Origin of the sequence: Mergibacter septicus (assembly GCF_003265225.1) — a bacterium.
Lineage (GTDB): Bacteria > Pseudomonadota > Gammaproteobacteria > Enterobacterales > Pasteurellaceae > Mergibacter > Mergibacter septicus.
The window spans coordinates 405,001-520,343 of the sequence record NZ_CP022013.1; the positions used below are offsets into that span (position 1 = coordinate 405,001).

A 115,343-nucleotide genomic window follows, 5' to 3' on the forward strand; every position below is an offset into this window, starting at 1 on the left:
TTGCAAGGTATAGACCCGAAACCCGGTGATCTAGCCATGGGCAGGTTGAAGGTTGGGTAACACTAACTGGAGGACCGAACCGACTACTGTTGAAAAAGTAGCGGATGACTTGTGGCTGGGGGTGAAAGGCCAATCAAACCGGGAGATAGCTGGTTCTCCCCGAAATCTATTTAGGTAGAGCCTTGAATGAATACCTTTGGGGGTAGAGCACTGTTTCGGCTAGGGGGCCATCCCGGCTTACCAACCCGATGCAAACTCCGAATACCAAAGAGTAATGTTCAGGAGACACACGGCGGGTGCTAACGTCCGTCGTGGAGAGGGAAACAACCCAGACCGCCAGCTAAGGTCCCCAAGTCTATATTAAGTGGGAAACGAAGTGGGAAGGCTTAGACAGCTAGGATGTTGGCTTAGAAGCAGCCACCATTTAAAGAAAGCGTAATAGCTCACTAGTCGAGTCGGCCTGCGCGGAAGATGTAACGGGGCTAAATATAGCACCGAAGCTGCGGCATCAGACGTCTGTCTGTTGGGTAGGGGAGCGTTGTGTAAGCCGTTGAAGGTGAATCGAGAGGTTTGCTGGAGGTATCACAAGTGCGAATGCTGACATAAGTAACGATAAAGGGGGTGAAAAACCCCCTCGCCGGAAGACCAAGGGTTCCTGTCCAACGTTAATCGGGGCAGGGTGAGTCGGCCCCTAAGGCGAGGCTGAAAAGCGTAGTCGATGGGAAACGGGTTAATATTCCCGTACTTGGATAAACTGCGATGTGGGGACGGAGTAGGTTAGGTTAGCGTACTGCTGGATATGTACGTTTAAGTTGGTAGGTGGGTGAACTAGGCAAATCCGGTTCACCGCTAACACTGAGAAATGATGACGAGACACTAAGGTGTTGAAGTAACTGATACCACACTTCCAGGAAAAGCCACTAAGCTTCAGGTTTATCTAAACCGTACTGAAAACCGACACAGGTGGTCAGGTAGAGAATACTCAGGCGCTTGAGAGAACTCGGGTGAAGGAACTAGGCAAAATAGCACCGTAACTTCGGGAGAAGGTGCGCTGGCGTAGTGTGAAGTTCTTCGCGAATGGAGCATGAACCAGTCGAAGTGACCAGCTGGCTGCAACTGTTTATTAAAAACACAGCACTCTGCAAACACGAAAGTGGACGTATAGGGTGTGACGCCTGCCCGGTGCTGGAAGGTTAATTGATGATGTTATCGCAAGAGACGCATCTGATCGAAGCCCCAGTAAACGGCGGCCGTAACTATAACGGTCCTAAGGTAGCGAAATTCCTTGTCGGGTAAGTTCCGACCTGCACGAATGGCGTAATGATGGCCAGGCTGTCTCCACCCGAGACTCAGTGAAATTGAAATCGCCGTGAAGATGCGGTGTACCCGCGGCTAGACGGAAAGACCCCGTGAACCTTTACTATAGCTTGACACTGAACATTGAATTTTAATGTGTAGGATAGGTGGGAGACAATGAAGATGAGACGCCAGTCTTGTTGGAGTCAACCTTGAAATACCACCCTTTAACGTTTGATGTTCTAACGAAGCACCCGCACAGGTGCTCGGACAGTGTCTGGTGGGTAGTTTGACTGGGGCGGTCTCCTCCCAAAGCGTAACGGAGGAGTACGAAGGTTTGCTAATCACGGTCGGACATCGTGAGGTTAGTACAATGGTATAAGCAAGCTTGACTGCGAGACAGACACGTCGAGCAGGTGCGAAAGCAGGTCATAGTGATCCGGTGGTTCTGTATGGAAGGGCCATCGCTCAACGGATAAAAGGTACTCCGGGGATAACAGGCTGATACCGCCCAAGAGTTCATATCGACGGCGGTGTTTGGCACCTCGATGTCGGCTCATCACATCCTGGGGCTGAAGTAGGTCCCAAGGGTATGGCTGTTCGCCATTTAAAGTGGTACGCGAGCTGGGTTTAGAACGTCGTGAGACAGTTCGGTCCCTATCTGCCGTGGGCGTTGGAGAATTGATTGGGGTTGCTCCTAGTACGAGAGGACCGGAGTGAACGCACCGCTGGTGTTCGGGTTGTGTCGCCAGACGCATTGCCCGGTAGCTAAGTGCGGAAGAGATAAGTGCTGAAAGCATCTAAGCACGAAACTTGCCAAGAGATGAGTTCTCCCAGTCTATAAGACTGTAAGGGTTGTTTAAGACTAAGACGTAGATAGGCGGGGTGTGTAAGTGTAGTGATACATTGAGCTAACCCGTACTAATTGCCCGAGAGGCTTAACCATACAACGCTCAAATGTTTTGGGGAGTGGGTACTCTTGAGTAGCTTGTGGCTAAATAACTTAACGAATGTTAAGCCATTAACTGGTGAGTTTAACGTTATCTTTATCAACAAATAAAGAAAATTAACAAACTCACGACAGAACGAAACAAACAAAGAACAACAAATAACAAACAACAAGATAAAAAGAATTTTCCCGGCGGTCATAATGCAGTGGTACCACCTGATACCTTGCCGAACTCAGAAGTGAAACGCTGTGATGCCGATGGTAGTGTAGGGTCTCCCTATGTGAGAGTAGGGTACCGCCGGGGGTAATCAAATTAGAGAGAAAAAGCACAAACATAGGTTTGTGCTTTTTTTATAGCTAGTGAATATAATAGAAAGTATTTAATCAGTGAGAAAATAGAATAAGTAATTAAAAAAATACTAAGTTAATGAACTTAGTATTTTTTATTGATCTTTAGTAAAGGTTGAAAACTTAACGGGTAGATAATTGAAATATCATACTTTCAGCTTGGCAGCAGAATAAAAAATGGGCGGTTAGTTGATACCCATTTTCTACGGGTTTTATATCTGAAGTAATTTGACAAGGTTCACTTTCTGTATTTCTTGCTTTTTCAGTTAGATAAGCTAAAGTTTGTTCAGCATCTGCTTGAGTTGAGTAAATTTGAGAAAAATCGACACCACAATCTTCATTATCAATTACTGTACCAACATCAACACAGCAACATACTTTTGCTTCTTCAGCTTTACATTTCATTTTGCTCATATTGTTTTCCTATATAAAGTTTAAGTAAATTATGGATGTTATTTTAGCATAGATAAAGCTGATGAGTATGATGAAATTCGGTTATAAATAGCAGAATAAAATATTTAACTGGTCGGAACAGTTTATTACTTTTAAATGAATAATTGCGAGTATATATACTATTATTTAGAATGTAAATTTTATTAAAGATTTTCTATTTCTATAAAAGAGGATTTTATATGCGAGTTTTGACTAAAACTCTATTAGCAACATTATTAGCAACAGGAACAAGTGGTGCATTTGCTGCAGCATTTCAATTAAACGAAGTATCAACCGTTGGGCTTGGGCAAGCATATGCAGGCGATGCAGCTTTAGCAGATAACGCTTCGGCAGTTACGACTAATCCAGCATTAATGTCGCTATTTCAACGTCCAGAAATTTCAGTAGGTGGTATTTATGTTAAACCTAAAATTGATATTGCAAAAGGTACTTTTTTAGGTCAACCTACTTCTGAACAAAAAAATATTGCACCGAGCGAATTTATTCCACATTTTTATGCTTTATATCCGATTAATTCTAAATTTGCTGTCGGTGGTGGTATTAATGCTAATTATGGTCTTTCGACTAAATATGACAAAACTTATGAAGCGGGTATCTTTGCGGGTTCAACTAAATTAACTGCGGTTAATTTTAATTTAAGTGGTTCATATCGCTTAACAAATAATTTAAGTGTTGGGGTTGGAATTAATGCAATTCATGCAAAAGCAAATATTGAACGTTATGTAGGAATACTTGGAGCTAACAAAATTCCAGCTGCAACAAAATTTAAATCTTTAGATGGTAAAGCTTGGGGATATGGCTGGAATGTTGGTGCGGTATATGAGTTTAATCAAGATAACCGTTTAGCTATTACTTATCGTTCCCATACAGATATTGATTTTAAAGGGAATTACTATGATGCTCAACCAGTATTAAAGCAAGCTTTACCTAAACAAGGTGATGGTTCTTTAACCTTAACTTTACCAGCATATTGGGAAGTTGCTGGGTATAATCGTGTATTACCTGACTTAGCAGTTACTTATAGTGTTAAACGGACACTCTGGCACCGTTTTAAAGAATTAAGAGCCGTTGCTGAGAATAATGGTGGTTATACGCCATTAGAAAAACCAGAACATTTCCACGATACCACCCGTATTGCATTAGGGCTTAATTATGATGTTAATGAAAAATTAACTCTACGTACTGGTATCGCTTATGATGAGGTAGCCGTAGATGCACCATATCAATCTTTATCAATTCCTGATACAGATCGTACTTGGTATAGTGTTGGCGCTACTTATCGTGTTACACCTAATCTTTCAGTTGATGCTGGGTATGCCTATATCAAAGGTAAAAAAGTTACTTTTACAGAGAGTCAAGGACAACTTAAAGGCACCTTTACTAGCACTTCAAGAGCGGATTTATTCGGTTTAAGTTTAAATTACCGTTTCTAATTATTTTATTTTCATTAAAAAACGTGCTTCGGCACGTTTTTTTATATTAAATTATTACTATTACATATAATTTAAAATTTAAACTGGAATTAAGAAGGAAGCGATGTCGCAAGCTATTTATTATCATTATTTTAATTCACCCGTAGGACGATTACGCCTCTTACTTGAAGGCGATCATAAGCTTGCTATTATTGGGTTAGATTTTGAAAGAGAACAAGAAGAAATATCACCAGATTGGTTATTTTTAGAAGAACACCATTTAATTCAAGAGACGAAACAGGCTTTAATGGCTTATTTTAAGGGTGGAAAAAATACATTTACTGCTTTACCATTAAAATTAATTGGCACTGAGTTTCAACAGCAAGTATGGCGAGCATTACAGCAGATCCCTTTTGGTCAAAGTACAACTTATGGCGAGATTGCACAGAGGATTGGACGAGTGAAAGCGGTGAGAGCAGTGGGTGGTGCTATTGGGCGGAATCCAATTAGTATTATTATTCCTTGCCATCGAGTTTTAGGAATAGGGCAGACTTTAACAGGATTTGGTGGTGGTTTACCGATTAAACGCCAGTTATTGCAACATGAACAGATCGAATATCTTGATCGAGGGATTGAATTTGTTAAGCCTAAGCGTTTACATCATTTAATTAGATAAGTTTTTTTGTTTAATTTATTTAATTAGAATTGGTGATATAAAATAATTTTCCTTTTCGTAATAAATCTGCTTTGACGCTCTGTTTTAGCGTTATTAAGGCATTTTTTTTATACTGTTTTTGTCGAATAAACGCTGAAAGTTGGGTTGCAAGTGTTGGATTTGGGTATTGTTTTAGATAGCGCTGCAATGCAGGATAACAGGCATTAAAAGTTCGGTGGTGTAGAGCAAAATCAGATAGGCTTTGCCAGTCATCGGTAGTCAGGTGCCATTCTAATGATCGAATTTGCCATTTTAATTGTTGGCAGATTTCAGTTATTAAGTGGTGATCACTTAGTAAAAAATTCCGTTTAAATTGTCTTGTTGCTTGTTGACAGAATCTTTTCCCCTGTTTTGACAGTGGGTAAATTGCCATTGTACTGTAATAACCGCTACTGGCTTCTTGACGATGAGTTAAATGCACCAGTTGAAAACCATTTTTAAACCAAAAATTAGCTAATCTAGGCTGATAACCAAAACTAACAGAAATAAAGTCAAAGTCTGTTTGTAGAGAAATATCTGTAAGAAAATGCTGTAATAAACGAGAACCACTACCACGTTGCTGCAAGTTGGGTGTAATCGCTATTCTTGAAATGCGTAATGATTTTAATTGACAAGCTAATGGTAGATTAGCTTGAAAACAAAGGGCTTGCACTAATAAATTTCCTGCAGGTTGTCGATAACCTGTGCGAATTTGTTCGATTAAAGTTAAGTCTAATTTTCCTTCTGTTACTCCCCAGATAATACCAGATAATTGTTGATTGCTTTGAAGTTGATAAAAATATTGATCTTTTGCATCTAATAAACGGCGTAAGTCTAGAGGTGTTGTACGATAATGGGCGATAGTTAAAAGAGAGTAAAGTTGTTGAAATACGGTTGAATTTTGAGAAAACTCGCCTTGAGTAAGAGGAAGAAAATATTCTTTATCTGTCGTGTTTGTGCTACTTTGTTGGGGAGTGTGGAGTAATAATAGTTGATTAATCCATTTTTCCAATGGGTCATGTTCTTGCCAACGTAAAGGGAAGTTAAGTTGTAATCTTTGAGATGGGCGTTGCAATTGTTGGGCTAATTTTAAACTAAAACCTTTTCCTGTTCCTTCATAACCATCAACCGTGGTGGTAAATAAAATATGTACAAAAGTTTGGCTAAATTCAAGTAATATCTCTAGTGGTAACATCGCCGCTTCATCAACAATTAACCATGCCTGAGTAAATTTTGCAGGTGTTTGATCGATCTCTGTTCGCAATTGATCGGGAGCTAAAAAGATTGGTGGTTGTTGAGGGCAATGTTTTAACAAAGTTTTTATAGCTTGACGATTAGGGGCGGTGAGATAAACCGTAATGTTTGCTTGGGCAAGTTGTTCTGCCAATAAGCCAGAAACTGCTGATTTTCCACGTCCTCTTGCTGCTGTTAGAAGATAAATATCTTGTTTAGCTTGAATTAATTGTTGCAAAATATGTTGCTGTTCTTTAAGAGCAAATTTTGGGATTTGCCATCGTGTTGAAGAAAAATCAAGTGAAATCTCATTTTTTGTATGTTGTTGATATAAGCGAATTGACGTTGAGGCTAGAAAGGGAGAAAGGCTTTTTTTGAACCATTGGTAAAATTGTAAGGGAACTAGAGGTTGAGTTGCATTATTCCAGCGTAAACTATCTTGATCAGAATAATTTTCAATTTTATCCCATTCAGGCAATAGTAGAATTAAATAGCCGTTAGCTTTGAGAGTCGCACCTAAGATCGCTAAGCTTTCAAGATGGAGGATCAGTTGCTGTTTAACTGGACTACGATAGTCTAAAATCGCTAATTCAAACTCTTGTCCTAATAAATTTTTACTTTGTTTAAAGTGATAGCTATGGATTAAGAGAGAAGGAAAGGCGTGTTTTAACCCTATTTCTCCACAATAAGCAATCTGGCAATCTATCAGATTGTTTTCTTTTTTCTCTGCAAATTGTGTGAGGATTTTGGTTAACTGTTGTGTTAACCAAAGATCATTACCCGCTAAGATAACGGCTTGTCGCCAACCTGAAAGGTGCATAGTGTGCTAAATTACTCTTTTTCACTTGCATAAGGATCAGCAAAGCCAAGTTGGTGCATAATATCTTGCTCGAGGCTTTCCATTTCTTCTGCTTCTGCATCATCAATATGATCATAGCCAAGCAGATGTAAGCTACCGTGTACTACCATATGTGCCCAGTGGGCTAAAATAGGTTTATTTTGTTCAAGTGCTTCTCTTTCAACCACTTGACGGCAAATCACCAAATCACCTAATAAAGGTAATGCTACTTCACTAGGCGACTCAAAAGGAAAAGAGAGGACATTAGTTGGATAATCTTTACCTCGATAAGTGTGATTCAACATTTGGCTTTCAGCTTCATCAACAATTCTAATCGTCATTTCAATATCTGTCTGTGTTGGTTTTACGGCTGTTGATGCCCAATGAGTGACTTGTTCTAATGTTGGGAGGTTTTCCTGATTTTGTGTTGCAAGTTGTAAATCAATTACAAGAGAATTCATTATGCTTTTCCTTTACATTTTCGTTGGTCATTAAAAGTGCTTGTAAACGTGTTTGATGACGTTGTTCCGATAATTGTTGTCGTCGCAGTTCATCTTCCGTCTCCCATTTTTCATAAGCTTGCACTACTTTAGCTACCACAGGGTGACGCACAATATCTTGACTTGTAAAATAGTTAAAACTCAGTTCTTCAACATTTCCTAAAACTTCAATAGCGTGTTTTAAACCTGATTTTTGTCCACGAGGCAGATCGACTTGAGTGATATCCCCTGTAATCACTGCTTTTGAATTAAAACCAATTCGAGTTAAAAACATTTTCATCTGTTCAATAGTGGTGTTTTGGCTTTCATCAAGAATAATAAAAGCATCATTTAATGTTCTTCCTCGCATATAAGCTAAAGGTGCAATTTCGATCACATTTCGTTCCATTAATTTTTGCACTTTTTCGAAACCTAACATTTCAAACAGTGCATCATAAAGAGGGCGTAAATACGGCTCAATTTTTTGTCCTAAATCGCCGGGTAAAAAACCAAGTTTTTCTCCGGCTTCAACCGCTGGTCGAGTAAGTAACAGGCGACGAACTTGATGCGTTTCAAGTGCTTCAACTGCTGCAGCAACAGCTAAAAAGGTTTTACCAGTGCCTGCAGGGCCAATTCCAAAACTAATATCATGACGTAAAATATTATGTAAGTATTGAATCTGGTTAGCACCACGAGGTTTAATCATTCCTCGTTTTGTCTTAATTGTTGTTGAATAGACTTGCGCTTCTTCTGATGAATTTGGGCCGGTATTACTTGCTTGTAATGACATACGCTTTTCTTGAATAGCAAGATGAACATCTTCTAAATCCAAAAGTTTGATTTTTCCTTTAATCGGAGCAGTAGCTTGGTAGAGCTTTTGGAGTAATTGTTGTATTTTTTGGAGTAGCATCAGTTGATCAGCTGACGACTCTTCATCAGTAGAACGTAAAGTGAAGACAAAATTACGGTGAGAAATAACGACATTAAACTGTTTTTCGATGGTTTCTAAGTGTAGGTTAAATGCTCCACATAGGGATTGCAAACGAGCATTATCTTGCGGTTCAAGCGTAAAACTAAGTTGTTGTGCAGACAAGTTAAAACCTCAAAAGTGAAAGTGAAGATATAGTTTAGTATACCTTGATTGGATAGGTAAAACCAAGCCGTGGGATTAAGATTATTTAAGTATAAAGCTAAGTAAATTGATTTTTAGTAAATTTGTTTTTATTTGTTGTAATTATGATTGTATTTTTCCGCTTAATTGAATATTTTACTCCATCAAAATTATGTTTTATTGAATATTATAGGAAGTAAAAATGTTTTTATGGTCTTTATTAGCCTTATCTTTAATTCTACTTTCAGTAAAAAGAGTAAGCCTTGGGATATTTATTCTTTATAGTGTAATTTTTGGTGCTATATATCAAGGGATATTAGAAATATCTACTTTATTTTTTATTCTTTTTATTTCTTGTCTCTTATATTTGTATAAAAATAAGCATTGGAAGTGGTTGGAGGGTATTTTAGTCATATTTTGTTTTCTACTCTATTTTCATCATATCGCAGGATTCAATAATCCTATGATATTATCACAAGTAAAAGTAAGCGAAAATAGTGCTAATTTTAATCTTTATTATAATTTAGATAAGGCTTTAATTCCTTTTATTTTATTTCCATTAATACCGAATTTGTTTTCGTGTGAACCTAAAATTACAGCAAGTAAAATAAAATGGGGAGTATTAATTTTATCGCCTTCTTTACTTTTAATGTTGGCTAGTTTAGCGGGGAGTTTAAAAGTAGAATTTCATATTCCAACTTGGTTACCTTATTTTATTTTATCTAATCTCTTTTTTGTTTCTTTGGTTGAAGAAAGTTTATTTAGAGGATATTTACAGCAACGCTTACAAGCTAAAATAGGTAGTTATCCTGCAGTATTTGTTTCAGCGATTATCTTTGCGTTATCTCATTATGGTTACACCAATGGCAATATCTTTTTTATGTTATTTATTGGTTTGGCTGGGATAATCTATTCCTTAGCTTGGCTTTGGAGTGGAAAAGTATGGGTTAGCACTTTTATCCATTTTGGTTTGAATTTAACCCATCTGCTCTTTTTTACTTATCCTTATTTAGTAAGGTAATAGATGTTGTTGTATAAGGGTTATTCATTAACCCTTATTGCCACGAAGTTACATCTAATTCTTTACCAAATTGACTGATTATTAGGCGTTTCGTTAAATCTGTTTGAGGATTAAGTAATATTTCTTTCGTTGCACCATACTCGATCATATTCCCTTGTTGTAATAATAAAATATCATCAGCAATATGTTTAATAATTCCCATATTCTGTCCGATATAAATATAAGCAAGCCCTAATTTGGCTTGTAGATCGAGTAATAAATTCATTAATGCTGCACGCATTGAAGCATCAAGAGTATCTAACATATCATCAATAATAATAATTTCAGGATCTAGAATAATAGCACGAGCTAAAGCTATACGTTGTTTCTGACTAATATTTAATTCATTAAGTTGAATATTAGCGTGTTCTGGGGTTAAACCAATTAAACGTAATACTTGGTCGATTTTTTGATCTCGTTCATATTCAACTAAATCGGTTGCTAACCGTAGAGGAAGATCTAAGGTTTGTCCAACGTTTAATTGCATATTAAAAGAGGCATTTGGATTTTGAAAAATCATACGAATATGTTTTGAGCGATAGTGGTAATCACCAAAATTAAGTGGTTTATTTTTAAATAAAATTTTTCCAGAGGAGGGTTGAGTAATCCCAACTAGCATTTTTGCTAAGGTTGATTTACCTGAACCATTTTCACCAACGATTGCCAGTGTTTTTTGACGTTCTAAATGAAAAGAAACATTTTTAACTGCGGTAAAAGTGCGTTTTAACCAGCCACTATTGCTAGGAAATTCTTTAGTTAAATTTTCTACTTCTAACAGAATATTATTCATTATTCATTTCCTTCATGACTGTTTTCAGTTTGGATTTTTATTGGTGTTACCTCTTGAGGTTGTACACGATGTTCACGTAAATTTAGTGGGTAATGGCAAGCAAATTCGTGTTGTTTTACTCGGCGTAATTGTGGCTTAATCACACACTTTTTTTGTGCAAAAGGACAACGAGGACCTAAGCGACATCCAATTGGCATATACCCGATTAAAGGAATAGAACCTCGTAAAGCACTAAGATGGCTTTTAAAGGGTAATGCTTGACTAAAATCAGGTGAAGCGTGGATTAAAGCGACGGTATAAGGGTGGTGTGGATTTTCTAAAACCGCTTCTTTGCTACCGTATTCAACACTTTGTCCACAATAGAGTACGCTAATGGTATGACACCATTCTCCGATAGAGACAATATCATTACCGAGTAATAATACTGATGTGCCATTATTTTGATTCATACTGGCGAGTAAACGAAAAATCTGTTTTTGGGTGGTTGCTTCAAGAGAATTTGTTGCTTCATCAGCAATTAATAGGCGAGGTTGGTTTGATACCGCCATTGCAATCATTACTTTTTGGGCTTCACCCGGTGAAATTTCGTTTGGATAGCTATTCATAATATCGTGGTGATCTTTAATCCCTACTTTATGCAGTAATTCAATGGCACGGCGTTTTTTCCAGCCGAACCACCGCCACCAACGTCCTTTAAATGTCCAGTTAGGAATAATCTGGATTAGTTGTTGCCCTATTTTTCGAGTAGGATCAAGACAGGCGATTGGGTCTTGAAAGATCATAGAAATTTCACGTCCGATGATTTGGCGGCGTTTTGCTGGAGAAATTTTAAGTAATTCAATGTTATTAAAGCGAAAACGATCGGCAGTAACCACCCAATCATCTTTATCCGCATTACAAATCACTTTTGCGATTAAACTTTTTCCCGATCCTGACTCTCCAATTAAACCACAAATGGTCGCTTCATTTAAGGTAAGATTAACATTATCTACTAAGCGTACTTTTCCGTTAGCTGTTTTGATATCAATGCAAAGATTACGAATATCTAATAGTGCCATAATTCTGTTTTCTCTTAGGCGTAAGCTTTTGTAATTGCACGTAATAAGCTATTGCCAAATAAGGTAATAATAATAATTGAAAGTATAATTGCTACACCCGGTAGAATAACTGCCCACGGAGCGATATAGAGTAGATCTAATGAATCGTGGATCATCATTCCCCATTCAGGCATTGTTTTGGAAGCGCCAAGGGAAATAAAACTTAAAGCACTAATATCCATTAAAGCTAAGGTAAAGGCGCGAGTTGTTTCTCGTATAATTGTTGGCATAATATTAGGTAGTATGGTTTCTTTTAGTAATGCCCATTTTGAAATGCCTTCCAGCTGCAATAAAACGACATAATCTTTCTGTAATTCTACTTTTACCGCACTATAAACTTGATGTACAAAGTGCGGTAGTAGTGCGAGTAATATAGCTAGCATAGCGCTTTGTAAGCTACTTTCCATTAAGGCTGCAATAATAATTGCAATTAATAAGATTGGAATAGATAAAAAGAGATCGAAGAAATTACCTAAAATTCTAGATTTTCTACCTTGATTAATTCCAATAATACAGCCTAAACTACAACCAATCAGTAGGGTTGGTACGACAATTGCCAAGGCTGAACCAAAGGTATAACGTGTACCCAGAATAATCCGACTAAATAGATCTCGCCCAATATCATCAGTACCAAGGAAAAAGGCAACTCGTCCTGTTTTTGTCCAAGCAGGAGGAATAAGTTCATTGCCAACAAATTGCATATTATTCCCATATGGAGATAAAAGTGGAGAAAAAAGTGCAATAAAACATAGGGCTAGAAAGAGAATAAGGCTAATTACAGCTAATTTATCTTGTCTAAAATGCTGCCAAATTTTTTGTTGAGGTGAAACTAAACGAAAATCCTCAATATCTTTATCAAGCATATCTATTTTTCCTATTAAATGGGTCTAACAGAAATGTTACAAAAGCGGCGATGAGATTAATTGTAATGACAACGATTCCAATGACTAATACTCCAATGGCAACAGAATTATAATCTTGTTCAGCAAGGGCTAGAATTAACCACTGGCCAATGCCAGACCAGTTAAAAATATTCTCAATTAACATACATAAAGCCAAAGTTAGGGTGAAAATACGGATAAATGATGGGATTAATGGCATTAGGGTATTATGTAACACATAGAAACGTAAGATTTTGCATTTTGACCAACCTCGGGTTGTTGCAACTTTAATATAGGATTGAGCAAAAATAATTTCTGCACGTTGTTGAGTTAGACGAGTAATCTCTAAGAATGGTGTAATCATTAATACTAATGTTGGTAATGCTAAGTGTAATAATACATTTTGAATGATTTTTATTCTATAAGGTTGATCAATCAGCCACATATCAATAATTGGAAAACCTGTAATTGGTTTAATTTCATATAATAAATTATATTGCCCAACAGAAGAAATTGCCCAATGATGAGTGGCGGCTAAATAGAGTAGAATAGGACTTACCCAGTAGATAGGAATAGCCAATGAGAGAGAAGAAATGATTCTAGTCGTTTTACCAAACCAATTATCCGCATAATATGCACCCAAAATGCCATAGCAAACACCGAAAAAAATAGCGAGCAATAAGGCTAGAATACATAGTTCTAGAGTAGCAGGGAGAACGGATAGAATTTGTAAGCGTAATGATTCACCACCATTGTAGCTAATTCCAAAATCTCCACTGCATAAATTATGTAAATAGAGTACTAAACCATTAAACCAACCACCACCTAAATTTTGGTTAAGAGGATCTTTCAGCATAATTTGGTAGCTGATTAAAACCAATACAAATAGAGAAAAACAGGTCAAAAAAGTACGGCGAAGTAAGGCGATAATCATAGGTTACCTCGGTCAAAATAAAGCATACTGAAATCAACATTGCCAAAAGGTGTTAAATTTAACCCTTTTATAGTTTGCCTTGCAATAATGACTTTTGATGCATTTGCAAGAGGAATAATAGGTACCTGTTGCATAGCTAACTGCTGGGCGAGGTCATAATTTAATGCTCTGGCTAGAGTGTCGTCTGTTTGTAATCCTTGCATAATGAAATTATCAAACTGAGGATCACACCAATTACTTAGATTCGCTAAACTATGGCGAGTTTGACAACTTAAAATTGGGCGTAAAAAACCATCGGGATCAAGACTATTTGCTTGCCAGCCTGTTAAGATCATATCGTAATCACTTTTTCCTGAACGGATTTGTTGATTAAGAAAATTGCGTGTAATTATTTTAATTTTAACTGGAACACCAACTTGACTTAGATCGAATTTGATCATTTCAGCCATTTTAACAGGGTTAGGGTTATATACTCGATCTTCATCGACTACCCACATTATCAATGGCTTAGTTAAAATAGAGCGGATTGATTTTAACATTTCTCCTGCTTTTTTAGGTTCATAATCAAAAGCAAAAGAAGTGGTTTGCATTTGAGAGGTTAATGAGATTTGTGGTATTAAACCATTTGCTACTTTTGCTGTATTGTAATAAATCTGACGAATTAGTCGGGAACGATTAATTGCGAGAGCAATGGCTTGTCGATTCTGACTATTTTGCATAAAAGGGCGTTCGGTATTTAAAGCAAGAAAAGCAAGATTGGTATCATCAACAGATTGTATTTGAATATTGGGTTGTTGCTTAATTAACTCAACTTGCCCCGGATCAGGAAGTGCAAGGATATCGCATTCATGGTTAAGAAACTTTGTTAACCGTCCACTGCGAGTTGATGAAATATCAAGCACAATATTTTTAATTTTGCTCGCCTCTCCCCAAAAGTCAGGGTTTCTAACGAGGCGAATATGGTGATCTCGAGTATGATTTTTAACTAAATAAGCCCCAGTACCAATTGGCTTGGTATATAGTTGTGCAAGATTATCATCTGCAGCGAGTTGTAAAGCATATTCATAAGAGAGAATCGCAGCATATTGACCTGCTAAGTGAGAAAGCATTGATGCATCGGGTGAGGTTAATTTAATTTCAACTAAATAAGGATTCACCGCTCGGATAGAAATAATTTTCTTGGCTAATTTAAGACTATCAAAATAGGGAATAAACGCTTTTTTAGCATTAGCATTGAAAATAGCAAGTTGGGAGTGAGGTAAAGTGGTATTTAATGGTTCATTTAATTCAGGTAAAGCGGTATTTTTACCCAATAAACGGTTTAATGAAAAGACCACATCATCGGCATTTAAATTTCTAGTTGGTGTAAACCATGGAGTGTGATGAAATTTAATGCCACGCTTTAATTTTATTAACAGGGTTTTTCCATCTGCAGATAAAGAATAGCTTTTAGCCAACGAAGGGATAAGCTGGTTATTTGTTTTTTGTTCAAATAAACGATTGTAGATTTGTTGATTAATAATATTAATACCTAAACTTGCATCTGCTTTTTGCCAATTTGGAATCAGAGAAGCTGACCGAGCACAATAAACTAAACTATTTTCTCTCAATTCTTTTGGTGGTGTTTGAATCGCATACACAGAGGTTGAAATACCATATAAGGCACTAATTAGTAAGCAAAATCGATAAATAAAAGATTGAAGGCAAACGCCATTATATATAAAAGACATAAGATATTCATTTTCTCCAATTCAGATTGTCTTATCATAGCATAACTGGCAGAGATGTTCTCAATCTTACCGCATTATCTCTTGTAATAAGGGGGATTAAAATAGAGATAGGATTGGTTGGTGAGGGTAAATTGAGTTTATCTTTAAGCATAAAGTAGCTTAGAATAAGCAAAATCTAGCTTTTCTTCTAGGGGGATTATGTTTAATCAGCTTCAACAGGGTGTAGAAAATTTAATTGATCGAGGATTAGATCGGCGTTTGAGGGTAGCGGTTACAGGCTTAAGTCGAAGTGGTAAAACGGCTTTTATCACCTCGGTGATTAATCAATTATTAGCAATTAATACACAAGGTGGGCAACATTTACCATTATTTGAACCTGCTCGTACTAGACGGATTGTGGGGGTGCAACGTGTTGCTCAAACAGATTTAATGTTACCAAGGTTTGATTATCAGGCGAATTTGCAAGATCTCTATCAAACACCACCACAATGGTGTCAATCAACAACAGGGATTGGTCAGATTCGTTTAGCTCTTCGTTATCAACATCAACATAGTTTTTTACGCCATTTAAAGCTACATTCAACCCTGTATGTTGAATTTTTTGATTATCCTGGGGAATGGTTATTAGATTTGCCGTTACTTAATTGGAATTTTCAGCAATGGTCACAACAATATCAACAGCAACAACAGTTTTCTAGTGCAAGGCAGATCTCTGAATTTAATTGTTGGCAACAAAAGGTAGCAAAATTAGATCTATTTTCAACCGCAGATGAAAATGTGTTAGCTCAGCTGGCGAAAGAGTACACCCAAATTTTGCATCAATATAAAACGTTGGGCTTGCAATTAATTCAGCCGGGGCGTTTTGTCTTACCCGGAGAATTGGAAAATGCACCAGTATTACAATTTTTTCCATTGTTGGCATTATCCCCTCAACAATGGCAACAGTTGAATAAAACAGCCTCAGCGAATAGTTATTTTATGGTTTTGAAAAAACGTTATAACCATTATTGTGAAACGGTGGTTAAACCTTTTTATCAAAATTACTTTATTCATTTTGATCGACAAATTATTTTAGCGGATTGTTTAACCCCTCTTAATCATAGTCGAGTAGCGTTTGAGGAATTACGCTTAGGTTTACAACAACTTTTCCATAGTTTTAAGTATGGTAAACGTTCTCTTTTTAATCGTTTGTTTGCCCCTAAAATTGATAAGTTATTATTTGCAGCAACGAAAGCAGATCATATTACAACGGATCAAATTCCTAATTTAATTAGCCTCTTACGGCAATTAATTCAACAAGATGGTGAACATTTAACTTTTCAACATATTCAACTAGATTACACGGCTTTGGCATCAATTCGTGCTACTCAACAAGTGATTGTACAAGCAAAAAATGATACCACTCAATATAAAGCATTACAGGGAAGGAGATTATCGGATCAACAACAAATCACAGTATTTCCCGGTACTGTACCAGCTAATTTGCCTCCAGCTACGTTTTGGCAAAAAAATCGTTTTGCTTTTGATCCGTTTCAACCACCAATCTTAGATGAAGGAAAAGTATTACCACATTTGAGATTAGATGCAGTACTACAATTTTTATTAGCTGATAAATTAGAATAATTTTGAGAGTGAAATAAGTTATGCGCCAAAAACAGATTTTTGATGATGAAAGTGTGATTAAGTCAAGTGATATTAGTCAACAAGCAGAACAAGAGTGGCAATTTCAAGCACAACAAATTTTTCATCCAGAAGAAACGCTTGAGGTAGCGTTAGATCTCAATGCGGAACAAGAAATTAATCAACACTTAGAAAGTGTGATTGATCCTTATTTATCCATAGAAGAAGAGTTAATACCTCCTACTGCTAAGCGTTGGAAGAAAAGAGTATTGCAGATTATTGGTTTTTTATTTGGTGGTGCGGTGCTTGCTCAGGCCATTCAATGGCTAGTTGATAGTTGGCAGCAGCATCAATGGATCTATTTTGCACTATCAATAAGTTTTAGTTTATTACTTATGTTAGTCTTGTTTGAAATAATGACTGAATGGCGACAACTTAAACGCTTACAACGGTTAGAACAAACTCGACAAGAAAGTATGACTTTCTTTTTAGATGAATTTCAGCTTGCAAATAATCATCAATTTGAACAAGCGGTTGCTTTTTGTGAGGAGATTATCAAACGAAATAAATCATTAACTCAAAATATCCCAATAGCACAATGGCGACAACAGTTAAATCCAGCACAAAAAGGAACAGAAGTATTATGGTTGTTTAGCCAAAATATATTGAAACCTTTAGATCAACAAGCACAAGCATTAATTAGTCGTAATGCGATAGAAACGAGCATAATGGTTGCAGTCAGTCCCGTTGCTCTTATTGATATGCTATTGATTGCATGGCGGAATATCCGTTTACTCAGGCAAATTGCAGGATTATATGGCGTTGAATTAGGTTATATAAGTCGCATACGTTTATTAAAAATGGTGCTATTTAATATTGCTTTTGCAGGGACGACAGAGCTGATACAAGAAGTGGGTATGGATTGGTTATCACAAGATATTACCGCTAAATTATCAAGCCGTATGGCTCAAGGTTTAGGCGTTGGATTATTAACTGCTCGTTTAGGTCTAAAAGCTGTGGAGTTTTGTCGCCCAATCGTATTTAGAAGTGATGAAAAAATTAAGTTGAGTGGATTACATAAAACCTTATTAGGTGAATTAAAACAACAAATTTTACGGACAGAAAAATATAAACCAGAGACAAAAAATAAAATATAGTATGGAAATCAAAAACTTATAAAATTATTTCAGAGGAAAAGAGATTTTATCTAATTTTTACGAAAATATTTTAAAAATTTTTTGAACTTTTTAGTTTTATTTCACTCTAACTGAACAAGAGAGCATAAAACGGAGAATATTTCAAAGAATTAGATAATAGTCCATTTACTTGATCTTTTATTTGCACATATTAAAAAGTGTAGTCTATTTTAGACTACACTTTTTATTTTTTGATCGTTTTATTGTGTTTGAAGTTGTAACGGAGCAGGCATTGCCTGTTGTAAGTAGCTTTGATATAACGGCAATGCACCACTTGATCCCGTTAATTTTGTTGTCTCATTATTATCTAACCCAACCCAAATCGTTGTTACATTATTTCCATCAATACCGACAAACCAGCTATCTCGCCCATTATTGGTGGTTCCCGTTTTTCCAGCTAAATGTAAATTCGCAAAAGACCGTCCAATCTTTGTTGCAGTCCCTCTTGCTACCACTTGTTGCATTGCATAAAGTGTTTTTAAACTGGCTAGACGAGAAACAACTTGTTTTGCTTGTGCTTGTTGAACATAAAGTAATTGACCATTATGTTTCGTTATCGCTGTTAAAGTGGTTAATGGAATTTTTTTCCCTCGATTAGCTAAAGTTTGATATAGCTTGGTAACAGCATAGGGAGAAATGGCATAACTACCAAGTAGCATAGCTGGTACAGCAGGGATCTGTTCTTCTGTCCAGCCCATCTTTTTTTGTAACTCAATGATTCGATCTAAGCCTATTTTCATGCCGATATTTACAGTGGGAATATTTAATGAACGAGCTAAGGCATCAACCAGTGGTACAGGAGAAGAATATTGACGATTATAATTACGAGGTCGCCACGCTGGAGAATCTTTCCGTACAATCGTGATAGGTTGGTTTTCAATAAGTGTTGTTAATTGAAACTGTTGTGGCCTATCCAATGCCGCCAAATAGATTGATGGTTTGACTAAAGATCCAATTTGTCTTTTGGCAGTTAAAGCACGATTAAAACCCGCATACTGTGGGTTGGCTCCACCAACAATAGCCCGAATTTTTCCATTATGATAGTCAGCTACCACCATGGCAGCTTCTAAATTCTTTATCTGGTATTTTGTTTGGAGGTTAGAGATATTTTTTACCACAGCTTCTTCGGCAGCTTGTTGTAACTTAGGATCCATAGTGGTAAAGATTTTAGCACCAATCAGCTGTTGAGTTTCATTACCGAATAATTGGCGTAATTCATAGCGAAGGCTATGTATAAAAGCGGGATAACGTTGTTTTAATTGCCCTTGAGCTTGAATTCTGATTGGACGTTGACTTAAGAGGGTATATAGAGATTGATTGATAAGATGGTGTTCTAACATCAACGATAATACTACATTTCTGCGATCAAGGGCCAAATTGGGGTGACGCCAAGGATTATAGAGGGAAGGCCCTTTAACCATACCAACTAACAGAGCGATTTGATCTAAACTAATTTCTTTGATCGGACGTCCAAAATAAAATTGACTTGCCAAGGCAAAGCCTCGAATTTGATTATCACCATTTTGTCCAAGATAAACTTCATTGAGATAGACTTCTAAAATCCGATTTTTGTCGTAACGCCAGTCTAATAGTAATGCCATGATAACTTCGTTTAATTTTCGGCTAATTGTCCGTTGATTAGTTAAAAAAAGATTTTTAACTAATTGTTGTGTTAGTGTACTTCCACCTTGTACTGTATGCCCCGCTTTTAAATTAGTTAGCATTGCACGTAAAATACCAAGTGGGCTAATTCCTTCGTGTCCAAAGAAATTACGATCTTCAGTTAACAATAGGGTTTCAATTAATAACCTAGGGTACTCTTTTAATGGAGTAGCTAAGCGTTCTTGATTATCACCATCAAGCATTGCAATTAATTTAGGGGCAAGACGAAACGCATTAACCGTACGGTTATGAACAAGATCTTCAATTTTATACAGGCGATTTGCTTTAAAGGATAAACGCAATAAACGTTGTGGTTCAGCCTTATCAGGGAAAGCAAAATTACGGCGAATTAAGGTTAATTTATTGTTTTCGATCTTAAAATCAGCAGGAGTAATTACCTCTACTGTTTGGCGATAGCCGTGTTCTAAAAGCATTTGTTGGACTTGAGCTAACGTCAGATTATCTTTGAGATCAATTGTTTGGATATGAGCATAAACTTCTGCTGGTAATTGCCAAATCTGTCCATCCATTTTTTGGCGGATTTTATGATCAAGATAAGCAAGATAGAAAATCGCTAAACAGAAAAACGTTAACCCGACTTTCAGGATAAAACGTTGAATCTGTTTGGAATTGTTCTTTTTTTTCTTTGAAGATGGCTTTTTCTGGTTGCTCATAAAACAGTAAACATTTTTAGTTTAATAATTGCATTCCATAAATATAAAGCTGTTCTAATAGTGCCATTTTTTCAGGTTGTTGTGCATATTCTTCGCCTAAACGTTCTAGGCTTTGGGTAAATTCAGCAACTGAACGATCTAATTTAGCGTGGCGATATTTTTGCCATTTAATCTGTTCTGCTCGAGTCAAAGTTTTAAAATAGTGTCTTGCACGGTAGTGGAAAAGTAATTTTTCAATGCGAGGATCTTGAAAAGATAAATCAGGGTTAGCTAATTTTTCAGCAGGCAAAGTACGTAAAATAGCCATATTATTTTTATCTTGTTGGCTAAAAAAATTGTTATATAACTCAGTTTCAACATTATTACTTGGTGCAAATTGTGGTTGTTGGTTAAATACCTCTGTGACAACATCTTGAATAGTTGGTGTTGCTTTTAAACGTTCTAAATTTTGTAAACAAAGGGTGCGATCAATCCCTAAACGTTCTGCTGTTTTGGGTAATAATGTATTTGCAGGGGCTAAAATTGGGCATTTATTGAGATGAACTAATTTTAAAGGAATTGGAGATTTTTTTTGTTCAAGCAATTCTACTTTCTTGGTATAAAGATCTTGGTGAATTTGTTCTACAGAAAGTTGCAATAAATTTTCAATATCACCAGTCAGATCACAGACAATGACTGCATTTTGATTAGTCGGATGCCAAGCTAGTGGCGCAATCAATGTTGTATTACCTCGTTCATTACCTAACATTCCTGAAACATGAACAAGTGGGGTGAGATTAAGGAGATCGATCATACTTTTCAGTTGATTTTTTCCCCGATTGGTAAAGAAATAATTAAATAATTTAGGTTGTTTTTGCTTAATTAATTTTGCCATTGCAATAGTGGCATAAACATCGGACATTGCATCATGTGCATTTTGATGGGCAATGTCATTAGCTTTGGTGAGTAATTCTAAACGAAAAGAAGGCATACCTTGATCGTCATAAGGCCATTCAATCCCATCTGGACGTAAAGCATAGGTTGCTCGGACTAAATCTAATAAATCCCAACGAGAATTACCGTGTTTCCAACTATATTCGTAGGGATCAATAAAGTTACGATAAAAAGTATAGCGTGTCATTTCATCGTCATAACGAATATTGTTATAGCCAATCACACAAGTATTGGGTTGAGAAAATTCTGCTAAAATTTTTTCAGCAAATTCAGGTTCTGATAAGCCTTTTTGATTGCAGAGTTGCGGGGTTATTCCTGTAACTAATACTGCTTCAGGAGAGGGCAAATAATCATTGGTTTGACGACAATAGAACATTATCGGTTCTCCGATAAGGTTAAAATCAGCATCAGTTCTGATACCTGCAAATTGAGCAGGACGATCACGTGCAGGATCTACACCAAAACTTTCATAATCATAAAAGAAAAAAGAGAAATTGTTCGTCATAGTTGCCACCCAATAAAATAGTATTATTCTAAATTATAGCGGAAACCAACTATAAAAACAGCTAAGTAGAAATAGGAATAAAAAAGGAAAGCGTATTTGATTAGATGATAGGCAGAAAAAAAGCAACTTATACAACATATCTTGGAATTTGAGCGATACACTAAGATGCTAATTTTCTTTCTTAGAAGAATGAGATTTTATTCTGCTAAAGGAATAATTTTTGTTGCGTGAGAACCTTTCTCACCGTGTACACATTCGAATTGTACTTTTTGCCCTGCTTTTAATGAACGATAACCTTCCATTTCAATTGCAGAATAATGAGCAAAAATATCCGTATCGCTACCTTCTACAGAGATAAAGCCGAATCCTTTTGCATTGTTAAACCATTTTATTGTGCCAATTTCCATAACAAAGACCTCATGACTAGATAATTTTTAAAATGATTGTTTATATATTACATGGATACATTAGTAATTTTTTGTAAGTTACATTTTATGTATCGGATGAATAATCTTTCAATAGTAAAAAATTATCAATCAGTGAAATTAAAAACTTTGTGTTAGATCACAAAAATTTTTTTAATCGATTAAAAATTAAGTTAAAAATACCTAAATGTAAGTATCACTAATCGGGAGTAATAAAAGAAATAGGGAGTATTTCTCCCTATTTTGACAGTAATAAATTTTATGTTGTTTTATAGTTGCATAAAGTCTGAAACGGTGTGAAAAGAACCAAAAATTAACAAAATATCTTGAGCTGAAAGATCGTATAATCCTGCTGTTACTGCCGCTTGCATTGTGCTTTTGGCTTGAGCTGAAATAACACATTGTTGCTGATTAGCCGTATAGTGTAATTTTTCTAAAAGTACCTTTGCACTTTGTCCTCGTTCTCCTGCTAATGGGATTAAGTACCACTGATCGACTTCTTGGAATAAGGGAGTAAACACACCAGCACAGTCTTTATCTTCTAAAATTCCACAAATTGCAATTAGTCTAGCTCGAGGTGTAGTTGCCAACCGTTGGGCTAGATAACGAGCAGCGTGAGGATTATGCCCTACATCAAGAATAATTTGTGGTAAATCAACAACCGATTTTGTTATTCCTAAGCGAGAGGCTAAATTGGCTATTTCAGTTTGGGAAAGGCGTTGAAAACGTCCTGTGAGTTTTGCATTCGCTAATGCGGACTGGATTATTTGATCTGGTATCGAAAATGGTAAATTTTTCAATACAGCCAAAGCGGTGGCGGCATTTTGGAGAGGTATAGATCCAATTGGTAGCTGGTTGAGTAAAACAGCAGAATTCTTATCAGTGTAGAGAGTACCTTGCCATTGCCAATGAGCCTCATCAGCTTCAAGTGCATAATTAAAATCAATTCCGCTAAATAATGCTTGGCAATTTAATTGTTGTGCGATTTTTTTTATTGATAATGGACAATGCGGTTCGCCAACCACTAATGGAATATTAGGACGGCAAATACCCGCTTTTTCAGCCCCAATTTTTTCCCGATCATTTCCTAAAAATGCGATATGATCAATATCAATAGAGGTAATTACCGCAAAATTAGGATCAACTAAATTGGTTGCATCTAATCTACCACCCAACCCAACTTCTAAAATAACAATATCTAGTTTAGCCTGTTTAAAAAGATATAAAGCAGAAAGTGTACTAAATTCAAAATAGGTTAAAGACACAGACTTGTGTTGATTGATTAAGTCAAAGGCTTGACAAATCATCTGATCATCGACTTCTTGCTGATTAATTCTAATCCGTTCGTTGTAACGTATGAGATGAGGAGAGGAAAATACACCAACATTAAAGCCTGCCAATCGCAAAGCGGTTTCGAGTAAGTGGCAAGTCGTTCCTTTTCCATTTGTACCAGCGACTGTAATGACATAAGGTGTAGGGGATTGTAAATCTAATTGTTCAGCAACACTTTTTACACGTTCTAATCCCATATCAATCGGTTTAAAGTGAGCCTGCTCTAAATAGTTTAGCCATTCAGATAAAGTGGATGTTGCAGTAGGTATTCGCATAAAAAATCATCTAATAAAAAAAGAAACCCCAAAATTCTTTTTGGGGTTTTAGGATAGGACAAGATTAATCTCTGTTTAGAGATAAAATATTCAATAAGCTAACAAAGATATTGTATAGAGAAACATAAATACTGATTGTGGCACGAATATAATTGGTCTCACCACCGTGAATAATATTACTGGTTTCTAATAAAATAGCACCGCTAGAAAAGAGAATAAAGAGTGTGCTAAGTGCTAAATAGAAAGCAGGCATTTTTAAGAAAAAGCTTGCTATCATACCGACGACTAGGACGATAAATAGTGCAAACATCATACCAGAAATAAATGACATATCTTTTTTAGTGGTAAGCACATAGGCAGAACAAGCAAAGAAAACTAATGCTGTACCAGCGAGAGCTGTAACCACAATATCACCTAAACCTTGGCTAAGATAGATATTTAAAATTGGTCCTAAGGTATAGCCCAGAAAGCCAGTAAATGCAAAAGCAGATAGAATACCAGTAGGACTATTAGCAGTTTTATAAGTTAAAAAGAGTAACCCATAAAAACCAACAAGTGTTACAAGCAATCCCGGATAAGGTAAATTAAAAGCAATTGAAAGGTAAGCGGTAAAAGCAGAAAAAGTAATAGTTAATGCGAGCAAGAAGTAAGTGTTACGTAATACTTTATTTGTCGCAAGAACAGAACGACTTTCTGAACGAGAATCAATCACAATGCGTGGTTGCATACAAAGATCTCCTAAAGCAAATGAATGGAATAAATTAACTAATTAAACCAAAGTTTGATAACAGTACTGAGTTAGTTAAAAAAAGTCAATCGTGATTCTAATGCTAATGATAAAAAGATCATAAAATGGATTAATAACAATCAGTTAGATTAAAAGTTAAGCTCTTGAGCGTTTTTTTTAAGTTTTTTGTTTACTCATTTGAATCTTTATATTATATTTCACCCCGCTTAAAGCCAATCTTGATGCGGAGGAATGGTCGAGTGGTTGAAGGCACCGGTCTTGAAAACCGGCGAGGGTTTACGCCCTCCGTGAGTTCGAATCTCACTTCCTCCGCCAGTTCAAATTTCTAACATTAATCTAAAAAATCATATTTATTTCTTTTTTATTCTATCTTACTTAGTAATGGTCTAATCATTAACTAACACAGTAGATTATCTAGTATTCTGGTTCTTTTTAAGAATATTGAGAAAAAAGCAGAAATTGAGTATTTCTGCTTTTGTAAATTTTAAGCTTTAAAACAAGCCACTAAATGTTCATTCTCTCCCATTAATCGAGGTTTTTCCAAGCTACAATTATTATCAGCTAATGGACAACGAGTACGGAATGAACAACCTGAAGGTGGATTAATTGGAGAAGGCAAATCCCCTTCTAATAATTGAATCTCTTTTCCTCGCTCTAAATCAGGATCAGGAATTGGTACCGCTGACATTAAAGCTTTGGTATAAGGATGTTTAGTGTGATGATAAACCTTATCATAAGCACCTAATTCTACCGCATTACCGAGGTACATCACTAATACACGATCTGAAATATGTTTGACTACGGCAAGATCGTGAGCAATAAAAATCAATGATAATCCCATCTCTTTTTGTAAGGATTTCAATAAATTAACCACTTGAGCTTGAATAGAAACATCTAGTGCTGAAACAGGTTCATCACAGATAATAAGTTTAGGTTCAATAATTAATGCACGAGCAATACCGATCCGTTGACATTGTCCACCAGAAAATTCGTGAGGGTAGCGATTAATCAGATTAGGCAAAAGCCCGACTTTTAACATCATTGCTTGCACTTTTTCTCTAACCTCTGTTTGAGAGAGATGAGGTTGATAAATTTTTAATGGTTCAGCAATAATATCTCCAATGGTCATTCTCGGGTTGAGAGAAGCTAAAGGATCTTGGAAAATCATTTGAATATCATTGCGAGTTTGATTCCACTCTTTTTTAGTTTGACGACTGAGATCTTTACCTAACCATAAGATATTACCGTTTGCAGATTGTACTAAACCGATAATGGCTCTGGCGAGAGTTGATTTTCCGCAGCCTGATTCACCTACAACGCCTAAGGTTTCCCCTTCATAAAGTTTAAATGAAACATTACTAACGGCTTTTAAGGTTTGGGGTTTTTGCCAGAAAAAAGCATTATCATCTTTAATTTTGAAATGTACGCTTAAATTATTAACTTCTAAGATTAATTTTTTTGCTTCAGACATCATTAACCCTCTCTAATAATCTGTTCAGGCGTTATAAAACAAGCTCTTAAACGATTTTGAGCAAATTTTTCTAATGGTGGAGTTGCCAAACACTGTTGGCTCGCACGTAAACAACGAGGTTGGAACGGACAACCTGTCGGAAGGTGTAATAAATTTGGAGGATTACCCGGAATAGTGGTTAATTCCTCTTCTTCACTATCTAAACGTGGTACGGCGTTAATTAAACCAATAGAATAAGGGTGAGTAGGTTGATAGAAAATTTCTTTTGTAGAACCGTATTCCATCGTTCGTCCAGCGTACATCACTAATACTTGATCACAGATACCTGCTACTACGCCTAGATCGTGTGTAATCATAATAATCGCAGTGTTAAATTCTTGTTTTAATTCATTCAACAAGGTCATAATTTGTGCTTGTACGGTTACGTCTAATGCAGTGGTAGGTTCATCAGCAATTAATAATTTTGGCCGACATAAAAGTGCCATTGCAATCATAACTCTTTGCCGCATACCACCTGAAAATTCGTGTGGATACATATTCATACGCTTACGTGCTTCAGGCATTTTTACTGCATCTAACATTTTTACCGATTCTTCAAAGGCTGTGTTTTTATCTAGACCTTTGTGCAAGATTAGCACTTCCATAAGCTGTTCTCCCACTTTCATATATGGATTGAGAGAAGTCATCGGATCTTGGAAAATCATTGCAATTTGTTCAGCACGTAGGCGATTTAATTGGTTTTCTGGTAAATTCAGGATTTCTTGTCCATTAAATTTTGCTGATCCTGTAATAGTACCATTGTCTGCAAGTAAGCCCATTAAAGCAAAAGCTGTTTGAGACTTACCAGAACCTGATTCGCCTACAATACCTAAAGTTTCACCTGCATTTAGGGTAAAAGTAAGATCATTGACAGCAGTAACTTGACCATCTGGCGTTTTAAAGGTTACTCGTAAATCTTGAACATCAAGTAATGGTTGTGTTTCTATCTTCATTGTTATCTCCATTAACGATCTTTAGGATCAAGGGCGTCACGTAATCCATCGCCGATAAAGTTAAAACAGAATAAGGTTATTACTAGAAAAAAGGCGGGGAAAATTAATAGCCAAGGTGCACTTTCCATTGAGTTTGCTCCATCATTAAGCAATGCTCCCCAACTACTTAGTGGTTCTTGCGTGCCTAACCCTAAGAAACTCAAGAAAGATTCAAATAAAATCATTCCCGGTACTAATAATGAAGCGTACACCACAACAACGCCAAGTACGTTTGGTACAATATGTCGCCACACAATTTGACGTGGTGGTACACCACACACAATTGCAGCTTCAATAAATTCTTTACGTTTTAAACTTAAGGTTTGCCCTCGAACAATCCTAGCCATATCTAGCCAAGAAACCATTCCAATTGCAACAAAGATAAGGAAAATGTTTTGCCCAAAGAAAGTAACTAATAGGATCACGAAAAACATAAAGGGGAATGAGTAAAGAATTTCTAAAAACCGCATCATAATTGCATCTGTTTTTCCCCCAATGTAACCAGCCGTTGCCCCATAAAGTGTACCAACTAAAACGGCAATAAATGCGCCAGCGATACCAACAAGAAGAGAAATTCTCCCTCCGATAGCAACTCGTACTAATAGATCACGTCCAGAGGGATCTGTCCCAAAATAGTGCATACTGGCAAAATCAGGTGGAGTGGTAAGCATATTCCAATCCGTTTCATCATAGCTGAAAGGGATCAGGGATGGTGTAAAAGTAACAAACAAGACAATCAAAAAGAGAATGAAAAGACTAATCACTGCTGCTTTATTGTGAAAAAAACGCCGTCTGGCATCTTGCCAGAGACTCCGTCCTTCGACGTTTTCTAATTGTTGACTTACTTTTTCAAGTAATTCGCTGTTTTCTTTTTGTTTTAACATCAATATATTCCTTGTAGCGAATTAATAACGAATTTTTGGATCAATAACGGCATAGAGAATATCTACTACCGCATTGAAGAAAATAGTTAATGTACCGACTAAAATAGTTAAGGTCATTACTAAAGAGTAATCTCGATTTAAAGCTCCGTTGACGAATAATTGTCCAATACCCGGGATACCAAAAATACTTTCAATGACAATTGAACCCGTGATAACACCAACAAAAGCAGGACCAAGAACAGAGACTATCGGTAATAAAGCTGGTCTAAGAGCGTGTTTTAAGATAATCCGTTGCATAGGTAAACCTTTCGCTTTGGCAGTACGGATAAAATTAGAATGTAAGATTTCAATCATTGAACCACGCATAATTCTAGCAATACTTGCGATATAGCCGATAGAGAGGGCTAGTACAGGTAAAACCATATAGATAGGTTGCCCACCATTCCAACCACCAGCGGGAAGTACTTTCCATTTTATAGCAAAGAGTAAAACCATTAGTGGTGCTAGTACAAAGCTTGGAATGACAACGCCTGTCATTGAGAAAGTCATAATGACATAATCCAACCATTTATTTTGTTTTAATGCGGCAATGATGCCAGCGGTTATGCCTAAAATTAATGCAAATGTAAAAGCAATAGAGCCTAATTTAATTGAAACAGGGAATGAATTTGCGATTAATTGATTAACGGTATAATCCTTATATTTAAAGGAAGGACCAAAATCCCCGTGAGCAAGATCTTTTAAATAAAGAAAATATTGCTTATAAAGTGGTTCGTTAAAATGGTATTTCGCTTCAATATTTGCAATCACTTCAGGTGGGTAGTTTCGTTCGCTAGAAAAAGGGCTACCCGGAGAAAGTCGCATTAGAAAGAATGAAACTGTAATTAAAATAAATAAAGTTGGTATGGCTTGTAAAAAACGCCGAAAAATCAGTTTAAACATAATTGAATCCCACAGAAAACTCCAACAACAATATTTAGAGTGCGGTAGTACCGCACTCTACGCAGGGGAATTAGCGCTGAATAATATAAACATCTTTTAGATAACGAGATGCAATAGGATTGTTTATACTATACCCTTTTACATAAGGTTTAATTAATGCAACACTCACATAGTGATAGACTGGAATAATAGGTACATCTTTATTGAGTAGTTGTTCAGCTTTAGCATAGTATGCTGCACGTTCATCGTCTGAGTTAGCTTTGTATGCTTGTGCGATTAAATTATCATAGTCTTTATTTTGATAGAAAGACGTATTATTACCACTGTTTGATAGGAAATAGGTTAAGAATGTACTGGCTTCGTTATAGTCAGCACACCAGCCAGCCCGAGCAACATCGAAGTTACCTTGGTGTTTTGTATCAAGATAAGTTTTCCATTCTTGATTTTCTAATGTTACTTTAACTGCACCATTTAAATTTTTCTTCCAGAATGAATCAGCTGCCAGTGCTAATTGTTTATGGCTTTCAGAGGTGTTGTATAACAAGTTAATTTTTAGAGGATTACTTTTATTATAACCCGCTTGTTGAAGGAGTTTGAGAGCCTCAGCGTTACGTTCAGCACGACTCCAGTTTTTCCATTCTGCAGGTTGGATTTTTTCAGCACCATCGGTTGCCGCAGGGGTAAATTGATATGCTGGGATTTGTCCTTGTCCTAAAATTTTATCGGTAATAATTTCAGGTTGAAAAGCAAGTGCTAGGGCTTTACGTACTCTAACATCATTAAATGGGGCTTTTTTGTTATTAATTTCATAATAGTAGGTACATAATACTGGAGCAATATTCAATTGATCTTGATAATCTTTTTTTACATTTTTCCAAGCTTCGATTGGAAAACTGCTAACATCTAATTCACCCGCACGGTAGCGAGAAAACGAAGTTGCTGGAGAAGAAATTGGTAAGAAAGTGATTTTTTGTAAAACAGTATTTTTGTTATCCCAATAGTAAGTATTAGGTTCTAAAACATATTTTTCATTTAATGTAGCAGATTTTAATTTGAATGCACCATTACCAACGATATTCTCAGGTTTTGTCCAAGCATCGCCATATTTCTCAATGACTTTTTTGTTTGCTGGAGATAATACATAAAGTTCTGTTAATTTATCTGCATAAGGAACACTTTCACTTAAGTGCAAGACGAGTGTTTGTGGGTCTTTTGCTTCAACCCCTAAAGCTGTTACAGGCTTTTTACCTTGAATAACATCATCTGCATTTTCAAGTTTTAAAAAATCTAGATAAGATGAATAAGGTGAAGCCGTTTTTGGATCGGCTAAACGTTGCCAACCATAAACGAAATCTTCTGCTGTAACAGGATCACCATTTGACCATTTTGCATCTGGGCGTAAATGGAATGTCCAAGTTTTGAAATCAGGGCTATGTTCCCAAGCAGTTGCAGCAGCAGGTAGGATATGTCCTTTATCGTCAGAAATTACTAAGGTTTCAAACAGTTGACGAGCTATATCACCTTCAGGTGCACCTTCAGCTTTTTGTGGATCAAAAGTGGCTGGGTTATCGCCAATATTTAAGGTGATACTTTGTTGTTGTGCAAGGTGAGTACCAGCAGGAACAACTGCCGCATTCGCAGTTTGGAAAGTGGTAGTAAAGGTTGCTGCAATTGCCAGACTTAATAGTAATCGAGCAAATTTGTTTGTTCGTTTGTTTGTCATAGTTTCATTTCCTTGATTAAGAGAGGTATTTTTTATTCTAATTAGCATCGAAAAAAGCTTATTTTCTATATATGCTAAACAATTAATAGAATAAAAAGGTCATTTTGTAAATATTTTCGGCGAGATTTTTTTCTTTCTTTTTTCCAAAAACGGTGATTTTGCTTAAAATTTGAGATATTAATCAGAGAAAATAATAAATAAGAGTTATGTGATTTTTTACAAGGAATAAGTTTGTGGCAATAAACAGAAAGTAAGATTTGTTATATACTAGGTCAATTAAATTTGTCTTTAATTATATCTGTTTACATTTTTAAATTTTCAAAATAAGTGTTATCACTTATTAGTATTTAGACGATGAGATCGTATTTTATTTTTGAAGATCGTTTTTATTCTTTGATAATAATTATTAGATTAATAATAGTGAAAAAGTGATTTTTTAACAGATATATTCTTCGTCATTTCTTCCATTTATCCGCTTATTTTTTATAGATAAGTAACCGATAGAGGTAATTAAACTATGAATGAAACTATTCGTTTAACTCAATATAGTCACGGGGCTGGGTGTGGTTGTAAGATTTCTCCACAGGTATTAGCAACAATTTTACAAACTAAGCAGCAAACATTTTTGGATCCTAACTTATTAGTTGGGAATGAAACCAAAGATGATGCCGCTGTGTATGATCTTGGCAATGGTATAGGAATTGTAAGTACCACAGATTTTTTTATGCCGATTGTTGATGATCCTTTTCAGTTTGGGCAAATAGCGGCAACCAATGCAATTAGTGATATCTATGCAATGGGTGGAAAACCAATAATGGCGATAGCGATTTTAGGTTTTCCAATCAACAAATTACCAGCAGAAGTGGCACAACAAATAGTTGAGGGGGGGCGTTATGCTTGTCAACAAGCGGGGATTAGTTTAGCAGGAGGGCATTCAATTGATGCACCCGAACCTATTTTTGGATTGGCTGTTACAGGTACGGTAGCGATTGAACGAGTAAAACAAAATAATACCGCTACGGCTGGTTGTCAGTTATTTTTAACCAAACCATTGGGAATTGGGGTGCTGACTACCGCAGAAAAAAAAGGAAAATTAAAAGTAGAACATCAAGGATTAGCTGCTCAGACGATGTGTAAACTCAACCAGATTGGTGCTGAGTTTGCTCAAGTGAAAGCGGTTAGAGCAATGACTGATGTAACAGGATTTGGCTTAGCAGGGCATTTATTAGAAATGTGTGAAGGGGCTAATTTACGGGCAGAAGTTAACTTTAATAATTTAGTCGTTTTAGAGGGAGTACGAGATTATATTGACCAAGGCTGTGTTCCGGGGGGAACAGAGCGAAACTTTGCAAGTTACGGGCAACAACTTGGAGAGATGACAGCGGTAGAGAAAGCGATTTTATGCGATCCACAAACATCAGGTGGCTTGTTAATTGCGGTTGAAGCACAAGCCATCACAGAAGTAGAGGCGTTAGCAAAATACCACCAGATCGAATTAATTCCAGTTGGACGTTTATTTGCAGAAGATGAAAAATTTGCTCGTATTGAATTAGTTTAACCAATAAAAAAACTGGAAAGAGAATACTTTCCAGTTTGAGTTATTTAGAACAATGAATTAATTATTTAGCAATACGTTTGTATTTAATCCGATGCGGTTGGAGGGCATCTGCACCAAAGGTTTTCTTCTTCCATTCTTCATAATCAGAGAAATTCCCTTCATAGAAGGTTACTTTTCCTTCATCGCCATAGTCTAAAATATGTGTAGCGATACGATCTAAGAACCAACGGTCGTGTGAAATCACCATTGCACAACCCGGGAATTCCAAGATCGCATTTTCTAATGCACGTAAAGTTTCCACATCAAGATCATTGGTTGGTTCGTCAAGCAATAATACATTACCACCACGTTGTAACAGTTTAGCTAAATGAATACGACCACGTTCTCCACCAGAGAGTTCACCGACACGTTTTTGTTGATCAACCCCTTTAAAATTGAAACGCCCAACATAGGCACGACTAGGAATTTCAAAGTTACCAATTTTCATGATATCTAATCCACCTGAGACTTCTTCCCAGACTGTTTTTTTATCATCCATCTTATCACGGAATTGATCAACAGAAGCCAAGACCACTGTTTCTCCTAAGGTGATACTACCGCTGTCTGGTTGTTCTTGTCCAGAAAGCATACGAAATAGAGTAGATTTACCTGCACCATTTGCACCGATAATCCCGACAATCGAGCCTTTTGGAATACTGAAAGAGAGATCATCAATTAGTGTTCGGTCGCCATAAGCTTTTGTTAAGTTTTTCACTTCAATGACTTTATCCCCTAAGCGTGGACCCGGTGGAATAAAGAGTTCATTGGTTTCGTTACGTTTTTGATATTCACTGTTATTAAGTTCTTCAAAACGTGCCATACGAGCTTTACTTTTCGCTTGCCGTCCTTTTGGATTTTGACGTACCCATTCTAATTCTTTTTCAATTGATTTTTGACGAGCTGACTCAGTAGCAGCTTCTTGTGCAAGGCGTTTTTCTTTTTGTTCTAACCAAGAAGAATAGTTACCTTCCCAAGGGATACCTTCTCCACGGTCAAGTTCTAAGATCCAACCTGCAACATTATCTAAGAAATAACGGTCGTGGGTAATAGCGACTACTGTTCCTTCATAATCGTGTAGGAAACGTTCAAGCCAAGCGACAGATTCTGCATCTAAGTGGTTGGTTGGTTCATCAAGTAATAACATATCTGGTTTTTCGAGTAATAAACGACATAAAGCAACACGACGGCGTTCACCACCAGATAAGTGTTCAATTTTAGCTTCCCAGTCTGGTAAACGTAACGCATCTGCTGCACGTTCTAACTGATTTTGCAAATTATGACCATCGTGGGCTTGGATAATCGCTTCTAAAGTCGCTTGTTCAGCCGCTAATTTATCAAAATCAGCCTCTGGATCGGCATAAAGGGCATAGACTTCATCAAGGCGAGTTAAAGCATTTTTGACTTCAGCAACCGCTTCTTCAACGGCTTCTCTTACGGTTTGTTGAGGTTCTAATTTTGGTTCTTGAGGTAAATAACCAATTTTTATACCCGGTTGTGGGCGTGCTTCCCCCTCAAATTCCTTATCTACGCCTGCCATAATGCGTAATAAGGTCGATTTACCCGCACCATTGAGACCTAAAACTCCGATTTTGGCACCCGGAAAAAAACTTAATGAAATATCTTTTAAAATATGACGCTTAGGTGGTACAACTTTTCCCACTCTGTGCATAGTATAAACAAATTGAGATGACATAAATTTCCTTATTCTGTGAATCAAAAATGCCCTAGATTCTACTGCATATTAGTAAAAATAGCTACTTATCTCAAATTTACCCTTTCAAACTATTAGTAATTGAATTTTACCAATATTTAATTTATCCCAAATATTAATTTGGTGGATACTAGTTTATATATTCAGAATAAAAGCAAGTGATAATTTTATTATTTTATAAATGGATGATATTTATTTGTTATTTTTTAGATAAAGGGAATAATATATACCACCATCATCAACTTAATATAATTGAGATGGTGGATTTTTGAAAACACTGTTAATGTTATTTAACTTAAAAGATCATCTTTGGCTAAGTTTAAATATTGTAACATTGACCAAATAGTAAGGATGACGGCGATATAAAGTGCGATGATGGCAAGGATTTCCATCGTTGGGTTGTAACGCCAAAGTAGGCCGATGAGTGCAATCATTTGAGCAGTGGTTTTCACTTTACCTAACCATGAAACTGCCACTGTGTTTCTATTCCCTAATTCAGCCATCCATTCTCTCAGAGCAGAAATAATAATTTCACGTGAGACCATAATAATGGCAGGTAAGGTGATCCAAAAACTGTGGTAGTGTTCAACGACTAATACCAATGCTGCAGCGACCATAACTTTATCCGCAACAGGATCAAGAAAAGCACCAAAACGGGTGGTTTGTTTCCATTTTCTGGCAAGATAGCCATCGAACCAATCAGTAACTGCTGCAATAAAGAAAATTAATGCCGTGCCAAAGGGTGTCCAATCAAATGAAAGATAAGATAATAGAATAAAAAAAGGAATTAAAATGACTCTAAAAAGGGTCAAGATAGTTGGAAAGTTTAGTTTCATTTTGTCGCCGCCTGAGAGTAGAGTATCTTGTGGATAATTGTAAAACATTCTATTTAATTTTCATAACCAATAAAGCATATTAATCCTGAAAATCAAAAGCTTATTTGAATAATATTCAATAATTGCTTAATCTTTAAGCGTGTCAACAATCCGTTCTGCTAATGCCCGTGAAATACCGGGTACTGATGCAATTTCATCAATAGTAGCTGAACGTACGCCTTGCATACCACCTAAGTATTTTAGGAGAGCTTGACGACGTTTACTGCCCACCCCTTGAATACTTTCTAAACCGCTTTGGGTAAAGGCTTTTTGGCGTTTTTTACGATGTCCTGAAATTGCGTGATTATGGGCTTCATCACGGATATGTTGAATAAGATGTAATGCTGGACTATCGCTTGGAAGATGTAATTCAATACCTTGATGACTAATAATCAGCGTTTCTAAACCTGCTTTTCGATCAACACCTTTGGCTACCCCGATTAATATCGGGGTGTTTTTATCCCAATCTACTTCTAATTGAGCAAATACTGCTAATGCTCGATTTAATTGCCCTTTGCCACCATCAATAAAGATAATATCGGGTATTTTACTTGGATCGAGAGATTTATCGTAACGTTTTAACAGGGCTTGTTCCATAGCAAGATAGTCATCACCATTGGTATTTGTAAGGTTAAAACGGCGGTAGTCTGATTTTAATGGACCTTCATTACCAAATACCACACAAGATGCTACGGTATGTTCACCTAAGGTATGGCTAATATCAAAGCATTCCATTAGATTAATTTGCTCTAAACCTAGTACTTTTTGTAGCTCTTGGTAACGTTGTTGTTGATTGCCTAACTGTTTTAACCGTGTAATTAACGCAACCTTCGCATTGGTTTGTGCGAGTTTTAAATAACGAGATTTATTCCCCTTCGTTTTATCTTGAATTTGGACTTTATGCCCAGCCTGTTCGCTAAGGAGTGTTTCTAACGTATTTTTTTCTGCCAGTGAATGATCAAGGATAATTGTACTTGGAATTGTTCGTCCCTGATGTGCTTGTAGGTAAAATTGTCCGACAAAGGTTTCAGTTAATTCATTGAGATCGGTATTGGGTGGCATTTTGGGAAAATAGCTACGATTACCAAGAACTTTTCCTTGACGAATAAATAGAACTTGAACACAAGCCAATCCTTGACGATAAGCGATTGCAATTAGGTCAATATCATCGAGATGATCATTACTGATAAATTGTTTTTCAATGACACTACGTACTGCTTGAATTTGATCTCGAAAGCGGGCGGCTTGTTCAAAATCTAATGCTTGGCTTGCTTTTTCCATTTTTTCGATCAGATGATCTAGGACTTGTTGATCCTTTCCTTCTAAGAATAATCGAGTAAATTCAACTTGTTGCTGGTAGGTTTCATCACTTACATAACCATCAACACAAGGGGCAAGGCAACGTTTAATTTGGTACTGCAAACAAGGCCGTGAACGGTTGTTATATACCGTGTTTTCACATTGACGAATAGGAAAGAGTTTTTGGATTAAGGCTAATGCTTCACGCACGGCAGAAACATTTGGATAAGGACCAAAATATTCACCAGCAATTTTTTTACTTCCACGAAACGCCCCTATTTTAGGATGGCGTTCTTTCGTTAGTAAAATATAAGGGTAGGATTTATCATCTCGTAATAACACATTATATTTTGGCTGGTATTGCTTAATATAATTATGTTCAAGCAGTAAGGCTTCAGTTTCAGAATGGGTGATTGTAGTATCAATGTTGGCGATAGCAGAGACCAACGCTGAGGTTTTTTTACTACTTAAATTTTTACGAAAATAGCTTGAGAGCCTTTTTTTTAAGTTTTTTGCTTTACCAACATAGATTACATTTCCTTGTTGGTCATACATACGATAGACCCCGGGTTGGGTTGAAACATCGGCTAAAAACTGTTTTGGCTCAAACTTAGACATAAAATCAACCGTTAATTAGTGTGCTTGCTAAAATTTTGCGTACTTTTTCTAAATCTTCAGCTGTATCAACCCCACTAGGGGGTATTTGACAAGCCTGTTCACAGTGAATGGATTCACCATAATATAATACACGTAGTTGTTCGAGTGATTCGATCTGTTCTAAAGCCGTTGGTTGCCAGTTGATATAACGGCGAATAAAACCAGCGGTATAAGCATAAATACCGATATGACGTAAATAATGTTTTTGGCTTAGTTCTAGTTTTTCTAATTCGGTTAAGGAAAGGCTAAGCAGTTGGTTTGGATTGGATAATGTTTTAGCAAAAAGATCTCGATTCCACGGAATAACCGAGCGAGAAAAGTAGAGTACTTTATTATTTTGATCGGTAATCACTTTTACCGCATTTGGATTAAAAAGCTCCAAAGGATCGGTAATCTTAACCGCTAAAGTCGCCATATTTACTTGATTTTTAATTAAATTATGTGCAACTTGAGTAACAATTTCTGGTGGGATAAGAGGTTCATCACCTTGAATATTAACAATGACTTCATCATCAGCAAAATTTAGTTTTTCAACAACTTCAGCTAAACGTTCTGTGCCTGAGTTATGTTTTTCGGCAGTGAGACAAACTTCCCCGCCAAAACGCTCTACTGTTTGTTTGATTGCAAGGTTATCGGTGGCGACTATGATACGTTTTGCTTCAGTTTGACAGGCTTTTTCCCAGACGTGTTGGATCATTGGGCGTCCAGCAATTTCAACTAGTGGTTTTCCCGGTAAACGAGACGAGGCAAAACGTGCAGGAATGATGATGTTAAAGTTCATTAGAATTACCTTTAAAATTAATTTGAATGGCTTATTCGCTGGTAGTCGGTGTTATCAAAGGTTGTGCCATTTCAGGTAACAAGGCAGGAATGCCATTAATGATGGGATAACTTACTTGTTGTGCTTGGCAAATTAAATGTTGTTTTGCTTGATCTAAAGTTAAAGCCTGTTGGCATTGAGGACAAGCAAGTAATTTTATTATTTCAGGCGTCATTCTACTGTTCCTTTATTGTTTTAGTTGATGGACAAAATTTCTCAATCAGGTGTGAAAGTTGTTCCCCTTTGATTTGGGCGGTAACTGGGACATACCACCAATTTTTTGAGGAAAAATGGTTGCATTTTACCGCATCTTTTTCTGTCATCAAGAGTGGAAGATCTTGGGAAAAATAAGAAAAATCTTTAGCGGTATAAGCGTGGTGATCAGCAAAAGCTTGAGTTTGAGCAAGAAATAAGCCTTTTTGTTGTAACATATTGAAGAAACGATCTGGATTACCGATCCCAGCAATAGCGGTAATTTGCTGAAATGTATTCAGTGGGCGTGTTTCTCGGCTAACAAGATTAATCGCTTCGGTGGCGATTAATTGCATTTGGTCGGCAAAAAGTCCTGCAGGTAATGCTGTTGGTGCTTTTTCTCCATTGTAGATAATACAATCTACTTGTTTCAAGCGAGAGGGTAATTCTCTTAACCCACCCGCAGGTAAGAGGAAACCATTGCCAAATTCTCGTTGACTATCGACAACAACAATTTCTGCATCACGGCGTAAAGCATAATGTTGTAGTCCATCATCACTAATAATCAGTTGTGGTTGATATTTCTGCCAAAGTAGTTCGATACTATGGCGGCGGTTCGGTGAAACAGCAACAGGTACACCAGTTTGTTGAGCAATTAAAACAGGTTCATCGCCTGCTAGATTAGGATCTGTAGTTGGGAATACTTCAAGTGGATAGTATTTGCTTTTACCACCATATCCCCGAGAAATAATGGCGACTTTAACTCCTCTTGCTTGGCATTGTTGAGCCAGATGAATGACGACTGGAGTCTTTCCATTTCCACCCACAGTCAGATTGCCGACAACTATTATTGGACAAGGTGCTTGCCAAGATTTAAACCAACCTTGACGATATGCAAAACGGCGAAAAGCAGTGATATAGCCAAAAAGTTTGCTGAATGGATATAAAAGATAAGCGATTAATTTAGCTAAGTAAGTTGTTTGATACCAAAAATTCATACTTTGCGTTCTGTTTATTTCAATCTGTATTAACCATTAAATTGTATTTGATAGAGTTGGGAATATGCACCATTTTGGGCGATTAAATTTTTGTGTGTACCACGTTCAATAATTTTGCCCTGATCGATCACTAAAATTTCATCCGCTTTTTCGATGGTTGAAAGACGATGAGCAATCACTAAAATCGCGCGATCTTGTTGCAATTCTTCTAATGCAGTTTGAATTGCGTGTTCGGATTCTGCATCTAACGCTGAGGTTGCTTCATCTAAAATTAAAACAGAAGCCTTGCGTAATAATGCTCTTGCAATCGCTAAGCGTTGGCGTTGCCCTCCAGAAAGTCCTGCTCCGTTTTCGCCGATAACAGTATCTAATCCTTGAGGGAGTTTTTCAATAAATTCCATTGCGTGGGCAGCTTTTGCTGCAGCAATAATTTCTTCACGGCTGTATTTGTCGATTGCAGCATAAGCAATATTATTGGCAATGGTATCATTGAATAGATGTACTTGTTGGGAAACAACTGCACAGTGTTGACGTAAGCTCGCTAAGGTATAGTCTTTAATATTATGTTGATCAAGCAGAATTTGACCTTGTTTTATATCATAAAAACGGGTTACTAAATTTGCGATAGTCGATTTACCTGAGCCAGAACGCCCAACTAGAGCGATAGTTTTACCTTTAGGTAAATTAAAAGAAATATCGGTTAAAGCTGCTTCTGAACTATTATCATAATGGAATGTTACTTGTTCAAAGCGTAAGTTACCAGCGACTGTTGTTGGTGCATAAGTCCCCTGATCTTGTTCTGGTTGCATATCCATTAACTCAAACAAGGTTTGACAAGCTGCCATACCACGTTGGAATTGAGCATTAACGGAAGTAAGAGATTTGAGTGGGCGTAATAAAGCAAACATTGAGGAGAAGACGAGTGTAAAAGAACCCGCACTTAACGTTGCTCCCATAATGGTTGGGATCGTTGCAAGATAAAGGACGATAGCTAATGCAAATGATGCAATGATTTGTACAATAGGATCAGAAATGGCACTCATTGCCATCATTTTCATACTTTTTCGACGCATATCATCGCTAACGTGATTAAAGCGTTCTTCTTCTATTTGTTGTCCACCAAAGGAAATTACGACACGATGTCCTTTCAACATTTGTTCTGCACTACTAGTAAGAATCCCCATTGAGTCTTGCATTTTTTTACTTAAACGGCGGAAGTGCTTTGATACGATGCTAATTAAAATTGCAATAATTGGTCCTATTACAAATAGCACTAAGGTTAAATGCCAACTGGTATAGAGCATTAAAGCAAGTAGTGAAATAACGGTGGCGGTTTCTTTTACAATAGTAATTAAGGCACCAGATGATGAGTTGGCGACTTGATCGGTATCATAAGTAATACGTGACAGCAGTTTACCAGCCGCATTTTGATCAAAAAAGCTCACCGGCATATACATTAAATGTTTAAACAGTTTTTGCCGCATTTTCATCACAATCTGTCCTGATACCCAACTGAGGCTATAATCCGAAACGAAACTGCTTAAACCACGTATCATTATTAAACCGATCACAATAAAAGGTAACACTTTGAGGAAAGCGAGATCCGCATCACCAAAGCCTTTATCTAATAATGGTTTTAATAAATAGAGTAAGCCTGCTTCAGTTGCGGCATTAAAAAGTAGTGCGATAATTGCAATGATAATACCTGTTTTATGTTGCCAAATGAGTGGCCAAAGGCGTTTAAATGTTTGACGAGTAGAATAATCTTTATTGTTCATAATCTGTCTATCTAATTGAAATTAAGTCGCTATTCTACCTATATTCGAGTTGTGATCCAACTATTCGGCTTTTTTATTGCTGGATTAATCAGGGGTAACTAGCTGTTTATACCAAGCTGAAAAGCGAGAACGTGCTGTATGGATAGCGATATTGTCGCTGGAAAAAATGATTCGTACTTGGCCAACGATACCACTGTTGTAATATTGAATATTTAATTTTTGTAAACGTTCAGTTACCTCAGAATGAGGAAAGCGCCATTGATTAAAACGCCCAGCTGAGATTAATGCAATTTTGGGTTGTGTACGTTGCAAAAAAGCGAGAGAACTAGAGCTTTTACTGCCGTGATGTGCAATTTGTAATACATCAACTTGGGTTAATTGAGGTAGTAATGCGAATTCTTGAGCTTGTTCAATATCCCCCGTTAATAATACAGAATAATTTTTATCCTGAAGCTGTACCACACAAGAATGAGGATTTTTTGCTTTTTTAACGGGGGTAGAATTAAAAGGAAATAAAAATGTTAAGGTTAGTCCTTGCCAAGATAATTTTTTTCCTGAATAGCAATATTGATGTTGTTTTTCCCCATAGCTGGTTAAGGAAGGGCTAATCAAGTTGAGCATAGGGAAAACCTTGAATAAGGCTTTTGCACCACCGCTATGATCATTATCATCGTGGCTTAAAATTAAGGTTTCAGGGATTAATCCTTGCCGTTGTAGATAGGGCAAAATTTCTAATTCTGCCATACTGCCATTTTTCCAAGAACTCCCACTATCAAAGATTAATGTTCGTTGATTTTTGACAATCAGCATAGCAAGCCCTTGTCCGACATCAAGCATTTCTACTTGCCATTTAGTGTTATCTGTTTGTGTTGATGTTAAATGATAGTAGTACACCCCTAAAATAGTGATGCAGAATAGATCAGCAAGGAGTAAATGCAATAAAACTTTACTTGAAAGTAAACGAGAACGGTTTATTGAAAATAATGGAGGTGGTGATAATGTTAATCGATATTTAAGTTCAGGAGGTTTCGGTGGTGAAACTTGTATCAAATAGAGTAACAGAAATAAGAAGAGCAAAAATATAACAACAAATAGGGTAATTTGGAGCTGTTCTAGTTGTGAAATAGGTTGCCATTTTTGTTGTGATTGTAGATGTTGTACCGCAAAGTCTGCAACAGCGTTAGCAAATTTCCAAGGAATTAAATTAAAACTTAAAATAGAGAGTAAAATTAATGGCACTAATATTAAGCTAAAAAGTGGTACTAACCATAGATTGACCAAAAATGATGACCACGCAATTCCTTGAAAAAAGAACAGTTGAATGGGAAGAAAAAGAATAGTTAAACCAAGTTGTAAATGAATTAAAGCGACTAACCATTTTATTAACCAGCTAAATTTATTTTGTGATTGAGTGAGAGAGGTGTTTCGCCAAAGTAAGCTTGAAAGAGGAAATAATTGATTCCAAAACAATATGGCTGTTACTGCTAAAACGGATAACCAAAAGCTATCAGAAAGTAGTGTAAGAGGATCAAAGAGCAATAAAATAACCACTACTCGTAATAGAATTTGCCAGTGCGTCCAGTGATAACGAGATAAACCTAAGCATAATATGAGGCTAATAGCGATGATCGCACGTTGTGTTGGAATGGCAAAACCAGCTAGAAAACTATAACACAAAGCAAGCAAGAGTCCACAGCAGTGTGGAAATAGAGGGGTGATTTTAGCGGTTGGTAACAGCAGTTGAAAACAACGACCACCTGACAATCCGAATAAAAAAGCTAAGCCAATATGTAAACCAGAAATAGCAATTAAGTGTGCGGTACCTGTCTGTTGAAAATTTTTGAGCTGTTGTGGGGATAAACGGAATTTTTCACCAAAACCAAGAGCGAGAAGTAAGCCTTGTTGAGAGAGCGTATCTGTTGCTTGAATAGCTTTATATAATAGACGATCTCGCCATTGTTGAGGAGCGTGTAATAAGTTTGCAGATTTTACACTGCCTCTACCATCAAGATGATTTGCATATAACCAAGTTTGTCGATCAAAACCACCAAAATTAAGTCTTGAATTAATTGGACGTAAGCGTAATGTAGCTTGCCATTGTTGCCCAGCTAAAACGATAGTTTTGGGTTGCCAGTTAAGATAGAGGCGATAAGTCTGTTGATTATTTAATTTTGCACTTGCGATAACAGTTTGGTACTCCCCTTGATGGAGTACTTTTTCAATTTTTAAGATGGTGGTGTGTGAACTAGGTAAACTTGCCACCGTTTTTGCACGCAAAAGGGCTTGATTGATATTTAGTTGTAACCAAATAAAGAGAGATAAACACCCTAGTAAAAGGATGGTGATTTTCAGATAACCTAATTTAGGTGGGTAGAAAATGAGGACACAGAGATAGAGTATAGTAAATAGGCTGATGCACCATAGGTAAGAGGTTGGAAATAGGAATTGTTGGGGAAGAATTAAGACGAAGGTAAAAACAATGCAAAAGAGGCTTAATGCTCGATCAGATAAAAGTGTTGTGAGGATTATTTTGGTGGTATTTAAAGTTGAAAAATTTAGCATACAAATAAAAGAATGAGATAATTGGATAATTACTCTATCTTAATTGTCTAGAATTTTAGTGAATAGATCTCTAAAATTGAAATCAAGATCGCAAAAATAGTGTTTACTTTGAGGTGGAATAACCTTCCTTAGCTTAAATTGTGCAGAATGGTGAAAGAAAAATAGCGTAAATATGGAAGGGGAGGTTATGAAAAAATAATATTTTTCATTTGCTAAAAGCTTAATCTTCTGCTATTTATATCGCCTTTTTAAAAAACTGTAATAAGTTATAGGGGAAAGTCCCTAGAAGAATCACAATTTTTTATCGGATTAAGTTGTTTTAACCGTGATGAATACACTGGTTATACTATAATCCCAAGGAGATCAAATGACGGCAACTACTTCAAAAGCCACGCTTAGTCTTTTAGCACTTGCAGGTGTAACCCCATATCAAGAAAAAGCTGGGGAAGAGTATATGAATGATGCTCAAATTGAACATTTCAAGAAAATCTTAAAAGCTTGGCATGCCCAAATTGTTGATGAGGCGAATCGTACCGTTGCTCATATGCAAGATGAAGCTGCAAATTTTCCAGATCCTGCTGATCGTGCAACCCAAGAAGAAGAATTTAGCTTAGAGTTACGTGCAAGAGATCGTGAACGTAAATTGTTAAAAAAAATAGAACGAACATTGAAGAAAATTGAAACAGACGATTTTGGCTATTGTGAATCTTGTGGTGTGGAAATTGGGATTCGTCGCCTTGAGGCTAGACCAACTGCAGATTTATGTATTGATTGTAAAACATTAGCAGAAATTCGTGAAAAACAGATGATTGGCTAATAATTATTTAATTAGTATAATTATTTCAGATGTAAATGAATTCTCTTTCTTAGTGTTAGGCTAGAAAGAGAATTTCGCTTATTAGCTATTAAGTAAATTTAAGCTTATTAATTTAAAGAGGTGGATTATTTTAAGTTATATTCGTGGCATTTTTACGTCCCCAAAACGTAAAAAAGAAAATACAGTAAAAGAAAGTACTCAACCTATCCTAGAGCAAGCACCTAGCCAAAGTTTGGTGGAGAATACGGTAAAAACAAATAAAAAGGTAAAAAATCATAAAAAATCCACTTTAAAGAAAAAAACTTACCGAGCTTCAAGTAAAGGAATTTATCCGAATCAAATTAGTCGTAATGCGTTATTTGTTATTGAACAGTTACAAGCCAAAGGGTTTGAAGCTTATGTGGTGGGTGGATGTTTAAGAGATATTTTATTAGGTAAAAAAGCGAAAGATTTTGATATTGCGACTAATGCACGCCCAGAGCAAATTCAGAAAGTATTCCAACGTCGTTGTCGAATTATTGGTCGTCGTTTTCGTTTAGCTCATATTTTATTTGGGCGAGAACTGATTGAAGTGGCGACATTTCGTGCCTCTCACACAGAAGCGACCAATAATGCTTTTGCAAAACAGAATGATCAGGGAATGTTATTGCGAGATAATGTTTATGGTAATTTAGAAGATGATGCTCAACGTCGGGATTTTACTGTAAATGCCCTCTATTATGATCCGCAAACAGACTCCCTATATGATTTTTTTAACGGTTTACAAGATCTTAAACAAGGAAAGTTAAGCTTAATTGGTGATCCAATTAAACGTTATCAAGAAGATCCCGTGCGGATGCTAAGAGCAATTCGTTTTATGGCGAAGTTAGATATGTTTTTAGCACCTACAACCGCAGAACCCATCAAACAGACAGCTTCTTTATTACAAAATATCCCAGCAGCACGTTTGTTTGATGAAAGTTTAAAACTGTTACAAAGTGGTTATGGTTTAAAAACCTATCGATTATTGCGAGAGTATGGATTATTCCAACAGTTATTCCCATTATTAGTGCCTTTTTTTACTGCTAAGGGGGATAGTTATACTGAGAAGATGATTGTCGCCGCGTTAGGTTCAACCGATGAGAGAATTAGAGATCAATTAAGAATTAATCCTGCTTTTTTATTTACTGCTTTTCTTTGGTATCCATTGCGAGAAAAAATCGAGATATTAAAGAACGAAGGAGGGTTAAATAATCATGATGCTTATTCTCTTGCCAGTACGGAGCTGCTAGCGGAATTAGGTCGTCGAGTTGCCGTTTTATGCCGTCATATGGTAACGATACGAGATATTTGGATGTTACAATTACATTTGAATAAATGTACAGGAAAGCGTCCTCAGCTGACATTTGAGCATCCAAAATTTAGAGCAGCTTATGATCTATTAGCAATGAGAGCTGAGATTGAAGGAGGAGATGTGATTAAATTAACTGCGTGGTGGCATGAATATCAACTAAGTACCACACAACAACGAGAGGCGTTAGTTCAGATTGAAGGTCAACGTCAATCTAAAACAAAGCAAGATAAAAAGAAAAAATATCAGCACCGTATTAAACGCAAAAAGAGCCATTCTAAAAAAGCGGCTCTTGCTGTAGCAAGTACGGTTTTAGTGGCAGGTCTAGCCAAAGGGGCTATCGTAACTAATAAAGTTCCTTATTCGGATTATCTAGATTTTGGGCAAAATAAAGGGATTTTTACTCCAGGTAGTACAGGATTAGAAATTAAAGATGTTAACGGGACAACCGTAAAAGTACTTGACTTACCGATGATAGATTTTGCTGTGCAAAATATTGATGGGAGATATGCGACTTTAACCGATGTAAATCAGATTTCTTCAGTAAAACATAACGGTGGATATCAGAGTGTTCGTTTTGGTAATAGCGATTTTAATTATCGTCTTGTTACACGAAATAATTTTAATCCTTATACTTTTAAAGACAAACATTATAGTGCGGATTACCATACACCAAGATTAAGTAAACTTGTCACAGAAGTTGCGCCTATTGGGTATTTAGAAGGTACACAAGAAAATATGGAGAAGGTATTTAATTCCGATGAGTATGGTAATTTTCTATATAGATCAGGTACAGGTATTCAGAAAGTAGTAGATACTAAAGATGGAAATAAACACCAATTTCTTGCCGAAGGTTATTACTATGCTGTGGGTGGTATTAGTAATAAAGTTGGAGGAGCTAATTATAACCAAGGAAGAAACTTTTATTTTATTAAAACACTTGGCTCAACTAATGAAATGACCTCTCCCGGGGAAGGGATTAATAGCCCGCTTCCTTTTGTGGCACAACCAGGGGATTCAGGTTCAGGTCTTTTTGCTTATCATAAAGCAAGTAAAAAATGGGTATTAATCGGAGTTGCACATACTTATGGGTTAGAGAAAGGTTATTACTCTGGGTATAATGGTGGTGATACTGGCTATCAAAGTATTCCAGCAAAATTTAATTTTACGAAAAAAGATTTTAATGAAATTCCGTTAGAAATTTCTGAAAATACCGATTTTTATCGCTTGCCTTATGAAGAATCTGATAAGTTTAATTATGGCAAATACTGTATCACTACCAGTCGAAATAATGCTGGCTTAGAATGTTCTTTTAATGATACTTGGTTAGGTAAGACTAAAGATAGAGTAAAACCAATCTATAAACATCAAACTCAAGATGATGCCGATAATAATACGGGAAATGAGTTTGTGTTTACTTCTAAGAAACCAGAGGAAACGCTTGAATTGAGGATTAAATCTGATATTAATCAAGGTGCTGGTTATCTTCAATTTAAAAATGGTAAATGGAATGTGGTCTCCACGACTGCAGAAAATGCCAAAGCAAATACTAGCTTCACCTATGAAGGGGCAGGTATTATTGTAGATCAAGGTGCGGAAGTCAGCTGGGATTTAACAGGGAAAGCTAATGATGGCCTGCATCGTATTGGTGCTGGTACTTTAACCATTAATAATAGAGGTAAAAATCCCGGTTACTTTAGAGTTGGAGATGGTGTTACCTATTTGAATACGCAAGAACAGGCATTTAATCAAATTGTACTCACTTCTGGGCGTGCTAAAGTTGTACAAAATACATCTAATGCGGTGTCAGGTAATGAACTTTACTGGGGCTTTAGAGGGGGTATTTTTGATGCAAATGGTTATAGCCATAATATTGATCGTAATGATATCGGTATTAAGTCGGCGAATGATCTTGGCGGAATTTATACCAACAGTAATCAGGAGAAGAGATCAACACTTATCTTTGCACCGGGCGGAGAGTATAGTCGTGAGAGTAAAGAAAGTGTTCTAGATTCTAGTAAAAATATTTGTTCAGGTAATAAATCAAAATATGTAGGTCAGTTGGCTTATTGTGAGGGGAATAATACTTTTAAAATTAATAATACAGGTATAACAGTAGCTGATAATAAGCGTTACTTCTTTACGTTAAGAACAGGTCAATCACAGGTTGGCAATCTTGATAATAAAGGCGTTCGAATAAATAATAATTTTATTGAACTGAGTGCTGGGAATTATGAAACAGCAAAAGAAGAAGGAAAAATCATCTTACAAAAATACTACCACCGTGCTTTTCACGGTCAAGTTACTGATAATGTTGATTTAAAACTTCAATATGCAGCTATTCCAACTAACCTCTCAGATTTTAGTAAAACCTTGATTGATACTGTTGGTCTGTCAGGACGTTTTGCTTTTGATGGTAAGGTGGATATTAAAGGTAAGGTTGAAGTTGAAAATGCGAATCTTATTTTCCAAGGTAAACCTGTAAGACACGGAGTAGTTACTGCTATCAGTCAAACTAATCTGGAAAAAGCCTATGGTACTGATAAGATTAATGGTCAACTTAATGCTCCTCGAACACCAACCCATAAAGATCAAACCGATTGGGAAGAGAGATATTTTGGGGCTAATTCGTTATCTATCAAAAATGGTCAGCTTGAAGTAGGCAGAAACGCTGTTGCAGCGTTAACGGGTAATAGTTCAATTAGTCAAGGTGTTCTTCACGTTGGAGTTGGAAAAGCAGTCTTTGATAGTAGAGATGAATTATCAAGATATAATTCAACCTTTACCTTTGAAGATATTGTGAAGCCAACTGGGAAAGAAAGAGCGGTACTTTATGCCGATAAACTTAACTTAACGCATTCAGATTTAAATGTTTCTAATGCTTTATTTTTTGGTGAGGTAAGCAACGATCAGAATTCTCATATTAATGTTACTGATCAGAGTACTTTCATCTTTAATCCAAAATCTTCAGCAGTGGCTAGTAGAGGAAGAAGTGCCTTAACTCAAGAGCCAACCTTGCATAATTTTACTTTAGAGAATAGTGATCTCTCATTCTTCCTGAATGCAGATAAAAATTTCTATCAAGTAAAAGCAGGCGATTTTAGCCATTTGGGTGATGCTTTCCAACATCTTCCAAACATTGAGCATTTTAAAACAGGGGAATTACCGACTTTAACACTTGATAATCCTAACCTTACTAACAGTACTGTTTCTGTTTTAGTGAGAGGAAGTGATCAAAAAGCTTCAACTGTTAAATTAACAGGAAATGTTCAAGGTGGGAATAATACCCTGAAAGTTGTAGAGATCGATCATAACTATCCTCAAGTTTATAGTATTCCTCTAGCGGAAGCACCTAAAACAGTTGCAGAAAGTTATTTTACTATCGGTGAGATTGTTAAAGGCTTTACTGTCTATGAACCTAATTCTAAAGTAGTAGAAGAAGGGGATAAGAAAGTTTGGACACTTTATCGTGAGAAAAGTGCCGAAGATGTCAAAGCTGAAGAAGCGGCTCGTTTGATAGCTGAAGCAGAAGAAGCACGTAAAAAAGCAGCTGAGGAAGAAGCTAGACGTAAAGCGGAAAAAGAGGAAGCAGATAGACAAGCAGCTTTAGCAGAAGCGAAACGTCAAGAAGAGTTGAAACGTCAAGCAGAGGAAGAAGAAAGACGTCAAGCAGCATTAAAACGTCAGGAAGAAGAAAAACAGCAAATAGCAGATGAAAAACAACGCCAAGCTGAAGAAGAAGCTTTAAGAAAACAAGAGGCTAAACTCCAAGATAGAGTCGTGAGACGTCAAAGAAGAAGTCTTTTTAATAGTCAACCAGAAGAAGCGTTAGAGACAGATGATATCGATATTGATGATGGTGATACGACAGAATTAAGTGAAGATCAATTTTTGGCTGATTTCTTTACAGCGGGTAACAATAATACGGTGATTGATCGTGCTGTTTCTGCTATGTATAGCCCGATTTTCACTGCAACTTCTTTAGTACCAAATTTGGTTAATAGCCCTCTCCTACAAGATCTCTTTACGGAGAATTCGGCGATTAAAGCGGAGGTATCTTCTTCTGCCCGTCAAATAGATAATAGCGTAGGGAATTTTGGGACTAATCCATATGTGCGACAAGACGGTTTTTCTACTCTAGTTAGCTTTGATAACTATAATGCTAAGCATAAAGCGTATGATCTTGGTTCATCTACTGCGATGTTATCATTAGGTACAAACTATAAATCTCAAGGTTCAAACTACCAAGTCTTATTGCATTATGGTAAATCGAACTCAAAGGATAACAAAAGAAACCAGAATTTATCATCAAGTGAGAATTTAGGGTTTACCCTTGGTTACCAAACTTTCTTAACTGATAACTTAGCAGCAGCGATTAGCTCTTCTTATTACCATAATAAAGAAAAAATGGATCTTTCTTGGTTAAATCTTTCTGCAACAGAAAAACAACCAATAGATCTTTTTATGACTAGCGGTCTTTTGGCTTATCGTCATAAGTTAAGTGATAGTTTATCGGTAATAATGAGTCAACAGCTCTCTTACCTTACTGCTAATAGTTATCGTTTTAAAGATAAAAATGTAGAATTGATGATGTCTTCTTCATCATTGATAAATTCTTTAACTGGTACGACTTTCCAGTATATGGGAGATGGTGGTAGATTAAGATTGGCGTTAGCACTTTATCTCAATTATAGTTCTAATCCTGGTACTATTACTTTAAAAGACGATTATAAAGTGCGTAAATATCGCGTGGGTGGTACTCTTTCAGTCCTTTCAAGCTTAAAGGCTGCTTATCATATTACTCCTAACTTTAGAGTGAGTACGACTTTAAGTGTGGGGAAAGGTAAGAAAGTAAGTTCCAATGCTTTCAATATTGGGGTTGAATACCGTTTCTAATTGAGTTAGTTGAAGAGAATCTAATACATAGCTTTAAATAAGCTCAGGTAAATCCTGAGCTTATTTTTATCATTAGATGTAGAGGAAATGAACAGATAAATTTAAGGAGAACTATGAATTTAGTTTATATTGGATTAGGTAGTAATCTTGCCGACCCTATTGCACAATTACAGCAAGCGGTAAAAAATTTAGCCACTTTACCTGATACGGAAGTCGTCACTGTAAGTAGTTTTTATCGTAGTAAACCTTTAGGACCACAAGATCAACCTGATTATATCAATGCGGTACTAGCATTGAAGACTAACTTATCTCCCCTTACTTTGCTTGAAAAGCTACAACAAATTGAACAACAGCAAGGGAGAGTTCGACTTCGCCGTTGGGGAGAACGGACGCTAGATTTAGATATTTTATTGTATAATCAAGAGGTTATTCAGACAGAACGGCTAGTTGTTCCGCATTATGATATGCACAATCGTGCTTTCGTTATTCTTCCCTTATATCAAATTGCACCAAATTTAATTTTACCAACAGGGCAAGCTTTGGCAGAGCTTGCCAAGCAATTTGATTTAAAAGAATTAGAACGGCTAGCTTAATTGATTAACAATGTTTGAAGGTACCTAAATAATTGGCACTAACATCATTATTTAGCCAAAAATTCCCTGTTAATGGATTGTAATGATAACCTTTCAATTCATTACAAGTTAAATTTGCTTGATCACACCAGTTGAGTAATTCTGCTGGTGTGATGAATTTTTGATAATCGTGCGTACCTTTAGGTAATAATTTTAAAAGATATTCTGCCCCAAATATGACCAGTGCTTTTGCTTTTAAAGTACGATTGATTGTTGAGAAAAATAGCACACCATTAGGTTTTAGCAGTCTAGCACAACTTTGAATAATCGAGAGAGGGTTTGGTACGTGTTCTAGCATTTCCATACAAGTAATGACATCAAATAATTCAAACTCTGGTTGAGATAATGCTTGTTGTAAAAAGTCCTCAATCGTTGTTTGCTGATAATCAATTTTTATCCCATTTTGTATGGCATGCTGGCGAGCCACTTCTAGTGGTGCATTGCTCATATCAATACCTGTTACTTTTGCACCTAAACGAGCCATACTTTCCGCTAAGATACCGCCACCACAGCCAACATCTAGTACTTTTTTTTGACATAGTCCCTGACTTTGTTGGTGGATATATTCTAACCGTAATGGATTAAGTTGATGAATTGGCTTAAAATCGCCATTTGGATCCCACCAGCTACTCGCCATTTTTTCAAATTTATCAAGTTCACTTTGATCTAAATTAGCAGGTTGCTTTTGCATATTTTTTCCTAATTCAAGAGGTTATACCAACGTTGATTATGTTTACAAGTTTTGTGCAATGATGACGGCTCTTTTGGGAGCAGGATAACCTTCAATCGTTTTACTATGATCATTTGGATCGAGAAAATCAATTAAACTCTCATTATCTAGCCAATCTGTTTGACGTTGTTCTTCTGGGGTAGTAACTGCAAGATCGACACAACGTACTTGTTTAAAGCCAGATTTTTTCAGCCAGTTAATCAAAGCTGGTACAGATGGAATAAAGTACACATTTTTCATTTTAGCGTAACGATCAGTAGGGACTAACACATCATTGACACCACCATCAATGACTAAAGTCTCTAAGACGAGCTCCCCACCTTTAACTAATTGGGCTTTTAATTGGCTGAGATGATCTAAAGGGGATTTACGATGATATAAAACACCCATTGAAAAGACGGTATCAAATGCGCCTAAAGGTTGCATTTGTTCAATTCCTAATGGAATGAGATTTGCACGGCGGTCATTGTTAAGTAATTTACGTACGGCTTCAAATTGGCAGAGAAAAAGTTCGGTAGGATCAATGCCGACTACCATTTTTGCACCTTCACCAACCATTCGCCACATATGATAACCACTGCCACAACCGACATCGAGAATTGTTCGCCCAGCCAGTGGAGAGAGGTGGGGTAAAACTCGATTCCATTTAAAATCAGAACGCCATTCACAATCAACCTTTATACCATACAAATGATAAGGCCCTTTTCGCCAAGGCATTAATTGCTTTAAATGGTAAATAATCCGTTGTTGTTCCCCTGCTGATAATGGGATGTTTTTTTCAGCAGATACGGTGTGTTTTAAATCAATTTTATCAGCTGTTAGGTCTGGTAAAAATTCAATGACTTTTGCCCATTTAGCATAATCTCCATGAGTATTTTTTTGCCATTGTTTTAGTTGTAAGGGTAAAGTTTCTAGCCAATCAGCCAGTTGAGTGGTCGCAATTTGTTGATAAAAAGGACGAAAGTCAAACATAGATATTTAGATTAATTTATTGAAAAGTGAATATTAGAAAATTTTTTGGATTATAGCAGAGTTGAGATGGCAATTCATTAAGCAAAATAAAGGATTAAGTGTTGTAAAACTTAATCCTTTATGTGTTCGCTTAATTGTTAGTTTCAACTTAACGTTGGTAGTAAGCTGTAAAAGAAGCGGTTGCAAGTGTATTCATATGAACTAAAAAGCCTGCGAGTGCTGTAGGTGTTTTTTCATCAACATCTATTTTTTCTATACTTAGAGCATGGACGGTGAAAATATAACGATGAGGTTTATCGCCTTCTGGTGGGCAAGCACCACCCCAACCGTGATAGCCATAATCATTGCGTAATTGAAAAGCTCCAGCTGGTAGAGTCGTGCTATTTTCAGAACCTGCAGCAGGGACTAATTCTTTCACATCAGCAGGAATATTTACTACATACCAATGCCAAAAACCAGAACCTGTTGGTGCATCAGGATCATAAACTGATACAGCAAAACTTTTTGTTCCTTCAGGGGCATTTTCCCAACTTAGTTGTGGAGAAAGATTTTTACCATTACAACCAAAACCATTAAACTCAAATTCTGCAGGAATGCTTGCATCAGCAGGAATTTGACGACTGGATAAAGTAAATTTTGACATTGTGTTTGCTCCTTTGAGGTTAATAATATTACTTAAAATATATTCTTTCTTTAACAGGAAAGAAAGGACTACTATTGTTTTAGTAAATAAAATTATCGTCCATATTTAGCGGTAAAAGAGGCAGTCGCTAATGTATTTGCATGAACAAGGAAACCAGCGAGCGCTGTAGGTGTTTGCTGATTCACATCAAGATGTTCAGTTTTTAAAGCGTGAACTGTGAATATATAGCGATGTGCTTTATCCCCTTTTGGTGGACAAACACCACCCCAACCGTGATAACCATAATCATTGCGTAATTGGAATGCACCTTTTGGTAGTGTAGTGCTATTTTCTGCACCAGCATTATGGCTAAGTTTTGAAACTGTTGCAGGAATATTCACAACATACCAATGCCAGAAACCAGAACCTGTTGGTGCATCAGGATCATAGACTGATACAGCAAAGCTTTTTGTTCCTTTCGGAGCATTTTTCCAAGATAATTCAGGTGATTGGTTTTCCCCAGTGCAGCCAAAACCATTAAATTCAAATTTTTGTGCAATGGTAGTATTTGGACGAATATCTTTACTGCTAACTTCAAAGTGGCTAGAAGCATAAAGAGAAGAAGATAATAATAATGAGCTAGTTAATAAAAGAAGTGTTTTTTTCATTGCTAAAGGTTCCTATCAATTAATAAATTTTAATATTGTACAACTTAAGTACCTTATTGATAGTACAAAGAAAAAAGACTTTATGTTATGTAGAATAGTTCGTTTAGTATTGATATTAGCTCATTTTAACGAAGTTCTGATGGCAGACAACTAAAATAGAGTTTAAAGGCTTGAGTAAAATTACTTAGGCTAGAATAACCGCAATAGGTTGATATATCAGTTAAACTTTTTGAGCTAGTTAAAATCAATGTTAAAGCAATATTCAGTCGAGTTTCTTTTAAGATTTCACGAAAAGAGGTATTTTCTTGAGATAATCGACGTTTTAAACTACTTTCACTTAAATAAAAATATTCAGCTAGATCAGACAAAATCCAATTTTTAGTAGGATGAGATTGAATAATATTTTTTACTTTTTCATACCAAGAAGCGGTTTGATTAGTCGGAAAGATAATCCCATTTTCTGCTAGATGTAATAACAGTTCTTCAATTTTATGCTGTTTAATTTTAGGATTATTATTATCTTGTTTTAGATAGGTAAAAATATGAGAGAAACAAGTATAGGTTGTAGGATCAGCGGAAATTAATTGGTATTTAGCGAATTTTTTAGGTGAAGTATATAAATATTTTTGCTGGAAAGTGTTAATACTATGACTTGAAAGTTGAATAATATCTGCTTGATAAAGTGATTTATCTGCAATTTTATTTATCATATCCCAGTAATGATATTTATTTAAAATAAAAATCTGTTTTTCACCAATTATTACTTTTTCAGTCGGCGTAAATAACCTTTTTTCGCCCGAATAAATAATACCTAATAGATAATCTTGTACAAAAAAGTTTTTTACTTGATAGGTTTTATTAGAGCGAATATGCCATACTGAATCTAAAAATTTATTCATTTTATAACTGAACCTCTGTATTGATCAGAAGATTATTTAACCGCCAGCATTGATCCAAAGTTAAAGCATTGGAACCACATTTCCGTATGTTTAAAACCGATTGTATTTAATAATTGTTTTTGAGTTGCAATACTATCAGGTTTCATAACATTTTCTAAAGCAGTACGTTTTTGGCTTACTTCTAACTCACTATAACCATTTGCACGTTTAAATTGATGATGGAGATCGATTAATAATTGATTAACTTTTTGATCGGCAAAATCATATTTTTCAGATAAAACTAAAACGCCATTTGGTAATAAACCTTGATAAATTTTAGTTAATAAAGCTTGGCGATCAGCTTTAGGAATAAATTGTAAAGTGAAATTTAAAATTACCATTGACGCATTTTTAATCTCTATTTGACGAATGTCATCACAAAAGATTTTAACCGGAATCTGGCTGTGAAAAGCTTCAATATGTTGCCGACAACGTTTTACCATCGGCTCTGAATTATCAATGCCATAAATAGTCACATTGTGTGCTTGGATATGACGTCGAATGGATAAAATACCTGCACCACGTGAGCAACCTAAGTCATAGATATTTGAATTATCTTGAACAAATCGTTCTGCTAGCATACCAATTGCAGTGATAATATTTGAATAGCCGGGAACAGAACGTTGAATCATATCAGGAAAGACTTCTGCAACGCTATCATCAAAAGTAAAATCGCCTAGTTTTTCAATCGGAGCGGAAAAAAGGGTATCTTTAGTCATTGGTTAATTTTGTTATTTAGATAATTGAAAAATAGGGATTAAGTTTAGCAAAATTTATGAGGAAGAGGCGAGATATTTTAATGTAGAGCATTCAAACCTTTTTAAAATTCGGCTATAATTCACCACTATTTTTCAAGAGTAATTATGAAATAAGGATATATTATGATGCGTTCACATTACTGCGGTCAATTAAACCGTAGCCACGTTGGTCAACAAGTTATGCTTAGCGGTTGGGTTCATCGTCGTCGAGATTTAGGCGGTTTAATCTTTATTGATCTGCGGGATCGTGAAGGTATTGTTCAAGTATTTATCGACCCAGCAAATCAAGCTGCATTTAACGCAGCTTCAGCGTTACGTGGTGAATACTGTATCCAAATTGTTGGGCAGGTTATTGCTCGTCCAGAAAATCAAATTAATCAGAATATGGCAACTGGTGAGATTGAAGTCTCTGCTGAAAGTGTAAAAGTTTATAATACGGCTGAGGTTTTGCCATTAGATTTTAATCAAAATAATAGTGAAGAACAGCGTTTAAAATATCGTTATTTAGATTTACGTCGCCCAGAAATGGCGGAAAGAATTAAAACTCGAGCTAAAATTACCAGTTTTATTCGTCGTTTTATGGACGATAATGGTTTCCTAGATATTGAAACTCCAATGCTAACTAAAGCAACGCCAGAAGGTGCAAGGGACTATTTAGTACCAAGCCGAGTACATAAAGGTAAATTTTATGCTTTACCACAGTCGCCACAATTGTTTAAACAATTATTAATGATGTCAGGTTTTGATCGTTATTATCAAATTGTTAAATGTTTTCGTGATGAAGATTTGCGTGCAGATCGTCAACCTGAATTTACCCAAGTGGATGTTGAAACCTCTTTCTTAACAGCACCTGAAGTTAGAGCAATTATGGAAAAAATGGTGAGAGGTTTATGGCAAGAAATTATTGGTGTTGATTTAGGTACTTTCCCAATTATGACTTATGCTGAGGCAATGCGACGCTTTGGTTCAGATAAACCAGATTTACGTAATCCATTAGAGATGGTTGATGTTGCAGATTTATTAAAAGATGTTGAGTTTAAAGTCTTTAATGCTCCAGCAAATGATCCAAATGGACGTATTGCTGTGATTCGTGTCCCAAATGGAATTGAAATTAGCCGTAAACAAATTGATGAATATACTCAATTTGTTAGTATTTATGGTGCAAAAGGGCTAGCTTGGATTAAAGTAAACGATATTACTGCAGGCGTAGAAGGCGTGCAAAGTCCAATTGCTAAATTCCTTTCAGCTGAAGTTTTGAAAGCGATTTTAGAGCGTGTAGAAGCTCAAAATGGTGATATTTTATTCTTTGGTGCAGATAGTTATAAAGTTGTGACTGATGCAATGGGAGCATTACGCTTAAAACTTGGGCGTGATTGTGGTTTAACTGCATTAGAATTATGGAAACCATTATGGGTTATTGATTTCCCAATGTTTGAACTTGATGATGAAGGTGGTTTAGCGGCGATGCACCATCCATTCACTTCACCAGCAAATGCGACACCAGAACAGTTAGAACAAAATCCAACTCAAGCGGTAGCCAATGCTTATGATATGGTTATAAATGGCTATGAAGTAGGGGGCGGATCGGTGCGTATTTTTGACCAAAAAATGCAACAAACAGTCTTCCGTATCTTAGGAATTGATGAACAAGAACAGCAAGAAAAATTTGGTTTCTTACTTGATGCGTTAAAATTTGGTACACCACCACACGCTGGGTTAGCGTTTGGTTTAGACCGCTTAACTATGTTATTAACTGGAACAGATAATATCCGTGATGTTATTGCCTTCCCGAAAACAACGGCAGCAGCTTGCTTGATGACTGAAGCCCCTAGTGCGGCAAATCCAATGTCATTGGCAGAGTTGGCAATCAGTGTAGTGAATAAGGAATAAGTATGCTTAAAAAATGGCGACAAACAATCATTTTTTTTATGATATTAGTTGGGAGTGCCATTTCAACCAAGGTGTTTGCTATTCCTTTACTGAAAGTTGAAACTCAACCGATCATTCAAGCACAAAAATGTTTGAAAGCCGAACAACAAGCTTGCTATCAAGTTGATATTCAAACAATAAAAACAAATATTGAGTGGATCAATCACTATTTTGAGGAGGCTATTCGTAAGCAATTAAAGCTTGATGAGGTAGCAGTAATTCCAGAAAATTGGTCTGAAAAAGATCAAAAAAACTTATCTCTGACTGAATTAAAACAGAATTATTTAGCTGAGTTATCTGGATTAATGCAACAAGAATTTGCCCCTTTTGGCTATTTTCAATTCTATCGCCCTAGATTTTTTGCACAAAATCAAGCATTAGCAATGTTCGTTGAAGATTTTTATCTCTTTTCTGGTGGTGCCCATGGATATGGTTCAACGAATTATCTAAATTTTGATTTGAAGTTAGGTAAAAAATTGACAGTTGATGATTTATTATTACCAGACCAAAAAGATGGGTTATTAGAAAAATTAAGTCAAGCTTATGCTCAATATTTATCAACAAAAGCAGAGGATAATTCATCAGAAGGATATTCTGTTGATATTATTGATAATTTTACTTTTACAGCAGATAGTTTAGTGTTTAGCTATCCACCTTATTATTTAGGTAGTTATGCTGAAGGGACAATTGTCTTGTCTATTCCTTATACTGAATTAATTGGCATTTTAAAGCCTGCATATTTATTTGGTACAACACAAATTCGCAGTGATTTTTTATGATGAAGTATAAGAGGCCAGAATCTGTTTTGGTGGTAGTTTATTGCACCACCAGCGAGAGAGTCTTAATGTTACGGCGTAAAGATGATCAGGATTTCTGGCAATCAGTCTCTGGTAGTTTGGAAGAGGGGGAAACCCCTTTTCAGGCTGCTAAACGAGAAGTGTGGGAAGAGTTAGGAATACGATTAGATGAACAACAAGGACAATTATATGATTGTCAACAAGAAGTCGATTTCGAGATTTTCCCGCAGTTCTATCATCGCTATGCACCGGGAACACGTTATTGTCATGAATATTGGTTTACTTTAGCTTTTACTGATGAAATTACCGTTCATTTAACCGAACATACCGATTATCAGTGGGTTGAAGCAGAACAAGCTATGCGTTTAACGAAATCTTGGAATAATGCAGCAGCAATTGAAAAATTTATTTTAAAGAAAAAAACGACTCAAAACTAAAAAGAGGATTTTAAATGGCAGGTCATAGTAAGTGGGCGAATATTAAGCATCGTAAAGCCGCACAAGATGCTCAACGAGGAAAAATTTTCACTAAATTAATTCGTGAATTAGTAACAGCGGCAAAACTTGGTGGTGCAGATGTTGCCGCAAATCCTAGATTACGGACTGCAGTAGATAAAGCACTCTCAAATAATATGACGAGAGATACTATTAATCGTGCAATTCAGCGTGGTGTTGGTGGTGGTGATGACACCAATATGGAAACGATAATTTATGAAGGATATGGTCCGGGTGGTACGGCAATTATGGTTGAATGTTTGAGTGATAACCGTAATCGTACGGTTTCGGAAGTTCGCCATGCGTTTACTAAAACAGGAGGAAATTTAGGAACAGATGGATCCGTTGCATACCTCTTTAGTAAAAAAGGTTTAATATTGATTGCTGAAGGCAATGAAGATGCGTTGATGGAAGCGGCTATTGATGCTGGTGCGGATGATGTACAAGCACAGGAAGATGGTAGTTTTGAGGTTTACACCGCTTGGGAAGATCTTAGTTCAGTGAAAGAAGGGATTGAAGCTGCAGGATTTAAAGTCGATCAAGCTGAAGTAACGATGATACCTTCTACCACAGCAGAATTAGATGCTGAAACCGCCCCTAAATTAATGAAATTAGTTGATATGTTAGAAGATTGTGATGATGTACAAAATGTATACCATAATGGGGAAATTAGCGATGAGGTCGCAGCATTATTATAATTTTTTATAAAATATATTAAGCCCTGAGAGATCGGGGCTTTTTCTTAATCTATGAATAAATAAAAAAATTATCGCTTATTTGATTAACTTGATTAATTCCGTAAAAGAAAGTTTGAATGAATTAAGTCGATATTTAATCTTGAACAAAGATAGTATTGAGTAAGTAAAATGACCATTATTCTTGGTGTTGATCCCGGTTCTCGAGTAACAGGGTATGGCGTTATTCGGCAACAGGGAAGGCAATTAACATATTTAGGCAGTGGGGTAATTCGTACTGCTGCGGAGGATTTGCCTACTCGTTTAAAACGTATTTATGCAGGTATAAATGAAATTATTTTACAGTTTCAACCAGATATGTTTGCGATTGAACAGGTCTTTATGGCGAGGAATGCCGATTCAGCATTAAAACTTGGACAAGCAAGAGGGGCGGCAATTGTTGCAGCTGTTAATAGAGAATTACCCGTTTTTGAATATGCTGCACGTTTGGTAAAGCAGACTGTGGTTGGAATAGGATCTGCAGATAAAGCACAAGTTCAGCATATGGTAAGCCAGATTTTACGATTATCGGCAACACCACAAGCGGATGCGGCTGATGCGTTAGCGATTGCAATTACTCATGCGCATAGTATGCAACATTCATTACATATTGCACGGACTGCAGATGGTAAGCATACTGAAAAACATCTTGCTTTACTAAGGACTCGTTATAGTCGGGGAAGGTTTCGTTTAAAAGCAGAAAAATAACTGGATATTTGTACAGTTTTTTATTATCCTTAATACGATTTTTTAGTCAGGAAGGGAAGAAGTATGATAGGGCGTTTAACTGGTTTTATTATTGAAAAACAGCCTCCCGAGATAGTGTTAGATGTTAATGGAGTGGGTTATGAATTATTACTACCGATGAATAGTTTTTATAATCTACCTGAAAAAGAAAATCTAGTTACTTTATTTACCCATTTAGTTGTCAGAGAAGATGTTCATCTTCTGTTTGGTTTTACTCAAAAACAAGAAAGGACGTTATTTCGAGATTTGATTAAAACCAATGGTGTTGGACCTAAGCTAGCTTTAGCTATTTTATCGGCGATGTCAGTTCAAGAGTTTGCCTATGCAATTGAACGAGAAGAATTATCTAAACTGATTAAAATTCCCGGTGTAGGCAAAAAAACCGCAGAACGTTTGTTGGTTGAATTAAAAGGTAAATTTAAAGATTTCAAACAGTCAGATTTTTTTGTTGAACAGAAGTTTGATGCGACCAATAAAGGCACGATGGTGAGTGAAAATAGTGCGATAGATGAAGCGATAGCCGCACTCATTGCGCTGGGATATCGTGCAACAGAGGCAGAAAAAATGGTGAAAAAAGTAGCAACAACAAGTGAGAATAATAGCGAAAAATTAATCCGTGAAGCCTTAAAAAATGCCTTATAAATTTTCTAAAGATATAAAACGATTATGATTGAAGCCGACCGCATTGTTAGCCCCACAGGGAAGATTGAAGATGATTTAATAGATCGTGCGATTCGTCCTAAATTTTTACAAGATTATGTAGGACAGCCACAGGTGCAAGAGCAAATGTCCATTTTTATTCAAGCTGCTAAAATGCGACAAGATGCGTTAGATCATTTATTAATTTTTGGTCCACCGGGGCTAGGAAAAACGACCTTAGCCAATATTGTAGCAAATGAAATGGGAGTAAATATTCGCACTACTTCTGGTCCAGTACTTGAAAAAGCAGGCGATTTAGCGGCAATGTTGACAAATTTAGAGCCATACGATGTGCTTTTTATTGATGAAATTCATCGTTTATCCCCCGCTATTGAAGAAGTGCTATATCCCGCAATGGAAGATTACCAGTTAGATATTATGATCGGTGAAGGACCCGCTGCACGTTCAATTAAACTAGATTTACCTCCTTTTACTTTAGTCGGTGCGACAACACGTGCTGGTTCTTTAACTTCTCCTTTACGTGATAGATTTGGTATTGTGCAACGTTTAGAATTTTATTCAGTTGATGATTTAACTTCGATTGTTGCACGCAGTGCAAGTTGCTTAAATTTAAATATTGCAGATGATGCTGCCTATGAAATTGCTTGTCGTTCACGTGGTACGCCAAGAATTGCAAATCGTCTATTAAGGCGAGTGAGAGATTATGCCGATGTAAAAAATAATGGTTTCATTTCATCAAGTATCGCAAAATCGGGATTATCAATGTTAGATATTGATCCTGCTGGATTTGATTTTATGGATCGTAAATTGCTTGAAGCGATTATTTATCGTTTTGATGGTGGACCTGTTGGTTTAGATAATTTAGCTGCCGCCATAGGAGAAGAACGAGAAACCATAGAAGATGTTTTAGAACCTTATCTCATTCAACAAGGTTATTTGCAACGTACGCCAAGAGGACGTGTCGCAACAGCTCATACTTATCAACATTTTAATTTAGACAAGATGAATAACTAAAAGACGGTAATAAAAATACCTAAGAAAATAAACCGCTAGTTTTAGAGCTAGCGGTTTATTTTTTTAATTATTGTTTCATTTAATCATCATTTTTTTGCTTAAGATGGTTGAGAGCTATTAATCCTCGATCACAGCTTTTAATTTGATCTTCAAGTTTCAGTGTTAAAATTTTGTTTTGACTAGCTAATAGTTGATTTTGAATTTGAGGTATTTCAGGGTGTGTGCCCGGCTGTTGAGCCGCTTCTTCAATCAGATTTTTAGTTTCTGCAAATAAACGTACGCATTGGTTTGGTAGCTGTGGTTTATTTGTTTGGGGGGTGTTATTAGCCAAAGAGGTAAAAGGAATACTCAAAAAACATAGACTAAAAATCAATCTATTTATTTTTAAAAAAGATATTTGCATTGGAATTTACCAGTTATAAATAATTATTATTAATTAATATTCACAAATAATAGGGAAAAATTGGTCAAGAAGGCTAACAAAAAAATAGCCAAAAGTCTAGTTCTATACTTATCAATATGCTTTGCTTTATTTTTAATCTATTAAAATATTAATAACTGGCTGCTAAATATGTTTCTAAAATGTTAATTTTTTAATCAGTTTGATTTGGATCAATATTTACTATTTTATAAAATTTAAATAATTTTTAATTTAAGTAAAAAATGTGATCAATATTAAAATTTATGGGTTTTTTATCTCTATTTTTGGGAGTAGAATATTAAGACATATTAAACCGTACGTTAGATTGTTTATTTTTTAATTCGAAATAACCTTCTTACAATTAATGTTTAATATATTGAGTGAATACTTAGGAGTTGGTTAGTCTTGAGTATGGGCGATGACATTATTTTGCGTCATTTGGTTGAGAACTTGTAGCATGTACAAGAGGTTAAATTGAGATGTTGGACATTGTAGAACTCTCGAGATTGCAGTTTGCGTTAACTGCACTATATCACTTTTTGTTTGTGCCATTGACATTAGGGTTATCATTTATCCTTGTGATAATGGAAACTCTATATGTTACTACTGGCAAAGAAGTGTATAAAGACATGACTAAGTTCTGGGGTAAGTTATTTGGTATTAACTTTGCTCTAGGGGTAACAACTGGGATTACAATGGAATTCCAATTTGGTACTAACTGGTCATATTATTCTCATTATGTTGGTGATATTTTCGGTGCGCCTTTAGCTATCGAAGCACTTTTGGCATTCTTCTTAGAATCTACTTTTGTGGGTTTATTTTTCTTCGGTTGGGATAGATTATCAAAAGCGAAACACCTATTAGCAACTTACTGCGTTGCAATTGGTTCAAACCTTTCTGCAATGTGGATTTTAGTTGCCAATGGCTGGATGCAACACCCAGTTGGAGCGGAATTTAACTTTGAAAGTATGCGAATGGAAATGACAAGTTTCCTAGATCTATGGTTAAATCCTGTGGCTCAAGGAAAATTCTTACATACTTTATCAGCAGGTTATGTTTGTGGCTCTATTTTTGTATTAGCAATTAGCTCTTACTATATTTTGAAAGGCCGTGATCTTGGTTTTGCAAAACGTTCTTTCTCTGTTGCAGCAACGTTTGGTTTAGTTGCAATTTTTGCTGTATTTATTATGGGAGATGAGTCAGGTTATGATATCGGACGAGCTCAACCTACTAAGTTAGCAGCAATGGAAGGTGAATGGACAACCGAACCAGCACCTGCTGCATGGAACATTGCTATTATTCCAAATGAAAAGGAACAACGTAATGAATTTGCATTACAAATTCCTTATGCTGCAGGAATTATTGCTACCCGTTCATTAGATACACCAATTGTTGGTGTGAGAGAATTAATTGCTCAAAATGAAGATCGGATCCGCAATGGTATAAATGCTTATGCGTTACTACAAGAGTTACGTTCAGGACATAAAGATGCAGATACAATTGCACAATTTAAAGCGGTTGAAAAAGACTTAGGCTATGGTCTATTACTAAAACGCTACACTGATAATGTTGTTGATGCGACAGATGAGCAAATCAAATTAGCTGCAAGAGATACTGTACCTAACGTGGGATATACTTTCTGGTCATTCCGTCTGATGATGGCTGCTGGTGGCTTGATCTTTATCCTATTAATTTGGGCGTTTGTACAAAATATGCGTAATCAAGTTGGAACAAGCCCAAGAATGCTTAAAGCATTACTTTATGGTTTACCATTACCTTGGATTGCAATTGAAAGTGGTTGGTTTTTAGCAGAATATGGACGTCAACCATGGGCTATTTATGAAGTGTTGCCAGTTCAAATTGCACATTCTTTATTATCTGTTAGCGATCTATGGTTATCAATTGGCTTAATTTGTTTCATGTATACGGTATTCTTAGTTGTTGAAATGTATTTAATGACTAAATACAGCAGATTAGGGCCTAGTTCATTGAAAACTGGTCGTTATTATTTTGAACAGTCAACCAAATAAGCGGAGCCTAAATCATGATTGATTATGAATTTCTACGATTTGTGTGGTGGATCCTTTTAGGTGTATTGCTTGTCGGATTTGCGGTAACTGATGGTTTTGATCTAGGGGTTTTAAACTTGCTTCCTTTTGCAGGTAAAAAAGAAGTTGAAAAACGCATTATGATCAATACAATCGCACCACATTGGGATGGAAACCAAGTTTGGTTGTTAACTGCAGGGGGAGCAATGTTTGCGGCATTCCCTCTAATTTATGCGACCTCATTTTCAGGTTTCTATATTGCGATGATCCTTGTGTTAGCAGCACTTTTCTTCCGTCCAGTAGGGTTTGAATATCGTGCTAAAATTGACAACCCAACTTGGCGTAAAGCATGGGATGCGGGATTATTTATCGGTGGTTTTGTACCATCAGTGGTATTTGGTGTCGCATTTGGTAACTTACTACAAGGTGTTCCATTTGAGTTTAATGAATTAACTCAGGTTAAATATACAGGGACATTTTTTGAGTTATTAAATCCATATGCTTTATTATGCGGTATTCTTAGCTGTGCAATGTTAACAACACATGGTGCAGCATGGTTACAAATGAAAACAACCTCTGAACTAAGAGAAAGAGCGAGAGTTATTACTCAATATGGTTCGTTAATTACGATAGTTCTTTTTGGTATTGCAGGGGCTTGGTTATATTTTAAAGATGGTTATGTTGTTACCAGCGTGATTGATCGTAATGCACCATCAACACCATTTGGGGTTGAAGTTGCGGTTAAAGCTGGGGCTTGGTTTGATAACTATCGTCAAATGCCATTACTCTGGATTTTCCCTGTGTTAGCCTTTGTATCTGGTTTATTGACTATGTTAGCTTCAAAAGCTAATCGCTGTGGTTGGGCTTTCTTGTTATCTTCTTTAACAATGACAGGCATTATCTTTACTTGTGGTGTTTCAATGTTCCCATTCTTAATGCCTTCAAGTTCTCACCCTGAGTTTAGTTTATTAGTTTGGAATTCAAGTTCAAGTCAATTAACCTTAACTTTGATGTTCTTCTTTGCACTTATTTTTGTTGTGATTTTATTGGCTTATACCATTTGGTCATATATCAAAATGTTTGGTCGCATTGATGAATCTTTTATTGATAAGAACAAAAACTCACTATACTAGGGGAAAAACAGATGTTTTATGTAACTTGGATTTTGGGTGTAATGTTTGCAGTTTTTCTTGCAGCTATTATCACTATTAGTATTGAAAAAACTGGAAAATTTGATGAGTAAGAGATGATCGATTTTCTCTATCAATTAGTTAATAAGGGCTCATTCCGAGCCCTTTCATTTATACTGGCATTGGGGTTAACTATTTCTATTTTTACCCATACTAAATTATTTGCCTTAAATTTTGGTGGTATATCACCATTGATTACATTGACAATTTTTTGGAGTGTGGTCAGTTTATGGATTCACGGTATGGGATTAGATTTACATAAAAAATTATGGAAATTAGTTTTTATGCCAGTGTTCGCATATCTTATTGCAAGTAGTGCTTTGATTTATATTTATTTTATTTAATTCTTTTGTAAGATAAATGTAATCAATAATTTGCGTTAGATCAAAAAACAAGTAGATTTATTTTTATTAAAAATCTACTTGTTTTTCAATTTGTTAGAGATAAAAATGTTCATAAAATGATAATTTAGGAGATTTTCTATCTTATAATTGACCCGATTCTTTCTTTACTTAGTTACCAACAAAATGAGAGTTATGGTAAAATTCCATCAAAATTTGATAGGTATTGTGAATGATACCACTTAGTAAAATGAGTAAAGAGAGAGATGGCGTTAAAGAATCAATTAGAGGTGATTAATTTAAGTTGTGGACGAGGAGATAGAATACTCTTTGCCAACTTTAATTATCAATTTAATTGTGGAGATTTTATTCAGATAGAAGGGCATAATGGCATTGGTAAAACCACCTTATTACGTACACTAGCTGGATTATCTCGTCCTTTAAAGGGCAACATTTTATTTAACAGCCACCAAATTACCCAACAACGAGAAAGTTTTAATCGACAATTACTCTATTTAGGACATTTATCTGGAGTAAAACCTGAATTAACCGCTTGGGAAAATTTACGTTTTTATCAACAAACGACTTCCACCGTAGAAGATCCAGAGTTGCTTTGGGATATTTTACAGAAAGTAGGATTGCTTGGGCGTGAAGATATTGCCGTCAATAGACTTTCTGCTGGTCAACAAAAAAGAGTTGCTTTAGCACGTTTGTGGCTATCTAAAGCGGCAGTATGGATTTTAGATGAACCCTTTAATGCAATTGATAAACAAGGTGTACGTGTTTTGACACGACTTTTTGAACAACAAGCTGAGAAAGGCGGCATAGTGATTATTACCAGTCATCAAGATGTGCCGAGTGAGAAATTAAAAAAAGTCTATTTAGAAAATTATAAATTTAACGAAGAAGACGATGATATTTAGCCAAATTATTCAACGAGAATTAAAAATTGCAATGCGTAAACAAAGTGAGATTTTAAATCCACTATGGTTTTTTTTGATGGTATTAGCGCTTTTTCCTTTAGCGGTTGGACCCGATCCAAATTTATTAACCAAAATTGCCCCCGGTATTGTATGGGTTGTAGCGTTATTATCTGCTTTGCTTTCCTTTGAACGTCTTTTTAAAGATGATTATCTTGATGGTTCATTAGAACAATTACTTTTACTCTCATTACCGCTTCCATTAGTAAGTTTAGCCAAAATTATCTCTCACTGGTTATTAACCGCATTACCGTTAATTTTATTATCTCCAGTAGCAGGACTTTTACTTTCATTAGAATTTAAAGTGTGGTTAGCACTGGTGTTGAGTTTGTTATTAGGCACACCAGTATTAAGTTGTTTAGGTGCGGTTGGTGTTGCTTTAATTGTTGGTTTAAGAAAAGGTGGAGTATTACTTAGTTTACTTGTTTTACCGTTGTTTATACCTGTTTTAATTTTTGCGACGGCAACTTTAGAAGCTGCCAGTTTATCCTTGAATTATAGTGGGCAGTTGGCAATTTTAGCCTCAATGTCAGTATTTGCTTTAACCTTTTGTCCTTTCGCTGTGGCGGGGGCATTACGTATTAGTTTAGATTAAATTTTATTTATTTTTTGTGGGGAATTAACTTTATGTGGAAATGGCTACATCCTTATGCAAAAGCTGAAACACAATATCATTTGTGTGGTAAGTTTATCCCTTGGTTTGGTTGGCTGAGTTTACTTTCATTAACATTGAGTTTTGTGCTGGGATTAGCCTTTGCACCACCAGATTATCAGCAAGGCGATAGCTATCGGATTATGTTTATTCATGTTCCTACGGCAATTTGGTCGATGGGTATTTATGCTTCAATGGCGGTTGCGGCATTGATCGCATTAGTTTGGCAAATTAAACAAGCCTATTTGGCAATTATTGCATCAGCACCAATAGGTGCGGTATTTACTTTTCTTGCACTATTCACGGGTGCAGTATGGGGGAAACCTGTTTGGGGGACTTGGTGGGTATGGGATGCTCGCTTAACTTCAGAATTAATTCTATTGTTTTTATATTTAGGTGTTTTAGCTCTATATAATGCTTTTCAAGATAAAGCAACGGGAGCGAAAGCCGCTGGAATTTTATCTTTAGTTGGGGTAATTAATTTACCTATCATTCATTTTTCTGTTGAGTGGTGGAATACCCTACATCAAGGTGCAACTATTACTAAATTTTCCAAGCCATCAATGGCAACATCAATGTTAATTCCACTATTATTATCAATTTTTGCATTTTTGGTGCTAACAATTTATTTAACTTTAATCCGTTATCGTAATGAATTATTACGAGAAGAACAAAAACGCCCTTGGGTAAGAAAATTAGCAGGAGGTCAACAATGACCCTTTATTTTGATAGTTGGAGTGCTTTTTTCAATATGGGAGGACATGCTTTTTATGTATGGTTCTCTTATATTCTTTCAATTTTAGTCATTATTGGTTTAGTTATTCAAAGTAAAAGAGAAAAACAGCAAATATTGCATTCAGTAGAACAAGAAAATGCAAGACAACAACGCATACAGGCACAAAAACAGCGTCTAAAACAACAAGAGGAATTGCTATGAATCCACGTCGTAAATCAAGATTATCGTTAGTACTTTTAGTCTTGTTTGGGGTTGCAATTGCAACAGGTTTAATGCTGTACGCATTACGTCAGAATATTGATCTTTTTTATACGCCATCAGAGATTCTTTATGGTAAAAACAATGATCCTACAACTAAACCAGAGATCGGTCAGCGTATTCGAGTAGGGGGAATGGTCGTCCAAGGATCAGTTCAACGAGATCCTAATAGTCTTAAAGTCAGTTTTAAATTAGATGACGTTGGACCTGCTATTAATGTAGTTTATGATGGCATTTTGCCGGATTTATTTCGTGAAGGGCAAGGGATTGTTGCTCAAGGTATCTGGAAAGATGAAAATACCTTAGTGGCTTCAGAAGTTTTGGCAAAACACGATGAAAATTATGTACCACCTGAATTAGGTGAAAAAATGAAAGAATTGCATAATCCGATGGGTGTTTCGGCAGAGGATTTGAAGGGTGAGTCTGAAAAAGATCGTCAGAAATTATATAGTGAGAAAAAATAAATGATTGCTGAATTAGGAAATTATGCGTTAGCGTTAAGTTTAGCAATAGCGATATTGTTAGCATTGTTGCCTTTAATTGGTGCAGAAAAAAATAACTTAACGTTAATGTCATTAGCTCGACCAATGACGTGGGGATTATTTGTCAGCTTGACTTTTGCATTCTTAGCGTTGATGTATTTATTTGCGGTAAATGATTTTAGCGTCCAGTATGTGGTCAATAACTCTAATACCTTGTTACCGTGGTATTACCGTTTATCAGCAGTATGGGGATCGCACGAAGGTTCACTTCTATTATGGATTTGGTTATTAAGTCTCTGGAGTGTGGCAGTTGCTATTTTTAGTCGCCAATTACCGATTGAAGCAGTAGCAAGAGTGCTAGCGGTGATGGGGTTGGTAAGCATTGGCTTTTTACTTTTTGTCATTTTAGCTTCCAATCCTTTTAGCCGTACTTTTCCTGATTTTCCAATTGATGGAAGAGAATTGAATCCAATGTTACAAGATGTTGGCTTAATTTTTCATCCTCCATTGCTGTATATGGGGTATGTTGGTTTTTCAGTTGCTTTTGCGTTTTCTATTGCTTCTTTGATGACAGGAAAATTGGATACAGCTTGGGCAAGATGGTCTCGTCCTTGGACGTTAGCTGCTTGGAGTTTTTTAACCTTAGGTATCGTACTAGGTTCTTGGTGGGCATATTACGAATTAGGCTGGGGAGGCTGGTGGTTTTGGGATCCCGTTGAAAATGCGTCATTTATGCCTTGGTTAACTGGTACTGCATTATTACATTCATTAGCGGTAACTGAAAAACGTGGTTCCTTTAAAGCTTGGACTGTTTTATTAGCCATTTTAGCTTTTTCTCTATGTTTATTGGGGACTTTTTTGGTGCGTTCAGGAATCTTAGTTTCAGTCCACGCCTTTGCTTCTGATCCAACGAGGGGCTTATATATCTTAGCTTATTTAGTTGCGGTCATTGGTGGCTCATTGGTTTTATATGCTTATAAAGGAAGTCAAATTCGTTCCAATGATAACTATCAACGTTATTCCCGAGAAACTATGTTGTTATTAAACAATATTTTGTTAATGACCGCTTTATTGGTGGTGGTGTTAGGAACATTATTACCATTAGTACATAAACAGTTAGGCTTAGGCACAATCTCAATCGGAGCGCCATTTTTTGATCAAATGTTTTTAATCATTATGGTACCTTTTGCGTTTTTACTCGGAATTGGACCTTTGGTGAAATGGCGGCGGGATCAATTCTCGGCTATTCGTAAGCCTGTGGTCATCAGTACTTTTGTTATGGCAATAGGTGGTTTTGTTTTACCTTATTTTCTACAAGATCAAATCACTGTTTCGGCTGTGTTAGGCACAATGATGACATTGATTATTGCTTTACTAGCACTTTATGAATTGCAGTTGCGAGCGAGCTATCGTCAAAGTTTCTTCAAAGGTATTACAAAATTAAGTCGTTCTCAATGGGGAATGTTTTTTGCCCATTTAGGTTTAGCTATGACGGTATTTGGCATCACTTTTAGTCAAAACTTTAGCGTTGAACGTGATGTGAGAATGAAAACAGGAGATAGCGTACAGGTTGCAGGGTACGACTTCACTTTTAATGGAGTAAGAGAACAAAATGGGGCAAATTACCTTGGCGTTGTAGCAGATATTGGCATTAGTCAGAATCAAAAACAGATTGGAAATCTAGAAGCTGAAAAAAGATTTTATTCTGTTAGTCGTATGAGTATGACTGAGGCAGCGATCAGTGGTGGCTTAACTCGGGATCTTTATGCTGCATTAGGCGAGCGTTTAGATAATAATTCGTGGGCAGTACGTCTATATTATAAACCTTTTATTCGCTGGATCTGGTTAGGTGGCTTATTTATGGCATTTGGTGGTTTTTTATCTATTTTAGATCGCCGTTATCGTTTTTCTCGTTTAGTACGACAAGACAAACACAGCTTAGAGAAGCGTACTTAGAGGTATAAAATGACGAAGAAAAAACTCTATCTTCCATTAATTATTTTTTTAGGGTTAATCTTAGCTTTTGCTGTGCAATTAGTTCGCAATTCAAAAGGAGAAGATCCTAAAGCGTTGGAATCCGCATTGGTGGGAAAAAAAGTACCTGTTTCTACGCCATTGCTAGATTTATTCAATCCAGCACAAAGTTATGATGCAAACTTATTCCATCAGAGCAAACCGTTGTTAGTTAATGTTTGGGCAACTTGGTGTCCCACTTGTTATGCAGAACATCAATATCTCAACCAATTGGCTAAACAAGGGATTGAAATTATTGGGATCAATTATAAAGATCAAACTGAGAAAGCTATTAATTGGTTACAAAATTTAGGCAATCCATATCAAGTAGTGATTTCAGATAAGAAAGGTGCTTTTGGCTTGGATTTAGGAGTATATGGTGCTCCCGAAACCTTTGTTATTGATTGTACTGGGACTATTCATTATCGCTATGCAGGGGCTGTAAATTCACAGGTATGGCAACAGGAATTAGAACCATTGTATCAACGTTTAGCTAAGGATAAACAATGCAAACAGTCGAATTAAAAATTAATTGTTTAGATCAAATTATACGCATAATGCAACGTTTTTTGTTTCTATTCTGTTTAAGTTTAGGAAGCAGTGGTGTTGCCTTAGCAAGTATTGATGCATTACAGTTTAGTTCGCCACAACAAGAACGAGAATACCACGAGTTAACACAGCAGTTACGTTGTCCGCAATGTCAGAATAATAGTATTGCAGATTCTAACGCTATTATTGCAACAGATATGCGAGCAAAAGTATTTGAGTTGTTACAACAAGGATCAAGTAAGCAACAAGTAATTGATTATATGGTGGCACGTTATGGTCATTTTGTTACTTATGATCCACCATTAAATGGTTCGACTGTCATTTTATGGTTAGCACCAGCACTTTTACTTTTATTGGGTACATTTTGGTTGCTATTTTACCGTAGAAAAGAAAGCCAAGATGTGAATTTAACAACTTCATCTAAAAGCGAATTGACACAACAAGAGCAACAACGATTAGAACAACTCTTAAAGGAAAATAAGGAATAACAATGATTTTTAAGCTAAGCGTATTTGGATTAACTTTAATAGTTGGGTTAATTTGCTTTTTTCCGTTATTAAAAAATTATCGAATTAAAAAAACGAGTGAACGTGCTGAATTTAATAAAGCATTTTATTTTGATCGTTTACGTGAAATTGAACAAGATATTGAAAAAGGAATTTTAGAGAATAGTAGTGAATTAAAAACTGAGTTACAACATCGTTTACTAGAAGATGTTCCTAGCGAAAAAACAGTGGAAAAGAGCCAACCACTCAATAAGTTTTGGTTTATCGCAGGATTTATTTTTCTTTTAGTGGTATCTTGTGGTATCTATATTCCCGTAGGATCTTGGCAGGCACAAGAAAGTTTAGAACAGAATAGTAGCCGCTTAACACAGTTATTAGATCGGTTGCGTAATAATCAAGACGAAGGTCTGAGCGAACAAGAAATGCAACAAGTTATCATTGGTTTACGTTTGAATTTACAACAACACCCTGAGAATGCAGCTAATTGGTGGTTAATGGGACAATTAGCAATGGCAACAAATAATGGGCGTTTAGCTTTAGATAGTTATGATAAAGCTTATAATTTACAACCTAGTAATCTTAAATATGCGCTTGCTTATGCAAAGATCTTAATGTTTTCTCAAGATCAAGCGGATATGGAAAAGGGACGTAATTTATTGAATCTTGTGTTACGCCAAGATCATACTAATCTTGAAGCATTAAGTTTGCTTGCCTTTGATAATTATCAGCAAGGTAATTATCAAATGGCTATTACCGCTTGGGAATTGATGTTACGTTTCTTACCGCAAGACGATCAACGTAAAATGGTGATTGAACGTAGTATTGAGAATGCTAAACAAAGGCTAGAGCAAAGCAGTAATATCAAATCTGTACAACCAACAACACAATCGGTAGATCAAAAATAAATATATCAATTAAAATTTAGATAGGAATAAAATGGCTGAAGGTTTAAAAATAGGACTTGTCTCAATTTCTGATCGAGCTTCTCAAGGTGTTTATCAAGATCAAGGTTTACCAGCATTGCAAAAGTGGTTAGAACAAGCATTGATCGATCCTTTTGAGGTGGTATCTTGTTTAATTCCTGATGAACAGGTTATGATTGAAGAAACATTGTGTCGTTTAGTAGATCAAGAAAAATGTCATTTAGTCCTCACCACAGGAGGAACAGGACCAAGCAAACGTGATGTAACGCCTGATGCTACCTTAGCCATTGCTGATCGAGAAATGCCTGGTTTTGGGGAACAGATGAGACAAGTCAGTTTACATTTTGTACCGACCGCAATTCTTTCTCGCCAAGTTGGTGTAATACGCAAAGAGAGCTTAATTCTTAACCTACCGGGGCAACCAAAAGCAATTAAAGAAACATTAGAAGGGGTTAAGGATAGCGATGGTAAAGTTATTGTAAAAGGGATTTTTAGTGCTGTGCCATATTGTTTACAGTTGTTAAGTGGAATTTATATTGAAACAAATCAGCGTGTAATTGAAAGTTTTCGCCCAAAATCTGCTAGACGTGAATCTTAGTTATTTTACCTAACCATTAATAGCCTGAGAGGTGAAGAATGAAAAAAATTGAAGCAATTATTAAACCCTTTAAATTAGATGATGTACGAGAAGCATTATCAGATATAGGCATTACAGGAATGACTGTCTCTGAAGTAAAAGGCTTTGGACGTCAAAAAGGGCATATGGAGCTTTATCGTGGTGCAGAATATATGGTCGATTTTTTACCTAAAATCAAGTTAGAAATTGTATTGGTAGAAGAACAGGTTGAGGCTTGTGTTGATGCGATTGTGAAAAATGCACAAAGTGGCAAAATTGGTGATGGTAAAATTTTTGTTTATGATGTTGAACGAGTGGTAAGGATTAGAACGGGCGAAGAAAACGAAGAGGCAGTTTAAATCTTGATCGACTTTTAGATAAATGAAATAAAGAGGTGAACTTTGGTTCACCTTAATTTTTTGTAAACTTGCTTTCTTTTTCAGCGATTTTAGGACTAAATATCCTATCTTCATCTACAAAATAATTAAAAATAACGTCTTTTTATAGTAGATAATATTAGGTTTAAAGATCTATTTCTAAATCACTTTCTACTTTACAGCAACAGAGTAGAACTTCATTTGTATTGCAAAATGCAAGGGGGGGATTGGGATAAGAGACTTTTCCTTTTACTAATAAAACTCGACAAGCCCCACAGAAACCAGAACGGCATTGATATTCAGGAAAAATATTATTTTTTTCTAATGTTTCTAATAAAGAACATTGGTTGTTGTGTTTAATGGTTATTTGGCTTTTTTTAAGATAAATTGAGTAATACTGCATAATTTATTGAGGATAATTTGACGAATAAATGGAGCATTCTAGCTGGTTTTTGCCAGAATGAAAAATTTTTGAGTATCATTTTATTTATCAAATAGATTATCCCAAAAGGATAAATTTCTCTTGCTTGGAGATACTTACTGAAAGTTGGCTTAAAGTTATTTATAATAATTAGAATTTTTTGCTTATTAGGAGGATTATTAAATGTCCGCATTACTATCAACAGAATGCGTTATTATTGCCATTGCAGGTGCATCGGCATCAGGTAAAAGCTTGATAGCATCAACAATTTATAAAGAATTATGTGAAGAATTAGGCTGTGAAGAAATTGGTATCATTTCTGAAGATTCTTATTATAAGGATCAAAGCCATTTAGATTTAGAAACAAGAACAAAAACAAATTATGATCATCCAAATTCAATGGATCGTGATTTATTAATTGAACATCTGCAAGCGTTGAAAAAAGGGCAAGCGGTAGATATTCCACAATATAGTTATGTTGAACACACTCGCACTGATAAGACAGTTCGCTTTGAACCGAAAAAAGTGATTATTTTGGAAGGTATTTTACTCTTAACTGATGAAAGAATTCGTAACGAAGCGAGTATTTCTATTTTTGTTGATGCACCATTAGATATTTGTTTTATACGCCGTTTAAAACGAGATATGCAAGAACGTGGACGGAGTATGGAATCAGTGGTAGAACAATATCGCAAAACAGTACGTCCAATGTTTTTTCAATTTATTGAACCTTCAAAACAATATGCTGATATTATTGTGCCTAAAGGAGGAAAAAATCGAATTGCAATTAATATTCTTAAAGCCCAAATTTTACAAATGTTAAGGAAAAAATAGGAGACATTATGCGGTTGTGTGATACTGATATTGAACGTTATTTAGATGAAGGAAAAATAGCACTTACCCCACGTCCTGATAATAATAAAATTAATGGGGCAACAGTTGATGTTCGGTTAGGAAATTCTTTTCGAGTCTTTCGGGATCATTCAGCCGCTTATATTGATTTAAGTGGGCCGAAAGAACAAGTTGCAGAACAATTAGAACAAGTGATGAGTGATGAAATTTTACTTGATGATGATGAAGTATTTTTCTTACACCCGGGTGTATTGGCATTAGCAACCACGTTTGAATCAGTTAAATTACCTGCCAATATTATTGGGTGGCTTGATGGACGCTCATCATTAGCTCGATTAGGGTTAATGGTACACGTTACCGCACATAGAATCGATCCCGGTTGGGAAGGACGGATTGTCTTAGAGTTCTATAATTCTGGTAAATTACCTTTAGCTTTACGCCCTAAAATGGTTATCGGAGCATTAAGTTTTGAAGTGCTAAGTGGAGAAGCAGCTCGTCCATATAATAGTCGTCAAAATGCAAAATATAAAAATCAGCAAGGTGCGGTAGCGAGCAAAATTAATGAAGATTAAATAATCAGAGAATAGACAGATGAAAAGATTTTCTATTTTATTATCGATTTTTTTAGTAATGAGTTTAAGCTCATGCGGATATATTAAAGAAAAATTATCTCAAAAAGTTGAAAAAGAATTAGCTGAAAAAAATATTCAACTTTCTTCAAAAGATATCGATGTTTCTTTTTTTCCGCCTAAAATAAAAGTTGAAAAACTAAGCTATATTATTCCAGAAAAAAACAGCTCTGGTGTATTGCAAGTTCCTCACGCTCAAATTAATTTTAATTATTCAGCGATATTGAGTTCTAACCCTATTATTGAAGAATTAAGTTTAGAAAAAGGCACATTCTTTTTATATTCTCCTCAGTTGCAAAAAAGTGAAGTTTTATTAACGGATATTAATGCAAAGGTAGAACCACAAGCAGGTTGGAAAGTTTTAAAGATCCAAGCTCAAGCAAAAGATTTTAATCATAACCAGTTTGATTTAACGGGAAATTTATTGCCGTTAGAGAATAGTATTGGGCTTGAAAAAATTAAAGGTATTGTTGAATTAAAAAAGAATATTTTATTTCCACAAAAGAAAATAACGCTTGAAATAGCCAAAGGAAAATTTGAGTATGCCCCTACTCAGTATTTGTTATTACAGCAAATAAAAATTAATCAAGCAGAAATTACTCAATTTGAATTAAAAAGTATCAAGCAAGGCTACCATTTCACAACACAATGGAATTTAAAAGAAAATTTATCTGGTACCGTTATTAAGCAACAGGTAAATAACCAAGAGCAGTTAAAAATAGGGATAAATTCAAATTATTTTAATTCTGAAATCTTGAGTAAATTATTAGGTAGAGAATCTTGGGTAGATGGTGTATTTCGTTTTAATTCTGATATTATTTGGCGAAATGATATGGCAGATTATGCGGAAATCAGTTTTGAGTCTTTATTGCCCGGAAAAATACATAATATTGGATTAGCTCCGCTATTATCAAAATATTTTAAAGTTTTATCACACAATCAACAGGATAAGAATATTACTATTTTTGATAAATTGGGTGTAAAAGCCGTATGGCAAAATCAACATTTTAATTTAAATAATTTTCAACTATCTGTTGCGAAAATTAATTTAAATGGACATGGGATTGTCGAGCCAAATCAAAATCAGTGTGATTTTCTGCTAAAAACATCGACTGATGATTCTCGTTATCAGGATATTCCAATCTCAATCCATATTTTTGGAGATTGTCGTTCACCACAATATAAGATCGATCTAAATGAAACTTTAAAACAAAATTTACGTTCTCGCTTAAAATCTTTTTTACAAAAATTGTAGTTTTAGCAAGTTAAATAACTAACAAAAGGGTATCAATAGGATACTCTTTTTTTATCTCTTTTAATTGACTAGTAAAAATAACTATTTAATAAAATAAGTTAGGAATAAAAATAAAAGGAATAAGAAGAGAAGTTGGCGGAATGGACGGGACTCGAACCCGCGACCCCCTGCGTGACAGGCAGGTATTCTAACCAGCTGAACTACCACTCCGCATTAGTGATCTATTAATTGAATTGAGTTTTAGGGGAATACTTTTTAATCTAAAGTTAAGATAAGATAAAAAGTGGCGGAATGGACGGGACTCGAACCCGCGACCCCCTGCGTGACAGGCAGGTATTCTAACCAGCTGAACTACCACTCCGCAAACTCGTGGCGAATAATAATCAGGATTTTTTACTCCGTCAATATATTTTTTTCAAAAATATTTCAACTGCCTATTCAATAGGCAAAAAGCATATTATTTAATGCTTTTGTTCTGAATTTAGACGACCCAACCAAATGCAATTCTCTTTGCTTTTTTTATTGATTTTTTCTAAGAATGCTTGATGTGCCTCTTGTTCTTCAGGATTAGCATATAATACTGTTAAATTTTTATGATTTTGTAATGCAGTAAGAGAAGAATCTGTTTCAAATTGCCCACTATGCTGAATAGTAGCGTTTTCATTATCCTCACTAAATAAACTTACTTGTCCCCCCGTCATTGTTAAATAAACATCAGCTAAGATCTCGGCATCAAGTAACGCCCCGTGTAGTGTTCGTTTACTATTATCAATACCTAAACGATCGCACAGTGCATCTAAATTATTCCGTTTTCCCGGATACATTTGACGAGCAAGAGCAAGACTATCGGTTATTTGGCAAATATTCTCGGTTTTAATTTGATTATTCGGGAGTTTTGAAAATTCATAATCAATAAATCCAATATCGAAAGCAGCATTATGAATGATTAATTCTGCCCCTTCGATAAAGTGAAGAAATTCAGGGGCAATTTCTGCAAAGCTAGGTTTATCAGCAAGCATTTCATCGGTAAGACCGTGAACGGCGACTGCTTCAGGATCTACTGGACGAGTAGGTTTGATATACACGTGGAATGTTCTTCCAGTTAAACGGCGATTAATAACCTCAACCGCACCAATTTCAATAATACAGTGGTCTTGATAGTGCGGTGTGCCGTCTTTATTCATACCTGTGGTTTCAGTATCAAGGATAACTTGTCGTTTGATATCAGGATTGTAATTTTTTAGCATAATGGATTACTCATTGATCGAACATTAGAGATTATTATAGCGGGTAATAGTGTAATGTCATCAGTTAGAAGGTAAAAGCTGAGACAAACAAGGGTTGAAACTAAAAGGCTTAGCTACTAACATAGCCTAGTTTTAATCAGCATAAATATAATGAAATTTAGGAAGAAAATGCGGAAAAAAATTACAATCTTTACAGATGGTTCTTGTTTAGGCAACCCCGGAGCAGGTGGTATAGGGGTTTTATTACGTTACAAACAGCATCAAAAAACTATCAGTAAAGGTTATTTTCTGACAACCAATAATCGTATGGAATTACGTGCAGCGATTGAGGCGTTAAATTGTTTAAAAGAACCCTGTGATGTTGAGTTACATAGTGATAGCCAGTATTTAAAAAATGGCATCACTAAATGGATTTTTAACTGGAAAAAGAATAATTGGCGAACAAGTCAGAAAAAACCAATTAAAAATCAAGATCTTTGGGTGGCATTAGATGAGGCGATTGCTACACATTGTGTCCAGTGGTATTGGGTAAAAGGTCATTCTGGACAGGTAGAAAATGAACAATGCGATCAACTTGCACGGCAAGGGGCAAATAATCCGACTTTAGTCGATCAAGGCTATCAAACAGAATAATTAGGGGAGAATAAAGAAAATGCTAACCGTTTTAAATGCACTAAATGATAACTATATTTGGCTATATAGTGATAATCGAAAAGATTTATTGGTGGTAGATCCTACCGTTGCAGCACCAGTTTTAACCTTTTTACAACAGCATTCTGAATATCAATTAACCGCCATTTTACTCACCCATAATCACTACGATCATATTGATGGGGTAGCGGAGTTACGTTTGCATTATCCGCAAGTCCCTGTTTATGGACCGCAAGAAATAGAGAATGTACAACAAGGATTATTAACACAAATCATTGAGGTTGGACGGTTAAATATTGGACATTATAACATTGAGATTTTATCAACAGGCGGGCATACTGCCGGACATCTCAGCTATTTGATTAATAGCCACCTTTTTTGTGGGGATACTCTATTTTCTGCAGGTTGTGGTCGAGTCTTTACGCAAGATTATGCTCAAATGTTTAATTCGTTACAAACTTTAAAAAAATTACCTACTACAACAATCATCTGCCCAGCACACGAATATACCTTATCAAATCTCGCCTTTGCTCGAACGGTTGATCTTGAGGATGAAGGCTTTCAAACAGCGGTTAAGCAACATCAACAATGGGCAATACAAAAGCGACAGGCAGGAGAAGCAACATTGCCAGTTACTTTAGCAGGCGAATTACAAATTAATCCATTCTTAAGGGCAAAAAATTTAGCAGAATTTATTCAGCTACGCCAAGCTAAAGATCAGTTTAAATAGATTCAACCAAAAGATGAGGGTGGTAATAAAAATGGCATCTTTTATAACAAAAAATCGGTTATGTATTGGATTATTATTCACAGTTGCAACGCTTAATAGCGTAAATGCACAAGAGCTGAAGACACAAAATTCTCTTCAGCAAGTGTCTAGTACAAAAGATCTTGCATTAGAAAAACAACGTCTTACATACCAGAACTTGCAAACCTTCCTCCAACAACCCAAGATAGCCTCTTTAGTACCAGCTGAAAAATTAGTGGCAATGCTGAAAGAATATCCACTCTATTCTTATGCTCGTTATCATTTATTAAGTCAACAAGTTAATATGGTAGGCTTAGCTAATGGGTATCAAGTCGCTGATCTGGTTGAAAAAATAAAGCAATTCCAGCACCAGTTCCCTACTTTTTCAAAAGTCAAAATTAATCGCTTACCACAACAGCTTTATTCACGTTTACAAACCCAACAAGATTGGCAGAATATCATTAAATTAGGTCATCTATTGCCAGCTAAAACAACACTGAGTCAATGTACTTGGCTGGAAGCTAAATTACAATCTTATGCAAAATTATCGCCTAAACAACGCCAAGAAAGACTTAAGCAAGAAAAAATATGGCAGAAAATAGAACAATTATGGTTAAGTGGTAGCACACAACCGACAAGTTGTGATGTTGTATTTCAAGATTGGCAAAAAGCCAAGCAATTAAGCCTAAATTTATTCTGGCAACGGGCAGCACTCGCTTTTCAACAAAATAATCTAACCTTATTCCAGCATTTAGTGAAATTATATAATGCGAAAGATAGCTTGGTGGTAATTAGTAAGAAAGAGGAGAAACAGCTTAAATCGACATTGAATAAATTATTGCCACAACTGCAACTCTTATTGAAAAAACCAGAAACTTTCCCACAATTTATCACAAAGTTATCGCAACAAGAATTGGATAACACGCCACAATTAAAGCAACTGATTTTAGCTGCGTATCCTCGCTTTTTAAAAGCACTGCCTGAAAGTGAAGTAGCAAAAGCGCAACCATTGTTAAATACCACTATTGCCAAAAAATTGGGGTTAAGCAGTGCAGAACAGCAACTATGGTTAAAACAGTTAGTAAACCGATTTTTTGATAATCCGCAACCAACTTGGCAACAATGGCGAGATCAAAAATTGTTAAAACTAGGCAATGATAGTTTAATTGAACGCCGTATTCGAGAGGCGTTAAGAAGGCAACAACCTATTGATATTTGGTTAAATTCTCTTTCTAATACAGCCAAGCAAAAAGATGAATGGAAATATTGGCAAGCGGAAGTTTTAGCCCAATCACAACAGCAAACGGATCGCCAACAAGCACAACAAATATGGACTGGATTAGCTACAAAGCGAGGTTTTTATCCAATGCTCGCTGCCGAAAAATTAGCGATTAGTTATCAACCGCAGTACCACGAATGGAATGAAAAACAGTTTGCTGAAATTAATTTAACGCCATTTCACGAAGGATTAGCACGTATCCAAGAGTTAATCTACTTTAATTCGCTTGATGACGCACAGCAAGAATGGTTACGCTTATTAAATAAAGCCGATTTTAAACAAAAACTTGCTTTAAGTTATTATGCAAACCAACAAGAATGGTATGGATTAGGGGTTGAAGCGACAATTCAAGCAAAAGCGTGGGAGCATTTACGTTTACGTTTACCACAAGCGTATTTAGCTTGGTTTAATACCCATCTCAAAGATCGTAATATCAGCCGTTCTTTTGCGATGGCAATTGCAAGGCAGGAAAGTGCTTGGAAGACCCATGTTCGTTCTAGTGCGAATGCCTATGGTTTAATGCAATTATTACCAACTACCGCAAAATCAACCGCAGACTATTTTAAACTGCCTTATCGTGCTGATGTTAAGCAACTATTTGATCCTGCAACAAATATAATGCTAGGTACTGCACATTTAGAACAGCTTTATCAACAATATGGCAACAATCGTATTTTAATTGCAGCGGCATATAATGCAGGGCGATCTCGTGTCGATCAGTGGCTAGAAAGGGCTGGTGGTAAATTATCAATGGCAGAATTTGTCGCAACAATCCCATTCTATGAAACCAGAAATTATGTACAAAATGTTTTAGCTTATGACTATTACTATCAATTACTTTATCAAGCAACAGCAAAAAAATTCAGCAAATCAGAGTATGATCGACTATACTAGTCAAATAGTAAAATGCTATGAAAGTTGAAAGGAGAATGTTATGTATATCAGTCGTAATCTTGAACAGTGGCAAGCATTTATTCAGCTATTACACCAAGCTTTTCAAGAAGGAAAAGCCGAAGAGGTACTAATGATGTTATTAACCCCCGATGAACGCAATGCACTGGGATTGAGGGTACAGATTATTGCTCAACTTTTACGCAAAGATATTCCTCAAAGGGAGATACAACATAATTTAAATACCAGTGCGGCAACGATCACCCGAGGATCTAATGCTCTCAAATCCATTGATCCTGAGTTTCTTGCTTGGGTTGACGCAATTTTAAATAAAAAATCTGATTGAATAAAAAACGAGAGAGCATAAAAGGGGTAGAGTAAAGTTATTCTGCACCTTTATCTGATCGCAAGAAACAGTCGCATAATCTTTCTAAATTTTGTACAATCCACCACTTTCAAAAATTCTACTCTGATAAATAATAAATAATGAACAAAGTAACAACAAATACTCCCCCTAATATTGGTTTTTTAAGTCTAGGTTGCCCTAAAAATCTGGTTGATTCAGAACGAATTTTGACCGAATTAAGAACAGAAGGGTATAACATCGTACCTAGTTACGATAATGCTGATTTAGTGATCGTCAACACCTGTGGTTTTATTGATAGTGCGGTGCAAGAATCGTTAGAAGCAATTGGCGAAGCGTTAGCTGAAAATGGCAAAGTGATTGTTACTGGCTGTTTAGGGGCTAAAGAAGATCAAATCCGCCAAGTTCACCCTAAAGTCCTTGAAATTACGGGACCACATAGTTATGAAGCGGTAATGAAACACGTACACAAATATGTTCCTAAGCCAGAATATAACCCTTATCTTAACCTTGTTCCGCAACAAGGCGTGAAACTTACCCCAAAACATTATGCCTATCTAAAAATTTCTGAAGGTTGCGATCATCATTGCACTTTTTGCATTATTCCAACAATGCGTGGTGAGTTAGAAAGCCGTCCAATTCAAGTGATCCTTGATGAAGCAAAACGCCTTGCTGATTCAGGTGTTAAAGAGTTATTGGTTGTCTCACAAGATACTTCTGCATACGCCCTAGATAAGAAAAAAGATAACAAAATCGGCACAGTATTTTGGAATGGAATGCCGATCAAAAATGACCTAATGACACTCTGTGAACAGTTATCAACCTTAGGAATATGGATTCGTTTACACTATGTTTATCCTTATCCACACGTTGATAAATTAATCCCTTTAATGGCAGAAGGTAAAATTTTGCCTTATCTAGATATTCCATTACAGCACGCTAGCCCTAAAATTCTCAAAGCAATGAAACGCCCGGGATCGGTGGAACGTACCTTAGAACGGATCAAACAGTGGCGTCAGATTTGCCCTGAATTAACCTTACGTTCCACTTTTATTGTCGGTTTTCCGGGAGAAACCGAAGAAGATTTTCAACAGTTACTTGATTTCTTACAGGAAGCTCAGTTAGATCGTGTAGGTTGTTTTAAATTTAGTCCAGTTGAAGGGGCAGCCGCAACAGAAATGGCAGACCAAGTGCCAGAGGAAATCAAAGAAGAACGTTTCCATCGTTTTATGCAGTTACAACAACAAATTTCCGCCCAACGTTTACAACAAAAAATTGGCAAAACTTTAGCTGTTTTAGTCGATGAAATTGATGATGAAGGCATTATAGGGCGTTCAATGTCAGACGCACCAGAAATTGATGGTGTTGTCTATATTGACAATCTAAGTGGTATCCCAGTGAAGGTCGGTGATATTATTCAAGTCAAAATCCACCAAGCTGATGAATATGATCTGTGGGGGAGTTGTTAATTCTCAATTATAAAAAGAATTGAAAGATTAGAAATATAATAGGTAATAAAGGAGATCTAGTTAGATTAGATCTCCTTTAGTTATAAGAGGTTAATTACTTTTACCAATATTTATTAATTTCTGTTCTGAGAGCATTGGCAGTTTCTTTTCCTTTTTCACCAACTAATGCACGTCCTGCAATAAATGTTTTAGCATTAATTCCTTTAAATAAATGAATATCTTCAGGTGCAATTCCTCCTGTAATTGAAAGCTCTAAGCCTAAATCAGAGAGTTTTCGCATACAGTCTAGATCTTTTTCTGTCCAACCTTTTCCTGCGAGTTCCGCATCTCTTGAACGATGATAAATAGCTTGTTTAATCCCTAAGTCAAGCCAAGCTTGTGCATCTTCAAAAGTCCAATTACCATAAATTTCAATTTGGATTTCTTTATTGGTATGATAACTATCAGCAACTTTTTTACAGGCTGCAATAGTTGCAATATGAGCTGCAGCAGAAACAGTCAACCAATCTGTTCCAGCATCAAAAGCCATTTTCGCTAAAATGGCTCCTCCATCGGTTGTTTTCATATCACAAACAAGAATATGATTAGGGTGGTTTTGACGTAGAGTTCTAACAGCATTCATACCTTCTGCAAAAGCTAAAATTGTGCCAACTTCAATAATATCTACTGAATCAGCAGCATTTTTAGCCGTTTCGATAGCTGTTTCAAGGTTTAATGAATCTAAAGCAATTTGAAGTAATGGTTTTGACATAGTAACACCTTTAATTAATTGAGATTATGGAATTATTGAAGTGCATTATCAATCACTTGGTAAACATCACTAGCTGTTTTGCATTGGCGAATCTTATTGAGATCTACTCCCGTATCACTATTTGGATCATCTAGTATTTGAGTTATTTCAAGTAACCCTTGCATATGTTGATCAGAATTACTACCAGCGAGGGTAATAAAAACATCAACAGGTTCTTCTTCACCATCAAAATAAACGGGCTTATTTAAGGTTACTAGTGCAAATGCTGTTCTATTCACTCCATCTTCAGGACGAGAATGGGGCATTGCTAGTCCCGGAGCGAGTATAATGTACGGTCCCATTTCTTTAATTAATTTAATAATGGTTTGATGATAACAGGGCTTAATTGCACCTGATGCAATCAGCATATCTGTACCTATTTTGATCGCCTCCTCCCAATTAGCCGCATCTTGATTTAATTTAATAGAGTTATTTTCAATTAGAGATTGTTTTAAATTCATATTAATTTCTCCCTAACCTCCCTAATTTGATCCATTAAGGAGGAGATAGATTATTTATTTTGAGATTGGTGTTTATTGATTAATTCGATCAGTTCGGCACCGAAAGAATGAGGATTAAGCATATTTTGTACGCCTAATACAGATTTGTTTTCTCCTACTTCAATTTCATGCACAAGATGGCGAGATGCAACGATAATATCAACATCGGTTATTTTTGATTTGTAATCAGTAACAGCACAAGAATCCATAATATTCGGAATACCTTGTTTATCTAAGTAGTTTGCAATTTTCATTTTCATCATCATTGACGAGCCTTGACCACTACCGCAAACAGCAAGAATACGAATCGTTTTGTTATAAGTCGTTGATAAATGGTTGTCTGCAATGTTTTGTTCTGTTGTTTCTAAGTTATATCCGTCCATTTGTTCTAGTGTTTTACCACAGGCTTTTGCTCTTTCTTCATCAGAACGTAACTTTTTAGAGGCAAAGAACATATAAATGAGAGCAGCAGCTAGAATGATAAAGAAGAAGAATGGAATAGTTACAATACCTTGTAAAATTGGAGGGAAGAATAATGCCCAATCAGCCATACCCATCCAACTATTGAAAAGTGTTCCATTACTAGCGAGCAGATGAATTACCCAGGCAGAACCAAATACTTCGATCATTCCCATTACAAGACAGATTTTAATTACAGCTTTCCAACCCCCGAAATGATTTGCAAAAACACCGATTGTAGCATTAGAGAAGAACATAGGGATAAAACCAGGAATAATGAGAATTGGCGATCCTGTGGCAAGTAAGATACCTACTGCAATAAATTGACCGATGGCACCCCACATAAAACCAAAAACGATAGCATTAGGTGAAAAAGCATAAATTGCCGCACAATCAATGGCTAAAACAGCATTTGGAATAATACGTTCTGAAATTCCTTTAAAAGCTTCGGAAAGTTCTGCCACGAACATTCTGACTCCCATCACAATAACTTGGATTGCAACCGCAAATTTTAAACCTGTTTCTAAAATATAGATCAACCAATTTGTTTTGCCCGCCATGGTTTGTAGATTATCTAAGCCGAAGGATAATAAGATAATGCCAAAGAAAACAGTCATCACGATAGCGGTAGCAGAAATACTATCATTAAAAATATGTAGCCATTTTGGTAAATTTAGATGATCAACATTTTCATCTTTATTACCTAATTTAGGTGCAATTTTAACTGCAATAAATGATGCAATTTGTTGTTGATGCCCAATAGAAAAACCAGCACCTCCTGTAACGGCTTGAGTAGGTTTATACATAATATTAGATGAGATTCCCCAATATAGAGCCATAATTATGGCTGTATAAATAATGGTTTCCCACATTGAAGCACCAATAATCATATAGAAGACAGCGATAAGACCTGTTTGTTGGAACATAATATGTCCAGTCAACATAATAGTACGAATCCCTGTAAAGCGATTAAATACTACCAAAAGAATATTTAGGATTAATGCGAGAATAACAGCATATCCAACCCAGCTATAATTATCACCCATCGTTTGAATAGTGGCTTGTAAACTGGTATAGGGATCAATTACTGCCCCAGTAAGACCATAAAATTCAGACAATTTAGAGATAATAGGTTTAAATCCTGCAACGAGAGTGCCAGCCCCAACTTGGACCAGCATAAATCCAACAATAGTTTTAATCGTACCTTTAATAATCGTAGTTAAATCTTTTTTTAGCAGAATGTACCCAATACAAGAGATGATACCTAGAAGTAGGGGAGCTTTTGATAGGACTTGTGTATTAAATCCTAAAAAATAGCTCATAGAGAGTATGTAAAAAATCCATAATAAACCTCTGATATTTGAAGTGATAACTATAAAAGTACTTCTCAGTTTATAACGTTAGGAACTAATAGCTTATTTTAACAACAATCAAGCTATTTAATTGCTATGGTAAATTAATTTATTAAGATTGGTAAAGATTATATTTGATTATTTGTGATCATTATCACGCTTTATTTTTTACTTTTTATTTTTAAAAATTCTTTTAAATTCTCAACAATTTTTATATTTATATCAAAAATATATAATTTTGTGACTTTTATCACAAAATTTAACAATGATTGTTGATATTAGTTTTTTGATTAAATATGATTATTTTTGATTAAAATTGTTTTCTATAATCATTAGGAGTGACATATGAGTAAAATTAGTGAAATTACAAGAGAGAGTTGGATCCTATCGACTTTTCCTGAATGGGGGACTTGGTTAAATGAAGAAATTGAGCAAGAAATTGTACCAGAAGGGAATGTTGCAATGTGGTGGTTAGGCTGCGTTGGTTTATGGGTTAAAACGCCACAAGATGCTAATTTGTGTGTTGATCTATGGTGTGGGAGAGGTAAAAGTACCAAAAAGGTAAAAGATATGGTACGAGGTCATCAAATGGCTAATATGGCAGGGGTAAGAAAATTACAGCCAAATTTACGTGCAGCACCGATGATTATGGATCCGTTTGCTATTCAAAAAGTCGATGCAATTATTGCAACGCATTATCATAATGATCATATTGATGTAAATGTTGCGGCAGCAATTGTCAATAATCCTAATTTAGAGCATGTCAAATTTATTGGACCACAATATTGTGTGAATATGTGGATAAAATGGGGAGTACCAGTAGATCGTTGTGTAGTCGTTAAACCCGGCGATAGTATAAAAATCAAAGATATTGAATTAATTGCATTAGATTCTTTTGATCGTACTTGCTTAGTAACTTTGCCTGTTGCTGGTGCAGAAGAAAATGGAGGGGAATTAAAAGGTCTTTGCCCTACAGATGAAGAAATGGGATTAAAAGCCGTCAATTATTTGATTAAAACACCCGGTGGTAATATTTACCATTCAGGAGATTCCCATTATTCTATTTACTATGCAAAACATGGTAAAGATTATGATATTGATGTTGCTTTAGGTAGCTATGGTGAAAATCCTATAGGGATAGCCGATAAAATGACTTCAATTGATCTATTGCGTATGGCTGAATGTTTACGCACTAAAGTTATTATTCCTGTCCATCACGATATATGGACTAATTTTATGGCTAGTACAGATGAAATTTTACATTTGTATAAAATGCGTAAAGATCGTTTGCAATATAAATTTAAGCCATTTATATGGGAAGTGGGTGGCAAATATATTTATCCTCAAGATAAAGATTTAACCGAGTATCATCATCCTCGGGGATTTGATGATTGTTTTGAACAAGAACCAAACGTGCCTTTTAAATCAATTCTTTAATTTAAAGTGGGGCTACTTATGAGTAGTCCCCCACTTTGTTCATTTATGATTTAAATGGCGAAGAGAAAGGAGTAATCATAGTGAACAAAGATTATCGCCAAAAACAGCTTTTGAATTTATTAGGTGAAAAACAAGTATTATCAACAGCAGAGATTGTCAATTCATTAGGCATATCTCCCGCTACTGCAAGACGTGATATTACTGAATTGGATACATTGGGGCTATTAAAGAAAGTGAGAAATGGTGTCGAAGCTGTCAAGCAAGGAATAATGACATCTGGCATTAAAGATCACCGTATTAATAATATTGATGAAAAACAAAAAATAGCAAATGTTGCAACAGAAATATGTCGAGATGGAGAAAGCATTTTTCTAACCTGTGGTTCAACAATGTTGATGTTAGCTAAAGCATTATGTGGACGTAAAGTACAAATTATTACTAATTATCTTCCTTTAGCAAATTATGTGATTGAACATGATCACGATGACGTTGTCATTATGGGAGGACAATATAATAAAAACCAAGCGATTACGTTAGCTTTAGATACTAATACCGATGCAATGTATTCTGCCAATATTATGTTTACAAGCGGAAAAGGGATCACCAAGAATGGATTGTATAAAACTGATATGTTGATAGCTAATTCTGAACAGAGAATGTTATCAAGAGTAGAGAAGTTAATCGTATTACTTGATAGCTCTAAATTAGGTAAGCAAGCTGGAATGTTATTTACATCATTAGAGCACATTGATCTTCTGATTACGGATAAAGCGGCAGATCCTAAAATAATCGAAGAATTAAGAGCCAAAGGATTAAAAATCATTCTTGCTTGATAATGCAAGGTAATGTTATGAGAAAACATAAATTAGGGATATATGAAAAAGCACTCCCTAAGGATATTAGTTGGCAGGATCGATTATCCATTGCTAAAGCCTGTGGTTTTGATTTTATCGAAATTTCGATTGATGAAACAGACGAACGCTTATCACGTTTGTATTGGCAAAAAGAACAAAAATTACATTTAGTAGAAAGTATTCTTACCACAGGTATTACCATTCCATCAATGTGTTTATCTGGTCATAGACGTTTTCCGTTTGGCAGTAAAGATCCCAATATTCGGCAGAAAGCTTATGAGATTATGGAAAAAGCGATTGAGTTTGCAGTAGATATAGGGATTAGAACAATTCAATTAGCAGGCTATGATGTTTATTATGAAGAACAAGATGAAAGTACCATTCAACGCTTTCGTGAAGGATTAGAATGGGCGGTAGAGCGAGCAGCAAGTAGCCAAGTTATGCTTTCTATGGAAATAATGGATACCGAATTTATGAGTTCTATTAGTCGATGGTTACAATGGAATGAAATTATTCGTTCCCCTTGGTTTACAGTCTATCCTGATTTAGGAAATCTTTCTGCTTGGAATGATGATGTTATTCATCAATTACATCTAGGTATTGATAAAATTTCAGCAATTCATTTAAAAGATACCTATAAAGTAACTAAAGATTATCAAGGTCAATTTAGAGATGTTCCTTTTGGTGATGGTTGTGTTGATTTTGTCAGCTGTTTTCAAACATTAGCTAACCTAAATTATCGAGGTGCTTTTTTAATTGAAATGTGGACAGAAAAATCAACTGACCCAATTGTTGAGATTATTCAAGCAAAACGTTGGATTGAGCAAAAAATGCAAGAAGGAGGATTACAATGTTAGAAGAATTAAAACAAAAAGTGTTAGAAGCTAACTTGAAACTTCCGAAATATCATCTTGTTACTTTTACTTGGGGAAATGTTAGTGCGGTAGATCGTGAGAAGAATCTGATGGTAATAAAACCATCAGGAGTTGAATATGATGTAATGACTTTGGAAGATATGGTAGTAGTGGATATTGCAACAGGTAAGGTAGTAGAAGGAACGAAAAAACCTTCATCTGATACGCCAACTCATTTAGAGCTTTATCGCCAATTTACAACAATAGGAGGGATTGTCCACACACATTCTAGGCACGCCACAATATGGTCTCAAACAGGAAAAGATTTATATGCTTTAGGAACAACTCATGCCGATTATTTTTATGGGACAATTCCTTGTACACGCAAGATGACACCACCAGAAATTATGGGCGAATATGAGAAAGAAACAGGAAAAGTAATTGTTGAAACTTTTATCAATAGAAAAATTAACCCCATTGATGTTCCTGCGGTGTTAGTTTATTCTCACGGACCATTTGTTTGGGGAACAGATGCTGATAATGCGGTACACAATGCCGTAGTATTAGAAGAAATTGCTTATATGAACTTATTTAGTACACAATTAAATTCTTTAATGCAGCCAATGCAACAAGAATTATTAGATAAGCACTATTTACGCAAGCATGGAAAAAATGCCTATTATGGACAATAATTTTACCAGTTGAGAGAAGTCCAGAAGTGGTTAAGTGAGCTTAACCACTTTTTTATTAAGGTTTTGAACAAATTAATCAATAAATTATCATTCCTCATACCAAAACCAGCCAAATTTCACGCAAAAAAACTTAAAAGCAAACGATTTCGTTCTCATTTTTAAAAAGGAATTCAGATTTTTTGACAAAAATGGTATAGTTTTGTCGCTTGATTTTAAGTTGGTTTAAATTGAGTGTTTTTAATCCGTTAATGTTTAATTTGTCCATTTTTAGGGGTGTTTATGTCCGTGCTTTCGAGTCTTTTCGGTATTATTGCTTTGTTAGCAATTGGATTTTTACTATCCAATAACCGTAAGGCTATCAACTTACGTTCTGTCTTTGGGGCTTTTTTAATTCAAGCGGGGATTGGGGCATTGGTGTTATATGTACCAGTTGGTCGTGATGTATTAATCAAAGTTTCAAATGGCGTAAATAATGTTATTCAGTATGGCAACAAAGGAATTGAATTCCTTTTTGGTGGCTTAGTCAGCGATAAAATGTTTGAAGTCTTTGGTGGTGGTGGATTTATCTTCGCCTTCAGAGTATTGCCTTCGATTGTTTTCTTTGCTGCCTTAATTTCTGTGCTTTACTATCTAGGCATAATGCAAGTGATTATCCGCATTCTAGGTGGTTTTTTACAATCAATGCTTAAAACCTCAAAAACAGAATCAATGTCAGCAGCGGCTAATATTTTCGTGGGTCAAACTGAAGCACCACTACTTGTTCGCCCTTATATTGCCACAATGACAAATTCAGAGTTATTTGCGGTGATGAGCGGTGGTTTAGCCTCAATCGCAGGTTCTGTATTGGCAGGTTATGCTTCAATGGGCGTACCATTACCTTACTTAATCGCCGCTTCCTTTATGGCAGCACCGGGTGGTTTACTCTTTGCTAAATTGCTTTTCCCACAAACAGAAGTATTTAATGATGATCTTAAAATTGAAGATCGTGGCGAAGAAAAACCAGCTAACTTTCTTGATGCGATTGCAGGTGGTGCAACCTCAGGTATGCACTTAGCCTTAAACGTAGGAGCAATGCTTTTAGCCTTTATTGCAATTATTGCATTATTAAATGGTATCTTAGGTGGTATCGGTGGTTGGTTTAATTACCCAGAATTAAGCTTAGAATTAATTTTAGGTTGGATCTTCAAACCACTCGCTTGGGCATTAGGTGTACCTTGGAATGAAGCAAGCATCGCTGGAACATTTATTGGACAAAAATTAGTGATCAATGAGTTTGTCGCTTATTTTAACTTTACCAACTTAACCCCAGATGTTGCAGCCGCTTTAAGTGATAAAACAAAAGCAATCATCACCTTTGCACTTTGTGGCTTTGCTAACTTCAGCTCAATTGCGGTATTAATCGGTGGCTTAGGCACAATGGCACCAAACCGCCGTAAAGACATTGCTCGTTTAGGGATTAAAGCCGTTATCGCTGGTTCATTATCCAACTTTATGAGTGCTGCGATTGCAGGTTTCTTCATTAGTTTAAGTGGTTCGGTATTATAATTACCCCAATGGTGTTATCATACCCAACATTATTAATCATAGCACCACAGCTTTGCTGTGGTGTTGTTATCTTAGCCTTAGGTAAACGTTTGCGTTTTTGGCTAATGGTTGTGCCAATAACTGCAACGAAAGGAGTTTATGATGTCAATTTCCAACCTAACAGACCTCACACAAGTCGCAAAAATCGCATTATCATTAATGGATTTAACCACCCTCAATGATGATGATACCCCCGAACGGGTAATCAGCTTATGTGAGAAAGAACAAAATCCCATCGGGCAAACCGCCGCCGTCTGCATTTATCCACAATTTATCCCTGTTGCCCGCCAAACCTTAACCCAACTCGGTTACCCACAAGTACAGATTGCCACCGTAACAAATTTTCCAGCTGGGAATGACAATATTCAACAAGCGGTTGCTGAAACCAAAGCAGCGATAGAAGCAGGGGCAGATGAAGTTGATGTGGTCTTCCCTTATCAAGCTTTAATTGCGGGTAATACCCAAATTGGTTTTGAATTAGTACAAGCCTGTAAGCAAGCTTGTGGAGAAAAATTATTAAAAGTGATCATCGAAACAGGAGAGCTAAAAACCCCAGAATTAATTCGTTTAGCCTCTGAACTTTCGATCAAAGCAGGTGCCGATTTTATCAAAACTTCAACAGGCAAAGTCGCAGTGAATGCCACCCTTGCTGCTGCTGAAGTAATGCTAAATACTATCAAAGATCTTGGCGTTGCAGATCGAGTAGGTTTTAAAGCGGCAGGGGGCGTCAGAACCACCGCTGAAGCCCAACAATATTTACAACTTGCCGCTTCTCTCTTTGGTGAAAGTTGGTTGACACCACGTTATTTCAGATTTGGGGCATCAGGGTTATTAACCTCACTATTAGAAACATTAGGTATTGATATTGAACAACAACATAGTGCTTATTAAAGCGTAAAGTATCGGTTGAAGTAAAAATTAACAGAGGCTTAAACAAGAGGACATTGTTATGAAACGTGTATTTATTATGATGCTCGATTCATTCGGCATTGGTGCTGCTGCCGATGCAGACAAATTTGGCGATGCAGGTTCAAATACCTTAGGGCATATCGCCGAGCGTTGTGCCGCAGGGTTAGCGAATGAAAAAGGGCGAAGTGGCAACTTATCTCTGCCAAATATGACTAAATTAGGGCTAGCCTTAGCCGCTAAAGAATCGTGTGGCGAATTTCCAGCAGGTTTAGCACAAGAGGTGGAATTAATCGGCGGATATGCCCACGCAAAAGAGATTTCATCAGGCAAAGACACCCCATCAGGGCATTGGGAAGTCGCAGGCGTTCCAGTATTATTTGATTGGGGATATTTCCCTCAACATCAAAATTCTTTTCCACAAGAATTACTTGATCGCATTGTTGAAAAAGCAGGTATTCCCGGCTATTTAGGTAATTGCCACTCATCAGGCACGGTAATTTTAGATCAGTTAGGCGAAGAACATATCAAAACAGGCAAACCGATTTTCTACACTTCTGCCGATTCCGTTTTCCAAATTGCTTGCCACGAAGAAAGTTTTGGCTTAGAAAAACTATATCAACTCTGCCAATTAGTCCGTGAGGAGTTAGAAGGCTATAACATTGGGCGTGTAATTGCTCGTCCTTTCATTGGCGACAAAGCAGGGAATTTCCAACGCACAGGCAACCGCCACGATTATGCGGTTGAACCACCATCAGCCACCGTATTACAAAAATTAGTTGATGAAAAACAAGGCGAAGTGGTCTCAATTGGTAAAATTGCCGATATTTACGCCCACGTTGGCATCACTCGCAAAATTAAAGCCACAGGGCTACCAGATCTCTTTGACCGCACCTTAGAAGAAGTGAAAAGAGCGGGCGATAACACCATTGTATTTACCAACTTTGTTAATTTTGATTCTGACTTTGGGCATCGCCGTGATGTTGCTGGCTATGCAGGGGCATTAGAATATTTTGACCAACGCTTACCAGAATTATTAGCCTTAATCGAACCAGAGGATCTGTTAATTATTACCGCCGACCACGGTTGCGATCCAACTTGGCACGGCACCGACCATACTCGTGAACACATTCCAGTGTTATTGTATGGCACAGACGTACCAAAACAATCTTTCGGCCGCCGTGAGACCTTTGCCGATATTGGGCAAACCATCGCCAGCTATTTTGGCTTAAGTCCGATGGATTACGGCACATCAATTTTAGATTTTAACCACCAATCAAACTAAGAGGAAAATTATGGCTACTCCACATATTAATGCGGTTGACGGTGCTTTTGCAGACGTTGTTTTAATGCCGGGCGATCCATTGCGTGCTAAATATATTGCAGAAACCTTTTTGCAAGATGTACAACAAGTTACCGATGTTCGCAATATGTTAGGTTTTACAGGTACTTACAAAGGTCGGCGTGTTTCAGTGATGGGACACGGAATGGGGATTCCATCTTGTTCAATTTATGCTAAAGAATTGATTACCGAATATGGCGTGAAAAAGATTATCCGTGTCGGTTCTTGTGGGGCGGTGAGAATGGACGTCAAATTGCGTGATGTTATCATCGGTTTAGGGGCTTGCACCGATTCAAAAGTCAACCGCATTCGCTTTAAAGATAACGATTTTGCGGCGATAGCGGATTTTGAAATGACCCAAGCCGCCGTCCAAGCTGCGAAAGAAAAAGGCGTGCCAGTGCGAGTGGGTAACCTATTCTCTGCTGATCTGTTCTACACCCCAGATCTTGAAATGTTTGATGTAATGGAAAAATACGGCATTTTAGGCGTTGAAATGGAAGCGGCAGGAATTTATGGCGTGGCAGCAGAATATGGTGCCAAAGCCCTTTGCATTTGTACCGTATCCGATCATATCCGCACCCACGAACAAACCAGTGCCGAAGAACGTCAATTAACCTTCAATGAAATGATTGAAATCGCCCTCGAATCGGTATTAATCGGCGATAACGATTAATTTCTCCATTTTCTACACAAAAAGAGGCATTTGCCTCTTTTTTTAAATAAATTGTTTTGTCTTTACATAATAAGAATTGTAAAATACCTGCGTGATATTCTATATGATAAGTAGTAAGGTTATAGTATGAAAAACAAAGGAATTTATTATGTCTACAATTAGCAAACCAAGCTCAAATCACAAGAGCTATCTAAAGAAAACCGCCCTCGCTACCGCATTAGGCTTCGCCCTCGGAATCGTCCCAACCCTTGCAACCGCACAAGAAGCACTAGCCGCTGCACCAGCTCCAGCCGCCGCATCAGCTCCAGCAACACCAGAAAAAATTGAAGGAACACCAGTTGTTATTCCGGGTGTTACTGCTTCTGATGGTACTAACAAAGAAGTTATAATTGGAAAAGATGATGGTAAGTTATATGTGGATGGTAAAGCCGTGAATAACGTTACTATTTCTTGGAATGGTAATAATGGTTCAATGGTTAGTGTTAATTCTCCAAATAAGAAACCTGTTTCAGCGACTATTCAATTAAAAACGGAAGATAATAAAGAAAGTGTGATCACATTTGATGCTCCTGTAATTTTTGGAGAAAGAGATGGAATTAATATCCAATTACAAGGGACTAGTGGAAAAACAGTTAAACTAGTCTTTAATGGTAAAGATGGTCAGCCAGCTTATAAAGGAAATATTAATGTATATAATAAAAATGGAAAAGCTGGTACTTTAGATGTTACTTTTAAAGGTGATGTTGACGGTAATTTAACTGCTCAACGTAAATTTCCACATAATAAAGGTGGGCTTGTTGCTAAATATCATTTTAGTGGTGATAGTTCTCTAGAAGGAAGTGTAAATACCATTAGTCAACATACTTATGATAAAGTAGATAATCTAGTTTATTTTGATGATCCTAAAGGAAAACATAACAAAATTGAGAGTATTGTTACTACTGGAACGAGTAGTACAGGTGTTTATGCTAAAGCAAAAAGTCAAGATCCAAATAGCCGAGTATTAGAAATTGGTACTGTAACAGTTAAAGGCTCGGATGCACAAAATAATATATTAATTACTACTGCTGATTTAAATAAAGACGGTAATAATATTAAATTAACTGCAACTAATAATGGTTATGACTATAAACAGTCATCTTTCCAGACTTCAATTCCTCTTACTACCGATTTGGCAGGTACATTAATAATTGATAAGATTATTAATTCTGGTGCAATAAAGTTTGGTAAGAGTGGAGATGCTGCAAATCAACGTGCCACTAATGTTATGGCTGCAGGTAAAGTTATAGTAACAGGTGATATTACTATTCAAGGTGGACGAGATGATGGTCATAATAAACCAGATGGATTAGAAAAATTCAGCCGTAATATCTTTATCACTAAAGATCTTGATATTAAGAAAGAAATAGATGCCAAAGGTAGTGCGATTGATGTTTACTTTGTTGGCGATCATAACCGTTTAACTAACTTAGTGGGTAAAAACGGTGAATTTACTATTTTAAATACCGCAGTGAAAAATGGTGAAGATAAATATACCACTAGCTTAGATATTGGCAATTTAACCCTGAAAAAAGCTGATAATAGCTATCAGTCAAACCTAAATATTAAATATGAATCTAATGGTGAGTCTAAACCAGTAGAGGCTAAATTAAGAGGTAATATTCTTAACTTGGGTGGTACATTAAAATTAGATAGCAAGTCTTTATATGCTTATGGTAATGGTAAGGAGGGATATAGAGGGGTTGTTTCTGGTTCTGCAGGTAATACAGATGTTAGTAGCTTAGCTTTACATTTAGGCAAAGACACTGTTTTTGAAGCTAGTGGCGACGGTGCAACTAACACCATCACATTAACTTATGAAAACGATAAACTTACCTCTGACGGCGCTCACTTTATTGCCAGCAATAAAGGTAAAAACACCATTGAAGTAAAAGGTCAAAACGCTGAAGTAAACGGCTTATATTTCATTGCGAAAGGAAATACCAAACCTGCTGTTAAACCAGTTGCAGAAGCTGCAGCCGCAGAAGCAGCACAACCGCAACCAGCACCAGTAGTAGCACAAGAATTATCTCAAGGCGAAAATATTATTAACCTAAAAGGTGAAAACGCTAAACTCACTAACGTTGTTTTCTTAGCTGAAGGCGGTAAAAACACTGTTAACGTAACAGGAAAACAAACTACCTTAAATGATCTACATTTTGAAGCGACTGGTGAAAACAGTGAAAATAACTTAACTTTCACTGGTATGCAGGGGAATCAAAATAAAAGTACTGTCGGTGAATTAACCTTTGAAGCAAAAGATCAAGGTAAAAATACAGTAACTTTTGGTTCTGCAGATGCAGATTTAGCCTTAGGTGGAGCGAAAAATCTCGAATTTAATGCTATTAATGGTGGAGTGAACAAATTAATATTCACTACTAATGATCTAGAAAAATTAACTTTTAAAGGCGATGGCAAAGCAGGTAGCTTAAATGAAATTGATTTAGGCGAATCTCAAAACCTCAATGCTAAAAACGTTACTACTTACTCTGGTAACACCAAAATTGCACCTCAAAACCATAACATTACCTTTAACGGTGCAGTAAATACCATCGGTGCAACCGCAGTTACTACCATTGATTTTAAAGAAGGTATTCAAGATTCTAACACTTTCACTGCAAAAGAAGCGATCAGCAGCACCAATGGTGGTAAAACCGTCTTTAATATTGTTGGAACAGCACAACCACAAAATGGGCAATTTACTTATACTGTTAAAGCTGATGGTAAAAATATCCAAGCTACCAATGGTGGACAGTCTGTTTTTGAATTAGGTAAAGATAAGAATAACCATTCAATCACTTTAAAATTTGATGGTGATGGTCAAGTTGTTGCCACAGGTGTTGGTGCGGCAAATACCTTTAACCTCAACGGTACACCAGTAACTATTGAAGGCTTTGATAAAGTAGTTGCAAAAGATGGGGCAACCACAGAAGTTAATTTAACTAAAGAAAATCAATCTTTAACCTTAGATAAATTTGCAGATGGCACTGTAACCAACTTAAATGTTAAGAATGATGGCATTACCTTAACTGGTGATTTAACTTCAGGCAAAGGTTCAGTAACCAATATCAACCTTGATTTTGCGAAAGCTAATAGCAATACTCAGACTTTAACATTAGGTAAAGACGGTAAAGGTGCTGCAAACGTTAATCTTAACTTCAATACCAAAGATGCCGTAGTAACCTTGAAAAACTCTCAACCGACAATGGCAATGGCAAGAGCAGCAGCAGGTGCACCAGCGGTTCAATCTCCAGAGAAATACTTAGCTCAAGGTGAGACTGTCTTTAACTTTAATCAAGGTGTTACCGTTGCAAGTAATTTAGATGTTGTAAAAGAAATGGCAGCGGCAGTAGTTGCTCCAGCAGGTGGAGCAGTACCAGCAGCGGCAGGAGCAGCACCAGCACCTACTCCAGCCCAAGAAAACAGCATTACCTTTGATCTAAAAGATACAACGGTGTATTTAACAGGTAATGATGTCAAAGTGACTACCGTAAAAGGAAAAGGTACCGTAGATTTGACTAAAGGTGTTGGCGTTGCAGGAGCAGGTGCTCAAAACACACCAGCAGATTACCGTCTATTCACTGTAAATGGTGATAAAGCAGGACAAGGCTTACAAACTCACGATGTTGAATTTAAATTGCGTGCAAATCCAAATGCACCTATGGGATCGAAGTTAGCAGGTCAAGATAATGGTACTTATGGTAATGTTTATTCAGATCGTGTTGTGGTTTCAGGCAAAGGCAGCAATGCAGGTAACTATGTCTTAGTATTACCAGCTGTTACTACTTTGAAAGATAGCAAATATACTGCTCCAGCTAATGGTAAAAATATCGGTGTTGCAGTTACAGATCGTAATGATATCAACTTTATTTCAAAAGCTGAGAAGATCAACGGTGATGATGTTCGTGTTAAATTGGTTAAAGTGAAAACCGATGATAAAGGCAAAACATCAGCTGTAAATGGTAATACTTACTACACCTACTTCGTTGATGGCATTGAAAGTTTAGGGGTATCGCAAGATTATAAAGATGCGTATATCACTGCATTACAATTAAACAGCGATCTATTGTTAGCAAACTTCGGTTCTGTGGCACAACGCTTAGGCGATTTACGTCTTGCACCACAAACAGAAGGGGCGTGGGTACGTATTTTCGGTGGAACACAAAGTAACTCTACTGGACTTGCACCAAGAACACATTATAAAACTTTACAAGCTGGTTATGACCGCTTAACTAATCTGTTTGGTAAAGATACTCGTATCGGGGTAGCAGTCGCTTATGACGCTTCTAAGATTAGAGATATTAAACCACTTTCAGGAGCGAAAGCGAAAGCGGTAGAACTTGCGGTGTATAATTCTTATGTACCAGCACAAGGCTTGTATAGCGATACTGTTGCGAAATTATCGTTCTTACGCAGCCAATTTAATGTTGGAAAAACTATCCACGTTAACAACTACGCATTCAGCTTGTCACAAGAGTTAGGTTACCTTGTTTATTTAGATCAAAAACAAGACTGGAGCTTAACACCAAGTTATGAATTAGGTTTAGGCTATATTAATAAGTCTGATTTTAACTATATTAATAGTGCTAACGCTGCTAATAACCTTTATGGTGTAACTCAACACAACGTGAAAAAAGCAGCAAGCACAGTGTTAAGAAACAGAGTGGGTGTAACCTTAGATTATCGCTTTAATCCAGAGTATCTTGACAGAGCATATTTCAGCGTGTTCTATGAAAATGATAGCTACTTTGGTGGTAAAACTCGTATCCATACCCAAAATGAAAAACTTGGTGTAAATGCGAATGTTAGCCAAAAAGCGTTACGCAATGATGGTCGTGCTGTGTTAAACTTCGGTATTAATTCAACATTAAATAAAAATGTTGGTTTATATTTAGATGCACAAAAATCATTTGGTGGTAAAATTAACACCGACTTCCAGTTAAATGGTGGTTTAAGATTTAGTTTCTAATAACCTCAAACTAGATGAGTTTAGGGCGGGCAACCGCCCTTTTTTTTGGGCTATTTTTACAGAGATTAATCCAATATTTTTCATCTGATTGACAATAAGGTAGAATAGCCCGTTCATTAGTAATGATAAGGAAAAAAGAATGGGATTTATTGGAAAATTACTCGGTGCAATTATTGGTTTTCGTTTTGGATTTTTCACCGGGTTCATCGGTTTATTTTTAGGGCATTTAGCCGATAAAAAATTATCTGAATTGGGGACGGTGAAATCGTCTTTTTTTGGCGAGTCAATCACTAAACAAGCCCTGTTTATGCAGACCACTTTTGCGGTTTTGGGGCATTTAAGCAAATCGAAAGGGAGAGTAACGGAAGAAGATATTCAGTTAGCTAATATGCTAATGGATCGACTGCAATTGACTGCTGAAGATCGCCGTTTAGCTAGAGCCGCTTTTCAACAGGGGAAAGCAGCAGATTTTCCTTTGCGACAGGCGATTCGTGAGTTTCGACTAGGTTGCCGTCAACGTGTCGATTTATTGCGGGTATTTTTGGATATTCAAATCCAAGCGGCAATTTTAGATAACGAATTACACCCAAAAGAGAAAGAGATCTTGTTTATTGTTGCACAAGAATTGGGAATTTCATCGCATCAGTTTGAACAAATGGTGGCGATGATCTACGCTTCACAACAATTTAATCAAGGTTTTTATCAACAAGGTGGCTATCAAGATCAAGACGATGATCGCTATCATCATTCCCACCAGCAGAGCTATCGCTCAAATCAGCCAACTTTAAAAGATGCTTATGCGGTGTTAGGCGTATCTGAAAGTGATGATCGCAATGCAGTAAAACGAGCTTATCGCCGTTTGATGAATGCCAACCACCCAGATAAATTGGTGGCAAAAGGGTTACCTAAAGAGATGTTGGAAATGGCGAAAGAGAAAACACAACAGATTCAAGCCGCTTATGATTTGATTTGTAAAGCGAAAGGTTGGAAGTAGAGTTTTACTGGTATGCGAGTTGTATTAGCCCCAATGCAAGGGGTGTTAGATCCGTTCGTGCGAGGGCTTTTAACCTCAATTAATGATTACGATCTTTGTATCTCAGAGTTTGTCCGAGTGGTTGAACAACGCTTACCACCCAAAGTGTTTTATCGTTTATGCCCAGAATTGTATTCAGGTGGTGTTACCACCAGTGGTACACCCGTGCGAGTGCAACTGTTAGGGCAGCATCCACATTGGCTAGCAGAAAATGCTGAACTGGCAATTCAGTTAGGTTCTCACGGCGTGGATTTGAATTGTGGTTGTCCCTCTAAAACGGTGAATGGAAGTGACGGGGGAGCGAGCCTACTTAAAAATCCAGAACTAATTTATCAAGCCACGAAAGCCATTCGCCAAGCCGTTCCAGCCGAACAGGTGGTGAGTGTGAAAGTACGCTTAGGTTGGGATAGTAGCCAAGCCGCTTTTGAAATTGCTGATGCTGTGGAACAAGGTGGTGCAAATGAAATTGCAGTACACGGACGGACAAAAGTCGATGGTTATCGAGCGGATCGGATTGATTGGCAGAAAATTGGTGAAATTCGTCAACGTTTAAAGATCCCTGTTATTGCAAATGGTGAAATTTGGCATTGGCAAGATGGGCAAACTTGCCTTGAAATTACAGGCTGTCAAGCATTGATGGTGGGGCGAGGTGCATTAAATATTCCTAATTTAAGTTATGTCCTCAAGCATCGCCAAGCCAAAATCAGCTGGCAAGGAGTGCAAACGTTGTTGCAACGTTATGCTAAGGTAGAAAATAAACAAGATAGTGGTTTTTATCATCTTGCTCGGATTAAACAGTGGCTACGCTATCTCAAACACGAATACCCAGAAGCCACAATCCTGTTTGAACAGATCAAGAGTTGCCAAACCGCAACAGAATTACGTTCTCATTTGCAACAATTTGCGGTTACTCATACTGAGTAAATTTGTAGCGTTTTCTTTCCACTGACTTTTATTCTTTACAAACTCTGGTATGATTTGTCTAACTAAGAAAAAGCGGAGGGGAAGAAATGCGTTTTGCCATTGAATGTATTGATCGAATTGGGGTTGCCCGTGAGGTGTTAGCATTATTAGCAGACGAACAGATTAATTTACAGGGGATTGAGTTACAAAAGATTGATAGTAACGGCGTTATTTTTATTAAGATTGATGATATTGCCGAGTTTCAAGTGGCATATTTATGCGGTAAGTTAGGCAAAATTGCTGGTGTTAAACAGGTTAAACCGATTAATTATTTGCCGAATGAACGCCGCAGCATTGAATTAAATGCGTTGTTGGAATCTCTCCCTAATCCTGTTTTATCTTTAGATCTAAATGGCAAGATCGAGTTTGCCAATCAACAAGCGAGAATGTTGTTATTACCACTGCTGGAGGTAAAGGCGAAAAATCAGCCGTTGCCTTCTGTTTATCAACCCGATAGTTTGCAAGGCATTGCCTTGACAAAATTATTACCTGAATTAGCACAAGCGAGTTGTTTTCAAACCTTTATTTCATCGCCAAGCAAGAGTGATCGACAACTTAGCTTACACCCTATTTCCCTCTCTGTACCACTTGATGATGAAACTTGGCGATTAGATCTCTTGCCTGTGTATTTGCACGAAAACAGCCAACAACAGCTATTAGGTAGTGTGGCGGTATTGCAATCGCATCAAAGTTTACGTATTGATTTACACCAGTTTAGTGCAAGCCAAAATAATACTTTTGCTGATGTGGTAGCTGAAAGTGATGCAATGGCGAATTTAGTCGATCAAGCGAAGAAATTTGCCTTTCTTGATGCACCGCTATTAATTCAAGGCGAAACAGGTTCAGGCAAAGAGTTGATCGCCAAAGCCTGCCATAATTTGAGTTTTCGCAACAATAAACGTTTTATTGCGGTTAATTGTGCTGGCTTACCAGCTGAAGAGGCTGAAAGTGAAATGTTTGGCTATCGAGGGGCAGGAAAAGAGACGATCGGCTTTTTTGAATATGCCGATGGGGGAACGGTTTTATTAGATAATATTGCTGAATTATCGTTGCCAATGCAGGCAAAATTGTTACGTTTTTTAAATGATGGCACTTTTCGCCGAGTGGGGGAGGAAGCCGAGCGTTATGTTGATGTACGGGTTATCTGTACCAGTCAAATTCCCTTATCTGTCTATGTTGAACAAGGAGTGGTGCGAGAAGACTTATATCACCGCTTAAATGTTTTGACACTCAATATCCCAGCCTTGCGTGATCGCCAAGCCGATATTCGTGCTTTAGTTAAACTTTTTGTCGAGCAAATAACTGGGCGGTTTGGAATTCCAAAACCTTATTATTCAGCAGAATTTGTACGCTATTTAATCGATTATAACTGGTCTGGCAATGTGCGAGAATTACATAATGCGTTATATCGAGCCTGTTCTTTAGTTGAAAATGGCGAGTTGACCATTGCTGGATTAAAACTCAAAGATAAGTTATTACCCGCCTTTAATCTTGAAAGTTTTACCCAAAGTTTAAACCAAGCAAATCAACCGATTAAATTAGATCAGATTGTCGGACAGTTTGAAGCCTCTATTTTGCAGAAGTTTTATCTTGAATACCCAAGTACGAGAAAATTAGCCCAATATTTGGGGGTATCCCATACCGCCATTGCGAATAAATTACGTCAGTATGGGATCAAGAAATAGTGGTAGGAAAAAGAAGAAGGTGGTAATAAATTCTCCAATACCAGTTTGTTTGACCGATAGTTTATATTTTGGTAACAGGATTGCCCTTAAACAAGGAAAAGTAAAGGCTAGGGCTAAGCTGGTGTTATCCCAGTAGAGTGATAAACCGCAACAAAGCAGATGAAAAAGAACTGATGCTTGATAATAGCGAGGATTTTTGCGTTCTCTTAATACACTTTTGACGTATAAGGTAGAGCCGATAAAAAATAAACTCGGTTCTATCCCAACTTTGAGACTTCCTAGGTCAAGGCGTTGTTGCGGAAAATAATAGGCAAGCACGCCAACCAAAGAAAAAATAAAGATTGCGGTTAAATCATTTCCTAAAGCACGTTCATTTTTAGTTTTGCTGTAATAAATATTGATTGCTACCAAAGGAAGGAATAACGGAACAAAATAGAGAATGGTTGGATTATAGAATAATGCTGGTAGTGCGAAGATAACGGCAGTTGTAGCATAAATACCGACCCATTTTCGATAAACTTCAACTTTTTTAGCTTTGAATAAAGCGAGTAAGGGATAGCTCATTAGATAGGCGGAAATCCAAGCGAAGAAGAGTGCGATTTGTTGCCAAACGAAGTGATCGCCAAGATATGTACCACTAGAAGCGAGAAACGAACCATAGAGAAATGGCATTAATGCCATTACCACTGCTCCGTGTTGATTAGAGACCAATAATTTCATTTTAATATCCAATCGCATATTTTAACGCTTGGCGTTTGAGTGGAGTGCATTTATTCGCTAATAACAAGCCTAAATTACGCCCAATTTTTAGGGGAAGAAGATCATCTTTAAACACTTTATAAAAAATATCCATACCCGTTTGCATTAAGAGATTATCTCGCTGGCGTAGTTGTTGGTAACGTTTGAGAAGGCGATCATCGGCTAGCATATCTGCAACACTAATCCCTTGTTGCTGTGCTGTTGTCATTATCTCAAGCAATGTTTTGACATCTTTAAATCCAAGATTAACTCCTTGTCCTGCCAGTGGATTGATTGTGTGGGCGGAATCACCAATGAGGACAATTCCATTTTTAACATAGTCTAAAGCGTGGCGGCGAGTTAGTGGAAAGCTCCCTTTATTTTGGACTCGCACAGCACCTAAACGGCTTGGAAAAGCTCGTTCAATCTCCAGTGCTAGTTGATCATTGGATAATGCCTGTAATTGTCGAATTTTAGCTGGGCTATCATACCAAACAAGGCAGGCTTGTTTGCCAATTAAAGGTAAAAAGGCTCTTGGTCCGCTTGGAAAGAATTGTTGCCAAGTAATATCTTGTTGGGCTAATTCTGTTTCAACTACTATTAATAGACAATCTTGTCGATATTGCCAGCCGTGTAAGCCAATCCCTGCAATCTCTCGCCATTTTGAATTTGCACCATCGGCAGCAATAATTAAGCGAGTGGTGAGTTGTTGTCCATTGTCTAAGTTAAGTTGCCATAGTCCTTGCTGGCGTTGTTGGTTTACAACTTTAACTGCTGTGTAGGTATTAACATTCTCAAAACAAGCAAGAGCTTGCCATAAACCTTCTTGAATGAGGATATTTTCAACCATATAGCCTAGCTCACTCAGTTGTAAGTCGCTGGCACTAAATCGGGTTTCAAAACCGTCTAGCTCCCAAGTGGCTAAATGGCGATAAGGGCAAACTCGGCGAGCAGCAATATAATCCCACGCTTTAAGCTGTTGTAATAAGTCAACAGATGCACGACTAATTGCTGAAATACGGAGATCATAGGGGGAGTTAGGTTGAAAAGGCGAAAGCGAGTTTTGTTCAAGCAGGGTGATTTGCAGTCCTAGTTGCCCTAGTCCTGCCGCACAAGCTGCACCAACCATACCCCCACCGATAATAACAATATCTGTTGTTTGCTGTTGCATTGAGTTTTCTCTGATAGTTACGCTATTGAAAATTTGCTGGCAATTATGGCGCAGTATTCTACCTTGAATAGCGTTGTCCGCAAAGAAAATCATCATTCTTGAGCTATTTTAACTGGTTATTGCCAGAGTAAATCGGTAAAATATGCCGATTAAATTAGCGACCTTAAAAGTGACGGAATATTGCCGTCTGAATGTTTGACTATTAGAAAATGACAATGACACAAAAATTACATATTAAAACTTGGGGCTGCCAGATGAATGAATATGATTCAAATAAAATGGCAGACTTATTGAATAGCACACACGGTTTTGAATTAACGGAAAATCCTGAAGAAGCAGATGTTTTACTGCTTAATACTTGTTCAATTCGTGAAAAAGCACAAGAAAAAGTGTTCCATCAATTAGGACGTTGGAAGGATCTGAAGAAAAATAAGCCTGATCTGGTGATTGGGGTTGGTGGTTGTGTGGCTTCACAAGAAGGGGAACATATTCGAGATCGTGCACCTTATGTTGATATTATTTTTGGACCACAGACCTTGCATCGTTTGCCTGAAATGTTGAATCAAGTTCGTGGCGGTAAAAGTTCGGTGGTGGATATCAGTTTTCCAGAAATTGAAAAGTTTGATCGTTTACCTGAACCAAAAGCTGAAGGGCCAACCGCTTTTGTTTCAATTATGGAAGGTTGTAACAAATATTGTTCTTTCTGTGTGGTGCCTTATACTCGTGGTGAAGAAGTTAGCCGTCCTGTTGATGATGTGCTGTTTGAAATCGCTCAGTTGGCAGAGCAAGGCGTACGAGAAGTGAATTTATTAGGGCAAAATGTTAATGCTTATCGTGGTGCTACTCACGATGGTGGTATCTGTACTTTTGCCGAGTTACTACGCCTAGTTGCGGCGATTGATGGGATTGATCGTTTACGTTTTACCACCTCACACCCTATTGAATTTACCGATGATATTATTGATGTTTATCGTGATACGCCAGAATTAGTTAGCTTCTTACATTTACCTGTACAAAGTGGTTCTGATCGAGTGTTGACGATGATGAAACGTAACCATACCGCTTTAGAATATAAAGCGATTATTCGTAAGTTACGCCAAGCTCGTCCAGATATTCAAATTAGCTCAGATTTTATCGTTGGTTTTCCGGGAGAAACTGCTGCCGATTTTGAACAGACGATGAATTTAATTGCTCAAGTTAATTTTGATATGAGTTTTAGCTTTATTTATTCTGCCCGTCCGGGAACCCCAGCGGCTGATATGCCTGATGATGTGAGTGAAGAAGAGAAAAAACAACGTCTTTACTTATTACAAGAGCGGATCAACCAGCAAGCAGCCCAATTTAGTCGGCGTATGCTTGGCACCGAACAACGAGTATTGGTTGAAGGACCATCAAAGAAAAATATTATGGAATTGACAGGGCGAACAGAAACTAATCGCATTGTCAACTTTGTTGGTTCACCAGAGATGATTGGTAAATTTGTTGATATTAAAATTACTGATGTTTATACCAATTCATTAAGAGGTGAGGTTGTTCGTACCGAAGATCAAATGGGATTACGGGTTGAACAATCTCCTCAAGCGGTCATCAATCGTACTCGCAAAGAAGATGAATTAGGTGTTGGGCATTATGTTGTAAATTAAGTTCATACCACTGTAAGTTGCCCCAACTTTATGTCGGGGTTTATTTTTTAAGTTATAGCTCTTTAATTTTAGCTTGAATATTTGACTTGTGAGAAAAAGTTGTTTGTAATAGCACCTTTAGGTTATAGCTGTTGTATCAACAAGACGTTAGTTAATCCACAGAGATCCTTAGACGATATGTTATTATCAAAATTAAAACGAGCAGAGAAGCATTTAAATGCTTTGCCTGCTTTTCCTATCTGTCAAGAAGAAATCAATTTTATTCTTACCCCTAATCATTTTAAACAGCAAATTTTAACCCATATCGCCCGAGCGAAACGGCGAATTTATCTTACGGTACTATATTGGGAACAAGATGAAGCTGGGCAGGAAATTATGCACGCTGTTTATCAGGCAAAACAGGCAAATCCACAGCTTGAAGTCAAAATCTTTGTGGATTGGCATCGTGCTCAACGGGGGCGTATTGGTGAAAGTAATGGACGAAGTAATGCAGATTGGTATGCTGAGATGCGTCAACAATATGCCCTTGATGAAGTGATGGTATATGGTGTTCCTGTTAATACTCGAGAAGTTTTTGGGGTGCTACATATCAAGGGATTTGTTTTTGATGATACGATTTTATATAGCGGTGTGAGCTTAAATAATGTCTATTTATCGCAGTTTGAACGGTATCGCTATGATCGTTATCATTTAATCCATAATCCTGCATTAGCAAATAGTATGGTCGCATTTTTAAATGAGTATTTGTTAGAGTCAAAAGCGGTAAAACCTTTAGATCAAGTACGACCAACCACGAAAAGTTTTCGAGTTGCAATCCGTGATTTTCGTAAAGGATTAATTTTTAACGGTCAATATCATCTCAGTTCCCAATTAGCCCAACCTAACCAGTTAAAAATCACCCCACTTTTTGGTTTAAGTCGTACTAGTCGGTTTAGTAATAGCAATAAATTAAATAAAACGATTGAAGCCCTATTTACTGTGGTAAAAAATAAGTTGGTGATTTGTACGCCATATTTTAATTTTCCTCGTTCACTTCAACAACGTTTGCGTACCTTATTAAATGATGGAAAACAGGTGGAAATTATTGTGGGAGATAAAACAGCGAATGATTTTTATATTCCACCAACGCAACCTTTTAAATTAATTGGTGCTTTACCTTACCTTTATGAAAAGAATTTACGCCATTTTGCCCAACGCTTTGCCCATTTTATCCAAAACGGGCAGTTAATTATTCGTTTGTGGAAGGACGGTGAAAATAGTTACCACCTAAAAGGTATCTGGGTTGATGATGATTATTTATTGCTTACAGGGAATAACCTCAATCCAAGAGCGTGGCGATTAGATGCTGAAAATGGCTTATTAATTCACGATCCGCAACAACAAATACAGGCACAAAGCCAAGCTGAATTGGCGCAGATTCGTACTCATACCACTTTATTAGCTGCTGCGGATCAGTTGGAAAAAATGGCGGATTATCCTGCACCAGTACAAAAAGTTCTACGCCGATTTAGCCGTATTAAAGCCGATCATATTGTGAAGATGATTTTATAGCTTGGTGAGATTATCAGTCAGTTTAACGGGAATTATCTTGTCGATAATTCCCGTTTTGTTATTAGATTATTTGCAAAAGGTTAGAATTAATTTTTCCAATAGGGTTAAGGTCGGTTGGACAAACTCTAGGGAAAGATATTCATTCGGTTGATGGGCTTGCTCGATTGAACCGGGACCTAGGACTAAAGTTGGACAGAGTTGTTGGATAAATGGGGCTTCGGTACAGTAATTTACCGCTTCACATTTTTCCCCCAGTAATTTTTCGACTACTTGGACAATCTCGGCAGTGTGGCTACATTCATAACCGGGGATACCTTGATGGAGTTGTTTTATTTGAATTCGATCTCCCCAACGTTCTAACAATGGGCGTAATTTTTGCTGTACCATTTCTTCCAGATCGTTGACGCTTAGTTCAGGCAAAGGGCGGAGATCATAATGTAATTCGCAACAAGCACAAATCCGATTGATGGCATCTCCCCCTTGAATGACTCCTAGATTGAGTGTTGGATAGGGAACGGCAAAAAGTGGATTATGGTATTTTTGTTGGAGATCGTTACGCAGTTGTTGCAAATAGTTACCTGCCTCAAGGATTATTTCTATTGCATTAATTCCTTTTGCTGGATCGCTTGAGTGGCCTGATTTTCCGATCACCTGTACCGCTTGCCCAAGATGTCCTTTGTGGGCACGAATAGGTTTTAGTGAGGTTGGTTCGCCGATGATAGCACAGTCGGGATGAATACGACTTTGTTGGGCGAAGGTTCTCGCACCTAACATTGTAGTTTCTTCATCGGCTGTGGCTAAAATGCGTAATGGCTTGGTCAATTTAGTTAGATCAAGATGGCGGAGGGTTTCAATCACAAAGGCAAAAAAGCCTTTCATATCGGCAGTACCCAAGCCATAAAATTTTCCTTCTTTTTCGGTTAAACAAAATGGATCATAATCCCAGCGTCCTTGATCAAAGGGGACGGTGTCGGTATGCCCTGCGAGTAATAATCCCCCTTTACCGTGATTTTGTTCTTCGCCATAGGTGGCGAGTAAATTATATTTTTTTCGTGTGCCTTCAACCGCTAGAATGTCAGTTTTAAACCCAAGATCAGTAAGCCAACTTGCCATTTTTTCAAGTAAGGGGAGGTTGGTTTGATCCCAATGAGGATCATTGATACTGCTAATAGTGGGAATAGCAATTAATTCGCTATAAAGTTGTTTAAAGCTAGGAATTTTTGTAGCCATAGTGATGATTACCTTGACGTGTTTTCTTAAATAAAGATTGCATATATTTAATTTTTATGCAAAATTATAGCATAAATATTCAAAATTAAATCTATTCTATCAATTATTACGGTAGTTTTATGCAGCAGACACAACAACATACCTTTCAAACCTTAAATACAATTATTATTGGTGCCAGTGGTTATACTGGTGCTGAATTAGTCAGAATTTTACAGCAACACCCCTATTTTAATTTAATGGGTTTGTATGTCTCAGCGACAAGTCAGGATAAAGATAAAGCGATTTCACAAATTTATCCACAATTAAAATCTATCGTTGACCTACCTTTACAACCTTTACCTAATGATCTCGTGCATTTAGCACAAAATTGTGATCTGGTTTTTTTGGCAACGGATCATCAAGTTAGCCACGATCTTGTCCCCATTTTTGTTAAAAATGGGTGTAAAGTGTTTGATTTATCAGGGGCTTATCGAGTGAATAATAGGGATTTTTATCCGCAATATTATGCGTTTGAACATCACTATCCAGATTTATTATCGCAAGCGGTTTATGGGTTAGCTGAATGGAATGCCGAGCAGATCAAACAGGCTAATTTAGTTGCTGTTCCGGGGTGTTATCCAACCGTTTCTCAACTTTGTTTAAAACCTTTAGTTGAGCAAAATTTGCTTGATCGTTCACAATTACCTGTTATTAATGCGGTCAGTGGTGTTAGTGGTGCGGGTCGAAAAGCGAGTTTAACCTCTTCTTTTTGTCAAGTGAGTTTAACCGCTTATGGTGTGTTTAATCATCGGCATCAACCAGAAATTGCAACCCATTTAGGGCAGGAGGTTATTTTTACTCCTCATTTAGGCAATTTTAAACGGGGTATTCTTGCAACCATTACTGCAAAATTGAAAACAGGCGTAACGCCTCAACAAGTAAAAGAGGCATTTCAACAGGCTTATGCAAAGCAACCTTTAGTCCGTTTATATTTTGATGCTTTGCCGACTATTCAAGGGGTCGAGTTTACCCCTTTTTGTGATATTGGCTTTGTAGTGGATAAAGGGCATATTATTTTGATTGGTGCAGAAGATAATTTATTGAAAGGGGCGGCGGCACAAGCAGTACAATGTGCGAATATTCGTTTTGGTTTTCAACAAACAGAGGGATTATATTAATGAAACCTGTGGTCTTTAAAGTTGGTGGTGCGTTATTAGATAAACCAGAAGCGATTGTTACCCTTTTTCAAGCATTAGCTAAATATTCTCAAGTGGCTAGTCGTCCGTGGGTATTGGTACACGGTGGTGGTTGTGTGGTAGATCAACTATTACAACGCCTTAACTTTAATGTCGAAAAGAAAAAGGGTTTAAGAGTAACACCTAGTGAACAGATTGATGTTATTGTCGGTGCATTGGCGGGTATTGCTAATACTCATTTAGTTGCTTATGCCAAACAGCAAGGACTTAATCCTGTTGGCTTAAGTTTGGCTGATGGAGAAATATGTCGTGCTGAAGTGTTTGATCCAGAATTAGGTCGGGTGGCCAATAGTCTGCCTAATCGTTCTCATTTACTCAATTTACTATTACAGCAAGGATATTTACCGATTATTAGCTCAATAGCAGTGGACGATCAAGCAAGGCTAATGAACGTCAATGCTGATCAGGCTGCTTGTAGTATTGCTACCTTGCTAGAAGCTGATTTGGTTTTACTTTCTGATGTTGCTGGGGTTTTAGATCAACAGGGACAACTGATAGCTGAATTAAATGCTAAACAGGTTAAGCAATTAATCGCAGAGAATATCATTACAGAGGGTATGATCGTGAAGGTTGAAGCTGCTTTAGCAACAGCACAACAACTGCAACGAGCGGTCGAGATAGCCAGTTGGAAGCAGCCAGAACAGGTGGCAGAATTATTGCTAGGCAAAAGGGCTGGAACACGCATTTTACCCTAGAAAGGGTATTACAAGAAAAAATATATCAAAGGTAGAGTGCCAATTAGATTTAACTTATTGTAAATTAGGTAAGATTAAATGTGATTAAGGCAATTTATAATTAGTTAAACAAAAGTAGTAAAAGGTGGTTTTTATGGCACTGTGGGGTGGGCGGTTTACACAAGCTGCTGATCAGCGTTTTAAACATTTTAATGATTCATTATGTTTTGATTATCGTTTAGCACAACAAGATATTGAAGGTTCAATTGGTTGGTCAAAAGCATTGGTTAGTGTCAATGTATTTACGGTCGAGGAACAACAACAAGTTGAACAAGCATTACTTGAATTGAAAAAAGAGATTGAAGTAAACCCAGAAGCTATCTTACAAGATGATGCGGAAGATATTCATAGTTGGGTTGAAAGTAAATTAATTGAGAAAGTAGGCGATTTAGGAAAAAAATTGCATACGGGTAGAAGTCGTAACGATCAAGTTGCTTTGGATATTAAATTATGGTGTAAGCAAGAAGTTACCGCTTTGCAATCTGCAATTTTAGCATTGCAACGCAAACTGGTTGCAACTGCAAAAGCACACCAAAATACAGTAATGCCCGGTTATACCCATTTACAACGAGCTCAACCTATTAGCTTTGCTCACTGGTGTATGGCGTATGTTGAAATGTTGGATCGGGATTATAGCCGTTTAGCTGATGCTTATCAGCGAATGAATACTAGCCCATTAGGTAGTGGGGCTTTAGCTGGGACGGCATACCCAATCGATCGTGATCAGTTGGCACAAGATTTAGGTTTTAGAGAAGCGACTCGCAATAGTTTAGACAGTGTTTCAGATCGTGATCATATTGTTGAACTGCTTTCAACGGCAGCGTTAAGTATGGTACATCTTTCTCGTTTCGCAGAAGATCTGATTATTTTTAATAGTGGTGAAGCCAATTTTCTTGAATTATCAGATCGAGTAACTTCTGGTTCTTCATTAATGCCACAGAAGAAAAATCCTGATGCTTGTGAATTAATTCGTGGTAAAGCGGGGAGAGTGTTTGGAGCGTTAAGTGGTATGCTAATGACGTTGAAAGGTTTACCTCTTGCTTATAACAAAGATATGCAAGAGGATAAAGAAGGTATTTTTGATGCTATTGATACTTGGCACGCTTGTTTAGATATGGCAACACTGGTATTAGAGGATATTAAAGTACACGATGATAAAACTCGTGATGCCGCCTTAAAAGGTTATTCAAATGCGACAGAATTAGCCGATTATCTTGTGGCTAAAGGCGTACCATTCCGTGATTCACATCATATCGTTGGAGAAGCGGTTGTTTATGCCATCAGTAAAGAAAAAGCGTTAGAAGAATTGCGTGTAGATGAATTTAAGCAGTTTAGTGATGTTATTGCTGAAGATGTTTATGCGATTTTATCGCTTGATTCGTGCTTAAATAAACGTTGTGCGAAAGGTGGGGTATCCCCATTGAGAGTGGCTGAAGCGATTGAACAGGCGGAGCAGCGTTTAAACTAAATATGTAGGTGGTAAATATTGGGTTAGTCAAGATTTGATTAACTAAATTTAACTCTTTGAATTTAATTAGAAAAATAGCGGAAATACTTCCGCTATTTTTATTGATACTGTTGAATAAAGCATTGGTTTATTCTGGTTGTGGTTTTAATAACGATAGGGTAAATAAAAATGATGAAGCAATGACCACTGAAGGTCCAGCTGGCGTGTCGTAATAGGCAGATAATGTTAAGCCGAGCGAGATTGCGATCATACTAAAACCTATTGCAAAAATAACCATACTTTCAGGGGAGCGGGCAAAGCGTCTTGCAGTTGCAGAAGGAATAATTAACAGGGCTGTAATAATTAATGCTCCGACAAATTTCATACTTAAAGCAATAGTAACAGCGGTCAATAACATTAAGATTAAGCGAGTTTTTTTCACATTAATGCCTTCAACTTGGGCTAATTCAGGGCTAATCGTGGTGGACAATAACGCTTTCCACGACAGTAATAATAGACTAAGAACAACGGTAACCCCACCTGCAATTAAATAGAGATCGGTATAGCTAATGGATAATAAATCCCCAAAGAGATAGTTAATCAGATCGACACGAACATCAAGAAAACCTATTACTACCACCCCAAGTGATAAGCTAGTATGAGCGATAATACCGAGAATAGTATCGACAGCAAAGCGAGTATGCCCCTCTAACCATACTAATACGAGGGCTAATACAATCACTAAAGCTAAAATAGCGACATAGGGATTAAGTTTAAAAATAACCCCTAAAGCAACGCCTAAAATGGCTGAGTGGGATAAGGTATCGCCAAAATACGACATTTTTCGCCATACGACAAAAGCACCTAAGGGAGCGGTGATCAATGAGAGTAAAATGCCTGACAGCCAAGCGGGAAATAAAATTTCAAACATAGTGTTTAATCCTTATTGAACTGATGTTGACAGTCAGAACGGTGGTGTTGTCCTGAGCAACAAACATCACCGTGAAGGTTATGTTTATGGTTATGGCGGTGTGTATAGAGAGCTAAGCCAGTTTCTTTACCAATTTGTTCACCAAAAAAACCGATAAATTTAGGGTGGACGACTACTGTTTCAGGCGTACCAGAACAGCATAAATGCCGATTAATACATAAAACGTGATCTGTATTTGCCATCACTAAATGTAGATCGTGTGATACCATCACCACAGCACAATGTAAGAGATCCCGTGTTTGATTGATGAGCTGGTAGAGTTCAACTTGCCCACTAATATCAACGCCTTGTGTTGGTTCATCAAGTAATAATAAGTTTGGTCGGCTTAAAATTGCACGAGCAAGCAACACACGTTGCATCTCACCACCCGATAATTTATGAATACTACTTTTTCTCAAATGGGCGATAGAGAGTAAATTTAAAGTGTGATCAATTTCTGCTGGCGTGATACCTGCTTTTAAACTGAGAAATTTATCAACATTAATTGGAAAAGTATGATCTAAATGAATTTTTTGTGGTACGTAACCAATTTTCAGTCCAGCGTGATAAATGACCTCACCAGCCTGTGGTTTGATTAGCTTTAAAATAACCTTTAATAAGGTCGATTTACCACCACCATT

The 115,343-nt window shown here is 36.6% G+C and carries 100 protein-coding genes, 3 tRNA genes, 2 rRNA genes and 1 pseudogene (2 of these 106 only partly in view); 60 read left to right on the forward strand and 46 right to left on the reverse strand.

Going from position 1 to position 115,343, the window contains the following annotated elements:
* Nucleotides 1–2,242, forward strand: a 23S ribosomal RNA gene (locus CEP47_RS01995); it begins 658 nt to the left of the window's first position.
* A gap of 191 nt (nucleotides 2,243–2,433) precedes the next feature.
* Nucleotides 2,434–2,549: ribosomal RNA gene (rrf, locus tag CEP47_RS02000) — 5S ribosomal RNA — on the forward strand.
* A 167-nt stretch (nucleotides 2,550–2,716) separates the two neighbouring features.
* Here rrf and CEP47_RS02005 read toward each other — a convergent pair.
* Nucleotides 2,717–3,007 carry a YfcZ/YiiS family protein gene (locus CEP47_RS02005; RefSeq protein WP_261919657.1) on the reverse strand — a complete coding sequence of 97 codons (291 nt, stop codon included), beginning with the start codon at nucleotides 3,005–3,007 and terminating at the stop codon, nucleotides 2,717–2,719.
* Nucleotides 3,008–3,225: 218 nt separating this feature from the next.
* Between CEP47_RS02005 and CEP47_RS02010 the strand changes: the two genes are divergently transcribed.
* Nucleotides 3,226–4,479, forward strand: coding sequence for a porin (locus CEP47_RS02010; RefSeq protein WP_261919656.1), 1,254 nt, complete (start codon nucleotides 3,226–3,228; stop codon nucleotides 4,477–4,479).
* Nucleotides 4,480–4,582: 103 nt separating this feature from the next.
* Complete coding sequence (locus CEP47_RS02015; RefSeq protein WP_261919655.1) at nucleotides 4,583–5,134, forward strand: methylated-DNA--[protein]-cysteine S-methyltransferase; 552 nt, start codon at nucleotides 4,583–4,585, stop codon at nucleotides 5,132–5,134.
* A 19-nt stretch (nucleotides 5,135–5,153) separates the two neighbouring features.
* Here CEP47_RS02015 and CEP47_RS02020 read toward each other — a convergent pair whose 3' ends face one another.
* From CEP47_RS02020 to CEP47_RS02030, 3 genes are read right to left on the reverse strand one after another with little or no spacing between them, the layout of a single operon-like run.
* The gene (locus tag CEP47_RS02020; protein WP_261919654.1) at nucleotides 5,154–7,205 is read right to left on the reverse strand and encodes a GNAT family N-acetyltransferase; all 2,052 of its coding nucleotides are present in this window, start codon (nucleotides 7,203–7,205) and stop codon (nucleotides 5,154–5,156) included.
* Nucleotides 7,206–7,216: 11 nt separating this feature from the next.
* The gene (ybeY, locus tag CEP47_RS02025) at nucleotides 7,217–7,684 is read right to left on the reverse strand and encodes an rRNA maturation RNase YbeY (RefSeq protein ID WP_261919653.1); all 468 of its coding nucleotides are present in this window, start codon (nucleotides 7,682–7,684) and stop codon (nucleotides 7,217–7,219) included.
* Nucleotides 7,665–8,795: a PhoH family protein gene (locus CEP47_RS02030; RefSeq protein ID WP_261919652.1), complete on the reverse strand. Its 1,131-nt coding sequence runs from the start codon at nucleotides 8,793–8,795 to the stop codon at nucleotides 7,665–7,667. Before CEP47_RS02030 ends, ybeY begins: the two co-directional genes overlap by 20 nt.
* Nucleotides 8,796–9,015: 220 nt before the next feature.
* Between CEP47_RS02030 and CEP47_RS02035 the strand changes: the two genes are divergently transcribed.
* A complete protein-coding gene (locus tag CEP47_RS02035) occupies nucleotides 9,016–9,834 on the forward strand; it encodes a CPBP family intramembrane glutamic endopeptidase (RefSeq protein WP_261919651.1) in 819 nt (272 codons plus the stop codon).
* Between the two features lie 34 nt (nucleotides 9,835–9,868).
* On the opposite strand, the gene CEP47_RS02040 is transcribed toward CEP47_RS02035, so the two are convergent.
* From CEP47_RS02040 to CEP47_RS02060, 5 genes are read right to left on the reverse strand one after another with little or no spacing between them, the layout of a single operon-like run.
* Nucleotides 9,869–10,663: an ATP-binding cassette domain-containing protein gene (locus CEP47_RS02040; protein ID WP_261919650.1), complete on the reverse strand. Its 795-nt coding sequence runs from the start codon at nucleotides 10,661–10,663 to the stop codon at nucleotides 9,869–9,871.
* On the reverse strand, nucleotides 10,663–11,721 hold the full coding sequence (locus tag CEP47_RS02045) for a peptide ABC transporter ATP-binding protein (RefSeq protein ID WP_265482665.1): 1,059 nt from the start codon (nucleotides 11,719–11,721) through the stop codon (nucleotides 10,663–10,665). The genes CEP47_RS02040 and CEP47_RS02045 overlap by 1 nt, the downstream gene beginning before the upstream one ends.
* Before the next feature lie 14 nt (nucleotides 11,722–11,735).
* Nucleotides 11,736–12,623: an ABC transporter permease subunit gene (locus CEP47_RS02050; RefSeq protein ID WP_261919649.1), complete on the reverse strand. Its 888-nt coding sequence runs from the start codon at nucleotides 12,621–12,623 to the stop codon at nucleotides 11,736–11,738.
* Nucleotides 12,616–13,575 (reverse strand): ABC transporter permease, encoded by a 960-nt coding sequence (locus CEP47_RS02055; RefSeq protein WP_261919648.1) that lies wholly within the window; start codon nucleotides 13,573–13,575, stop codon nucleotides 12,616–12,618. Before CEP47_RS02055 ends, CEP47_RS02050 begins: the two co-directional genes overlap by 8 nt.
* A complete protein-coding gene (locus CEP47_RS02060; protein ID WP_261919647.1) occupies nucleotides 13,572–15,305 on the reverse strand; it encodes an ABC transporter substrate-binding protein in 1,734 nt (577 codons plus the stop codon). Before CEP47_RS02060 ends, CEP47_RS02055 begins: the two co-directional genes overlap by 4 nt.
* A 198-nt stretch (nucleotides 15,306–15,503) precedes the next feature.
* Between CEP47_RS02060 and CEP47_RS02065 the strand changes: the two genes are divergently transcribed.
* Together CEP47_RS02065 and CEP47_RS02070 are read left to right on the forward strand one after the other, a co-directional pair.
* Entirely contained in the window at nucleotides 15,504–16,928 is a 1,425-nt protein-coding gene (locus CEP47_RS02065) for a YcjX family GTP-binding protein (RefSeq protein WP_261919646.1), read from the forward strand.
* Between the two features lie 20 nt (nucleotides 16,929–16,948).
* Nucleotides 16,949–18,082 (forward strand): YcjF family protein, encoded by a 1,134-nt coding sequence (locus CEP47_RS02070; protein ID WP_261919645.1) that lies wholly within the window; start codon nucleotides 16,949–16,951, stop codon nucleotides 18,080–18,082.
* Between the two features lie 239 nt (nucleotides 18,083–18,321).
* Here CEP47_RS02070 and mrcB read toward each other — a convergent pair whose 3' ends face one another.
* The 5 genes from mrcB to CEP47_RS02095 form a co-directional block, all read right to left on the reverse strand.
* Nucleotides 18,322–20,457 carry a penicillin-binding protein 1B gene (gene mrcB / locus CEP47_RS02075; RefSeq protein WP_261919644.1) on the reverse strand — a complete coding sequence of 712 codons (2,136 nt, stop codon included), beginning with the start codon at nucleotides 20,455–20,457 and terminating at the stop codon, nucleotides 18,322–18,324.
* A gap of 16 nt (nucleotides 20,458–20,473) precedes the next feature.
* A complete protein-coding gene (gene sbcB / locus CEP47_RS02080; RefSeq protein WP_261919643.1) occupies nucleotides 20,474–21,895 on the reverse strand; it encodes an exodeoxyribonuclease I in 1,422 nt (473 codons plus the stop codon).
* Nucleotides 21,896–22,092: 197 nt separating this feature from the next.
* On the reverse strand, nucleotides 22,093–22,302 hold the full coding sequence (gene cspD, locus CEP47_RS02085; RefSeq protein WP_261919642.1) for a cold shock domain-containing protein CspD: 210 nt from the start codon (nucleotides 22,300–22,302) through the stop codon (nucleotides 22,093–22,095).
* 287 nt (nucleotides 22,303–22,589) lie between these two features.
* Nucleotides 22,590–23,927, reverse strand: coding sequence for a bifunctional tetrahydrofolate synthase/dihydrofolate synthase (folC, locus tag CEP47_RS02090; RefSeq protein WP_261919641.1), 1,338 nt, complete (start codon nucleotides 23,925–23,927; stop codon nucleotides 22,590–22,592).
* A gap of 64 nt (nucleotides 23,928–23,991) precedes the next feature.
* Nucleotides 23,992–24,654, reverse strand: coding sequence for a Bax inhibitor-1 family protein (locus tag CEP47_RS02095; protein WP_265482666.1), 663 nt, complete (start codon nucleotides 24,652–24,654; stop codon nucleotides 23,992–23,994).
* A 246-nt stretch (nucleotides 24,655–24,900) separates the two neighbouring features.
* On the opposite strand from CEP47_RS02095, the gene CEP47_RS02100 reads away from it, so the two are divergent.
* Nucleotides 24,901–24,990, forward strand: a tRNA-Ser gene (locus CEP47_RS02100).
* A 169-nt stretch (nucleotides 24,991–25,159) separates the two neighbouring features.
* Here CEP47_RS02100 and oppF read toward each other — a convergent pair.
* The 5 genes from oppF to CEP47_RS02125 all read right to left on the reverse strand — a co-directional run bounded on the left by oppF (nucleotide 25,160) and on the right by CEP47_RS02125 (nucleotide 30,726).
* Nucleotides 25,160–26,146 (reverse strand): murein tripeptide/oligopeptide ABC transporter ATP binding protein OppF, encoded by a 987-nt coding sequence (gene oppF, locus CEP47_RS02105; RefSeq protein ID WP_261919640.1) that lies wholly within the window; start codon nucleotides 26,144–26,146, stop codon nucleotides 25,160–25,162.
* 2 nt (nucleotides 26,147–26,148) lie between these two features.
* Nucleotides 26,149–27,138 (reverse strand): ABC transporter ATP-binding protein, encoded by a 990-nt coding sequence (gene oppD, locus CEP47_RS02110; protein WP_261919639.1) that lies wholly within the window; start codon nucleotides 27,136–27,138, stop codon nucleotides 26,149–26,151.
* Between the two features lie 11 nt (nucleotides 27,139–27,149).
* Nucleotides 27,150–28,061, reverse strand: coding sequence for an oligopeptide ABC transporter permease OppC (gene oppC, locus CEP47_RS02115; protein ID WP_261919638.1), 912 nt, complete (start codon nucleotides 28,059–28,061; stop codon nucleotides 27,150–27,152).
* A 21-nt stretch (nucleotides 28,062–28,082) separates the two neighbouring features.
* Entirely contained in the window at nucleotides 28,083–29,003 is a 921-nt protein-coding gene (gene oppB / locus CEP47_RS02120; RefSeq protein WP_261919637.1) for an oligopeptide ABC transporter permease OppB, read from the reverse strand.
* Between the two features lie 70 nt (nucleotides 29,004–29,073).
* Entirely contained in the window at nucleotides 29,074–30,726 is a 1,653-nt protein-coding gene (locus CEP47_RS02125; RefSeq protein WP_265482667.1) for an ABC transporter substrate-binding protein, read from the reverse strand.
* Between the two features lie 517 nt (nucleotides 30,727–31,243).
* Between CEP47_RS02125 and selD the strand changes: the two genes are divergently transcribed.
* Entirely contained in the window at nucleotides 31,244–32,284 is a 1,041-nt protein-coding gene (selD, locus tag CEP47_RS02130) for a selenide, water dikinase SelD (RefSeq protein ID WP_261919636.1), read from the forward strand.
* A 61-nt stretch (nucleotides 32,285–32,345) separates the two neighbouring features.
* Here the strand turns inward: selD and ettA are convergent, their stop codons facing one another.
* From ettA to CEP47_RS02170, 8 genes are all read right to left on the reverse strand, one after another.
* Nucleotides 32,346–34,016, reverse strand: coding sequence for an energy-dependent translational throttle protein EttA (gene ettA, locus CEP47_RS02135; protein WP_261919635.1), 1,671 nt, complete (start codon nucleotides 34,014–34,016; stop codon nucleotides 32,346–32,348).
* A 308-nt stretch (nucleotides 34,017–34,324) separates the two neighbouring features.
* A complete protein-coding gene (gene pgsA / locus CEP47_RS02140) occupies nucleotides 34,325–34,870 on the reverse strand; it encodes a CDP-diacylglycerol--glycerol-3-phosphate 3-phosphatidyltransferase (protein ID WP_261921007.1) in 546 nt (181 codons plus the stop codon).
* A 126-nt stretch (nucleotides 34,871–34,996) separates the two neighbouring features.
* Nucleotides 34,997–36,826 (reverse strand): excinuclease ABC subunit UvrC, encoded by a 1,830-nt coding sequence (gene uvrC / locus CEP47_RS02145; protein ID WP_261919634.1) that lies wholly within the window; start codon nucleotides 36,824–36,826, stop codon nucleotides 34,997–34,999.
* A 4-nt stretch (nucleotides 36,827–36,830) separates the two neighbouring features.
* Nucleotides 36,831–37,646, reverse strand: coding sequence for a 3-deoxy-manno-octulosonate cytidylyltransferase (gene kdsB, locus CEP47_RS02150; RefSeq protein ID WP_261919633.1), 816 nt, complete (start codon nucleotides 37,644–37,646; stop codon nucleotides 36,831–36,833).
* A gap of 31 nt (nucleotides 37,647–37,677) precedes the next feature.
* A complete protein-coding gene (locus CEP47_RS02155) occupies nucleotides 37,678–37,860 on the reverse strand; it encodes a Trm112 family protein (protein WP_261919632.1) in 183 nt (60 codons plus the stop codon).
* A gap of 1 nt (nucleotide 37,861) precedes the next feature.
* Nucleotides 37,862–38,875, reverse strand: coding sequence for a tetraacyldisaccharide 4'-kinase (gene lpxK / locus CEP47_RS02160; protein ID WP_261919631.1), 1,014 nt, complete (start codon nucleotides 38,873–38,875; stop codon nucleotides 37,862–37,864).
* Between the two features lie 29 nt (nucleotides 38,876–38,904).
* Entirely contained in the window at nucleotides 38,905–40,653 is a 1,749-nt protein-coding gene (msbA, locus tag CEP47_RS02165) for a lipid A ABC transporter ATP-binding protein/permease MsbA (protein WP_261919630.1), read from the reverse strand.
* A gap of 84 nt (nucleotides 40,654–40,737) precedes the next feature.
* Entirely contained in the window at nucleotides 40,738–43,215 is a 2,478-nt protein-coding gene (locus CEP47_RS02170) for a DNA internalization-related competence protein ComEC/Rec2 (RefSeq protein ID WP_261919629.1), read from the reverse strand.
* Nucleotides 43,216–43,582: 367 nt separating this feature from the next.
* On the opposite strand from CEP47_RS02170, the gene dksA reads away from it, so the two are divergent.
* The 4 genes and pseudogenes from dksA (at nucleotide 43,583) to folK (ending at nucleotide 50,851) form a co-directional block, all read left to right on the forward strand.
* Nucleotides 43,583–44,032, forward strand: a complete 450-nt coding sequence (gene dksA / locus CEP47_RS02175) for an RNA polymerase-binding protein DksA (protein WP_261919628.1) — start codon at nucleotides 43,583–43,585, stop codon at nucleotides 44,030–44,032.
* A gap of 148 nt (nucleotides 44,033–44,180) precedes the next feature.
* A pseudogene (gene pcnB / locus CEP47_RS02180) lies at nucleotides 44,181–45,635 on the forward strand (polynucleotide adenylyltransferase PcnB); the annotation flags it as partial.
* A gap of 42 nt (nucleotides 45,636–45,677) precedes the next feature.
* Complete coding sequence (locus tag CEP47_RS02185) at nucleotides 45,678–50,258, forward strand: S6 family peptidase (protein ID WP_261921006.1); 4,581 nt, start codon at nucleotides 45,678–45,680, stop codon at nucleotides 50,256–50,258.
* 113 nt (nucleotides 50,259–50,371) lie between these two features.
* Nucleotides 50,372–50,851 carry a 2-amino-4-hydroxy-6-hydroxymethyldihydropteridine diphosphokinase gene (folK, locus tag CEP47_RS02190; protein ID WP_261919627.1) on the forward strand — a complete coding sequence of 160 codons (480 nt, stop codon included), beginning with the start codon at nucleotides 50,372–50,374 and terminating at the stop codon, nucleotides 50,849–50,851.
* A gap of 4 nt (nucleotides 50,852–50,855) precedes the next feature.
* On the opposite strand, the gene ubiG is transcribed toward folK, so the two are convergent.
* From ubiG to cmoA, 6 genes are all read right to left on the reverse strand, one after another.
* Nucleotides 50,856–51,581: a bifunctional 2-polyprenyl-6-hydroxyphenol methylase/3-demethylubiquinol 3-O-methyltransferase UbiG gene (ubiG, locus tag CEP47_RS02195; protein ID WP_261919626.1), complete on the reverse strand. Its 726-nt coding sequence runs from the start codon at nucleotides 51,579–51,581 to the stop codon at nucleotides 50,856–50,858.
* A gap of 42 nt (nucleotides 51,582–51,623) precedes the next feature.
* The gene (gene cmoB / locus CEP47_RS02200; protein WP_261919625.1) at nucleotides 51,624–52,592 is read right to left on the reverse strand and encodes a tRNA 5-methoxyuridine(34)/uridine 5-oxyacetic acid(34) synthase CmoB; all 969 of its coding nucleotides are present in this window, start codon (nucleotides 52,590–52,592) and stop codon (nucleotides 51,624–51,626) included.
* Nucleotides 52,593–52,740: 148 nt separating this feature from the next.
* The gene (locus CEP47_RS02205; RefSeq protein ID WP_261919624.1) at nucleotides 52,741–53,235 is read right to left on the reverse strand and encodes a YbhB/YbcL family Raf kinase inhibitor-like protein; all 495 of its coding nucleotides are present in this window, start codon (nucleotides 53,233–53,235) and stop codon (nucleotides 52,741–52,743) included.
* Between the two features lie 92 nt (nucleotides 53,236–53,327).
* A complete protein-coding gene (locus CEP47_RS02210; protein WP_261919623.1) occupies nucleotides 53,328–53,882 on the reverse strand; it encodes a YbhB/YbcL family Raf kinase inhibitor-like protein in 555 nt (184 codons plus the stop codon).
* 125 nt (nucleotides 53,883–54,007) lie between these two features.
* Nucleotides 54,008–54,781, reverse strand: coding sequence for an AraC family transcriptional regulator (locus CEP47_RS02215; protein ID WP_261919622.1), 774 nt, complete (start codon nucleotides 54,779–54,781; stop codon nucleotides 54,008–54,010).
* 32 nt (nucleotides 54,782–54,813) lie between these two features.
* Nucleotides 54,814–55,539 (reverse strand): carboxy-S-adenosyl-L-methionine synthase CmoA, encoded by a 726-nt coding sequence (gene cmoA, locus CEP47_RS02220; protein WP_261919621.1) that lies wholly within the window; start codon nucleotides 55,537–55,539, stop codon nucleotides 54,814–54,816.
* A 162-nt stretch (nucleotides 55,540–55,701) separates the two neighbouring features.
* On the opposite strand from cmoA, the gene aspS reads away from it, so the two are divergent.
* From aspS to ruvB, 7 genes are all read left to right on the forward strand, one after another.
* Nucleotides 55,702–57,468, forward strand: coding sequence for an aspartate--tRNA ligase (aspS, locus tag CEP47_RS02225; protein ID WP_261919620.1), 1,767 nt, complete (start codon nucleotides 55,702–55,704; stop codon nucleotides 57,466–57,468).
* 2 nt (nucleotides 57,469–57,470) lie between these two features.
* The gene (locus CEP47_RS02230) at nucleotides 57,471–58,286 is read left to right on the forward strand and encodes an RsiV family protein (protein WP_261919619.1); all 816 of its coding nucleotides are present in this window, start codon (nucleotides 57,471–57,473) and stop codon (nucleotides 58,284–58,286) included.
* Nucleotides 58,286–58,741 (forward strand): dihydroneopterin triphosphate diphosphatase, encoded by a 456-nt coding sequence (nudB, locus tag CEP47_RS02235; protein ID WP_261921005.1) that lies wholly within the window; start codon nucleotides 58,286–58,288, stop codon nucleotides 58,739–58,741. The genes CEP47_RS02230 and nudB overlap by 1 nt, the downstream gene beginning before the upstream one ends.
* 14 nt (nucleotides 58,742–58,755) lie before the next feature.
* Nucleotides 58,756–59,496: a YebC/PmpR family DNA-binding transcriptional regulator gene (locus tag CEP47_RS02240; RefSeq protein ID WP_261919618.1), complete on the forward strand. Its 741-nt coding sequence runs from the start codon at nucleotides 58,756–58,758 to the stop codon at nucleotides 59,494–59,496.
* 168 nt (nucleotides 59,497–59,664) lie between these two features.
* Entirely contained in the window at nucleotides 59,665–60,240 is a 576-nt protein-coding gene (ruvC, locus tag CEP47_RS02245; protein WP_261919617.1) for a crossover junction endodeoxyribonuclease RuvC, read from the forward strand.
* Nucleotides 60,241–60,303: 63 nt separating this feature from the next.
* Nucleotides 60,304–60,921: a Holliday junction branch migration protein RuvA gene (ruvA, locus tag CEP47_RS02250; RefSeq protein ID WP_261919616.1), complete on the forward strand. Its 618-nt coding sequence runs from the start codon at nucleotides 60,304–60,306 to the stop codon at nucleotides 60,919–60,921.
* Between the two features lie 24 nt (nucleotides 60,922–60,945).
* Complete coding sequence (gene ruvB, locus CEP47_RS02255; RefSeq protein ID WP_261919615.1) at nucleotides 60,946–61,953, forward strand: Holliday junction branch migration DNA helicase RuvB; 1,008 nt, start codon at nucleotides 60,946–60,948, stop codon at nucleotides 61,951–61,953.
* Between the two features lie 79 nt (nucleotides 61,954–62,032).
* Here ruvB and CEP47_RS02260 read toward each other — a convergent pair whose 3' ends face one another.
* Nucleotides 62,033–62,356, reverse strand: a complete 324-nt coding sequence (locus CEP47_RS02260) for a DUF5339 domain-containing protein (RefSeq protein WP_261919614.1) — start codon at nucleotides 62,354–62,356, stop codon at nucleotides 62,033–62,035.
* Between the two features lie 497 nt (nucleotides 62,357–62,853).
* Here CEP47_RS02260 and CEP47_RS02265 point away from each other — a divergent pair, with 497 nt between their 5' ends.
* The 15 genes from CEP47_RS02265 to glnB all read left to right on the forward strand — a co-directional run bounded on the left by CEP47_RS02265 (nucleotide 62,854) and on the right by glnB (nucleotide 74,027).
* Nucleotides 62,854–64,404: a cytochrome ubiquinol oxidase subunit I gene (locus CEP47_RS02265; RefSeq protein ID WP_261919613.1), complete on the forward strand. Its 1,551-nt coding sequence runs from the start codon at nucleotides 62,854–62,856 to the stop codon at nucleotides 64,402–64,404.
* A 14-nt stretch (nucleotides 64,405–64,418) separates the two neighbouring features.
* Nucleotides 64,419–65,555: a cytochrome d ubiquinol oxidase subunit II gene (gene cydB, locus CEP47_RS02270; protein ID WP_261919612.1), complete on the forward strand. Its 1,137-nt coding sequence runs from the start codon at nucleotides 64,419–64,421 to the stop codon at nucleotides 65,553–65,555.
* Between the two features lie 11 nt (nucleotides 65,556–65,566).
* Nucleotides 65,567–65,665 carry a CydX/CbdX family cytochrome bd oxidase small subunit gene (locus tag CEP47_RS02275; RefSeq protein ID WP_261919611.1) on the forward strand — a complete coding sequence of 33 codons (99 nt, stop codon included), beginning with the start codon at nucleotides 65,567–65,569 and terminating at the stop codon, nucleotides 65,663–65,665.
* Between the two features lie 3 nt (nucleotides 65,666–65,668).
* Nucleotides 65,669–65,956 carry a cyd operon YbgE family protein gene (locus CEP47_RS02280; RefSeq protein WP_261919610.1) on the forward strand — a complete coding sequence of 96 codons (288 nt, stop codon included), beginning with the start codon at nucleotides 65,669–65,671 and terminating at the stop codon, nucleotides 65,954–65,956.
* 263 nt (nucleotides 65,957–66,219) lie between these two features.
* Nucleotides 66,220–66,876, forward strand: a complete 657-nt coding sequence (gene ccmA / locus CEP47_RS02285; protein ID WP_261919609.1) for a cytochrome c biogenesis heme-transporting ATPase CcmA — start codon at nucleotides 66,220–66,222, stop codon at nucleotides 66,874–66,876.
* Nucleotides 66,866–67,528, forward strand: a complete 663-nt coding sequence (gene ccmB, locus CEP47_RS02290; protein ID WP_261919608.1) for a heme exporter protein CcmB — start codon at nucleotides 66,866–66,868, stop codon at nucleotides 67,526–67,528. The genes ccmA and ccmB overlap by 11 nt, the downstream gene beginning before the upstream one ends.
* Before the next feature lie 32 nt (nucleotides 67,529–67,560).
* Nucleotides 67,561–68,301 (forward strand): heme ABC transporter permease, encoded by a 741-nt coding sequence (locus CEP47_RS02295; protein ID WP_261919607.1) that lies wholly within the window; start codon nucleotides 67,561–67,563, stop codon nucleotides 68,299–68,301.
* On the forward strand, nucleotides 68,298–68,522 hold the full coding sequence (gene ccmD, locus CEP47_RS02300) for a heme exporter protein CcmD (RefSeq protein ID WP_261919606.1): 225 nt from the start codon (nucleotides 68,298–68,300) through the stop codon (nucleotides 68,520–68,522). The genes CEP47_RS02295 and ccmD overlap by 4 nt, the downstream gene beginning before the upstream one ends.
* Nucleotides 68,519–69,043 carry a cytochrome c maturation protein CcmE gene (ccmE, locus tag CEP47_RS02305; RefSeq protein WP_261919605.1) on the forward strand — a complete coding sequence of 175 codons (525 nt, stop codon included), beginning with the start codon at nucleotides 68,519–68,521 and terminating at the stop codon, nucleotides 69,041–69,043. Before ccmD ends, ccmE begins: the two co-directional genes overlap by 4 nt.
* Nucleotides 69,044–71,017, forward strand: coding sequence for a heme lyase CcmF/NrfE family subunit (locus CEP47_RS02310; protein WP_261919604.1), 1,974 nt, complete (start codon nucleotides 69,044–69,046; stop codon nucleotides 71,015–71,017).
* 9 nt (nucleotides 71,018–71,026) lie between these two features.
* Nucleotides 71,027–71,599: a DsbE family thiol:disulfide interchange protein gene (locus CEP47_RS02315; protein WP_261919603.1), complete on the forward strand. Its 573-nt coding sequence runs from the start codon at nucleotides 71,027–71,029 to the stop codon at nucleotides 71,597–71,599.
* A gap of 32 nt (nucleotides 71,600–71,631) precedes the next feature.
* Entirely contained in the window at nucleotides 71,632–72,111 is a 480-nt protein-coding gene (locus CEP47_RS02320) for a cytochrome c-type biogenesis protein (protein ID WP_261921004.1), read from the forward strand.
* A 2-nt stretch (nucleotides 72,112–72,113) separates the two neighbouring features.
* Nucleotides 72,114–73,034: a c-type cytochrome biogenesis protein CcmI gene (ccmI, locus tag CEP47_RS02325; RefSeq protein ID WP_261919602.1), complete on the forward strand. Its 921-nt coding sequence runs from the start codon at nucleotides 72,114–72,116 to the stop codon at nucleotides 73,032–73,034.
* Nucleotides 73,035–73,065: 31 nt separating this feature from the next.
* Nucleotides 73,066–73,650 (forward strand): molybdopterin adenylyltransferase, encoded by a 585-nt coding sequence (gene mog, locus CEP47_RS02330; RefSeq protein ID WP_261919601.1) that lies wholly within the window; start codon nucleotides 73,066–73,068, stop codon nucleotides 73,648–73,650.
* A gap of 38 nt (nucleotides 73,651–73,688) precedes the next feature.
* Nucleotides 73,689–74,027 carry a nitrogen regulatory protein P-II gene (gene glnB / locus CEP47_RS02335; RefSeq protein WP_261919600.1) on the forward strand — a complete coding sequence of 113 codons (339 nt, stop codon included), beginning with the start codon at nucleotides 73,689–73,691 and terminating at the stop codon, nucleotides 74,025–74,027.
* A 163-nt stretch (nucleotides 74,028–74,190) separates the two neighbouring features.
* Here glnB and yfaE read toward each other — a convergent pair whose 3' ends face one another.
* Nucleotides 74,191–74,448, reverse strand: coding sequence for a class I ribonucleotide reductase maintenance protein YfaE (yfaE, locus tag CEP47_RS02340; protein ID WP_261919599.1), 258 nt, complete (start codon nucleotides 74,446–74,448; stop codon nucleotides 74,191–74,193).
* A 201-nt stretch (nucleotides 74,449–74,649) separates the two neighbouring features.
* Between yfaE and udk the strand changes: the two genes are divergently transcribed.
* The 3 genes from udk to CEP47_RS02355 are packed head-to-tail and all read left to right on the forward strand — an operon-like array spanning nucleotide 74,650 to nucleotide 77,202.
* Nucleotides 74,650–75,300 carry a uridine kinase gene (gene udk, locus CEP47_RS02345; RefSeq protein ID WP_261919598.1) on the forward strand — a complete coding sequence of 217 codons (651 nt, stop codon included), beginning with the start codon at nucleotides 74,650–74,652 and terminating at the stop codon, nucleotides 75,298–75,300.
* Between the two features lie 8 nt (nucleotides 75,301–75,308).
* Nucleotides 75,309–75,890, forward strand: coding sequence for a dCTP deaminase (gene dcd, locus CEP47_RS02350; protein ID WP_261919597.1), 582 nt, complete (start codon nucleotides 75,309–75,311; stop codon nucleotides 75,888–75,890).
* A gap of 19 nt (nucleotides 75,891–75,909) precedes the next feature.
* A complete protein-coding gene (locus CEP47_RS02355; protein ID WP_261919596.1) occupies nucleotides 75,910–77,202 on the forward strand; it encodes a hypothetical protein in 1,293 nt (430 codons plus the stop codon).
* A 133-nt stretch (nucleotides 77,203–77,335) separates the two neighbouring features.
* On the opposite strand, the gene CEP47_RS02360 is transcribed toward CEP47_RS02355, so the two are convergent.
* The 3 genes from CEP47_RS02360 to dnaQ form a co-directional block, all read right to left on the reverse strand.
* Nucleotides 77,336–77,412 (reverse strand) — tRNA-Asp (locus CEP47_RS02360).
* Between the two features lie 74 nt (nucleotides 77,413–77,486).
* Nucleotides 77,487–77,563 (reverse strand) — tRNA-Asp (locus tag CEP47_RS02365).
* 100 nt (nucleotides 77,564–77,663) lie between these two features.
* On the reverse strand, nucleotides 77,664–78,449 hold the full coding sequence (dnaQ, locus tag CEP47_RS02370) for a DNA polymerase III subunit epsilon (RefSeq protein ID WP_261919595.1): 786 nt from the start codon (nucleotides 78,447–78,449) through the stop codon (nucleotides 77,664–77,666).
* A gap of 168 nt (nucleotides 78,450–78,617) precedes the next feature.
* Here dnaQ and rnhA point away from each other — a divergent pair, with 168 nt between their 5' ends.
* The 5 genes from rnhA (at nucleotide 78,618) to rimO (ending at nucleotide 83,851) form a co-directional block, all read left to right on the forward strand.
* Nucleotides 78,618–79,082 (forward strand): ribonuclease HI, encoded by a 465-nt coding sequence (rnhA, locus tag CEP47_RS02375; RefSeq protein WP_261919594.1) that lies wholly within the window; start codon nucleotides 78,618–78,620, stop codon nucleotides 79,080–79,082.
* A gap of 19 nt (nucleotides 79,083–79,101) precedes the next feature.
* Nucleotides 79,102–79,830 carry a hydroxyacylglutathione hydrolase gene (gene gloB, locus CEP47_RS02380; RefSeq protein ID WP_261919593.1) on the forward strand — a complete coding sequence of 243 codons (729 nt, stop codon included), beginning with the start codon at nucleotides 79,102–79,104 and terminating at the stop codon, nucleotides 79,828–79,830.
* A 31-nt stretch (nucleotides 79,831–79,861) separates the two neighbouring features.
* Nucleotides 79,862–82,021, forward strand: coding sequence for a transglycosylase SLT domain-containing protein (locus tag CEP47_RS02385; protein WP_261919592.1), 2,160 nt, complete (start codon nucleotides 79,862–79,864; stop codon nucleotides 82,019–82,021).
* Between the two features lie 40 nt (nucleotides 82,022–82,061).
* The gene (gene trpR, locus CEP47_RS02390; RefSeq protein ID WP_261919591.1) at nucleotides 82,062–82,364 is read left to right on the forward strand and encodes a trp operon repressor; all 303 of its coding nucleotides are present in this window, start codon (nucleotides 82,062–82,064) and stop codon (nucleotides 82,362–82,364) included.
* Between the two features lie 140 nt (nucleotides 82,365–82,504).
* The gene (rimO, locus tag CEP47_RS02395; RefSeq protein WP_261919590.1) at nucleotides 82,505–83,851 is read left to right on the forward strand and encodes a 30S ribosomal protein S12 methylthiotransferase RimO; all 1,347 of its coding nucleotides are present in this window, start codon (nucleotides 82,505–82,507) and stop codon (nucleotides 83,849–83,851) included.
* 100 nt (nucleotides 83,852–83,951) lie between these two features.
* On the opposite strand, the gene CEP47_RS02400 is transcribed toward rimO, so the two are convergent.
* From CEP47_RS02400 to CEP47_RS02410, 3 genes are read right to left on the reverse strand one after another with little or no spacing between them, the layout of a single operon-like run.
* Nucleotides 83,952–84,602: a 3-keto-L-gulonate-6-phosphate decarboxylase UlaD gene (locus tag CEP47_RS02400; protein WP_261919589.1), complete on the reverse strand. Its 651-nt coding sequence runs from the start codon at nucleotides 84,600–84,602 to the stop codon at nucleotides 83,952–83,954.
* A 32-nt stretch (nucleotides 84,603–84,634) separates the two neighbouring features.
* Entirely contained in the window at nucleotides 84,635–85,102 is a 468-nt protein-coding gene (locus CEP47_RS02405; RefSeq protein ID WP_261919588.1) for a PTS sugar transporter subunit IIA, read from the reverse strand.
* 50 nt (nucleotides 85,103–85,152) lie between these two features.
* The gene (locus tag CEP47_RS02410) at nucleotides 85,153–86,922 is read right to left on the reverse strand and encodes a PTS ascorbate-specific subunit IIBC (protein WP_261919587.1); all 1,770 of its coding nucleotides are present in this window, start codon (nucleotides 86,920–86,922) and stop codon (nucleotides 85,153–85,155) included.
* 375 nt (nucleotides 86,923–87,297) lie between these two features.
* Here CEP47_RS02410 and ulaG point away from each other — a divergent pair, with 375 nt between their 5' ends.
* From ulaG to CEP47_RS08870, 12 genes are all read left to right on the forward strand, one after another.
* Entirely contained in the window at nucleotides 87,298–88,389 is a 1,092-nt protein-coding gene (gene ulaG / locus CEP47_RS02415) for an L-ascorbate 6-phosphate lactonase (protein WP_261919586.1), read from the forward strand.
* 80 nt (nucleotides 88,390–88,469) lie between these two features.
* A complete protein-coding gene (gene ulaR, locus CEP47_RS02420) occupies nucleotides 88,470–89,222 on the forward strand; it encodes an HTH-type transcriptional regulator UlaR (protein ID WP_261919585.1) in 753 nt (250 codons plus the stop codon).
* Nucleotides 89,223–89,239: 17 nt separating this feature from the next.
* Nucleotides 89,240–90,100, forward strand: a complete 861-nt coding sequence (locus CEP47_RS02425) for an L-ribulose-5-phosphate 3-epimerase (protein WP_261919584.1) — start codon at nucleotides 89,240–89,242, stop codon at nucleotides 90,098–90,100.
* The gene (araD, locus tag CEP47_RS02430) at nucleotides 90,094–90,789 is read left to right on the forward strand and encodes an L-ribulose-5-phosphate 4-epimerase (RefSeq protein WP_261919583.1); all 696 of its coding nucleotides are present in this window, start codon (nucleotides 90,094–90,096) and stop codon (nucleotides 90,787–90,789) included. Before CEP47_RS02425 ends, araD begins: the two co-directional genes overlap by 7 nt.
* 279 nt (nucleotides 90,790–91,068) lie before the next feature.
* Nucleotides 91,069–92,334 carry a NupC/NupG family nucleoside CNT transporter gene (locus tag CEP47_RS02435; RefSeq protein WP_261919582.1) on the forward strand — a complete coding sequence of 422 codons (1,266 nt, stop codon included), beginning with the start codon at nucleotides 91,069–91,071 and terminating at the stop codon, nucleotides 92,332–92,334.
* A gap of 141 nt (nucleotides 92,335–92,475) precedes the next feature.
* On the forward strand, nucleotides 92,476–93,264 hold the full coding sequence (deoC, locus tag CEP47_RS02440) for a deoxyribose-phosphate aldolase (protein WP_261921003.1): 789 nt from the start codon (nucleotides 92,476–92,478) through the stop codon (nucleotides 93,262–93,264).
* A 58-nt stretch (nucleotides 93,265–93,322) separates the two neighbouring features.
* Nucleotides 93,323–94,564: a phosphopentomutase gene (locus tag CEP47_RS02445; protein ID WP_261919581.1), complete on the forward strand. Its 1,242-nt coding sequence runs from the start codon at nucleotides 93,323–93,325 to the stop codon at nucleotides 94,562–94,564.
* Nucleotides 94,565–94,574: 10 nt separating this feature from the next.
* Nucleotides 94,575–95,294 (forward strand): purine-nucleoside phosphorylase, encoded by a 720-nt coding sequence (gene deoD / locus CEP47_RS02450; RefSeq protein WP_261919580.1) that lies wholly within the window; start codon nucleotides 94,575–94,577, stop codon nucleotides 95,292–95,294.
* A 148-nt stretch (nucleotides 95,295–95,442) separates the two neighbouring features.
* Nucleotides 95,443–100,302, forward strand: a complete 4,860-nt coding sequence (locus CEP47_RS02455; RefSeq protein ID WP_261919579.1) for an autotransporter outer membrane beta-barrel domain-containing protein — start codon at nucleotides 95,443–95,445, stop codon at nucleotides 100,300–100,302.
* A gap of 139 nt (nucleotides 100,303–100,441) precedes the next feature.
* Nucleotides 100,442–101,296, forward strand: coding sequence for a co-chaperone DjlA (gene djlA, locus CEP47_RS02460; protein WP_261919578.1), 855 nt, complete (start codon nucleotides 100,442–100,444; stop codon nucleotides 101,294–101,296).
* Nucleotides 101,297–101,308: 12 nt separating this feature from the next.
* A complete protein-coding gene (gene dusC, locus CEP47_RS02465; RefSeq protein ID WP_261919577.1) occupies nucleotides 101,309–102,259 on the forward strand; it encodes a tRNA dihydrouridine(16) synthase DusC in 951 nt (316 codons plus the stop codon).
* 737 nt (nucleotides 102,260–102,996) lie between these two features.
* Nucleotides 102,997–103,983: a sigma 54-interacting transcriptional regulator gene (locus CEP47_RS08870; protein WP_322597386.1), complete on the forward strand. Its 987-nt coding sequence runs from the start codon at nucleotides 102,997–102,999 to the stop codon at nucleotides 103,981–103,983.
* Here the strand turns inward: CEP47_RS08870 and CEP47_RS02475 are convergent.
* Entirely contained in the window at nucleotides 103,957–104,703 is a 747-nt protein-coding gene (locus tag CEP47_RS02475) for a YwiC-like family protein (RefSeq protein WP_261919575.1), read from the reverse strand. The genes CEP47_RS08870 and CEP47_RS02475 overlap by 27 nt on opposite strands.
* Nucleotide 104,704: 1 nt before the next feature.
* Complete coding sequence (locus CEP47_RS02480; protein WP_261919574.1) at nucleotides 104,705–105,892, reverse strand: FAD-dependent monooxygenase; 1,188 nt, start codon at nucleotides 105,890–105,892, stop codon at nucleotides 104,705–104,707.
* A 215-nt stretch (nucleotides 105,893–106,107) separates the two neighbouring features.
* Here CEP47_RS02480 and miaB point away from each other — a divergent pair, with 215 nt between their 5' ends.
* On the forward strand, nucleotides 106,108–107,535 hold the full coding sequence (miaB, locus tag CEP47_RS02485; RefSeq protein WP_261919573.1) for a tRNA (N6-isopentenyl adenosine(37)-C2)-methylthiotransferase MiaB: 1,428 nt from the start codon (nucleotides 106,108–106,110) through the stop codon (nucleotides 107,533–107,535).
* A 177-nt stretch (nucleotides 107,536–107,712) separates the two neighbouring features.
* The gene (pssA, locus tag CEP47_RS02490) at nucleotides 107,713–109,086 is read left to right on the forward strand and encodes a CDP-diacylglycerol--serine O-phosphatidyltransferase (RefSeq protein ID WP_261919572.1); all 1,374 of its coding nucleotides are present in this window, start codon (nucleotides 107,713–107,715) and stop codon (nucleotides 109,084–109,086) included.
* A gap of 66 nt (nucleotides 109,087–109,152) precedes the next feature.
* Here pssA and argE read toward each other — a convergent pair whose 3' ends face one another.
* Nucleotides 109,153–110,316: an acetylornithine deacetylase gene (gene argE, locus CEP47_RS02495; protein ID WP_261919571.1), complete on the reverse strand. Its 1,164-nt coding sequence runs from the start codon at nucleotides 110,314–110,316 to the stop codon at nucleotides 109,153–109,155.
* A 119-nt stretch (nucleotides 110,317–110,435) separates the two neighbouring features.
* On the opposite strand from argE, the gene argC reads away from it, so the two are divergent.
* From argC to argH, 3 genes are all read left to right on the forward strand, one after another.
* Nucleotides 110,436–111,473: an N-acetyl-gamma-glutamyl-phosphate reductase gene (gene argC, locus CEP47_RS02500; protein WP_261919570.1), complete on the forward strand. Its 1,038-nt coding sequence runs from the start codon at nucleotides 110,436–110,438 to the stop codon at nucleotides 111,471–111,473.
* Nucleotides 111,473–112,246, forward strand: coding sequence for an acetylglutamate kinase (argB, locus tag CEP47_RS02505; RefSeq protein ID WP_261919569.1), 774 nt, complete (start codon nucleotides 111,473–111,475; stop codon nucleotides 112,244–112,246). The genes argC and argB overlap by 1 nt, the downstream gene beginning before the upstream one ends.
* Before the next feature lie 133 nt (nucleotides 112,247–112,379).
* On the forward strand, nucleotides 112,380–113,753 hold the full coding sequence (gene argH, locus CEP47_RS02510; protein ID WP_261919568.1) for an argininosuccinate lyase: 1,374 nt from the start codon (nucleotides 112,380–112,382) through the stop codon (nucleotides 113,751–113,753).
* Nucleotides 113,754–113,880: 127 nt separating this feature from the next.
* Here the strand turns inward: argH and znuB are convergent, their stop codons facing one another.
* Nucleotides 113,881–114,663: a zinc ABC transporter permease subunit ZnuB gene (gene znuB, locus CEP47_RS02515; RefSeq protein ID WP_261919567.1), complete on the reverse strand. Its 783-nt coding sequence runs from the start codon at nucleotides 114,661–114,663 to the stop codon at nucleotides 113,881–113,883.
* Between the two features lie 5 nt (nucleotides 114,664–114,668).
* Nucleotides 114,669–115,343 carry the 3' portion of a zinc ABC transporter ATP-binding protein ZnuC gene (gene znuC / locus CEP47_RS02520; RefSeq protein ID WP_261919566.1) on the reverse strand. It continues 126 nt past the right edge of the window, so the window shows 675 of its 801 coding nt (coding positions 127–801); the start codon falls outside the window, past its right edge — the gene reads right to left on this strand; it ends in the stop codon at nucleotides 114,669–114,671.

Coding starts and splice junctions, on each gene's coding strand:
- CEP47_RS02355 (WP_261919596.1), top strand. CDS start 75,910: ATGAAAAGATTTTCTATTTTATTATCGATTTTTTTAGTAATGAGTTTA.
- CEP47_RS02265 (WP_261919613.1), top strand. CDS start 62,854: ATGTTGGACATTGTAGAACTCTCGAGATTGCAGTTTGCGTTAACTGCA.
- CEP47_RS02385 (WP_261919592.1), top strand. CDS start 79,862: ATGGCATCTTTTATAACAAAAAATCGGTTATGTATTGGATTATTATTC.
- CEP47_RS02435 (WP_261919582.1), top strand. CDS start 91,069: ATGTCCGTGCTTTCGAGTCTTTTCGGTATTATTGCTTTGTTAGCAATT.
- cmoA (WP_261919621.1), bottom strand. CDS start 55,539: ATGACTAAAGATACCCTTTTTTCCGCTCCGATTGAAAAACTAGGCGAT.
- CEP47_RS02400 (WP_261919589.1), bottom strand. CDS start 84,602: ATGTCAAAACCATTACTTCAAATTGCTTTAGATTCATTAAACCTTGAA.
- CEP47_RS02040 (WP_261919650.1), bottom strand. CDS start 10,663: ATGAATAATATTCTGTTAGAAGTAGAAAATTTAACTAAAGAATTTCCT.
- CEP47_RS02065 (WP_261919646.1), top strand. CDS start 15,504: ATGTTTAATCAGCTTCAACAGGGTGTAGAAAATTTAATTGATCGAGGA.
- CEP47_RS02005 (WP_261919657.1), bottom strand. CDS start 3,007: ATGAGCAAAATGAAATGTAAAGCTGAAGAAGCAAAAGTATGTTGCTGT.
- selD (WP_261919636.1), top strand. CDS start 31,244: ATGAATGAAACTATTCGTTTAACTCAATATAGTCACGGGGCTGGGTGT.
- CEP47_RS02410 (WP_261919587.1), bottom strand. CDS start 86,922: ATGAGCTATTTTTTAGGATTTAATACACAAGTCCTATCAAAAGCTCCC.
- CEP47_RS02045 (WP_265482665.1), bottom strand. CDS start 11,721: ATGGCACTATTAGATATTCGTAATCTTTGCATTGATATCAAAACAGCT.
- CEP47_RS02315 (WP_261919603.1), top strand. CDS start 71,027: ATGACGAAGAAAAAACTCTATCTTCCATTAATTATTTTTTTAGGGTTA.
- ccmE (WP_261919605.1), top strand. CDS start 68,519: ATGAATCCACGTCGTAAATCAAGATTATCGTTAGTACTTTTAGTCTTG.
- ccmI (WP_261919602.1), top strand. CDS start 72,114: ATGATTTTTAAGCTAAGCGTATTTGGATTAACTTTAATAGTTGGGTTA.
- CEP47_RS02020 (WP_261919654.1), bottom strand. CDS start 7,205: ATGCACCTTTCAGGTTGGCGACAAGCCGTTATCTTAGCGGGTAATGAT.
- msbA (WP_261919630.1), bottom strand. CDS start 40,653: ATGAACAATAAAGATTATTCTACTCGTCAAACATTTAAACGCCTTTGG.
- oppD (WP_261919639.1), bottom strand. CDS start 27,138: ATGAAGATAGAAACACAACCATTACTTGATGTTCAAGATTTACGAGTA.
- CEP47_RS02055 (WP_261919648.1), bottom strand. CDS start 13,575: ATGATTATCGCCTTACTTCGCCGTACTTTTTTGACCTGTTTTTCTCTA.
- CEP47_RS02060 (WP_261919647.1), bottom strand. CDS start 15,305: ATGTCTTTTATATATAATGGCGTTTGCCTTCAATCTTTTATTTATCGA.
- araD (WP_261919583.1), top strand. CDS start 90,094: ATGTTAGAAGAATTAAAACAAAAAGTGTTAGAAGCTAACTTGAAACTT.
- rnhA (WP_261919594.1), top strand. CDS start 78,618: ATGCGGAAAAAAATTACAATCTTTACAGATGGTTCTTGTTTAGGCAAC.
- CEP47_RS02035 (WP_261919651.1), top strand. CDS start 9,016: ATGTTTTTATGGTCTTTATTAGCCTTATCTTTAATTCTACTTTCAGTA.
- CEP47_RS02170 (WP_261919629.1), bottom strand. CDS start 43,215: ATGCTAAATTTTTCAACTTTAAATACCACCAAAATAATCCTCACAACA.
- ruvB (WP_261919615.1), top strand. CDS start 60,946: ATGATTGAAGCCGACCGCATTGTTAGCCCCACAGGGAAGATTGAAGAT.
- CEP47_RS02475 (WP_261919575.1), bottom strand. CDS start 104,703: ATGAAATTATTGGTCTCTAATCAACACGGAGCAGTGGTAATGGCATTA.
- CEP47_RS02275 (WP_261919611.1), top strand. CDS start 65,567: ATGTTTTATGTAACTTGGATTTTGGGTGTAATGTTTGCAGTTTTTCTT.
- miaB (WP_261919573.1), top strand. CDS start 106,108: ATGACACAAAAATTACATATTAAAACTTGGGGCTGCCAGATGAATGAA.
- argE (WP_261919571.1), bottom strand. CDS start 110,316: ATGGCTACAAAAATTCCTAGCTTTAAACAACTTTATAGCGAATTAATT.
- CEP47_RS02320 (WP_261921004.1), top strand. CDS start 71,632: ATGCAACGTTTTTTGTTTCTATTCTGTTTAAGTTTAGGAAGCAGTGGT.
- glnB (WP_261919600.1), top strand. CDS start 73,689: ATGAAAAAAATTGAAGCAATTATTAAACCCTTTAAATTAGATGATGTA.
- CEP47_RS02155 (WP_261919632.1), bottom strand. CDS start 37,860: ATGACGCCTGAAATAATAAAATTACTTGCTTGTCCTCAATGCCAACAG.
- nudB (WP_261921005.1), top strand. CDS start 58,286: ATGAAGTATAAGAGGCCAGAATCTGTTTTGGTGGTAGTTTATTGCACC.
- ulaG (WP_261919586.1), top strand. CDS start 87,298: ATGAGTAAAATTAGTGAAATTACAAGAGAGAGTTGGATCCTATCGACT.
- pgsA (WP_261921007.1), bottom strand. CDS start 34,870: ATGAAACTAAACTTTCCAACTATCTTGACCCTTTTTAGAGTCATTTTA.
- CEP47_RS02280 (WP_261919610.1), top strand. CDS start 65,669: ATGATCGATTTTCTCTATCAATTAGTTAATAAGGGCTCATTCCGAGCC.
- djlA (WP_261919578.1), top strand. CDS start 100,442: ATGGGATTTATTGGAAAATTACTCGGTGCAATTATTGGTTTTCGTTTT.
- trpR (WP_261919591.1), top strand. CDS start 82,062: ATGTATATCAGTCGTAATCTTGAACAGTGGCAAGCATTTATTCAGCTA.
- argH (WP_261919568.1), top strand. CDS start 112,380: ATGGCACTGTGGGGTGGGCGGTTTACACAAGCTGCTGATCAGCGTTTT.
- kdsB (WP_261919633.1), bottom strand. CDS start 37,646: ATGAACTTTAACATCATCATTCCTGCACGTTTTGCCTCGTCTCGTTTA.
- cspD (WP_261919642.1), bottom strand. CDS start 22,302: ATGGAAATTGGCACAATAAAATGGTTTAACAATGCAAAAGGATTCGGC.
- ubiG (WP_261919626.1), bottom strand. CDS start 51,581: ATGCAAAAGCAACCTGCTAATTTAGATCAAAGTGAACTTGATAAATTT.
- cmoB (WP_261919625.1), bottom strand. CDS start 52,592: ATGTTTGACTTTCGTCCTTTTTATCAACAAATTGCGACCACTCAACTG.
- deoC (WP_261921003.1), top strand. CDS start 92,476: ATGTCAATTTCCAACCTAACAGACCTCACACAAGTCGCAAAAATCGCA.
- deoD (WP_261919580.1), top strand. CDS start 94,575: ATGGCTACTCCACATATTAATGCGGTTGACGGTGCTTTTGCAGACGTT.
- argB (WP_261919569.1), top strand. CDS start 111,473: ATGAAACCTGTGGTCTTTAAAGTTGGTGGTGCGTTATTAGATAAACCA.
- CEP47_RS02010 (WP_261919656.1), top strand. CDS start 3,226: ATGCGAGTTTTGACTAAAACTCTATTAGCAACATTATTAGCAACAGGA.
- znuB (WP_261919567.1), bottom strand. CDS start 114,663: ATGTTTGAAATTTTATTTCCCGCTTGGCTGTCAGGCATTTTACTCTCA.
- aspS (WP_261919620.1), top strand. CDS start 55,702: ATGATGCGTTCACATTACTGCGGTCAATTAAACCGTAGCCACGTTGGT.
- CEP47_RS02215 (WP_261919622.1), bottom strand. CDS start 54,781: ATGAATAAATTTTTAGATTCAGTATGGCATATTCGCTCTAATAAAACC.
- CEP47_RS02260 (WP_261919614.1), bottom strand. CDS start 62,356: ATGCAAATATCTTTTTTAAAAATAAATAGATTGATTTTTAGTCTATGT.
- udk (WP_261919598.1), top strand. CDS start 74,650: ATGTCCGCATTACTATCAACAGAATGCGTTATTATTGCCATTGCAGGT.
- ccmD (WP_261919606.1), top strand. CDS start 68,298: ATGACCCTTTATTTTGATAGTTGGAGTGCTTTTTTCAATATGGGAGGA.
- dusC (WP_261919577.1), top strand. CDS start 101,309: ATGCGAGTTGTATTAGCCCCAATGCAAGGGGTGTTAGATCCGTTCGTG.
- gloB (WP_261919593.1), top strand. CDS start 79,102: ATGCTAACCGTTTTAAATGCACTAAATGATAACTATATTTGGCTATAT.
- folK (WP_261919627.1), top strand. CDS start 50,372: ATGAATTTAGTTTATATTGGATTAGGTAGTAATCTTGCCGACCCTATT.
- yfaE (WP_261919599.1), bottom strand. CDS start 74,448: ATGCAGTATTACTCAATTTATCTTAAAAAAAGCCAAATAACCATTAAA.
- argC (WP_261919570.1), top strand. CDS start 110,436: ATGCAGCAGACACAACAACATACCTTTCAAACCTTAAATACAATTATT.
- uvrC (WP_261919634.1), bottom strand. CDS start 36,826: ATGTCTAAGTTTGAGCCAAAACAGTTTTTAGCCGATGTTTCAACCCAA.
- CEP47_RS02230 (WP_261919619.1), top strand. CDS start 57,471: ATGCTTAAAAAATGGCGACAAACAATCATTTTTTTTATGATATTAGTT.
- ccmA (WP_261919609.1), top strand. CDS start 66,220: ATGGCGTTAAAGAATCAATTAGAGGTGATTAATTTAAGTTGTGGACGA.
- CEP47_RS02480 (WP_261919574.1), bottom strand. CDS start 105,892: ATGCAACAGCAAACAACAGATATTGTTATTATCGGTGGGGGTATGGTT.
- dcd (WP_261919597.1), top strand. CDS start 75,309: ATGCGGTTGTGTGATACTGATATTGAACGTTATTTAGATGAAGGAAAA.
- pssA (WP_261919572.1), top strand. CDS start 107,713: ATGTTATTATCAAAATTAAAACGAGCAGAGAAGCATTTAAATGCTTTG.
- ettA (WP_261919635.1), bottom strand. CDS start 34,016: ATGTCATCTCAATTTGTTTATACTATGCACAGAGTGGGAAAAGTTGTA.
- cydB (WP_261919612.1), top strand. CDS start 64,419: ATGATTGATTATGAATTTCTACGATTTGTGTGGTGGATCCTTTTAGGT.
- rimO (WP_261919590.1), top strand. CDS start 82,505: ATGAACAAAGTAACAACAAATACTCCCCCTAATATTGGTTTTTTAAGT.
- CEP47_RS02310 (WP_261919604.1), top strand. CDS start 69,044: ATGATTGCTGAATTAGGAAATTATGCGTTAGCGTTAAGTTTAGCAATA.
- CEP47_RS02050 (WP_261919649.1), bottom strand. CDS start 12,623: ATGCTTGATAAAGATATTGAGGATTTTCGTTTAGTTTCACCTCAACAA.
- CEP47_RS02295 (WP_261919607.1), top strand. CDS start 67,561: ATGTGGAAATGGCTACATCCTTATGCAAAAGCTGAAACACAATATCAT.
- ccmB (WP_261919608.1), top strand. CDS start 66,866: ATGATATTTAGCCAAATTATTCAACGAGAATTAAAAATTGCAATGCGT.
- sbcB (WP_261919643.1), bottom strand. CDS start 21,895: ATGACGAACAATTTCTCTTTTTTCTTTTATGATTATGAAAGTTTTGGT.
- CEP47_RS02240 (WP_261919618.1), top strand. CDS start 58,756: ATGGCAGGTCATAGTAAGTGGGCGAATATTAAGCATCGTAAAGCCGCA.
- oppB (WP_261919637.1), bottom strand. CDS start 29,003: ATGTTTAAACTGATTTTTCGGCGTTTTTTACAAGCCATACCAACTTTA.
- CEP47_RS02445 (WP_261919581.1), top strand. CDS start 93,323: ATGAAACGTGTATTTATTATGATGCTCGATTCATTCGGCATTGGTGCT.
- oppF (WP_261919640.1), bottom strand. CDS start 26,146: ATGTCTGAAGCAAAAAAATTAATCTTAGAAGTTAATAATTTAAGCGTA.
- dnaQ (WP_261919595.1), bottom strand. CDS start 78,449: ATGCTAAAAAATTACAATCCTGATATCAAACGACAAGTTATCCTTGAT.
- CEP47_RS02070 (WP_261919645.1), top strand. CDS start 16,949: ATGCGCCAAAAACAGATTTTTGATGATGAAAGTGTGATTAAGTCAAGT.
- CEP47_RS02125 (WP_265482667.1), bottom strand. CDS start 30,726: ATGACAAACAAACGAACAAACAAATTTGCTCGATTACTATTAAGTCTG.
- CEP47_RS02015 (WP_261919655.1), top strand. CDS start 4,583: ATGTCGCAAGCTATTTATTATCATTATTTTAATTCACCCGTAGGACGA.
- CEP47_RS02210 (WP_261919623.1), bottom strand. CDS start 53,882: ATGAAAAAAACACTTCTTTTATTAACTAGCTCATTATTATTATCTTCT.
- CEP47_RS02405 (WP_261919588.1), bottom strand. CDS start 85,102: ATGAATTTAAAACAATCTCTAATTGAAAATAACTCTATTAAATTAAAT.
- folC (WP_261919641.1), bottom strand. CDS start 23,927: ATGCGAATACCTACTGCAACATCCACTTTATCTGAATGGCTAAACTAT.
- dksA (WP_261919628.1), top strand. CDS start 43,583: ATGACGGCAACTACTTCAAAAGCCACGCTTAGTCTTTTAGCACTTGCA.
- mog (WP_261919601.1), top strand. CDS start 73,066: ATGGCTGAAGGTTTAAAAATAGGACTTGTCTCAATTTCTGATCGAGCT.
- mrcB (WP_261919644.1), bottom strand. CDS start 20,457: ATGAGCAACCAGAAAAAGCCATCTTCAAAGAAAAAAAAGAACAATTCC.
- CEP47_RS02095 (WP_265482666.1), bottom strand. CDS start 24,654: ATGCAACCACGCATTGTGATTGATTCTCGTTCAGAAAGTCGTTCTGTT.
- CEP47_RS02205 (WP_261919624.1), bottom strand. CDS start 53,235: ATGTCAAAATTTACTTTATCCAGTCGTCAAATTCCTGCTGATGCAAGC.
- ybeY (WP_261919653.1), bottom strand. CDS start 7,684: ATGAATTCTCTTGTAATTGATTTACAACTTGCAACACAAAATCAGGAA.
- oppC (WP_261919638.1), bottom strand. CDS start 28,061: ATGTTAAAACAAAAAGAAAACAGCGAATTACTTGAAAAAGTAAGTCAA.
- CEP47_RS02455 (WP_261919579.1), top strand. CDS start 95,443: ATGTCTACAATTAGCAAACCAAGCTCAAATCACAAGAGCTATCTAAAG.
- lpxK (WP_261919631.1), bottom strand. CDS start 38,875: ATGAATTTTTGGTATCAAACAACTTACTTAGCTAAATTAATCGCTTAT.
- ruvC (WP_261919617.1), top strand. CDS start 59,665: ATGACCATTATTCTTGGTGTTGATCCCGGTTCTCGAGTAACAGGGTAT.
- CEP47_RS02425 (WP_261919584.1), top strand. CDS start 89,240: ATGAGAAAACATAAATTAGGGATATATGAAAAAGCACTCCCTAAGGAT.
- ruvA (WP_261919616.1), top strand. CDS start 60,304: ATGATAGGGCGTTTAACTGGTTTTATTATTGAAAAACAGCCTCCCGAG.